This window comes from Streptomyces sp. NPDC041200 (assembly GCF_055591805.1).
In genome coordinates this window covers 1-112785 of record NZ_JBVIZF010000003.1, presented here as the reverse complement: position 1 = coordinate 112785, position 112785 = coordinate 1, and the positions used below count along the sequence as shown (strand labels likewise).

109 protein-coding genes, 1 pseudogene and 1 riboswitch (1 of these 111 only partly in view) are annotated in these 112785 nt (G+C 71.4%); of the genes and pseudogenes, 66 read left to right on the top strand and 44 right to left on the bottom strand.

Annotation, left to right across the window (positions count from 1 at the left end; genetic code table 11):
- From ACZ6CL_RS10160 to ACZ6CL_RS10145, 4 genes are all read right to left on the bottom strand, one after another.
- On the bottom strand, positions 1 to 1530 hold the 5' portion of the coding sequence (locus ACZ6CL_RS10160; RefSeq protein ID WP_468933616.1) for an anthranilate synthase family protein. 387 nt of this gene lie to the left of the window's left edge; 1530 of the gene's 1917 nt are visible here — the first part of the coding sequence; its start codon is at positions 1528 to 1530; the stop codon falls past the left edge of the window.
- Between the two features lie 108 nt (positions 1531 to 1638).
- Positions 1639 to 1695 carry a trp operon leader peptide gene (locus ACZ6CL_RS10155; RefSeq protein ID WP_106516695.1) on the bottom strand — a complete coding sequence of 19 codons (57 nt, stop codon included), beginning with the start codon at positions 1693 to 1695 and terminating at the stop codon, positions 1639 to 1641.
- Positions 1696 to 1729: 34 nt separating this feature from the next.
- Complete coding sequence (locus ACZ6CL_RS10150) at positions 1730 to 2503, bottom strand: DUF899 domain-containing protein (RefSeq protein ID WP_468933613.1); 774 nt, start codon at positions 2501 to 2503, stop codon at positions 1730 to 1732.
- Between the two features lie 88 nt (positions 2504 to 2591).
- Entirely contained in the window at positions 2592 to 3125 is a 534-nt protein-coding gene (locus ACZ6CL_RS10145) for a hypothetical protein (RefSeq protein WP_468933610.1), read from the bottom strand.
- Between the two features lie 400 nt (positions 3126 to 3525).
- On the opposite strand from ACZ6CL_RS10145, the gene ACZ6CL_RS10140 reads away from it, so the two are divergent.
- Positions 3526 to 3927, top strand: coding sequence for an LppU/SCO3897 family protein (locus ACZ6CL_RS10140; RefSeq protein WP_468933607.1), 402 nt, complete (start codon positions 3526 to 3528; stop codon positions 3925 to 3927).
- A gap of 50 nt (positions 3928 to 3977) precedes the next feature.
- Here the strand turns inward: ACZ6CL_RS10140 and ACZ6CL_RS10135 are convergent, their stop codons facing one another.
- A complete protein-coding gene (locus ACZ6CL_RS10135; protein WP_468933604.1) occupies positions 3978 to 4163 on the bottom strand; it encodes a DUF397 domain-containing protein in 186 nt (61 codons plus the stop codon).
- A complete protein-coding gene (locus tag ACZ6CL_RS10130) occupies positions 4147 to 4704 on the bottom strand; it encodes a Scr1 family TA system antitoxin-like transcriptional regulator (protein ID WP_468933601.1) in 558 nt (185 codons plus the stop codon). The genes ACZ6CL_RS10135 and ACZ6CL_RS10130 overlap by 17 nt, the downstream gene beginning before the upstream one ends.
- A gap of 73 nt (positions 4705 to 4777) precedes the next feature.
- On the opposite strand from ACZ6CL_RS10130, the gene ACZ6CL_RS10125 reads away from it, so the two are divergent.
- The 3 genes from ACZ6CL_RS10125 (at position 4778) to ACZ6CL_RS10115 (ending at position 6988) form a co-directional block, all read left to right on the top strand.
- Positions 4778 to 5182 (top strand): ATP-binding protein, encoded by a 405-nt coding sequence (locus ACZ6CL_RS10125; protein ID WP_468933598.1) that lies wholly within the window; start codon positions 4778 to 4780, stop codon positions 5180 to 5182.
- A 65-nt stretch (positions 5183 to 5247) separates the two neighbouring features.
- On the top strand, positions 5248 to 6597 hold the full coding sequence (locus tag ACZ6CL_RS10120) for a class II 3-deoxy-7-phosphoheptulonate synthase (protein ID WP_468933595.1): 1350 nt from the start codon (positions 5248 to 5250) through the stop codon (positions 6595 to 6597).
- A 139-nt stretch (positions 6598 to 6736) separates the two neighbouring features.
- Positions 6737 to 6988, top strand: a complete 252-nt coding sequence (locus ACZ6CL_RS10115; RefSeq protein WP_468933592.1) for a (2Fe-2S)-binding protein — start codon at positions 6737 to 6739, stop codon at positions 6986 to 6988.
- Positions 6989 to 7008: 20 nt separating this feature from the next.
- On the opposite strand, the gene bfr is transcribed toward ACZ6CL_RS10115, so the two are convergent.
- Positions 7009 to 7488: a bacterioferritin gene (bfr, locus tag ACZ6CL_RS10110; protein ID WP_468933589.1), complete on the bottom strand. Its 480-nt coding sequence runs from the start codon at positions 7486 to 7488 to the stop codon at positions 7009 to 7011.
- A 169-nt stretch (positions 7489 to 7657) separates the two neighbouring features.
- Between bfr and ACZ6CL_RS10105 the strand changes: the two genes are divergently transcribed.
- Entirely contained in the window at positions 7658 to 8281 is a 624-nt protein-coding gene (locus ACZ6CL_RS10105) for a sulfite oxidase-like oxidoreductase (RefSeq protein ID WP_468933586.1), read from the top strand.
- Positions 8282 to 8289: 8 nt separating this feature from the next.
- Here the strand turns inward: ACZ6CL_RS10105 and ACZ6CL_RS10100 are convergent, their stop codons facing one another.
- Positions 8290 to 8808, bottom strand: a complete 519-nt coding sequence (locus tag ACZ6CL_RS10100) for a phenolic acid decarboxylase (RefSeq protein WP_468933584.1) — start codon at positions 8806 to 8808, stop codon at positions 8290 to 8292.
- 95 nt (positions 8809 to 8903) lie between these two features.
- Here ACZ6CL_RS10100 and ACZ6CL_RS10095 point away from each other — a divergent pair, with 95 nt between their 5' ends.
- Positions 8904 to 9347, top strand: a complete 444-nt coding sequence (locus ACZ6CL_RS10095) for a MarR family winged helix-turn-helix transcriptional regulator (RefSeq protein WP_468933581.1) — start codon at positions 8904 to 8906, stop codon at positions 9345 to 9347.
- Positions 9348 to 9359: 12 nt separating this feature from the next.
- Here the strand turns inward: ACZ6CL_RS10095 and ACZ6CL_RS10090 are convergent, their stop codons facing one another.
- The 10 genes from ACZ6CL_RS10090 to thiO form a co-directional block, all read right to left on the bottom strand.
- The gene (locus tag ACZ6CL_RS10090; RefSeq protein WP_468933578.1) at positions 9360 to 9851 is read right to left on the bottom strand and encodes a DUF4396 domain-containing protein; all 492 of its coding nucleotides are present in this window, start codon (positions 9849 to 9851) and stop codon (positions 9360 to 9362) included.
- A gap of 91 nt (positions 9852 to 9942) precedes the next feature.
- Entirely contained in the window at positions 9943 to 10821 is an 879-nt protein-coding gene (locus ACZ6CL_RS10085) for a deoxyribonuclease IV (RefSeq protein WP_468933575.1), read from the bottom strand.
- A gap of 34 nt (positions 10822 to 10855) precedes the next feature.
- Positions 10856 to 11395: a hypothetical protein gene (locus tag ACZ6CL_RS10080; RefSeq protein ID WP_468933573.1), complete on the bottom strand. Its 540-nt coding sequence runs from the start codon at positions 11393 to 11395 to the stop codon at positions 10856 to 10858.
- The gene (locus ACZ6CL_RS10075; protein WP_468933571.1) at positions 11395 to 13287 is read right to left on the bottom strand and encodes an alpha/beta hydrolase; all 1893 of its coding nucleotides are present in this window, start codon (positions 13285 to 13287) and stop codon (positions 11395 to 11397) included. Before ACZ6CL_RS10075 ends, ACZ6CL_RS10080 begins: the two co-directional genes overlap by 1 nt.
- A 9-nt stretch (positions 13288 to 13296) precedes the next feature.
- Complete coding sequence (locus tag ACZ6CL_RS10070) at positions 13297 to 13689, bottom strand: hypothetical protein (RefSeq protein WP_468933570.1); 393 nt, start codon at positions 13687 to 13689, stop codon at positions 13297 to 13299.
- Positions 13690 to 13830: 141 nt separating this feature from the next.
- Positions 13831 to 15738, bottom strand: a complete 1908-nt coding sequence (pknB, locus tag ACZ6CL_RS10065; RefSeq protein WP_468933567.1) for a Stk1 family PASTA domain-containing Ser/Thr kinase — start codon at positions 15736 to 15738, stop codon at positions 13831 to 13833.
- 87 nt (positions 15739 to 15825) lie between these two features.
- Entirely contained in the window at positions 15826 to 16296 is a 471-nt protein-coding gene (locus ACZ6CL_RS10060) for an SRPBCC domain-containing protein (RefSeq protein ID WP_468933564.1), read from the bottom strand.
- Positions 16297 to 16360: 64 nt separating this feature from the next.
- Positions 16361 to 17206 (bottom strand): thiazole synthase, encoded by an 846-nt coding sequence (locus ACZ6CL_RS10055; protein ID WP_468933562.1) that lies wholly within the window; start codon positions 17204 to 17206, stop codon positions 16361 to 16363.
- A 5-nt stretch (positions 17207 to 17211) separates the two neighbouring features.
- Complete coding sequence (gene thiS, locus ACZ6CL_RS10050) at positions 17212 to 17424, bottom strand: sulfur carrier protein ThiS (RefSeq protein WP_385447833.1); 213 nt, start codon at positions 17422 to 17424, stop codon at positions 17212 to 17214.
- Positions 17421 to 18749: a glycine oxidase ThiO gene (gene thiO / locus ACZ6CL_RS10045; protein ID WP_468933559.1), complete on the bottom strand. Its 1329-nt coding sequence runs from the start codon at positions 18747 to 18749 to the stop codon at positions 17421 to 17423. Before thiO ends, thiS begins: the two co-directional genes overlap by 4 nt.
- Positions 18748 to 18861: riboswitch (TPP riboswitch) on the bottom strand. Its footprint overlaps the gene before it by 2 nt.
- Positions 18862 to 19056: 195 nt before the next feature.
- Between thiO and ACZ6CL_RS10040 the strand changes: the two genes are divergently transcribed.
- The 5 genes from ACZ6CL_RS10040 to ACZ6CL_RS10020 all read left to right on the top strand — a co-directional run bounded on the left by ACZ6CL_RS10040 (position 19057) and on the right by ACZ6CL_RS10020 (position 23600).
- Positions 19057 to 20289 carry an NAD(P)/FAD-dependent oxidoreductase gene (locus tag ACZ6CL_RS10040; RefSeq protein WP_468935166.1) on the top strand — a complete coding sequence of 411 codons (1233 nt, stop codon included), beginning with the start codon at positions 19057 to 19059 and terminating at the stop codon, positions 20287 to 20289.
- 123 nt (positions 20290 to 20412) lie between these two features.
- Entirely contained in the window at positions 20413 to 20778 is a 366-nt protein-coding gene (locus ACZ6CL_RS10035) for an Rv2175c family DNA-binding protein (RefSeq protein WP_468933557.1), read from the top strand.
- 96 nt (positions 20779 to 20874) lie between these two features.
- The gene (thiE, locus tag ACZ6CL_RS10030; protein WP_468933554.1) at positions 20875 to 21522 is read left to right on the top strand and encodes a thiamine phosphate synthase; all 648 of its coding nucleotides are present in this window, start codon (positions 20875 to 20877) and stop codon (positions 21520 to 21522) included.
- Positions 21523 to 21643: 121 nt separating this feature from the next.
- Positions 21644 to 22561, top strand: a complete 918-nt coding sequence (metF, locus tag ACZ6CL_RS10025) for a methylenetetrahydrofolate reductase [NAD(P)H] (RefSeq protein ID WP_468933551.1) — start codon at positions 21644 to 21646, stop codon at positions 22559 to 22561.
- 40 nt (positions 22562 to 22601) lie between these two features.
- Positions 22602 to 23600, top strand: a complete 999-nt coding sequence (locus ACZ6CL_RS10020) for a hypothetical protein (protein ID WP_468933549.1) — start codon at positions 22602 to 22604, stop codon at positions 23598 to 23600.
- Between the two features lie 46 nt (positions 23601 to 23646).
- Here ACZ6CL_RS10020 and ACZ6CL_RS10015 read toward each other — a convergent pair whose 3' ends face one another.
- The 4 genes from ACZ6CL_RS10015 to ACZ6CL_RS10000 form a co-directional block, all read right to left on the bottom strand.
- Positions 23647 to 25236: a phytoene desaturase family protein gene (locus ACZ6CL_RS10015; protein WP_468933547.1), complete on the bottom strand. Its 1590-nt coding sequence runs from the start codon at positions 25234 to 25236 to the stop codon at positions 23647 to 23649.
- Between the two features lie 418 nt (positions 25237 to 25654).
- Complete coding sequence (locus ACZ6CL_RS10010) at positions 25655 to 26311, bottom strand: TetR/AcrR family transcriptional regulator (protein WP_468933544.1); 657 nt, start codon at positions 26309 to 26311, stop codon at positions 25655 to 25657.
- Between the two features lie 35 nt (positions 26312 to 26346).
- Positions 26347 to 28431 (bottom strand): YhgE/Pip family protein, encoded by a 2085-nt coding sequence (locus ACZ6CL_RS10005; protein ID WP_468933543.1) that lies wholly within the window; start codon positions 28429 to 28431, stop codon positions 26347 to 26349.
- Positions 28403 to 29173 (bottom strand): ATP-binding cassette domain-containing protein, encoded by a 771-nt coding sequence (locus ACZ6CL_RS10000; RefSeq protein WP_468933541.1) that lies wholly within the window; start codon positions 29171 to 29173, stop codon positions 28403 to 28405. Before ACZ6CL_RS10000 ends, ACZ6CL_RS10005 begins: the two co-directional genes overlap by 29 nt.
- A 220-nt stretch (positions 29174 to 29393) precedes the next feature.
- Here ACZ6CL_RS10000 and ACZ6CL_RS09995 point away from each other — a divergent pair, with 220 nt between their 5' ends.
- From ACZ6CL_RS09995 to ACZ6CL_RS09985, 3 genes are all read left to right on the top strand, one after another.
- Positions 29394 to 29927, top strand: coding sequence for an SAV_6107 family HEPN domain-containing protein (locus tag ACZ6CL_RS09995; protein ID WP_468933539.1), 534 nt, complete (start codon positions 29394 to 29396; stop codon positions 29925 to 29927).
- Positions 29928 to 30038: 111 nt separating this feature from the next.
- On the top strand, positions 30039 to 30800 hold the full coding sequence (locus ACZ6CL_RS09990) for a methyltransferase (RefSeq protein ID WP_468933537.1): 762 nt from the start codon (positions 30039 to 30041) through the stop codon (positions 30798 to 30800).
- A gap of 285 nt (positions 30801 to 31085) precedes the next feature.
- The gene (locus tag ACZ6CL_RS09985; RefSeq protein WP_468933535.1) at positions 31086 to 31481 is read left to right on the top strand and encodes a DUF3040 domain-containing protein; all 396 of its coding nucleotides are present in this window, start codon (positions 31086 to 31088) and stop codon (positions 31479 to 31481) included.
- Positions 31482 to 31616: 135 nt separating this feature from the next.
- Here the strand turns inward: ACZ6CL_RS09985 and ACZ6CL_RS09980 are convergent, their stop codons facing one another.
- The 4 genes from ACZ6CL_RS09980 to ACZ6CL_RS09965 all read right to left on the bottom strand — a co-directional run bounded on the left by ACZ6CL_RS09980 (position 31617) and on the right by ACZ6CL_RS09965 (position 37183).
- Positions 31617 to 34046 (bottom strand): transglutaminase TgpA family protein, encoded by a 2430-nt coding sequence (locus ACZ6CL_RS09980; protein WP_468933533.1) that lies wholly within the window; start codon positions 34044 to 34046, stop codon positions 31617 to 31619.
- On the bottom strand, positions 34043 to 35425 hold the full coding sequence (locus ACZ6CL_RS09975; protein WP_468933530.1) for a DUF58 domain-containing protein: 1383 nt from the start codon (positions 35423 to 35425) through the stop codon (positions 34043 to 34045). The genes ACZ6CL_RS09980 and ACZ6CL_RS09975 overlap by 4 nt, the downstream gene beginning before the upstream one ends.
- Positions 35425 to 36474, bottom strand: coding sequence for an AAA family ATPase (locus tag ACZ6CL_RS09970; protein WP_468933527.1), 1050 nt, complete (start codon positions 36472 to 36474; stop codon positions 35425 to 35427). Before ACZ6CL_RS09970 ends, ACZ6CL_RS09975 begins: the two co-directional genes overlap by 1 nt.
- 205 nt (positions 36475 to 36679) lie before the next feature.
- Complete coding sequence (locus tag ACZ6CL_RS09965; RefSeq protein WP_468933524.1) at positions 36680 to 37183, bottom strand: beta-class carbonic anhydrase; 504 nt, start codon at positions 37181 to 37183, stop codon at positions 36680 to 36682.
- A gap of 410 nt (positions 37184 to 37593) precedes the next feature.
- Between ACZ6CL_RS09965 and rsmH the strand changes: the two genes are divergently transcribed.
- From rsmH to ACZ6CL_RS09885, 16 genes are all read left to right on the top strand, one after another.
- Positions 37594 to 38553 carry a 16S rRNA (cytosine(1402)-N(4))-methyltransferase RsmH gene (gene rsmH, locus ACZ6CL_RS09960; protein ID WP_385448306.1) on the top strand — a complete coding sequence of 320 codons (960 nt, stop codon included), beginning with the start codon at positions 37594 to 37596 and terminating at the stop codon, positions 38551 to 38553.
- Positions 38550 to 39107 (top strand): cell division protein FtsL, encoded by a 558-nt coding sequence (gene ftsL / locus ACZ6CL_RS09955; RefSeq protein ID WP_468933519.1) that lies wholly within the window; start codon positions 38550 to 38552, stop codon positions 39105 to 39107. The genes rsmH and ftsL overlap by 4 nt, the downstream gene beginning before the upstream one ends.
- A 4-nt stretch (positions 39108 to 39111) precedes the next feature.
- The gene (locus ACZ6CL_RS09950) at positions 39112 to 41094 is read left to right on the top strand and encodes a peptidoglycan D,D-transpeptidase FtsI family protein (protein WP_468933516.1); all 1983 of its coding nucleotides are present in this window, start codon (positions 39112 to 39114) and stop codon (positions 41092 to 41094) included.
- Between the two features lie 12 nt (positions 41095 to 41106).
- Positions 41107 to 42870, top strand: coding sequence for a UDP-N-acetylmuramoyl-L-alanyl-D-glutamate--2,6-diaminopimelate ligase (locus ACZ6CL_RS09945; protein WP_468933513.1), 1764 nt, complete (start codon positions 41107 to 41109; stop codon positions 42868 to 42870).
- Between the two features lie 62 nt (positions 42871 to 42932).
- The gene (locus ACZ6CL_RS09940; RefSeq protein ID WP_468933511.1) at positions 42933 to 44360 is read left to right on the top strand and encodes a UDP-N-acetylmuramoyl-tripeptide--D-alanyl-D-alanine ligase; all 1428 of its coding nucleotides are present in this window, start codon (positions 42933 to 42935) and stop codon (positions 44358 to 44360) included.
- Between the two features lie 59 nt (positions 44361 to 44419).
- Positions 44420 to 45487 (top strand): phospho-N-acetylmuramoyl-pentapeptide-transferase, encoded by a 1068-nt coding sequence (mraY, locus tag ACZ6CL_RS09935; protein WP_468935164.1) that lies wholly within the window; start codon positions 44420 to 44422, stop codon positions 45485 to 45487.
- A complete protein-coding gene (gene murD / locus ACZ6CL_RS09930; protein ID WP_468933509.1) occupies positions 45484 to 46917 on the top strand; it encodes a UDP-N-acetylmuramoyl-L-alanine--D-glutamate ligase in 1434 nt (477 codons plus the stop codon). Before mraY ends, murD begins: the two co-directional genes overlap by 4 nt.
- A gap of 60 nt (positions 46918 to 46977) precedes the next feature.
- Positions 46978 to 48519 carry a putative lipid II flippase FtsW gene (gene ftsW, locus ACZ6CL_RS09925; RefSeq protein WP_468933506.1) on the top strand — a complete coding sequence of 514 codons (1542 nt, stop codon included), beginning with the start codon at positions 46978 to 46980 and terminating at the stop codon, positions 48517 to 48519.
- Between the two features lie 6 nt (positions 48520 to 48525).
- The gene (gene murG, locus ACZ6CL_RS09920) at positions 48526 to 49620 is read left to right on the top strand and encodes an undecaprenyldiphospho-muramoylpentapeptide beta-N-acetylglucosaminyltransferase (RefSeq protein ID WP_055556334.1); all 1095 of its coding nucleotides are present in this window, start codon (positions 48526 to 48528) and stop codon (positions 49618 to 49620) included.
- Between the two features lie 13 nt (positions 49621 to 49633).
- Positions 49634 to 50431, top strand: a complete 798-nt coding sequence (locus tag ACZ6CL_RS09915; RefSeq protein WP_468933502.1) for a cell division protein FtsQ/DivIB — start codon at positions 49634 to 49636, stop codon at positions 50429 to 50431.
- A 277-nt stretch (positions 50432 to 50708) separates the two neighbouring features.
- Entirely contained in the window at positions 50709 to 51944 is a 1236-nt protein-coding gene (gene ftsZ / locus ACZ6CL_RS09910) for a cell division protein FtsZ (RefSeq protein ID WP_468933500.1), read from the top strand.
- A 43-nt stretch (positions 51945 to 51987) separates the two neighbouring features.
- Positions 51988 to 52719: a peptidoglycan editing factor PgeF gene (gene pgeF, locus ACZ6CL_RS09905; RefSeq protein ID WP_468933499.1), complete on the top strand. Its 732-nt coding sequence runs from the start codon at positions 51988 to 51990 to the stop codon at positions 52717 to 52719.
- A gap of 3 nt (positions 52720 to 52722) precedes the next feature.
- Complete coding sequence (locus tag ACZ6CL_RS09900; protein WP_468933497.1) at positions 52723 to 53442, top strand: YggS family pyridoxal phosphate-dependent enzyme; 720 nt, start codon at positions 52723 to 52725, stop codon at positions 53440 to 53442.
- Between the two features lie 123 nt (positions 53443 to 53565).
- The gene (locus ACZ6CL_RS09895; RefSeq protein ID WP_361489674.1) at positions 53566 to 54180 is read left to right on the top strand and encodes a cell division protein SepF; all 615 of its coding nucleotides are present in this window, start codon (positions 53566 to 53568) and stop codon (positions 54178 to 54180) included.
- 73 nt (positions 54181 to 54253) lie between these two features.
- Positions 54254 to 54550 (top strand): YggT family protein, encoded by a 297-nt coding sequence (locus ACZ6CL_RS09890; RefSeq protein WP_055556344.1) that lies wholly within the window; start codon positions 54254 to 54256, stop codon positions 54548 to 54550.
- A 49-nt stretch (positions 54551 to 54599) separates the two neighbouring features.
- Positions 54600 to 55793 carry a DivIVA domain-containing protein gene (locus ACZ6CL_RS09885; RefSeq protein WP_468933495.1) on the top strand — a complete coding sequence of 398 codons (1194 nt, stop codon included), beginning with the start codon at positions 54600 to 54602 and terminating at the stop codon, positions 55791 to 55793.
- 485 nt (positions 55794 to 56278) lie between these two features.
- Here ACZ6CL_RS09885 and ileS read toward each other — a convergent pair whose 3' ends face one another.
- Complete coding sequence (gene ileS, locus ACZ6CL_RS09880) at positions 56279 to 59410, bottom strand: isoleucine--tRNA ligase (RefSeq protein ID WP_468933493.1); 3132 nt, start codon at positions 59408 to 59410, stop codon at positions 56279 to 56281.
- A 592-nt stretch (positions 59411 to 60002) separates the two neighbouring features.
- Between ileS and ACZ6CL_RS09875 the strand changes: the two genes are divergently transcribed.
- From ACZ6CL_RS09875 to ACZ6CL_RS09860, 4 genes are all read left to right on the top strand, one after another.
- Positions 60003 to 60758 carry a TraR/DksA family transcriptional regulator gene (locus ACZ6CL_RS09875; RefSeq protein ID WP_468933491.1) on the top strand — a complete coding sequence of 252 codons (756 nt, stop codon included), beginning with the start codon at positions 60003 to 60005 and terminating at the stop codon, positions 60756 to 60758.
- A 71-nt stretch (positions 60759 to 60829) separates the two neighbouring features.
- Positions 60830 to 61411 carry a signal peptidase II gene (locus ACZ6CL_RS09870; protein WP_468933488.1) on the top strand — a complete coding sequence of 194 codons (582 nt, stop codon included), beginning with the start codon at positions 60830 to 60832 and terminating at the stop codon, positions 61409 to 61411.
- A gap of 73 nt (positions 61412 to 61484) precedes the next feature.
- Positions 61485 to 62426, top strand: a complete 942-nt coding sequence (locus ACZ6CL_RS09865; RefSeq protein WP_468933485.1) for an RluA family pseudouridine synthase — start codon at positions 61485 to 61487, stop codon at positions 62424 to 62426.
- Positions 62423 to 62899 carry a GNAT family N-acetyltransferase gene (locus ACZ6CL_RS09860; RefSeq protein ID WP_468933482.1) on the top strand — a complete coding sequence of 159 codons (477 nt, stop codon included), beginning with the start codon at positions 62423 to 62425 and terminating at the stop codon, positions 62897 to 62899. Before ACZ6CL_RS09865 ends, ACZ6CL_RS09860 begins: the two co-directional genes overlap by 4 nt.
- 19 nt (positions 62900 to 62918) lie before the next feature.
- On the opposite strand, the gene ACZ6CL_RS09855 is transcribed toward ACZ6CL_RS09860, so the two are convergent.
- Complete coding sequence (locus ACZ6CL_RS09855; protein WP_468933479.1) at positions 62919 to 64046, bottom strand: mechanosensitive ion channel family protein; 1128 nt, start codon at positions 64044 to 64046, stop codon at positions 62919 to 62921.
- Positions 64047 to 64150: 104 nt separating this feature from the next.
- Between ACZ6CL_RS09855 and ACZ6CL_RS09850 the strand changes: the two genes are divergently transcribed.
- Positions 64151 to 64732 carry a dienelactone hydrolase family protein gene (locus ACZ6CL_RS09850; RefSeq protein WP_468933477.1) on the top strand — a complete coding sequence of 194 codons (582 nt, stop codon included), beginning with the start codon at positions 64151 to 64153 and terminating at the stop codon, positions 64730 to 64732.
- A 19-nt stretch (positions 64733 to 64751) separates the two neighbouring features.
- Here ACZ6CL_RS09850 and ACZ6CL_RS09845 read toward each other — a convergent pair whose 3' ends face one another.
- The 4 genes from ACZ6CL_RS09845 to ACZ6CL_RS09830 all read right to left on the bottom strand — a co-directional run bounded on the left by ACZ6CL_RS09845 (position 64752) and on the right by ACZ6CL_RS09830 (position 69578).
- Positions 64752 to 66401 carry an alkaline phosphatase D family protein gene (locus tag ACZ6CL_RS09845; protein WP_468933475.1) on the bottom strand — a complete coding sequence of 550 codons (1650 nt, stop codon included), beginning with the start codon at positions 66399 to 66401 and terminating at the stop codon, positions 64752 to 64754.
- A gap of 142 nt (positions 66402 to 66543) precedes the next feature.
- Positions 66544 to 67374 carry a DsbA family protein gene (locus ACZ6CL_RS09840; RefSeq protein WP_468933472.1) on the bottom strand — a complete coding sequence of 277 codons (831 nt, stop codon included), beginning with the start codon at positions 67372 to 67374 and terminating at the stop codon, positions 66544 to 66546.
- A 64-nt stretch (positions 67375 to 67438) separates the two neighbouring features.
- Positions 67439 to 68137, bottom strand: a complete 699-nt coding sequence (locus tag ACZ6CL_RS09835) for a hypothetical protein (RefSeq protein WP_468935162.1) — start codon at positions 68135 to 68137, stop codon at positions 67439 to 67441.
- Positions 68138 to 68252: 115 nt separating this feature from the next.
- Positions 68253 to 69578 (bottom strand): DUF2252 domain-containing protein, encoded by a 1326-nt coding sequence (locus ACZ6CL_RS09830; protein ID WP_468933469.1) that lies wholly within the window; start codon positions 69576 to 69578, stop codon positions 68253 to 68255.
- 227 nt (positions 69579 to 69805) lie between these two features.
- Here ACZ6CL_RS09830 and dnaE point away from each other — a divergent pair, with 227 nt between their 5' ends.
- Complete coding sequence (gene dnaE / locus ACZ6CL_RS09825) at positions 69806 to 73351, top strand: DNA polymerase III subunit alpha (protein WP_468933466.1); 3546 nt, start codon at positions 69806 to 69808, stop codon at positions 73349 to 73351.
- 73 nt (positions 73352 to 73424) lie between these two features.
- On the opposite strand, the gene ACZ6CL_RS09820 is transcribed toward dnaE, so the two are convergent.
- Positions 73425 to 73592 (bottom strand): hypothetical protein, encoded by a 168-nt coding sequence (locus tag ACZ6CL_RS09820; RefSeq protein ID WP_385448934.1) that lies wholly within the window; start codon positions 73590 to 73592, stop codon positions 73425 to 73427.
- Between the two features lie 257 nt (positions 73593 to 73849).
- Here ACZ6CL_RS09820 and ACZ6CL_RS09815 point away from each other — a divergent pair, with 257 nt between their 5' ends.
- From ACZ6CL_RS09815 to ACZ6CL_RS09800, 4 genes are all read left to right on the top strand, one after another.
- Positions 73850 to 75163, top strand: coding sequence for an NYN domain-containing protein (locus ACZ6CL_RS09815; RefSeq protein WP_468933464.1), 1314 nt, complete (start codon positions 73850 to 73852; stop codon positions 75161 to 75163).
- Positions 75164 to 75222: 59 nt separating this feature from the next.
- Entirely contained in the window at positions 75223 to 76242 is a 1020-nt protein-coding gene (locus ACZ6CL_RS09810; protein WP_468933462.1) for an ABC transporter ATP-binding protein, read from the top strand.
- 169 nt (positions 76243 to 76411) lie between these two features.
- Entirely contained in the window at positions 76412 to 77236 is an 825-nt protein-coding gene (locus ACZ6CL_RS09805) for an ABC transporter permease (RefSeq protein ID WP_468935159.1), read from the top strand.
- Positions 77237 to 77295: 59 nt separating this feature from the next.
- On the top strand, positions 77296 to 77973 hold the full coding sequence (locus tag ACZ6CL_RS09800; RefSeq protein WP_468933459.1) for an ABC transporter permease: 678 nt from the start codon (positions 77296 to 77298) through the stop codon (positions 77971 to 77973).
- Between the two features lie 65 nt (positions 77974 to 78038).
- Here ACZ6CL_RS09800 and ybaK read toward each other — a convergent pair.
- The 3 genes and pseudogenes from ybaK to ACZ6CL_RS09785 all read right to left on the bottom strand — a co-directional run bounded on the left by ybaK (position 78039) and on the right by ACZ6CL_RS09785 (position 80960).
- Positions 78039 to 78550 (bottom strand): annotated as a pseudogene (gene ybaK, locus ACZ6CL_RS09795) (Cys-tRNA(Pro) deacylase).
- Between the two features lie 16 nt (positions 78551 to 78566).
- Positions 78567 to 79307: an LON peptidase substrate-binding domain-containing protein gene (locus ACZ6CL_RS09790; RefSeq protein WP_468933456.1), complete on the bottom strand. Its 741-nt coding sequence runs from the start codon at positions 79305 to 79307 to the stop codon at positions 78567 to 78569.
- A gap of 57 nt (positions 79308 to 79364) precedes the next feature.
- Positions 79365 to 80960, bottom strand: coding sequence for an oxidoreductase (locus ACZ6CL_RS09785; protein ID WP_468933453.1), 1596 nt, complete (start codon positions 80958 to 80960; stop codon positions 79365 to 79367).
- A 155-nt stretch (positions 80961 to 81115) separates the two neighbouring features.
- On the opposite strand from ACZ6CL_RS09785, the gene hisD reads away from it, so the two are divergent.
- From hisD to hisF, 8 genes are read left to right on the top strand one after another with little or no spacing between them, the layout of a single operon-like run.
- A complete protein-coding gene (gene hisD, locus ACZ6CL_RS09780) occupies positions 81116 to 82441 on the top strand; it encodes a histidinol dehydrogenase (RefSeq protein WP_468933450.1) in 1326 nt (441 codons plus the stop codon).
- The gene (locus ACZ6CL_RS09775; protein WP_468933448.1) at positions 82438 to 83562 is read left to right on the top strand and encodes a histidinol-phosphate transaminase; all 1125 of its coding nucleotides are present in this window, start codon (positions 82438 to 82440) and stop codon (positions 83560 to 83562) included. The genes hisD and ACZ6CL_RS09775 overlap by 4 nt, the downstream gene beginning before the upstream one ends.
- Entirely contained in the window at positions 83559 to 84152 is a 594-nt protein-coding gene (hisB, locus tag ACZ6CL_RS09770) for an imidazoleglycerol-phosphate dehydratase HisB (protein ID WP_123108135.1), read from the top strand. The genes ACZ6CL_RS09775 and hisB overlap by 4 nt, the downstream gene beginning before the upstream one ends.
- Positions 84153 to 84317: a hypothetical protein gene (locus ACZ6CL_RS09765; RefSeq protein ID WP_468933446.1), complete on the top strand. Its 165-nt coding sequence runs from the start codon at positions 84153 to 84155 to the stop codon at positions 84315 to 84317.
- On the top strand, positions 84314 to 84958 hold the full coding sequence (gene hisH, locus ACZ6CL_RS09760; protein ID WP_468933444.1) for an imidazole glycerol phosphate synthase subunit HisH: 645 nt from the start codon (positions 84314 to 84316) through the stop codon (positions 84956 to 84958). The genes ACZ6CL_RS09765 and hisH overlap by 4 nt, the downstream gene beginning before the upstream one ends.
- Positions 84959 to 85011: 53 nt before the next feature.
- Positions 85012 to 85743: a bifunctional 1-(5-phosphoribosyl)-5-((5-phosphoribosylamino)methylideneamino)imidazole-4-carboxamide isomerase/phosphoribosylanthranilate isomerase PriA gene (gene priA / locus ACZ6CL_RS09755; RefSeq protein ID WP_446461485.1), complete on the top strand. Its 732-nt coding sequence runs from the start codon at positions 85012 to 85014 to the stop codon at positions 85741 to 85743.
- On the top strand, positions 85740 to 86177 hold the full coding sequence (locus ACZ6CL_RS09750) for a RidA family protein (RefSeq protein ID WP_468933441.1): 438 nt from the start codon (positions 85740 to 85742) through the stop codon (positions 86175 to 86177). The genes priA and ACZ6CL_RS09750 overlap by 4 nt, the downstream gene beginning before the upstream one ends.
- The gene (gene hisF / locus ACZ6CL_RS09745; protein ID WP_468933439.1) at positions 86174 to 86944 is read left to right on the top strand and encodes an imidazole glycerol phosphate synthase subunit HisF; all 771 of its coding nucleotides are present in this window, start codon (positions 86174 to 86176) and stop codon (positions 86942 to 86944) included. Before ACZ6CL_RS09750 ends, hisF begins: the two co-directional genes overlap by 4 nt.
- Before the next feature lie 55 nt (positions 86945 to 86999).
- On the opposite strand, the gene ACZ6CL_RS09740 is transcribed toward hisF, so the two are convergent.
- Positions 87000 to 88013 (bottom strand): CU044_5270 family protein, encoded by a 1014-nt coding sequence (locus ACZ6CL_RS09740; RefSeq protein WP_468933437.1) that lies wholly within the window; start codon positions 88011 to 88013, stop codon positions 87000 to 87002.
- On the bottom strand, positions 88010 to 88687 hold the full coding sequence (locus ACZ6CL_RS09735; RefSeq protein ID WP_468933435.1) for an RNA polymerase sigma factor: 678 nt from the start codon (positions 88685 to 88687) through the stop codon (positions 88010 to 88012). Before ACZ6CL_RS09735 ends, ACZ6CL_RS09740 begins: the two co-directional genes overlap by 4 nt.
- Before the next feature lie 149 nt (positions 88688 to 88836).
- Here ACZ6CL_RS09735 and ACZ6CL_RS09730 point away from each other — a divergent pair, with 149 nt between their 5' ends.
- Entirely contained in the window at positions 88837 to 89856 is a 1020-nt protein-coding gene (locus ACZ6CL_RS09730; protein WP_468933432.1) for a LacI family DNA-binding transcriptional regulator, read from the top strand.
- 6 nt (positions 89857 to 89862) lie between these two features.
- Here ACZ6CL_RS09730 and ACZ6CL_RS09725 read toward each other — a convergent pair whose 3' ends face one another.
- The gene (locus ACZ6CL_RS09725) at positions 89863 to 90780 is read right to left on the bottom strand and encodes a LysR substrate-binding domain-containing protein (RefSeq protein ID WP_468933429.1); all 918 of its coding nucleotides are present in this window, start codon (positions 90778 to 90780) and stop codon (positions 89863 to 89865) included.
- 119 nt (positions 90781 to 90899) lie between these two features.
- On the opposite strand from ACZ6CL_RS09725, the gene ACZ6CL_RS09720 reads away from it, so the two are divergent.
- Positions 90900 to 91223 (top strand): DMT family transporter, encoded by a 324-nt coding sequence (locus ACZ6CL_RS09720; protein WP_361485482.1) that lies wholly within the window; start codon positions 90900 to 90902, stop codon positions 91221 to 91223.
- A gap of 43 nt (positions 91224 to 91266) precedes the next feature.
- Here the strand turns inward: ACZ6CL_RS09720 and ACZ6CL_RS09715 are convergent, their stop codons facing one another.
- Together ACZ6CL_RS09715 and ACZ6CL_RS09710 are read right to left on the bottom strand one after the other, a co-directional pair.
- A complete protein-coding gene (locus ACZ6CL_RS09715) occupies positions 91267 to 91899 on the bottom strand; it encodes a TIGR03085 family metal-binding protein (protein ID WP_468933426.1) in 633 nt (210 codons plus the stop codon).
- Positions 91900 to 91965: 66 nt separating this feature from the next.
- Positions 91966 to 92568: a hypothetical protein gene (locus tag ACZ6CL_RS09710; protein WP_468933424.1), complete on the bottom strand. Its 603-nt coding sequence runs from the start codon at positions 92566 to 92568 to the stop codon at positions 91966 to 91968.
- 370 nt (positions 92569 to 92938) lie between these two features.
- Between ACZ6CL_RS09710 and hisI the strand changes: the two genes are divergently transcribed.
- The 14 genes from hisI to ACZ6CL_RS09640 all read left to right on the top strand — a co-directional run bounded on the left by hisI (position 92939) and on the right by ACZ6CL_RS09640 (position 108894).
- Positions 92939 to 93304 carry a phosphoribosyl-AMP cyclohydrolase gene (hisI, locus tag ACZ6CL_RS09705; protein ID WP_361485476.1) on the top strand — a complete coding sequence of 122 codons (366 nt, stop codon included), beginning with the start codon at positions 92939 to 92941 and terminating at the stop codon, positions 93302 to 93304.
- 63 nt (positions 93305 to 93367) lie between these two features.
- The gene (locus ACZ6CL_RS09700) at positions 93368 to 94858 is read left to right on the top strand and encodes an anthranilate synthase component I (RefSeq protein WP_468935156.1); all 1491 of its coding nucleotides are present in this window, start codon (positions 93368 to 93370) and stop codon (positions 94856 to 94858) included.
- Positions 94859 to 94962: 104 nt separating this feature from the next.
- Positions 94963 to 95640 (top strand): TIGR02234 family membrane protein, encoded by a 678-nt coding sequence (locus ACZ6CL_RS09695; protein ID WP_468933421.1) that lies wholly within the window; start codon positions 94963 to 94965, stop codon positions 95638 to 95640.
- Between the two features lie 123 nt (positions 95641 to 95763).
- Positions 95764 to 96003, top strand: a complete 240-nt coding sequence (locus ACZ6CL_RS09690; RefSeq protein ID WP_468933418.1) for an HGxxPAAW family protein — start codon at positions 95764 to 95766, stop codon at positions 96001 to 96003.
- Positions 96004 to 96121: 118 nt separating this feature from the next.
- The gene (locus ACZ6CL_RS09685; protein WP_468933415.1) at positions 96122 to 96538 is read left to right on the top strand and encodes a DUF2752 domain-containing protein; all 417 of its coding nucleotides are present in this window, start codon (positions 96122 to 96124) and stop codon (positions 96536 to 96538) included.
- 136 nt (positions 96539 to 96674) lie between these two features.
- Entirely contained in the window at positions 96675 to 97484 is an 810-nt protein-coding gene (gene trpC / locus ACZ6CL_RS09680; RefSeq protein ID WP_468933413.1) for an indole-3-glycerol phosphate synthase TrpC, read from the top strand.
- A gap of 7 nt (positions 97485 to 97491) precedes the next feature.
- The gene (gene trpM / locus ACZ6CL_RS09675; RefSeq protein WP_468933410.1) at positions 97492 to 97629 is read left to right on the top strand and encodes a tryptophan biosynthesis modulator TrpM; all 138 of its coding nucleotides are present in this window, start codon (positions 97492 to 97494) and stop codon (positions 97627 to 97629) included.
- Positions 97630 to 97770: 141 nt separating this feature from the next.
- Positions 97771 to 99006, top strand: a complete 1236-nt coding sequence (trpB, locus tag ACZ6CL_RS09670; protein ID WP_468933408.1) for a tryptophan synthase subunit beta — start codon at positions 97771 to 97773, stop codon at positions 99004 to 99006.
- Complete coding sequence (gene trpA, locus ACZ6CL_RS09665; RefSeq protein ID WP_468933407.1) at positions 99006 to 99821, top strand: tryptophan synthase subunit alpha; 816 nt, start codon at positions 99006 to 99008, stop codon at positions 99819 to 99821. Before trpB ends, trpA begins: the two co-directional genes overlap by 1 nt.
- Positions 99822 to 99877: 56 nt before the next feature.
- The gene (locus ACZ6CL_RS09660; protein ID WP_468933405.1) at positions 99878 to 100654 is read left to right on the top strand and encodes a DsbA family protein; all 777 of its coding nucleotides are present in this window, start codon (positions 99878 to 99880) and stop codon (positions 100652 to 100654) included.
- Positions 100655 to 100725: 71 nt separating this feature from the next.
- Positions 100726 to 101685, top strand: coding sequence for a prolipoprotein diacylglyceryl transferase (gene lgt, locus ACZ6CL_RS09655; protein WP_468933402.1), 960 nt, complete (start codon positions 100726 to 100728; stop codon positions 101683 to 101685).
- Between the two features lie 177 nt (positions 101686 to 101862).
- Positions 101863 to 102594 (top strand): VIT1/CCC1 transporter family protein, encoded by a 732-nt coding sequence (locus tag ACZ6CL_RS09650; protein WP_468933400.1) that lies wholly within the window; start codon positions 101863 to 101865, stop codon positions 102592 to 102594.
- 302 nt (positions 102595 to 102896) lie between these two features.
- A complete protein-coding gene (gltB, locus tag ACZ6CL_RS09645) occupies positions 102897 to 107441 on the top strand; it encodes a glutamate synthase large subunit (RefSeq protein WP_468933398.1) in 4545 nt (1514 codons plus the stop codon).
- Entirely contained in the window at positions 107434 to 108894 is a 1461-nt protein-coding gene (locus ACZ6CL_RS09640; protein ID WP_468933396.1) for a glutamate synthase subunit beta, read from the top strand. The genes gltB and ACZ6CL_RS09640 overlap by 8 nt, the downstream gene beginning before the upstream one ends.
- A gap of 226 nt (positions 108895 to 109120) precedes the next feature.
- Here the strand turns inward: ACZ6CL_RS09640 and ACZ6CL_RS09635 are convergent, their stop codons facing one another.
- Complete coding sequence (locus tag ACZ6CL_RS09635) at positions 109121 to 109600, bottom strand: PPOX class F420-dependent oxidoreductase (protein WP_468933394.1); 480 nt, start codon at positions 109598 to 109600, stop codon at positions 109121 to 109123.
- 60 nt (positions 109601 to 109660) lie between these two features.
- Positions 109661 to 110500 (bottom strand): hypothetical protein, encoded by an 840-nt coding sequence (locus ACZ6CL_RS09630; protein ID WP_468935155.1) that lies wholly within the window; start codon positions 110498 to 110500, stop codon positions 109661 to 109663.
- A gap of 219 nt (positions 110501 to 110719) precedes the next feature.
- On the opposite strand from ACZ6CL_RS09630, the gene ACZ6CL_RS09625 reads away from it, so the two are divergent.
- Positions 110720 to 111517 (top strand): S1 family peptidase, encoded by a 798-nt coding sequence (locus tag ACZ6CL_RS09625; RefSeq protein ID WP_468933392.1) that lies wholly within the window; start codon positions 110720 to 110722, stop codon positions 111515 to 111517.
- Between the two features lie 102 nt (positions 111518 to 111619).
- Here the strand turns inward: ACZ6CL_RS09625 and ACZ6CL_RS09620 are convergent, their stop codons facing one another.
- Positions 111620 to 111997 (bottom strand): VOC family protein, encoded by a 378-nt coding sequence (locus ACZ6CL_RS09620; protein WP_468933391.1) that lies wholly within the window; start codon positions 111995 to 111997, stop codon positions 111620 to 111622.
- Positions 111998 to 112365: 368 nt separating this feature from the next.
- Between ACZ6CL_RS09620 and ACZ6CL_RS09615 the strand changes: the two genes are divergently transcribed.
- Positions 112366 to 112725, top strand: coding sequence for a chorismate mutase (locus ACZ6CL_RS09615; protein ID WP_468933389.1), 360 nt, complete (start codon positions 112366 to 112368; stop codon positions 112723 to 112725).
- Positions 112726 to 112785 lie beyond the last annotated feature (60 nt).

Below are 112785 nucleotides of genomic sequence, written 5' to 3'. Positions count from 1 at the left end.
CCGCATCTTGGGGTCCGCGGCGTCACCAGGGTGCCCCGGCCCGGGGCCGAGCACGACCGGCCCGTCGTGGGCCAGCGCCGCCTCCCGGACGCCCGGCTCGTCGTAGCGCAGCACCGTCACCGTCAGCCCCGCCGTCCGCAGCAGATGCGCCAGCATCGACGTGAAGGTGTCCTCGGCGTCGATCACCAGCGCATCCCCGGACAGCAGCCGCTCAGCCGCCTGCATCCGCAGCCAGAACGGCGCCAGGTCGGCCCGCCGCGCGTCCAGCGCCGCCCGCACGCGCGCGTCGTCCGCGAGCCGGGGCCGAGGGCCCGCGCCGGACCGCACGGGGGCCTCCCGCACGCCGAGCGCGGTGAGCACCCCGGCCGCCTTGGCGTGCGTCTCGGCGACCTCGCCGCGCGGGTCGGAGTGACGCACCAGCGTCGCCCCGACCGGTACCCGCAGCGTGCCGTCGGCGCCGATGTCGGCGGTCCGGATGAGGATCGGCGAGTCGAGGGTCTGCGCGCCCCCGCTGTCCCGCCCGATGAGCGCGAGCGCCCCCGCGTAGTACCCACGCCCACCCGGCTCGTACCGCTCGATCACCCGGCACGCGTTCTGCACGGGCGAGCCGGTGACGGTCGCCGCGAACATCGTCTCCCGCAGCACCTCCCGCACGTCCAGCGACGACCGCCCCCGCAGCTCGTACTCGGTGTGCGCCAGGTGCGCCATCTCCTTGAGCCGTGGCCCGACCACGACCCCGCCCATGTCGCCGACGGTGCACATCATCTTCAGCTCCTCGTCGACGACCATGGACAGCTCCTCCACCTCCTTGGGGTCGTGCAGGAACTCCAGCAGCCCGTCCACCGACGCCCCGCCCTCCGGATAGCGGTACGTCCCGCTGATCGGGTTCATCACGACCGTCCCTCCGGACATCCGGACGTGCACCTCCGGGCTGGCCCCGACCAGCGTCCGCCCGCCGTCCAGCTGTACGACGTACGTCCAGTACGCGCCCCGCTCACCGGCGAGCAGCCGCCGGAAGAGCGCGAGCGCGTCGGTACTCGCGAAGCCGGGGATCTCCCCCTCGAAGGTGCGTCGGATGACGAAGTTGGCGCCCTCCCCGGTGCCGATCTCGTCCTCGATGACCCGGCTCACGATCTCGGCGTACGCGTCGTCGCCGACGTCGAACCGCCCGCCCTCGACCCGCACGGCGTGCGCGGGCAGCGCGTCCAGCAGCTCGGCGAGCGGCAGCTTGTACGTCTCCTCGGGCCGCAGCACGGCCAGCGGCGTCCCGTCGTCCCGGACGTCGAACCCGCGCTCCCGGATCTGCCGGAACGGCACCAGCGCGAGCGCGTCGCTCACCGTCTCCCCGCCCTCCGGCGCGCCGGTCGGCAGCGGGATGTCGGTCAGCCGCTCCACCTCACCGGCCGGGCCGATGAGCACTTCGACGATGTCGGGGGCATGTCCTGGCGTGCGGCGGTGCAGCAGGGCGAACGGCGGGCAGTCGTCGGAGAGCAGCCGGGCGACGACGGTCCGGGCATCGTGGTGCGTCATGGCGGGTGGTCTTCCTTCCGGAGGGAGGGGGAGGAGGAACGACCCGCGGAAACGCCGAAGGCCGCCCCTCGGGCGGCCTTCGCGTGTGTCTGTGTCAGTGCGCGCGATTCAGTGGGCCGCCGGATGAGCGGTCCACCACCAGGTCATGGTCAGTCGCGCGAACATGGTCAGGACTCTACCCCAGAGCGCGGCAGGCGCATCAGTGGTGGTGGCCGCGGCGGCCGAGGGTCTCCACGGGGGTCGCGCCGGGCCGGGTCCACTGCGGGACGGGACGGCTGGTCGGCCCCCAGGTGGCGACGCCGTCGGCGTCCGAGCGCCAGTACCAGCAAGCCGGACGGTCCGTGGACGGGTACCCCCCGGGAGTGTCCTCCCATTCCTCGCCACGGCCGTAGGGCGTCATGTCGAGCAGGCCGAGGGACGGGTTGACCGGCTCGTTGCCACGGCCCGTCGTGGAGTACGTGAGGAACACGCGGTCGCCGTCGCGCAGGAAGCAGACGAGGTGCCCCATCTCCCCGCCGACCGGCGCCGCCACGCCCCGGACCGAGTACCAGGGCTGGGTGTACCCCATGAACGCCACGTAGGACGCCACCTCGTCCCAGGGGCCCGAGGTCAGGACGGCGAACGAGACGCCCCGGGCGTTGAGGTAGACGGCGTCCTTCAGGTGCCAGGCCGTGGTGGTGCAGCCCTCGCACTGCCCTTGGTGGGGCGCGCCGTCGTGCCACATGTGCTGGTAGACGACGAGTTCGTCGCGCCCCTGGAAGAGATCGACGAACGGGACCGGGCCGTCGGGCCCGGTGACCTCGACCGTGCCGTCGATCTCGACCATCGGCAGCCGCCGCCGGGCCGCGGCGATCGCGTCGCCCTCCCGGGTGTGCGCCTTCTCGCGGACCAGCAGCTCGTCGCGTGCCGCCTGCCAGGTGGCCAGGTCGGCGACCGTCGGCTTGCCGCTCGTGTTGCCGGGCGTGGTCGTCATGGTGTCCTCCGCGGTGTCTCGAGCCGGGGCGCTCACCTGAAGAGACTCGCGCCCCGGCCGGAACTCATCGCGACAAGGAGCGCTGCCCTCAGTTCCAGGGGTTGGCGGGCTGGTCGTCGATCGCCGCCCAGAAGCGGGTGCCGTCCGGGACGTAGCCGTACGCCCAGAAGGACCAGCCACCGCTGGCCTCCAGGTTCGCGCCGTACCGGCCGGCGTGGAACTCGGCCATCCGCCAGTCCGCGCCGTAGTACTGCGCACAGACGGCATCCGCCGCCGCCCGGCTGGTCAGTGACTTGCCCAGCACGGGCGGCGTCGCCGCCACGGTGCCGCGGGCCCAGCCCGCGTAGAAGTCCGGCGTGATCCCGCTCGGCACCCCGCTGCCGTTCACTCTCAGACAGAGCATGGGGAGCGTCGCGGTGGCGACGGTGTCGCCGTAGTACGGGTCGGTCGCGGAGTCGGCGCCCACCCGGACCGTGCCGTCGCCCTTGGCGAGCACGGTCCAGGTCATCCCGGACGGGATGGCCGACGAGTCCGCCTGAGCGGGCGTGGCATTGAGCGACATCAGTACGAGCGAGGCGGCGGCCGCGAAGGCGGCGGCACCGCGGCGGAGCAGCTTCCTCATGGGGCACTCCTTCGGACGTCGTACGCATCGGGCGACCGGCTCGGTTGGGCCGGTCACCCGACAGCGTCCGAGGAGCCCACGGTTCCATCGCGGTTTCCCCACGGCATGGCCGTAAGTGGCCCCAGGAAGCCCGAATAGCCGCTCTTGCGCGGGGGGTGGGTGTGGGCGGGGTGTGAAGGCCGCGACCCCGGGCGCCCGGGGTGTCAGTGGGGGCCGTTACGTTACAGGGCCCGCGCCTCGGTCTGATGCGCGGTCATCGCCATGCTCATCAACGGGGAGAACCGCTCTGTCCACGAACGCACCGCCGCCCGGCGGCCACAGCCCCTCCTACCCGGCGCAGCAGCCGTACCCGTACGGTCAGCCCCAGTACGGCCAGCAGCCGCCGTACGGCCAGCCCGGTATGGGCTACCCGGGCACGCCCGCTCCGCCGCCTCCGCCCCGGCCCGGCTTCTTCAGCCGCTTCAGCACCAAGACGAAGATCCAGATGATCGTCATCCCCTTGGTGCTGATCGGCTACGGCGTCTGGTACGGGCTGCTGGGCCACGACACCCCCGACACCGGCCCGGCCAACACGGACAGCACCAGCGCGTCCGCCGCCGACGTCGGTGACTGCCTCCAGAACAAGGGCTCCGAGAGCGACCCGGACCTCACCATCGTGGACTGCGGTGGCGCCACCGCGGACTACAAGGTGAAGCAGCGTGAGGCGCTGGACTACAGCTGCGATCCGCAGTACGCGACGTACCAGCTGACGCGGAACGGCAGGCCGCAGTTCACGCTGTGCATGGAGCACATCAGCAAGTAGCGCGGTGTCCGTGACCGCCGCCCGTGTGTGGGGTGGCGGTCACGGTCGTTTTAGAGGGTGCCGTTCGCGGCGGCGGTGACGAAGTCGCCGAAGGCGGCGGGGGAGAGGACCAGGACGGGCCCGTCGGGGTTCTTGGAGTCGCGGATGGCCATCTGGCCGGGTATCTCGGCAACCTCCACGCATTCGCCTTGGTCGGCGCTGTAGGTGGACTTGCGCCACTCAGGACTGCGTTCCATAGCGTTCCTCCATCACGCGGGTGATCAGCTTGGCCGAGTCCTGGATGGACAGCGCGGCCTCGCCGAGCACCACCCAGATCAGCGCCGGATTCTGCCGCGCCAGGATGAGCTGACGTTCCAAGCGGTTCGCCAACCGGCTATCGAGGTCGTCCTTGCGGAGGACGCCGAGTACCTCCTGTGCGTACTCCTTGGTCTGCGGACGACCGTGTACCACCGAGGGCTCGAAGAAGAACGCCTGCGTGGCCTCCGCCTCCAAGTCGGCAATTTCCTGGGCCTGCAGTGGCACTTGGAAGCACAGCGCCATCTCCAGCAGCCGCAACAACGCCCCGCCGGTGCCCAGCGTGTCGTCGAGCTGCATCGTGAAGCGCCGGGTGGGGATCTTCTTGGCGGTCTCGTACTGACCGATGAGCGAGCCGGTGCAGTAGACCTTCCCGCCCAGCTGGTCCTGCGTCATCCCCGCCGCTTCGCGATATCGGCGTAGCTCCGCGCCGAGGTGATGCGTCGGAGACGTAGCCGGGTCCAGCTTTCGGATGTGCGGCATGACAGTCCCCAACAACCAGCACGTTGTGTTCTTGAGGTAGCCCACAGTAATCGTCTGGATCCACCCTTGTGGCGTGAACGAAGACATCGCGTACCCGCCGCCCCACTACCACCTGACCTTCACCGCGCTGTCCGCGCGTGCGGCCTGCCACATCCGGCGTATTGTCCGTACGTACCTGGCCATGTGGGGTATGCCTCACCTGACCGAGCCCGCCGGGCTGGCCGTGACCGAGCTGCTCGCGAACGTGATCAAGCACGTGCCGGGCCGGAGCTGCACCGTGGTGCTGCTCGCGCAGGAGGGCAAGCTGCGGGTCGAGGTGGGCGACGCCTCGCCTGACGTGCCCGTGCGGCGCGTGGCGGGGCCGTGGGACGAGAACGGGCGGGGCCTGACGATGGTGGAGCAGGTCACGGACGCGTGGGGCGTGGAGCGCAACACGGGGGCGCCGGGGAAGAAGGTGTGGTTCGAGCTCAAAGCGTGAGGCGGGGCGTCTCACAGCTTGGGCCGCGGGTTGGACACGGATGAAGACCCCGTAACCTTGTCCGGGTGACCGTGAACGCTGAATCCCACGCCGGTGGCAACACCTGGCAGTCCCTTCCCGCGGCGCAGCAGCCTGACTGGCCGGACCAAGAGGCTCTGCGCGATGTGATCGCTGAGCTCGAGGCCTATCCGCCGCTCGTTTTCGCGGGCGAGTGCGACCAGCTGCGGCACCGCCTGGGGGCCGTGGCCCGGGGTGAGGCGTTTCTGCTGCAGGGCGGCGACTGCGCCGAGGCCTTCGACGCCGTGGGTGCCGACCAGATCCGTAACAAGCTGAAGACGCTCCTGCAGATGGGCGCCGTGCTGACCTACGCCGGGTCCGTCCCGGTGGTGAAGGTCGGCCGGATCGCCGGGCAGTACAGCAAGCCGCGCTCGAAGCCGACCGAGACCCGCGACGGGGTGACCCTGCCCACGTACCGCGGGGACTCGGTCAACGGTTTCGAGTTCACCGAGGAGGCGCGGATCCCGGATCCGCAGCGCCTGAAGCGGATGTACCAGGCGTCGGCCTCGACGCTGAACCTGGTCCGCGCCTTCACCACCGGCGGCTACGCCGACCTGCGGCAGGTGCACGCCTGGAACCAGGACTTCGTGAAGTCGTCCCCGTCGGGTCAGCGCTACGAGGCGCTGGCGCGCGAGATCGACCGCGCGATGAACTTCATGAACGCCTGCGGGGTGGACCCGGAGGAGTTCAAGACCGTCGAGTTCTTCTCGTCGCACGAGGCGCTGCTCCTGGACTACGAGTCGGCGATGACCCGTACCGACTCGCGGACCGGCGACCTGTACGACGTGTCCGGCCACATGGTGTGGATCGGCGAGCGCACCCGGCAGCTGGACGGGGCGCACATCGAGTTCGCGTCGAAGGTCCGTAACCCGGTGGGCGTGAAGCTGGGCCCGACGACCACGCCCGAAGAGGCGCTGACGCTGATCGAGAAGATCGACCCGGACCGGGAGCCGGGCCGCCTCACCTTCATCACCCGCATGGGCGCGGACAAGGTCCGCGACAAGCTGCCGCACCTGGTGGAGAAGGTCACCGCGTCCGGTGCGCAGGTGGCGTGGGTGTGCGACCCGATGCACGGCAACACCTTCGAGGCCGCGTCGGGCCACAAGACGCGCCGCTTCGACGACGTGCTGGACGAGGTCAAGGGCTTCTTCGAGGTCCACAAGGAGCTGGGCACCCACCCGGGCGGCATCCACGTGGAGCTGACCGGCGATGACGTCACGGAGTGCGTGGGCGGCGGCGACGAGATCTTCGTCGACGATCTGCACCAGCGCTACGAGACGGCCTGCGACCCCCGGCTGAACCGCAGCCAGTCGCTGGACCTGGCGTTCCTGGTCGCGGAGATGTACCGGGACCAGTAAGGGCCGTAAGGGTCCGTTCGAGATCGTTTACGCAGGTGGGGCGCGGATCACATCGATCCGCGCCCCTCGCCGTTGTAAGGCTCCGGCATGGCGGGTAAGGTAAGGGTAACCTCACCGATCAACGCTGGAGAGTCTGCCCGTGTACGTCTGCTCATGCTTCGGGATCACCGAGAAGCAGGTGCGCGAGCACGCGGCTACGGGCGCGTGCACACCGCGCCAGATCGCCGGTGCCTGCAAGGCGGGCACGGACTGCGGTTCCTGCGTGCGCAAGATCCAGGCGCTGCTGGGGCGTGGCGCGTGCCCGCGCCGGGACACACCGCTCGAGCCCGTCACGCTGCCCACCGCGGCGGTCGAGGTCGTGGCCGGGGTAGAGGCCGCCGAAGCCGCCTAGCGCTCAGCGCCCGGCGCGGGTCAGCTGCCCGGCTGCTCGATCTGCTGGGCGATGTAGAGCGCCTCACCCAGCTTCTCGATCAGTGCGAGCTGGGTGTCGAGGTAGTCGATGTGCTCCTCTTCGTCGGCGAGGATGCTCTCGAAGATGTTGGCCGACGTGATGTCGCCCTTGGTCCGCATCACCTCGATGCCGCGCTTGAGGCGGTCGATCGCCTCGGCCTCCACCTGCCGGTCGGCCTGGAACATCTCGGTGACCGTCTGCCCCACCCGGACGTGGAAGAGCCGCTGGTAATTGGGGAGGCCGTCCAGAAGGAGGATGCGGTCGGTGAGCACCTCCGCGTGCTTCATCTCATCGAACGACTCCGACCGGGTGTATGCGGCCAGCCGTGTCCAGCCATTGTTGTCCTGCATCTTCGAATGCAGGAAATACTGATTGATGGCCGTCAGCTCGCCGGTCAGCTGCTCGTTGAGGAATTCCAGAACCTCGGGGTCGCCCTGCATCGAAGGGGCTCCTTCCCATCAGAAGGGGGAATGCCAGGTTCCGGCATCGTTGCATCGCCGCAGCTCGGGCGTCCAGCAAGGGCACGCTTACCACGAGTTGCCGTGCCGCCGCCCCGCCGCCGCACGCCCTGGTCCCGACCACCCCCGGCGGTCTGAGAGCATGGAGTCCATGGGTCAGTCGGAGCACCGTGAGGGAGAGCTTGCGCAGCTGCCTCCGGGTCAGCGACTGCAGCGCGGGTGGCCGGTTACGCACTATGGGCCGGTCCCGAAATTCCGTCCGGACCGCTGGGAGTTCCGCGTCTTCGGCGCGACCGCGGACGGGGAGAAGCACTGCTGGACGCATGAGGAGTTCTCCGCCCTTCCGTACTCGACGGTCGTCGCCGATCTGCACTGCGTCACCAAGTTCTCCATGCTGGGCGCGGAATGGGGCGGTGTCGCGGCGAGCGAGATCATCAAGCTCGCGCCGCCGTCGCCCGACGTCACGCACGTCATGGTGTGGGCGGAATACGGCTTCAGCTCGAATCTGCGGCTGACGGACTTCATGACCGAGGCGGCCATGTTCGCCACCCACAAGGACGGCGAGCTGCTGACCGCCGAGCACGGCTTTCCGCTGCGGCTGATCGTGCCGCACCTCTACGCGTGGAAGGGCCCGAAGTGGGTCCGCGGCGTCGAGTACATGACCGCCGACCGGCGCGGCTTCTGGGAAGAGCGCGGCTATCACAACGTCGGCGACCCGTGGCGCGAGCAGCGCTACACGTACCAGGAGGAGCCGGGCGACGGCCCCGAGCTGTAGGCCTTTGCTCAGTTGGTGCGGCTGGACCAGCCCTCGGGGAGGGCGCCTGGCGCCACCGCGATGACCGACTCGTCGTCCGCGCCGACGTGCTCGAAGAGCGTGATCCTGGCGAACTCGGGCACGACGTAGACCGGGTACGTCGGGCCCTGGTCGCGGTAGGCGCGCATCGCGTCGAGGTGATCGTTCTGGTAGCAGACGGTGCGTTCGCCGTGCTCCTCGACCCAGTGCGGGAAGAAGATCACGCCGTGCAGACGCCGCTTGCGCGGCATGACGTTCACCGAGACGGAGGTGCCGGTGGGCTCGTTCCAGGAGACCTTGTAGCTGTCGTCGTCCAGCTGGACCAGATCGACGTGCTGGTCCTTGACCCAGCGGCCGCCGACCATGCCGGAGTGGATGCGGTAGTCGATGGTGTGGTCGTTCTTCACGTACATCTCGTACTGCCAGCCGTTGGCGTAGGTGTAGATGAAGCGGTGGCCGACGATCCCGGTGAGGTCCTGCGGGGGGACGGGGTGGGCGACGGTGGTCATGGTCTGCCTCCTCGGGGGGGTGTGGGCGGCTGCGCCATCTATTTTGCACCAAAACTATTTTGCGGCAAAACTGTCTGTCCGGGCAGAATGGGTCCATGGACACCGCGACCGAGTTCGGCCGACTCCTCGGCCCCCTGCGCAGGGCCGTCCTGCGCACCCGTCACACCGCAGGGCTCCCCGAGCTGCCCGAGGCCCAGATCGAGCTGCTGCGGGTGCTCGCCGAGGGTGACGCGACCCCGCGCGAGGTCGCGTCCCGGCTGCGGGTCGCGCCGTCCACCGTCAGCAATCTGGTCCGTACGATGACCGCCGCCGGTCTGGTCGAGCGCACGCCCTCGACCGTCGACCTGCGCACCGTCCGGCTCGCCGCCTCCCCGAAGGCGCTGGAGATGCTCGACAGTTACGACCGCACCAGCACGGCCGCCCTGCGCCGGGCGCTGGACGGCCTCGATCCGTCGAGCCGCACGGCGCTGGAGCGGGCGCTGCCGGTGCTTGACGATCTGCTCGCCGTGTTGGAGGCGGAGGCGCCGGGGGAGGGGTGAGCGGGCCGGTTCTCAGTGGTACTGGTGCACCACCGCGTGGCCCTTGCCTCGCCCGATCATCCACTTGTTGACCGGGGTGGTCAGGGCGAAGGCGACCGCGAAGGAGAGGGCCAGGCTCAGCCAGAACAGGGCGTCGGAGAGGGTCGCGTCCATCGCGCCCGGGAACAGCAGCAGCGTTCCGTTGTCCACCAGCTCCATCACCGCGATCGAGACGGTGTCCGCCGCCAGTGCGACCCGTAGCGCGCTCCGCAGGTCGAGCCCGGCGCGCAGGACGCCGCGCATCGTGAGCGCGTAGCCGAAGACGAAGGCGAGCAGGATCGCCAGGACCATGGTCGGGGCGTTGTGCCAGGCGAGTGCGGTGCCGATGGCCATGCCGAGGATCTCGCCGATGGCGCAGCCGGTGAGGCAGTGCAGGGTGGCCTGGGCGGCCATGGGCCAACTGGCGGGTGTGTGGGTGTGGTTGTGGTGCGCGTGGTTCGCGTGGTGCTCCGTGTGACGATCCATGTCGAATCCCCCCAGGGGGTAGTAGCGGACCCTTGCGACGAGAGAACGCTATACCCCCTAGGGGTATTCCTCCATGGGTGTGCGGCGCTTTTTATCCGTCCCGCAGTGCCTTGAGCCGGGCCACGTCCGCCGCGTGCCCCTCGATCCCGTCGGCTCCGCCCGGCGTCTCGACCACCAGCGGGACCCCTTCGGTGGCCGGATGCGTGAACAGCTCCCGGAACGGCTCCTCGCCGATGTGCCCGGCGCCGATGTTCTCGTGCCGGTCCTTGTGCGCGCCAGCCACGTCCTTGGAGTCGTTCGCGTGGATCAGCTTCAGCCGTCCCTTGCCGGTGACGTCCACCAGCTCGTCCAGCGTCTGCTTCATCCCGCCGGGGGCGGCCAGGTCGTGCCCCGCGGCGAAGACGTGGCAGGTGTCGAGGCAGACGCCGAGCCTGGGGTGCCGGTCCAGCGCCTCGAAGTACGGGCCGAGGTCCTCGACGAGCGCGCACAGCGACGTGCCCTGCCCCGCCGTCGGCTCCAGGAGGAGCAGTGGGTCGTCGTCCCGCGTCAGCTCGTCCAGCAGCGGCAGCATCCGCTCCCGCACCTGCGCCATCGCCGTCCCCCGCGCCCGCCCGCCGGTCGCCGAACCGGTGTGCACGACGACCCCGAGCGCCCCGATGTCCCGGCCGCGGCGGAGCGAATGCCGCAGCGAATCGACGGAGCGGGTGGCGGTGGCCTCGGTGTGCGAACCGAAGTTGATCAGGTACGGCGCGTGGATGTACACCGGCACCGACTGCTCGGCGCACCCGGCGCGGAACGCCTCGTCCTGGGCCGGTGTGCCGGGTGGCGTGGCCCAGCCGCGCGGGTTGGCGACGAAGACCTGCACGGCTTCGGCGCCGATGCGCTGCGCGTGCGGGAGGCCGGTGGCGGCGAGGCCACCGGCGACGCGGATGTGCCCGCCGATGGGGTTGCGACTGCGGTTCGTACTCACCCCTCCAGCATCCCAGCCCGGCCGGGGGCCTCGGTCAGGAGGACCGGCCGGGGTCGCGGAAACACCGGGAGTACACGGAGAACGAGATGATCGGTTCGTGGCCGTCGAGCCCCTTCATCCACGTGGCTTCCATCTGGGTGTGAGTTTTGGTGTGAACGGCCAGAATCTCTCGGTTTCGATTCTTGCTCGAGTCCGGGCCGTCCTTCACGACTCGCCACCCCTTCTTGGGCAACTGCGCCGCAAGGTTATGCATGCCCTTCTCTAGGGTCTCGTTGTCCACGTCGTAAATAGACCAGGGATGCCGAACGACGCGATACTTTTTCGTGTCGCCGTCACCCACGTCGCAGGAGCTGGCCATCGGGGCGATGTCGGTCACCTTCCCCTTGATTTTCAGGTCCTCAAGCAGCCTGCTGGACAGTGTGCCGACTTCCTCTTCTACTGCTCCACTTTTGCGAACCTGTGGCTCGTATTCCAGTCCGCTCGACTTTTCGTCCATCGAGGAACACCCCACCGTCAGCATCAGGGCGCTCAGCAGCGCCAGGGTTGCGTAGGCCTTCCTTCCGTCAGGCAGCATTACTCGGGAGCCTCCTGCTTCAGTTTGACGTCGTTATACCTGCCCACAATGACGTTGGCTTGATTCGTCAGACTCTTTGAGGCCCCATTGTCCTTGTAATCCCAATAGCCGCCATGGCCTTCGGTGTCCGTCGTCATGATATTGCCGCCGAACTCCGCATCCGTGGGAACGATCCCGTCCGCGCCAAGTCCGGCCTTTCTGCCCCAGTCCGGTACGGTGTCGTCCGGGGAGGCCATCGCCCAGAAGTGCTTGGGGTCGAGGCCCACGTCGCCGGGCGACCTTGCCTGCACGCCGGGGCTGGCTACCGTCATCACGTCATCCACCGGCAGGGGATTGCCCGCCCAGCCCTCATAGTAGGGAGGATCGACCTTGGCGGCGTCACCTATGACCGTGGTGCCGTAACTGTGGCCGATGAGCGTGCTGTGCCCTTTTTCCCCCGTGGCCATCTCATGTGCCGCCGCGTTTCCGTCGAGGAACTGTCGGAGGCGGGGAGCGCCTTCAGTCGCTTTGTCATCGTGCATGGCTTCGGGCACCCAGTCGTTTTGGTATACGGGTTCCGCTGAGCGCGGCGCATTGTAGTCGAACCATGTGATCGTCGACACGGAATCGTTGGGTGACTGGCGGCTGCCTTCCCGCCACAATTTCTCGCTCTTATCCAGCTCGTCTTCGATATTGGTCTGGTCCGTCCTTGAGCCCGGTACGTAGGTTGCGGTGTGGTCCGCGGTATCCGGATTGCCGTTGGCGATAATGACCTTTCCGTCGGTATTCGCGAAGGGATCGAAGCCGAGGAGATACGCCTCGGGAAGGTGGTTTGTCCCAGTTCTCTCGAAGCGCCTCTCGATGTTGTCTATACCGGCCAACGCTTTGTCCAAGCCCTTGGCGCGAGCTTCGTACTTGTTATGCCAGGCGAGCCATTCATCGTTGTACACCGACTCGGCCTTGGGGCCGACGGTCTTGTATTTCGCTGGCTCGGGAGGGATCGCATTCCGCTCTGTCTGGTACTGGGCACGTGCCTCGCTCAGTACGGTGCGGTTCGCCTCGTCACGCACGTCGGCGGGAAGCCCGTCCGTCTTGCCCAGGCCAGCCGGATCCAGGGCGAGCAGGGCGTTCTGCTGATCTTTGGACAGGCCCTTCCACCACTCGGCGGTCAGCTTGGGATCGCCGTTCTCGGGCCGGTCCTTGATGGCGTCCAGATAGTCCTTCGCGCCCGTGCGAACGCCCCTGGTGTCCTTCTTGGCGTCAATCCAGTCGTCGGCGGAGACCGTCAGATCATCGTCGGCCTTCAGTGACCGCAGCTTCGGGGCCCATAGCTCGTCGGCCTCCGTCGCCTCCTGGAGCGCCTGGGCGATGCGGTTGGCGCACTCCAGGGCCCGGGCGTGGTTCGGGTTGGGGTCGAAGTTGGCTGCCTGTCGGGCGACGGACTTGGCCGTATCCGACGCATCACCGGCGTCTGTGAGGGGGCCCTTCGACGAGGCGTTTGCGATGCCGGAGACCTTTCCGCCCTCCGGAGTCTTGCCGTCCTCGCCCTTCTCGCCTCCCGCCGGATAGCTCACCGAGCCATCCGCGTTCACCGTGAGCTTCTGCTCATGCGCATCCGCCACAGCGGAGTCGAGGCGGGTCTTCGCTGCCCGGAAGTCGCTCGCCATGGCGTTCAGCGCCGTACTGGCGAGACCACACTCAACCTGGATGTAATGAAAGTTCTGCCCTAATGCCCGCAGCTGAGTGAGGGCTGCCGAAGCGGCCTCGCCCTCCAAGGCCGCCTGCATCTTTCCGGCGATCCGCCGCTCGACGCTCTCCCTGGCGTGGTCGGCCATGTTGCTGACGTTCTGATAGCCGTTCGCGGCGTCCTCGAACTCCGAGGGCTTGAGGGACTTGAGGGTCTCGTAGTCCACCGGCCCGCGTCACCTGCCCCGGCTCTCGCCGCCGAGCGGCTTTGTGTCCGCGTACCGGCCGTCCAGCCGATCGAAGGTGTGCTTGGTGGCCTCGTCGTTCTTGTAGTGACCGTCCCCGGCCTTCTCCAGCCGGTCCTGGAGGGTGCCGCATTTGCCACTCACGCCCTTTAAGTAGCGCGTCCAGGAGTGGTACAGATCCCGCTGGGCCGCCCCGCTCTTGGTGCCGCCACCGGTTTCGCTGCCCGCGCCGAGGCCCTTCTGCTCTTCCTCCAGCTTCGTGAGGGCGGTCCTGATGTTCCCCCGAAGCTTGCCGACATCCCTGCCCGCTGTCGTCCATACGGTCTTGTCGGACTTCAGCTTTCCTGAACCGCCTGGCCCCCAGTTGGGCATGCCGTCAGACATGTGCGCTTCCTCCCCTGCCGCATCACACGACTCACAGTGATCGAGCGATCATCCTAGGGAAGCGGGCGGGACGCCTTCATGAGTACGGGTACTCAGCAGCCCCCGACCCGCGCGCAGCGGGACGGGGGCTGGAAGAGGGGGCTAGAATACGCCGCCCTTTACCGTGATCGTGATCTCGCTTCCCTTCGGCGCCTTGTCGCCGCCCGACACCGACTGGTCCTTCACGGTGTCGCCCGGGAACAGCAGCGGCTTGTCGACCTTCACCGTGAAGCCCAGGTCTTCCAGCTCCTGCTTCGCGTCGTCGATGTTCTCGCCCTTGACGTCCGGGACCTCGATCATCTGCTGGCCCTTGGAGAGGGTGAGGGTCACCGTGTCGCCCTTGGCGCCGTCGGATCCCGCCTCCGGGGACTGGGCGGCGATCGTGCCCCGGTCCTCCTCGGAGAAGATCCGGCGCTCGGCGAACTTGACCTTGAAGCCCGCCTCGCGCAGTTCGGAGCGGGCGTCGGCCGGGTCGTCGCCGGTGAGGTCGGGGATTTCGATGCGCTCGCCCTTGCTGACCAGGATGTCGACGGCCGTGTCGGGGCGGCGGACGGAGTCCGGGCCGGGAGTGGTGGAGATGACCGTGTTCTGCGGGGTTTCGTTCCTGAAGGTGCTGGTCACGGTGCCCACCCTCAGCCCCGCGTCGGCGATCTTCTGCTTGGCCTCGGTGAGCGGACGGCCGACCACATTGGGCACCTCGGCCCGCGGCGGCCCCTGGGAGACGTGGATGGTGACGGTGCCGGTGGAGCGGATGCGTTCGCCGACGCCGGGCTTGGAGCTGATGACCCTGTTCTTGTCGACGACGTCGCTGTAATCCTGGACGACCTTCACCTCCAGACCGGCGCTCTCCAGCTTCTTCTCCGCGTCAGCGCGGTTCATCTTCAGCACGGACGGCACATTGGTGAACTGCCCGGCGCTGATGTACCAGACCCCGGCGCCGATGCCGAGCGCCAGCAGCACGGCGGCGACGATGGTCACCACTCCGCGCCGCGGCATACGGCGCCGCGGCTCCGGGGGGAGGTCCAGGCGGCTGGTGTGGTGCAGGTCGTCCTGGCCGGAGGCGGCGGCCCCGGCAGGGCGGGGGATCACCGTCGTACGGTCCTCGGAGCCGCCCCCGGGCGGCTCCTCGTGGGCCTGCGGCGGTACGGCGTCCAGCTGTACGTCGGTGAGCGCGGCCCGCGTCGTCCGCACCTGGCCGAGGAGGTCGACGGCGTCGGCGGGGCGCAGGGCGACATCGCGCGCGGTGGCGGAGGCGACCAGCGCGTCCAGCTCCGGCGCGACCTCGGGCGCGGCGGCGGACGGGGGCGGGACGTCCTCGTGCAGGTGCTGGTAGAGGACCTGCGCCGGGGTGGTGCCGCCGTGCGGCTTGGACCCGGTGAGCATTTCGTAGAGGACCACACCGCACGCGTAGACGTCGGCTCTGGTGTCGGCCGTACCGTGTTCGATCTGCTCGGGCGCGAGGTAGGAGACGGTGCCCAGGACGGACCCGGTCGAGGCGCTGGTGTTGGTGTCCACCGCCCTGACCAGGCCGAAGTCGGCGACCTTGACCCGGCCGTCGTCGCCGATCAGCACGTTCTCCGGCTTCATGTCGCGGTGGACGAAGCCCGCCCGGTGGGCGGCGCCGAGCGCGGCGAGCACCGGTTCCAGGATGTCCAGCGCGGCACGCGGCTGGAGGGCGCCGCGCTCGCGCAGGACGTCACGCAGGGTGCACCCGGCGACGTACTCCATGGCGAGGTAGACGTGCGCGCCGTCGGTGCCCTGGTCGTAGACGCCGACCACATTGGCGTGCGCGAGTCTGGCGACGGACTTGGCCTCGCGGATGAAGCGGTCCACGAAGGCGGTGTCCGAGGCGAGGCTCTGGTGCATCACCTTCAGGGCGAGTACGCGGTCGAGCCGGGTGTCGACGGCCCGGTAGACCGTCGCCATCCCGCCGACGGCGATGCGCGCCTCAACGCGGTATCGGCCGTCGAGCACCTGCCCGACCAGAGGGTCCTGGAGCGTCGTATCCACGAGAAGGCAGTCTACGAGCCGTCACGGCCGCGCCGGGCCGCCTCCCCATCTCCGGTGCTGACTGCGACACAACGGTGACCTGTGGCCTCAGTTGTGCGAGGCGGCGGCCAGCGCGGCCAGCTCCTCGCACGCGGAGGTCCAGGCCAGGGCGGCGGACTCGGCGTGCCGGGCCTTGGCGTCGTCCGGGAGGTCGAGCGCGCGGATACCGGTCTCGGTGAGGCGGAGGCGGGTGCCCGCGCCCTCCGGGGAGAGCGTGAACTCGACCACGGTGGCCTGGCCGGGACCGACCGGGGCGCGGTCGGGCGCGTGGGCCAGCCGGAAGCGGAACAGGGCGTCGGGCACCGCCTGCTCGACCCGGCCGTGGAACTCCCCGTGCTCGTCCCAGCGGAAGCGGACGGTGCCGCCGGGGCGCGGGTCGATCTCACAGCCGCCGGGGGCATACCAGGTACGGATGTGCTCCGGCGTGGTCAGCACCCGCCAGACGCGGTCGATGGGGGCGGAGACGTATGTCTCACGTTCGATCCGGTCGGCCACGGGCACGGCTGTCGGCTCCCTCACGGCGACCACCTCCGCATTCCACGGTAGGCCGCCCCGGACGGCCGCGTCGGCCGCTTCGGCCGCGTTACGCGAAGGCGGGCCGCTCCGGGTCGAGCGCGGCCAGCCCCTCGGCCGGGGACGACGCCTCGGCGAAGTGGCGGCGGGGGATACGGCCCGCCCGGTGCGCGAGCCGCCCCGCGGCCACCGCGTGCCGCATCGCCCCGGCCATCAGCACCGGCTCCTGGGCGCGGGTCACGGCCGAGGCCAGCATGACCGCGGCGCACCCCAGCTCCATGGCGAGCGCCGCGTCGGACGCCGTACCCGCGCCCGCGTCGAGGATCACCGGGACCTGGGCCCGCTCGGTGATCAGCTGGAAGTTGTGCGGGTTGCGGATGCCGAGGCCGGAGCCGATCGGCGAGCCCAGCGGCATGATCGCGGCACAGCCGACGTCCTCCAGCTTCCGGGCCAGCACCGGGTCGTCGTTGGTGTACGGCAGGACCGTGAAGCCGTCGTCCACCAGGGTCTCGGCGGCGTCCAGCGTCTCGATCGGGTCGGGGAGCAGGGTGCGCTCGTCGGCGATGACCTCCAGCTTCACCCAGTCGGTACCCAGCGCCTCGCGGGCGAGCCGGGCGGTCAGCACGGCCTCCCCGGCGGTGAAGCAGCCCGCGGTGTTGGGCAGCGGGCGGATGCCGTGCCGGTTCAGTACGGACAGCACCGAGCCCTGCACCGCGGGGTCCAGGCGGCGCATCGCGACCGTGGTCAGCTCGGTGCCGGAGGCGATCAGCGACCGCTCCATGATGTCCAGGCTGGGCGCGCCGCCGGTGCCCATGATCAGGCGGGAGCCGAAGGACGTACCGGCGATGGTGAGCGGATCGGCGTCGGTGAGGACCTGATCCAGCGTCGTGGGGTGCGACGTTATGGGGTGAGACATGAGGGTCAGCCTCCTTGGACCGCGGTGAGGACCTCGACGCGATCGCCGTCGCCGAGCGGGGTCGCGGGCCACTGGCCGCGCGGGACGACCGTCTCGTTGACGGCCGCGGCGACGCCCGAGGGCGCCTGGGTGAGGGTCGCGACGACCCCGTCGAGGGTGGTCCCGCCGGGCAGTTCGCGGGGCTCGCCGTTCACGGTGACGCTCAGGGTGACGGTCATGCGGTGTGCTCCTGTACTGCTGCTGCCTGTGCTGCCGCTGCCTGTGCTGCCGCTGTCTGTGCGGCTGCTGTCTGTCCTGCCGCCGTCTGCGCTGCCGCTGGGGGATTCGCGGTGGCCGCGAAGCGCCGCGGGGAGAACGGCCGCGCCTCGGGCGGGAGTTCGCCGCTGGTCAGCGCCTCGGCCATGGCGTCGCCGGTGATCGGGGTCAGCAGGACGCCGTTGCGGTAGTGGCCGGTGGCCAGCTGGAGGCCCGGCAGCTCGGTCGGGCCGAGCAGCGGGGCGTTGTCGGGGGAGCCGGGGCGCAGCCCGGCGAGGGTCTCGACGAGCGGCAGTTCGGTGATGCCGGGCACCAGCTCGTGCGCGTCGCGCAGCAGCTCGTACACCCCGCCCGCGGTGACCGTGGTGTCCCAGCCCAGCTCCTCGCTGGTCGCGCCGACGACCAGCTCGCCGTTCTCGCGCGGCACGAGGTAGACGTGGCCGCCGCGCACCACGGCCCGCACGGTCCGGGACAGGAAGGGCGCGTACGGGCCGGGCACCGACAGCCGCAGCACCTGGCCCTTGACGGGGCGTACGGGCGGCAGGACCTCCTCGGGGACGCCCGGGAACCGCCCGCTGAGGCTGCCCGCGGCCAGCACGGTCTGCCCGGCGGTCAGCCGGGTGCGCGCGTCGTCGGCCAGCTCGGCGCCGGTGGCCCGGCCGCCGTCGCCGTCCAGCAGCAGCCGCTCGGCGCGGACGCGGTGGAGGGCCACTCCGGCGCGCTCGCACGCCGCCAGCAGCGCGGCCGCCAGCCGCCGCGGGTCGACCTGGTGGTCGCCGTCGACGCGCAGGCCCCCGCGCACGCCCGGCGCGAGCATTGGCTCCAGGCGCCTGCATTCGCGCCCCGTCAACCACTGTGAGTCCAGACCGAGCCGCTGCTGGAAGGCGTGCAGCTCGCGCAGATGGGCGCGGTCGTCCGCGTCGAGCGCGACCGAGAGGGTGCCGCAGGTGCGGAAGGCCAGGTCATGGCCGCTCGCCTCTTCCAGCTCCGCCACGAAGGACGGATAGCGGCGCGCCGAGGCCAGATTCAACCCGAGCAGGGTCTGCTCGCCGTAGTGCAGCTCGGTGACGGCCGCCAGCATCCCGGCCGCGACCTGGGCGGCCCCGCCGCCGGGGGCCGGGTCGGCGACGGCGGTGCGCAGGCCCCGCTGGGCCGCCCGCCAGGCCGTGACCAGGCCGATGATGCCGCCGCCGATGACCAGGACGTCGTACGGTGCGGCGCTGCCCTGGGGCACGTGGGGTGCGTGGGCTGCTTGGTGTGCTCGAGGTGTGTGGTGTGGGGTGTGCATGGGCTGGTCGCCCCCTCCCTTCGCCGGCATGACCCGGATCAGGTTCGTACGGTCGGAGGCCGTGCCAGCCTCCCTCTCAGCCCGGTGCGCCCAGGCTCCCGCGAGTGCTCTGTCCGGCCACCCTAGTACGCGCCCCGAATCGGCCGGAAGGGAGCGTCCCGGGCGGGACCGGGCAGCAGGCCCCGCGCACCCGACACGACGGGGCGTCCGGCCCGCCGGGCTGTGCCCGAGATCTCGTCGTGCGCTCTCCGGTCCGCCCCACCTGCCGCAATACAGTGATCGTGTGAGCGATGAGACGACGAAGACGATGGCGTCCTCGGCGGGTGGCGGCGGACAGCGGGTGGTGATCGTCGGCGCGGGCATGGCGGGGGTGCAGACCGCCGTCGCGCTGCGTGAGCAGGGCTGGAGCGGGGAGATCCTGCTGCTGGGCGCCGAGCCCCACCAGCCGTACGACCGGCCGCCGCTGTCCAAGGCCGTACTGCTCGGCAAGGCCGAAGGGTCCGCGTTCGACGTGGACTTCGCCGCGCTCGGCATCGGGCTGCGGCTCGGCGTCGCCGTGACCGGGCTGGACACGGCCGGGCGGACGGTCACGACCGGGTCAGGACCGATCCCGTACGACGTCCTGGTGATCGCCACCGGCGCCGAGCCGATCGCCCTGCCCGGCAGCGAGGACGTGCCCGGTGTCCACCTCCTGCGCACCCTGGACGACGCCGAACGGCTGCGCCCGGTGCTCGCCCGGCAGGAGGAGATCGTGGTGGTCGGGGCGGGCTGGATCGGCGCGGAGTTCGCGACCGCGGCCCGCGAGGCGGGCTGCGCGGTGACGGTCGTCGAGGCCGCGGACCGGCCGCTGGTGGGCGCCCTCCCGGCGGAGGTCGCCGCCCATATGACCGGCTGGTACGCGGACTACGGCGCCACTCTGGTCACCGGCGCCCGGGTGACCGCGCTCGACCGGACCGGGCTGCAGCTCGGCGACGGCACCCGGCTGCGGGCCGGTGCGGTGGTCATCGGCATCGGCGCCCGGCCCGCGACCGGCTGGCTGGCCGGTTCGGACATCGAACTCGCCGAGGACCGGTCGGTCGTCGCCGACGAGGGGCTGCGCACGTCGGCGCCCGATGTGTACGCGGTCGGCGACTGCGCGTCCTTCCCCTCCGCCCGCTACGGGACCCGGCTGCTGGTGCACCACTGGGACAACGCGCTCCAGGGGCCGCGGACGGTCGCCGCCAATGTGGTCGGCAGCCGCACCGCGCACTTCCCCGGCCAGGTCTACGACCCGGTGCCGTACTTCTGGTCCGAGCAGTTCGGGCGGTTCGTGCAGTACGCGGGACACCACTCGGACGCCGACGAGCTGGTCTGGCGGGGCGATCCGGACGGCACAGCCTGGTCGGTGTGCTGGCTGCGGGACGGGGCGCTGGTCGCCCTGCTGGCGGTCGGCCGTCCGCGCGATCTGGCCCAGGGCCGCAAGCTGATCGAACGCGGCGCCCGGCTGGACCGCACCCGGGCCACGGATCCTTCCGTTCCGCTGAAGTCGGCCGTTCTGTGACGTCCGGACCTCCTCGGTGAGCAGGGGTTCGGGGCCCGGCCGGACCGGCGGCCCCGCATCCGGAGGCCCGCGCGGCGGACGCCCGGCTACCCACTGTCAGTCCCAGATGGCAGGCTTGTTCCTGTGACCGAGATTGACGCAAAGATCGATGCTCTCGTCCCCGCCTGGCTCACTCTCCCCGACGTCGCCGACCGGATCGGCGTCGAGGTGACACGCGTGAGGCAGCTGGTCAAGGAGGGCCAGCTGATCGCGGTGCGCCGTGGCGAGAACCGGGTGCTGCAGGTGCCCGAGGACTTCATCGGTGACGGAAAGGTCGTCAAGGGCCTCGTGGGCACCTTGACACTGCTCAAGGACGACGGCTTCAGTGACGAGGAGATGCTGGAGTGGCTCTTCACCCCTGACCCGAGCCTGCCGGGCACCCCGGCCCAGGCGCTGCGCGAGAATCGCGGCACGGAAGTGAAGCGGCGCGCGCAGGCGCTCGCCGTCTGACGCCGTCCGCCGTTTTCCGAACCACCACCAGGCGTACGGGCCGGGCAGACCGCTGCCCCGGCCCGTACGCCGCACGACCCGGGGGGAAAGCCACCCATGACCGCACGCGAGCAGCTGGCCGACGCCCGCCTCTACCTGTGCACCGACGCGCGCAAGCGCCAGGGCGACCTGCCGGAGTTCCTGGACGCCGTGCTGGCCGCCGGGGTGGACATCGTCCAGCTGCGGGAGAAGGGCATGGAGGCCGCCGAGGAGCTGGACCACCTCGCCGTCTTCGCCGACGCCTGCCGCCGCCACGGAAAGCTGCTCGCCGTCAACGACCGCGCGGACGTCGCCCATGCCAGCGGCGCCGACGTGCTCCACCTGGGCCAGGGCGACCTGCCGGTCCCGGCGGCGCGCGCCATCCTCGGCGACGGCCCGCTGATCGGGCGCTCCACCCACGCCGAGGCCGAGGTGGACGCGGCCCTCGCCGAGCCCGGCGTGGACTACTTCTGCACCGGCCCCTGCTGGCCCACCCCCACCAAGCCGGGCCGCCATGCCCCCGGCCTCTCCCTGGTCCGGCACGCCGCCGCCCGGCGCCCGGCCCGGCCCTGGTTCGCGATCGGCGGCATCGACGCGTCGAACCTGGACCAGGTCCTGGAGGCGGGCGCGCGCCGGGTTGTCGTGGTGCGGGCCATCACCGAGGCCACGGATCCGGCGGCGGCCACGGAAGCGCTGGCGAAGCGTGTGCGAGCGGCAGATGTCTAGCAGGTGTCGGAGTTGAGCCCGGCTCGATCTTTCCGTCCGCATTGCGGACAGGAGCCCGGCAAAACCCCCATAACCACGTTGCCGGGTGGGCGCCGACCACCCGGCTGGCTAACCTTCCCGTATGGCCCTAGGTACCGCTTCCACCAGGACTGATCGAGCCCTTACCGTGCGTGACCTGCTCGCGTCGGGTGAGCAATCGTATTCCTTCGAGTTCTTCGCCCCCAAAACGGACAGGGGGCAGCACACGCTGTGGAACGCCATCCGCCGGCTGGAGGCTGTCTCACCGACCTTCGTCTCCGTGACGTACGGCGCGGGTGGCTCCTCCCGTGAGGGCACCGTCCGCGCCACCGAGCAGATCGCGACCGACACCACCCTGACCCCCGTCGCGCACCTGACCGCGGTCAACCACTCCCTCGCCGAGCTGCGCAACATCATCGGCCAGTACGCCGGTGCCGGGATCCGGAACATGCTCGCCCTGCGCGGCGACCCGCCCGGGGACCCGATGGCGGACTGGGTCAAGCACCCCGACGGCATCACCTACGCCGCCGAGCTGGTCCGCCTGATCAAGGAGTCCGGGGACTTCTGCGTCGGCGTCGCCGCATTCCCCGAAATGCACCCGCGCTCGACGGACTGGGACACCGACATCCGTCACTTCGTCGACAAGTGCCGCGCGGGCGCCGACTTCGCGATCACCCAGATGTTCTTCTATCCGGAGGACTATCTGCGGCTGCGCGACCGGGTCGCGGCCTCGGGCTGTACGACACCGATCATCCCTGAGATCATGCCGGTCACGAACGTCAGGCAGATCGAGCGGTTCGCGCAGCTCAGCAACGCCGCCTTCCCGCCGGAGCTGGCCGAACGCATCCTGGCGGTGAAGGACGACGCGGCGGCTGTACGCTCGATCGGGATCGACTACGCGACAGAGCTGTGCGCGCGGTTGATGGCCGAGGAGATCCCCGGGCTTCACTTCATTACCCTGAACCACTCCACGGCGACGCTGGAAATCTACAAGAATCTGGGACTGCACCAGCGGTCCTGATGACGGCGGCCGAGGGGCAGCCGCACTGAGAGGGGCGGGCATGGGCTGGACGGTCCTCTACATCGCTTTCGGCGTCGTGGCGCTGTGGCTGTTGGGAGAGGTACTGCTGCAGTACAAGGCGCGGCTGCGCTGGCGGCTGCTGGCCTTCGTCGGCTTTCTGGGCGTGGTCGTCGGGGTGCTGATCCCGGCGGTGGTGGTGATCGCGATCGGCGCGATCGCCTTCGCGGTCGGCCAGACGTACGTCACCCTCTCCTTCCGCCAGGGCTTCGAGAAGGGCTGGGCCCTGGAAGGCCTCCCCGGGCTGCCGGGGCTGGGCCGCGGACGCGAGCGCGACCCGCTGCCGGCCGGTCCGGAGCCCGAACCGGCCCTCCAGATCTCCGATGTCGAGGACGTCCGGGTCGAGCGGCCCGAGCCGCCCACCTACCGGCCGGAGCCGATGCCGGACGACACCAGCGAGTACGGCGTCTACGAGGAGCCGTCCCCGTTCACCCCTGCCTCCGGCGGTTACGTGGACCCGAACGCGGGCTACAGCGCGTACGAGACGTACGCCGGTTACGGCACGCAGGACGGTCAGGGCGCCCCCGGATACCAGGACCAGGGCTACGGCGACGTGGGCTACGGCCAGGGCCAGGACGTGTACGCGGACGCCGCGCAGTACGGCTACCAGGACCAGCAGGCGTACGCCGCCTACGGCCAGGACCCGTACGCCGGGGCCTACGACCAGCAGGCCTACGCCCAGCAGCAGCCCTACGGGCAGCAGCAGTACGCCGACCCGTACGCGGGCTACCAGCAGGACCCGTACGCCGCCGGGGCGTTCGGCGGCGGCGACCACTACGCGGCGGACGCCTCGTACGGCTCGCCGCAGAGTTACGCCCCGGGCGCCGACGCGATGGAGCCGGGCGGGCCCTGGGTCCCGCAGCAGCGCGAGGGCGACCTTCCGCCCGGACAGCCCGGTCAGCCCGGGCAGCAGGACCAGCCCCCGTACCCCCACGACCAGCAGGGATTCCAGCAGGGGTACGACGAGCAGTACCGCTTCTGACGCGCTCCGGCGCGCTCCGTCCGATGAGGGCCGGGACCGGCGCGGCTTATTGCGAGCCGCGCCAGTCCTGGCCCTCGACGATGAGGCCCGCCACCAGCGCGCCCGACATTCCGGCGTGGGCCAGCCCGCCGCCCGGGTGGGACCAGCCGCCCGCCAGGTAGAGGCCCGGGAGCCGGGTGAGGTTGGCGGGGCGCAGATACCGGCCCTCGGCACCGGCCAGCGCCGGGCCCGGCACGCCGCCGCCCGCGACCCCGGTGTCCGCGGCGGTGTCGCGGGGGGTGCGCACCTCGTGCCACAGGATCCGGTCCCGCAGCCCCGGTATGGCCGCTTCGGCGGCCGTGATCAGCCGGTCCGCGCCCTCCTCGGCGGCCTTCCCTTCGGTCCAGTCGACCGGTCCGTGCGGGGCGACGACCGCGCTGAGGGTGACGGCCTCGTGGTCGTCGTCGGGCCGGGTCGCGGGGTCGTCCGGGCGCAGGACGGTCACCGTGGGGCGGGCGTGGGGCGGGCGCGGGCCGCCGTCGCTCTCGCCTTCGCCCTTGCCCGCCGCGCCGAAGACGGCGGCCAGCTCCGCGTCGCGGTCCGGGGTGTGCACGACGGTCCGGTGCACCGCGCCCTCCGGGCGGCCGCCGCGCAGCGCCAGGAAGGCCGTGAGGCGGCCGGGGGGACCGCTGCCGGGCCCCGGCCCGGGTGTGACGTCCTCGTCCGCCCGCCATGGCTCCTGGCCGCCGAGCAGGGCGGGCAGCAGGGCCGGGTCGATGCCCGCGACCACCGCGTCCGCCTCGGCGACCGTGCCGTCGGCCAGCTCGACGCCCGCCGCCCGGCCGTCCTTCTCGACGATGCCGGTGACCTCCGCCTCGAAGCGGAATTCCACTTTCCGCCGGCCGCAGCGCTCGTACAGCGCGTCGGCGAGCGCCCGCATTCCGCCGCCGACGTACCAGGTGCCGAAGGTCTGCTCCAGATAGGGCAGCACGGTGGCGCTCGCGGGGGCGGCGCGCGGGTCCAGCCCGTGCGCGAGGGCATGGCCCTCCAGCAGGGCGGCGGCCCGCGCGTCGCCCAGCTCGCGGCGCGCCACCTCGGCCAGCGTGGGGACCTGCGGGCGGCCGCCGCCACGCCCGAAGAGCCCGCCGAACCAGCCGCGCCGCTCGGGGGTCGCGGCCGGATACGGATCGCCCCCCAGCACCCGCCAGTCGGTGCGCAGCGGTTCCTCCAGCAGCGGTCGGCGGGTGGCGTCCCACACCTCGCGCGCCCGGTTGACCAGATCGCTCCAGCGCTCGCCCGCGCCCGCGCCGAAGGCGCCGTCCAGCGCCTGGAGCACCCCGGCGCGTGACGCGTTGGGCAGCAGGACCTCCGTACCGTCGGCGAAGAGGTGCCGAGCCGCCGGGTCGACCTGGGTGAGCCGGACCGTCTGCTCCAGGCTTTCCTTGCCGGTCTTCACGAACAGGTCCCGGTAGACGGCGGGCAGCCGCAGCAGCCCCGGACCCGTGTCGAAGCGGAATCCGCCCCGCTCGAACAGCCCGACCCCGCCGCCGTGGGTCGGCCCGCGCTCGTACACCACCACCCGGTGGCCCGCGACGGCCAGCCGGGCGGCAGCCGCCATGGCGCCCATCCCAGCGCCGATCACCGCAATCCGTGCCATGCCAGTGACTTTATCCGGCCCCACCGACAGCCCCGCGGTCGTCCCCAGACGAACCCTGGGCCCGCGCGCGCTGACTGAGTACCCGTACCTAGTCGGCGAGATGAGTAGGCGCGCGGATGGGCGGCCGCCCCCGCGAACGAGAGAGTGGAGCACACGGAAGGACGCGGACCGGACCGCCGACACGGGGCGGCGGAACGGCACGGTGGCCTTCCGGACGGGGGAGCCGCCGGGGAATACGCCCCGGGGGCTCTCACGGGGGAAGAACGGGGGAAGTACGGGGGAAACGGGGGAGTACGGGGGGAGGCGCTGTTCCGCGGCGGGTCGATGGGGGTCGAACCGCTCCGGAACAGCGCCTTCTGTTTTCGTGCGGGCGACCGCCCCAGCCCCAGCCCCAGCGGCAGCGGCCGCGGGGGCGGCGTCAGCCCGGAGCCGGAGCCCCCTTGGTCAGCGCTCCGGCCCCCTTGGCCAGGGCTCCGCCCACGCGGCCCTGCAGCAGCCGGGACAGGGCGGCGTGGACGTCGTCCAGCGACCGCTCGGGCTGGTAGGACTGCCAGTCGAGCGCGGCCACCAGCACCATCCCGAACAGCGCCGATGCGGTCAGCGGGATGTCGATGTCGTCGCTCAGCTCCCGCGCCGCGACCCCCGCCCGCAGCTCGGTCTCGATCACCGTTATGGCCTGCTGCCTGACCATCATCAGGGTCGACTGCCAGGCCCGGTTGGTGCGCCACAGCTCGGCCACGTACAGCTGGGTCAGCGCCGGATAGCGGGAGATGAAGTCCAGTCCGGCCCGGACCATGGCGTCCAGCGCGTCCACATGGCTGCCGCCGCGCTCGGCGTTCTCGTCGGCGGCGCTCTGGAGCGAGGCGGTCAGCAGCTCGACGCCGTGCCGCAGCAGCTCCTCGAAGAGCACGGTCTTCGACGCGAAGTTGTAGTAGACCGTGCCCTTGGCCACCCCGGCTCGCTCGGCGATCTCGTCCACGGTGGTGGAGGAGAAGCCCTGTTCGGCGATGAGGGTGACCGCTGCCTCGAAGAGTTTCTGCCGGGTGCCCTGGCGGCGCGTGCTGCTGCTGTCCATGGAGCCGATTCTGCCCGCTGGCCGAGTGGTCCCGCTCACAGGGACAGCTCGGGGTGCAGCCGGTCGACCGACCACACCTGCCTGCGCCGCGCCGACCACGCGGTGAGCGCGAGCGCGGCCGCGCCGAAGCCGAGCAGTACGCCGCAGCCGACCCACACCGGGCCGAGTCCGCCGCCCGTGATGAGCCGCCGCAGCCCGTCGACGACGTAGCTCATCGGCAGGAAGGGATGGATGGCCCCGAAGAAACCGGGGCTCGTCTGCACCGGATAGGTGCCGCCCGCCGAGGTCAGCTGGAGCATCAGCAGCGCCAGGACGAGGATCCGCCCGGCCGGTCCGAAGCGCGCGTTCAGCCACTGCACGATCGCCGCGAAACAGGCGGCCACCAGCACCAGGAAGCCGACCGTGCCCGCGGCCCGCACCATCTCCAGCCCCACCGCCCAGTGCAGCACGGCCATCAGGGCCACCGTCTGCAGCGCGCCGATCGCGGCGACCGGCAGCCATCCGGCGACCGCGACGCGCCAGGAGGAGGCGCCCGCGGCGACGGCCCGGGCGTTGAGCGGCGGGATGAGCATGTAGGCCACCATCGCGCCGACCCACAGGGACAGCGGGATGAAGTACGGGGCGAAACCGGTGCCGTAGTTGGGTGCCTTGTGCAGCGCCTGGTTGACGAGCTGGACGGGGTCCGCCATCACCCCGGTGCGGGCGTCCCGGTCGTGCTTGTCGTAGGCGGGGATCTTCGCGGCGCCGTCGTGCAGCCCGCCGGAGAGCGTGCCGGAGCCGTCGGCCAGCTTGACCAGGCCGCCCTTCAGGGAGGTCGACCCGGTGCGCAGCTTCCCGACCCCGCTGTCCAGGGTGGACGCCGCGGAACCGGCCGTGGTCAGCCCGCTGTGCAGCTTGCCCGCGCCCTTGGCGACCTTGTGCGCCCCGGAGTTGAGGGCGTTCACCTTCTTGACCGCGGAGTCGAGATCGGTGCCCAGGTGGGGCGCGCGGTCGGCGAGCAGTCGCGCCTTGTCGTGCAGATCGGTCAAGTCGGCCGCGAGGGTGTCGAGTTGCCCGGTGTTGTCCCGCACGAGCTTGTTGACGTCCTCGGCCACGTCGGCGGCGCGGTCGGCCGCACCTACCGCCTTCTTCAGCGCCGGGCAGTCGGGGGTGGTGGTCACCGGCCCCTCGCAGCGGGTCCGGTAGTCGGCGGCCAGCTCGTCGGACGCCTCACGGGCGTCCGCGGCGGCGGTGGAGGCATCGTCGGGGAGGTCGTCCAGGTTGTCGGACGCCCGCTGGGAGGCGTCCGCGACCAGCCGGGCGACGTCGCCGATCTCCTTGCCGTGCTTCTTGAGGAACGGACCGGCCTTCTCCGATACGCCGTTCACCGTGTCGGCCAGGGTCTGGGTGCCGTCGGCGACACCGCCCGCGCCCGTCTGCAGCGTCCCGGCGCCCTTGTTGAGCTTGATCAGTCCGGACTTCAGGCCGTGGGTGCCCTTCTTCGCCGTGCCCAGGCCCTTGGCGAGGTCACCCGCGGCCGTCCTGGCCTTGCCGATGCCGCGTCCGAGGTCGTCGGCGCCCTTGGCGGCCTTCTCGGTCCGGCCGTGGATGTCGGCGAAGGACACGAAGATGTTGTCGTAGAAGCCCCGGGACGCCTTGGTGGAGGCCGCCGCGCGCACCTCGGAGAAGACGCTGCGGGAGATCTGGCCGACGATGTAGTTGTTGGCGTCGTTGGTGCGCACCCTGAGGGCGCCCGTCTCCGGGCTCTTGCCGGAGCTGGAGGCGATCCGCTCGCTGAAGTCCTCGGGCACGGTCAGCGACAGGTAGTACGTGCCGTTCTCGACGCCCTCGCGCGCCTCGGCGGCGCTGGTGCGGTGCCAGTCGAAGGTCTTGCTGTCGAGCAGCTTCTCGGTGAGGTCGTCGCCCGCGGTGAGGTGCTTGCCCTTCGCGGTGGCGCCGTCGTCGGAGTTGACGAGCGCCACCGGGATCTTGTCGAGCTTGCCGTACGGATCCCAGAAGGACCACAGGTAGAGCGCGCCGTACAGCAGGGGCAGCAGGAGCAGGGCGGCGAGCGCCGCCCGGGGCAGCTTCCCCCTGCCGAACCGCTTCAGCTCAAGCGCGGCCAGTTTCGGCGAGCGCATCCGCCGCCCCCTCCTCGTCGTCCGTGTTTCCGGCGGTGGACACCAGCACGGCGTCCTCCGGGGCCTGGCTGCACACCGCGAGGACCGTGGTGCCGTCCTCCGCGATCCCCCGCAGCAGCGCCCAGGCCCGCTCGCGCTCGGCGTCCGAGAGCTTCAGGTCGGTGTCGTCCACGGCCAGCAGCCGCGGCCGGGAGATCAGTGCGAGCGCCACCGACAGCCGCAGCGCCTCCAGCCGCTCCAGGTCCCGTACGGCCGTACGGGGTCCCTTGGGCAGCGCCTCAAGGCCCAGCCCCGCCGCCGTGAGGGCCGCCTCGATGGCGGCCCGGGAGGCGGCGGCGCGCTCCCGGCGCGGCCGCAGCAGCCCGCGCGGCGAGTCCCCGAACCGGCGCTGCAGCAGGGCCCGCTCGCGCAGATGCTCGGTGACCGTCAGCGCCGGTTCGAGTTCGCTGACGCCGGGCACATGGGCGAGCGCGCTGATCCGGCGTATCCGGCGCATCTCCTGGGGTACCCGGAAGCCGCCGACGGCGGCCTCCCCGGCGGTGGGGCGCATCCGGCCGGTGAGCGTGAGCAGCAGACAGGTGCGGCCGGAGCCCGAGGGGCCCTCGACCGCGATCAGCGCCCCGGGGTCCGCGGCGACGCCGACGTCGCGATACGCCCAGCCGTGTGAGCCCTTGACGCCGAGTCCGCGGGCCGTCACCGCCGCTCCGGCGACCCCGTCCGGGGTGCCCGTCACGAGAACCACTCCCTGTGTGCGTGAGCTGTGTGAATCATCAACTTTTTGAACTGACTAGTCAGTTCAATTGAGTATGAGGGATCAGGGGTCGGGCACTCGTGTCGGGGGTAGTGCGAGAAGAGAAAGGCGCAGGTCAGGGCTGATTGTCAGTGGGGTGTCTCACGATGGGCACATACGGCGGTCGCTCTGTCGCACGACCCGGCCGCCACGCGACGACAGGAGGTTCGTCATGGCCAGTACCGCCGCGGAGCGCCGGCACCGTGCCGCCGCCCCTGCTCCTGCCCCTTCGCCCATTGGCCCCGCGAGCGACGTCCACCCCGTTCTCCGCCGCTCCGCCGCACCGCCCGCCGCACTCGACCTGCTCTCCCAGGCCCACCAGGGGCTGGAGGAGGCCGCCGGGCTGGAGACCGCCAATGAACGGTTCGCCACCGCGCATCTGGCCGCCCTGCGCGCGGCGGCCGCCGTGCTCGCCGTGCGGGGCCGCCCCGAGACCTCGGCCCGGCGCCGCGCCCGCATCCGCAGCACCTGGGAGGTGCTCCCGGAGATCGCCCCCGAACTGGCCGAGTGGAGCACCCTGTTCGCCTCCGGCGCCGAGCGCCGGGCCCGCGCCGAGGCGGGTATACGGGGCGCGGCCACCTGCCGTGACGCGGACGACCTGCTGCGCGCCGCCGCCATGTTCCTGCGGCTGGTCGAGCGGATGCTGGTCCTCCAGCCCACGCTGCCCCGGCAGACCCCGTCGGCGGACGGGGAGCCGGGTCGCTGAAGCCACCACCGGGCTGGCCCGGGCGGCGGAGGCAATAGGCTGGGACCGACGTCAGTAACCCGCCGTCGCCGCCCCCGGCGGTGACGGCACCGCGCCGAGGAGCCACCCGCCGTGTCAGACCCGCAGCGCCCCCGTGCGTCCCTCCGTACCGCCGTGGTCTGGGAGGTCCTGAAAGACGCCCTGGAGCGGCGTGCCAAGGCCGTGGGCGGGGCGCGCGGGGCGCTCGACGTACTGGACACCGGGGGCGGCAGCGGCAACTTCGCCGTGCCGGTCGCCCAGCTGGGCCACCGCGTGACGGTCGTCGACCCCAGCCCCAACGCCCTGTTCGCGCTGGAGCGGCGGGCCGCCGAGGCCGGGGTCGCCGACCGGGTGCGCGGCGTCCAGGGCGATGCCCACGGCCTGTTCGACGTGGTCGAGCGCGGTGGCTACGACGTGGTCCTGTGCCATGGCGTGCTGGAGTACGTGGACGACCCCGCCGAGGGCCTGCGGAACGCGGCCGACGCGCTGCGCCCGGCCGGAACCCTCAGCGTGCTCGCCGCGGGGCTGGGCGGCGCCGTGCTCGCCCGCGCCCTGGCCGGACACTTCACCGAGGCTCGGCAAGCGCTTACCGGGCCGGATGGCCGCTGGGGCGAGGGCGACCCCGTACCGCGCCGCTTCACCGCCGACCAGCTGTCCGGGCTGGTGGCCGCGGCCGGGCTGGAGATCGCCGCGGTGCACGGCGTACGGGTCTTCGCCGACCTGGTGCCCGGCGTGCTGGTCGACACCGAGCCGGGCGCCCTCGACGCGCTGCTGCGGCTGGAGGAGGCCGCCGCCGAGCTGCCCGCGTTCCACTCGGTCGCCACCCAGCTGCACGTCCTCGCCGAGCGCGACTGACGGTCCCGTCGTTCGCACGCTTTCCCGCTCCGTTCCGTGACGGATGGCGCAGGTGGAGTAGGCCACAGGGCGCCCGCTGGGCCGTCCGGCCCCGTATGATCGGGGTACACCGTCCGGCATGGCGAATCGGCGGGAGGGGAATGGACGTCTCAGCGTCAACTTTCGTCACACCCGTAACGGTGGGCGAATTGGCGTTGAGGGGCGGGTTTCACGGGGGCGATTCCCTGCCTATCCTGAAAGGGTCGCACCCGGTCGCCCCCCGCGACCGACGAGTAGGAGGACTCCGTGCCGCTCTCGGAGCACGAGCAGCGCATGCTCGAGCAAATGGAGCGAGCGTTGTACGCCGAAGATCCCAAGTTCGCGACAACGCTTGAGGGAAGCGGCCTGCGCACGTACACCCGGCGACGGGTCTACCAGGCGGTCGCGGGATTTCTGGTCGGCATCGCGCTCCTCATGGTCGGAGTGATCGTTCCGCAGATCTGGATCAGCGTGGTGGGCTTCCTCATCATGCTGGGATGTGCGGTGCTCGCCGTGACGGGCTGGCGCAAGGCGCCCAAACCAGGTGAGGCACAGCGGACCGGTGGGGCCGGACCTCCCCGCCGCCAGGGCCGCCAGCGCCGCTCCATGATGGACCGCATCGAAGAGCGGTGGCAGCGCCGCCGCGACGAGCAGGGCCACTGATACCGGGGGATACCACCGGCTGAGAACGCACGGCTGAGGGGCGGTCGCCACGAGCGACCGCCCCTCAGCCATATCCGGGCGCCGTGGCCGGGCCGTCTCCGGCTCGGCCACGGCGCCCGGGTCAGCGCGCCCGGGTCAGCCTCGTTCGCCGCGGGGGGTGCGTAGCTGGGCTGCCCAGCGGGTCCAGCGGGGGGCTCCCCAGCGGTCCACCAGCGTGGACCAGCGGCGGGCGGCCGCCCACAGCACCTGGACCGCCGAGCGCGGGGCCAGCAGGGCCCGCAGGCGCTCCCGGCGCCCGGCGCCGGACTGGAGCGCGGCCAGGACCACCCGCACGTCATCGGCGACCCCGGCGGCGGGCCGTGGCCGCGGTGCGTACAGCACCTGCTCGACCGCCGCGGCCACCCGCTGTGCCGCCTGGTTCGCCTCGTCGTCCAGCTCGGTGAGCCGCACGATCCGGGCCACGGCCTTGCGCGAGGTCTGCGAATCGTCCGGGAGGACGCCGAAGTCCCAGGCCGAATCGACCAGTTCGTGCCAGGCCGCCAGAACGCGGTCGGCGGCGTCCTGTTCGGTGCGCCCGCCGGAGCCGTCCAGTCTGCGGGCCCGTATCCGCCGCCGCCACAGCATGGGCAGGAGCGGCACCACGAACAGCAGCACCGCCAGCGAACTCCAGCTGGTGACCGTGGTCACCGACAGGCCGTCGCCCGAGGAGCCGTCACCGGGCTGCGGGACCGCGGCGGCCTCGCAGCCGCCCTGCTTCCGCAGCTCCGGCGGGCAGCTGTCGGATGCGGACGGCGCGGCCGAGGGCTCGGAGCTGGTGCTCGGCTGGGCCGACGGCTCGTCGGGGACCTCGCCGGACGGCGTCTGCTCCATCGTGTAGTCGGGCTGGGTGCCACGGCTCGGGGTGGGCTCGAAGCGGGTCCAGCCGACCCCTTCGAAGTACAGCTCGGGCCAGGCGTGGGCGTCCTTGAGCCCGACCGACACCGAACCGTCCGCCTGCGAGGTGCCGGGGGTGAACCCGACCGCCACCCGCGCCGGTATGCCCAGCGTCCGGGCCATCGCCGCCATGGAGAACGAGAAGTGGACGCAGAAGCCCGCCTTCTGCTTCAGGAACTTCGCGATGGCGGTCGACCCGCTGCCGGACTGCACCTGGGTGTCGTACCGGAAGCCCCCGTTCACCGCGAACCAGTCCTGGAGCTTGACCGCCTTCTGGTACGCGTTCGACGCGCCCGAGGTCACCTCGCGCGCGGTCCGGGCGACCACGGGCGGCAGGGAGTCCGGCACCTCGGTGTACTCGCGCTGCAGCCGCGGGTTCGGCGGCGGGGCGGTGGCCAGCTGGTCGGCGGTCGGCTCCACCAGCAGGCTGGTGACCCGGTAGCGGGCGCCCCGGGTGGTCTGGCCGCGGTCGCCGACCAGGGTGCGGCCCTCGGGTTCGTACCGCCAGCGCCCGTCGATCTGCACCTTGTCGGCGGGGTAGGGGAGCGGCAGCCAGTTCTGCGCGTACCACTCGGCGGCCGAGATGGACGTGTCGACGGAGGTGGTCCGGACCGCGGGGCCGAGACCGGTCGGTGACGGCAGTCGGCTCGGCACATCGGTGACATGCCGCTCCGAGGACTTCCACGAGGCGCCGTCGAACTTGTCGAGCGCCACGATCCGCAGATACATGTCCTGGGTGGTCTGCGACGAGGTGCGGTACCGCAGAACTTCCCTGTTCTCCGGCTGGTTCAGGCTGTCCTGGAGCGATACCAGCGGATTCACCGCCGAGATGGTGCCGCCGCCGCTGCCCGGCCCGCCGCCGCTGCCCTGCCGGTCCAGCAGCCCGCCGTCCAGGGACGGCAGCACCGCGGGGACCGCGACCGCGATGCCCAGCGCCAGCACGCCGATCCGGTGCCCGGCCCGGACCGGGGCCGCCGCCGGGCCGCCGCCGGCCGCGGCCAGCCCCGAGGACGGCATGCCCGGCGCGCGCGGGGCGCCGCCGCTGAAGACGCGGCCCCAGGCCGAGAGCCGGTCCCGGCCCTCGGCCAGGAGCAGCAGCAGATAACCGGCCGCGGCCACCAGGAACCACACCCAGTCGCTTCCGTCGTCCGACAGGCCCGCCGCGACCGAGTACAGCGCCAGCAGCGGCAGCCCGGCGGGGGCCGCGCTGCGGTAGGTCACCGCGAGCGCGTCGACCACCAGCCCTATCAGCAGCACCCCGCCGACCAGCAGCAGCCGGATGCCGTCGGTGACCGGCGCCGGGGTCGCGTACTGCCCGACGTCACTGGTGCCCTCGCGCAGCAACAGCGCGAACTCGTTCAGGGCCTGCGGACTCGGCAGCACCCCCGCGAACGCCTGCCCGGAGGTGAAGACGACGGTGAGCAGCAGCACCATCACCACGGCTTGCGCCGCCACCGTCAGCGGACGGGCCAGTGGCACCCGGCGGGCGGCCACGCCCGCCGTGCTCTGGACCGCCAGCAGCAGGACGGCCTGCAGCAGCCAGCCCGCCGGATCCACCAGGGGCAGCAGCGCGCACGCGGCCGCGGCCGTGGCGACCGCCGCGCAGATGGCCAGCCGAACGCTCCCACTCATCCCCAGCTCCCTGTCATGCCGCCGACGCCCGGACGCCCCGCTTCGGCCCGGGGGGCGCCCTGTCCGTCGGCCTGTCGCCACAGCTCCGCCAGCGAGGCGCCCGGGGCGACCGGCAGCGCCGTCCACCCCGCCTCGCGCAGCCGCCGTAGCCGGTCCTCCAGCGTCCGCGGGTCGGCGGGCTCCATCCCCCGCGACCAGGCCGGGCCGTCCATGACGAACGCCACCGCCGCCGTGGTGCGGTGCCGCATGCGCCCGACCAGTGCCGCCTGCTCCTCGTCCAGCTCGCCGAGGAAGGCCACCAGCAGGCCCTCGCCCCCGCCGCCCAGTACGTCGTACGCGGCGGAGAGCCCGTCCTCGTCGGAGTGGTCCACCACCGCGAGGGTGTCCAGCATCAGCCCGGCCGTCTCCGCGGAGTCATGCGTGGAACCGGCGAATCCGCCGCCGCCCTCCGGACCGGGCACCGAGTGTCCGGTGTCGGTCAGCAGCCGGACCGCGTAGCCCCGCTCCAGCAGGTGCACCGAGGCCGAGGCCGCGCCGCACACCGCCCATTCGAAGGGGGAGTCGGGCCCCGCGCCCTCGTAGGCTTCGCCCCGGGTGTCCAGCAGCACCGTGCAGTGGGCGCGCTGCGGCTGCTCCTCCCGGCGCACCATCAGCTCTCCGTAGCGCGCGGTGGACCGCCAGTGCACCCGGCGCAGATCGTCGCCGTGGCGATAGCCGCGCGGGATCACATCGTCCTCACCGGCCAGGGCCAGTGAGCGGTGCCGCCCGTCCCCGTACCCCGCGGCCTCGCCGGTCAGCCGCACCGCGGGCAGCGGCTCGACCCGGGGCACCACGGTGAGCGTGTCGTACGCGCTGAAGGCGCGGGTCAGCTCGCACATCCCGAACGGGTCGTTGAGCCGCAGCTGCAGCGGGCCCAGCGGATAGCGGCCGCGCAGATCGGAGCGGACCCGGTAGGACACCTCGCGGCGGCCGCCCGGCTCCACCCGGTCCAGGACGAAGCGGGGGCGCGGCCCCAGCACATACGGCACCCGGTCCTGGAGCATGAGCAGCCCGGTGGGCAGCCGCGAGACGTTGTCCATCCGCAGGTGCACCCGGGCCTCGGAGCCCGACGGGACCCGCGCGGGCGCGAGCCGCCGGCTGCCCGCCACCCGGTACCGGGTGCGGTAGACCACGGCCACACACACCAGGGGCAGCGCCGCCAGCAGCAGCCCCACCCGCAGCAGATCGGCCTGGCCCAGCACATAGCTGCACACCGCGGCGGCGACCCCGGCGGCCAGGAAGGAGCGGCCGCGGGTGGTCAGCCCGCCGAGCGCCGCCCGGAGCGTGCCCCGGTCCTCCCCGCCTCCGGCGCTCCCGGGGCCCGTCCCCCCTGTGGTCATCACAGCCTCCGGGCGCCCGGCTGCTGCCCGTAGTCGACCGGGGGCATGGAGGGCACCGGGGGCACCGGTCCGCCGGTCCGCTGCGACGAGGTCGGCAGCGGGGTGCGCTGCAGGATGTCCGCGACGACCTGCTCGGAGGTACGCCGGTTCAGCTGGGCCTGGGCGGTCGGCAGCAGCCGGTGGGCCAGCACCGGGACGGCGAGCGACTGCACATCGTCGGGAAGGGCGAAGTCCCGCCCGGCCAGCGCGGCCGCCGCCTTGGCGGCCCGCAGCAGGTGCAGCGTGGCCCGGGGCGAGGCGCCGAGCCGCAGATCGGGGTGGTTACGGGTGGCGGACACCAGATCCACCGCATACCGCCGGATGGCCTCGGCGACGTGCACCGAGCGCACCGCCTCGACCAGCTTGACGATCTCGTGGGCGTGGGCGACCGGCCGCAGGTCGTCCAGCGGGGAGACCCCGCCGTGCACGTCCAGCATCTCCAGCTCCGCCTGCGGGCTGGGATACCCGATGGAGACGCGCGCCATGAAGCGGTCGCGCTGGGCCTCGGGCAGCGGGTACGTGCCCTCCATCTCGACCGGGTTCTGGGTGGCCACCACCATGAAGGGGCTGGGCAGTTCGTAGCTCTCCCCGTCGATGGTGACCTGGCGCTCTTCCATCGATTCAAGAAGCGCGGACTGCGTCTTGGGGGAGGCGCGGTTGATCTCGTCCCCGATGACGATCTGGGCGAAGATCGCACCCGGTTTGAACTCGAATTCCTTGCGCTGCTGGTCGTAGATGCTCACCCCGGTGATGTCCGACGGCAACAGGTCGGGGGTGAACTGAATACGGCGCACCGAGCAGTCGATGGACCGCGCGAGCGCCTTGGCGAGCATGGTCTTGCCCACGCCCGGAACATCCTCGATCAGCAGATGCCCCTCGGCGAGCAGTACGGTCAGCGAAAGCCGTACGACCTCGGGCTTGCCCTCGATCACACCCTCCACCGACCGGCGGACCCGCTCCGCTGTGGTGGTCAGATCGCTGAGGCTCGCTCGTTCGTCATAGGTCGTCACCCGGCCCTCCTCGGCCCGTTCTCAGGGCCGACTGTCCCCAAGGGGACGGAGCGGCCCACCGCAAACGCTGCCATCGGTCCCCCGCGGGGTTGCGGGGGACGATGTCATCTACGCATTCTTGCGGTCTTCGCCGTCTCGCGTCACTCGGCTGTGGATAACCCGGGGTTATTTGTCACGCTTGTACGAGTACGAGGCGAAAATCTCCTCAGCTGCGGGGCTCGACTTCACGGAGCAGACCGGTCGTCACATCGAAGACGAAGCCCCGGACGTCGTCGCGGTGGAGCAGGAACGGCGAGGTGCGCACCCGCTCCATCGACTGGCGCACATCGGCGTCCAGGTCCTTGAAGGCCTCGACCGCCCACGACGGCCGCTGGCCCACTTCCTCCTCCAGTTCGTGCCGGAAGTCCTCGGTGAGGTTCAGCAGGCCGCAGCCGGTGTGGTGGATCAGCACGACGCTGCGGGTGCCCAGCGCGCGCTGGCTGATGGTCAGGGAGCGGATGATGTCGTCGGTGACCACGCCGCCCGCGTTGCGGATGGTGTGGCAGTCGCCCAGTTCCAGGCCGAGCGCCTCATGCAGATCGAGACGTGCGTCCATGCAGGCGACGATGGCGACGTGCTGCACGGGGCGCGCGTCCATGCCGGGGTCGGTGAACTTGTCGGCGTACTCACGATTGGCCTCGACCAGACGGTCGGTGACAGATATCGACATGGCTATGACCCTAAGCCCACCAGGGGATTTTGTCTTTTCTTTAGGTTACGCAAACGAGGGCATCGGGTGCTCCGAAGGGGTGATTGTGAGCCACTCCACACCCCCTGTGCGCCCTTCCGTCGCACGCTCGGCCGAGCCGTTCCACTCCCGTGGCGGGACGCGCTGGCCGGTTGGTTGACCGAAGGGACGAGTGGACTAAAGTGGCGCGAAGTGGGAGGCGTGACGCTCCCCTTGGATCCCCGAAATTTTCGCGTGAGCGCGGTGCGTACGTACCCCTCGGCCTCCTCCCGCTCCGGTCGCCTGACGTCACTTCCCCGGCGCCAGTCGGCCGCTTCCCCTTCAGAGCGGGTGGGGACCCGGCGGTGCGTACCCGCCACGCCCGACCCTCAGAAGGGCGCACGAGCAGCGCAATGAGCAGCAACGCTCTCCACGTTCCCGTCATGCTTCAGCGCTGCCTGGACATGCTGGCCCCCGCCCTCGCCGAACCCGGCGCGGTGGTGGTCGACTGCACGCTCGGCCTCGGGGGGCACAGCGAGGCGCTGCTGCGCAGCTTCCCCGCGGCCCGGCTCATCGGCCTCGACCGCGACCCGGACGCGCTCCGGCTGGCCGGTGAGCGGCTGGCCCCCTACGGCGACCGGGCGACCCTGGTGCACGCCGTCTACGACGAGCTGCCCGAGGTCCTGGACCGGCTCGGGGTGCCGCGCGTCCAGGGCGTCCTGTTCGACCTCGGTGTCTCCTCCATGCAGCTGGACGAGGCCGGGCGCGGCTTCGCGTACGCGCAGGACGCCCCGCTGGACATGCGGATGGACCAGACGGCGGGCATCAGCGCCGCCGAGGTGCTGAACACCTACCCGCCCGGCGACCTGGTGCGCATCCTGCGGACGTACGGCGAGGAGAAGTTCGCCAAGAAGATCGTGGACGCGGTGGTCCGGGAGCGGGCCAAGGAGCCGTTCAGCAACAGCGCCCGGCTCGTCGAGCTGATCCGCGAGGCGCTGCCGCAGGCGGCCAAGCGCACCGGCGGCAACCCCGCCAAACGCACCTTCCAGGCGCTGCGCATCGAGGTCAACGGCGAGCTGTCGGTCCTGGAGCGGGCCGTTCCGGCGGCCGTGGCGGCGCTCGCGGTGGGCGGGCGGATCGCCGTGCTGTCGTACCACTCGCTGGAGGACCGGCTCGTCAAGCAGGTGCTGGCGGCGGGCGCCGCCAACACCGCGCCGCGCGGCCTGCCGGTCGTCCCGGAGCGCTATCAGCCCCGGCTCAAGCTGCTCACCCGCGGCGCCGAGCTGCCCACCGAGGAGGAGATCGCCGAGAACCGCCGCGCCGCCCCGGCCCGCTTCCGGGGAGCGGAGCGCATCCGGGAGGACGCCCTGTGAGCGCGGCCGGGGGGAAGCTGGCCGGGGGGAAGCTGGCCGGGGCGAGGGGCGCGGCGCCGGGGGCGGCCACCGCCAGGCGTGCGCCGTTCGTGCTGCTCGTCGTCGTCCTGCTCGGCTCCGGCCTGATCGCGCTGCTGCTGTTGAACTCCGCCCTCAACCAGGGGTCGTTCGAGCTGAGCAAGCTGGAGAAGCAGACCGACGAGCTGAGCGACGAACGCCAGTCGCTCCAGCAGGAAGTCGACCAGCTCTCCGCCCCCGGCGCGCTGGAGCAGCGCGCCCGGGAGCTGGGCATGGTGCCCGGCGGCAGCCCCGCCTTCCTCAACCCGGACGGCACGGTGGCCGGGGTGCCCGCCCCGGCCACCGGGCAGCCCTCGGTGGCGCACGCCCCCGGCCCGCTGCCCCCGCTGGTGCTCGACCCCACCCCGGCGCCTGCCCCGTCGGTCTCCGCCGAGGCGTCCGCCCCGGCTCCGCCCCCGGCCGCAGTGCCGTCGGCGAGCCCCCTGACCTCGGCGTCCGGCACCGGCGCCGCGACCACCCCGGCCTCTGGCAGGTGACACGGTGACGCGACCCCAGGACCCCCGCCGACGGGTGCCCGGCCCGGCGGCTCCGCGCGGCGACCGCGACCGCCGCCCGCGCCAGGGGGTGCAGCGCCGCCCCTCGGAGCGCGGCCCGCGCCCCGGCGCGCAGCGCGGCGGGCGCCCCGGGAACGCGCCGGGACAGATCCGGCTGGGCAACCCGCGCCCCCGGCTGCGGCTGATCAGCCTCGGCCTCACGCTCGTCATGCTGGCCTTCGTCGTACGGCTGCTCCAGGTGCAGGCCGTGGACGCGTCCGCGTACGCCGCCAAGGCCAACGTCAACCGCTACATCCCGGTGAAGCTGTCCGCCGAGCGCGGCTCCATCACCGACCGCGACGGCGTCAACCTGGCCACCACCGTGGACGCGTACGACATCACGGCCGCCCCCGATCTGCTCACCCCGCGCAACGCCAAGATCAAGGACGCGCCCAAGCAGGCGGCCGCCCTCCTCGCGCCGATCCTCGGCAAGAACGAGGCGGACCTGGAGAAGAAGCTCACCGACAACCCGAAGTCGCAGTACGCCGTGCTGGCCCGGCAGCAGACCCCGCAGGTCTGGAACCAGATCAAGGACCTGAAGAACAACCTGGACGACGCCGCGGCCAAGGGCAAGGGCACCAACGTCCTCGCCGGCGTCAACCGGGAGTCGCACAGCAAGCGGGTCTACCCGAGCGGTGACCTCGCCGCCGGGATCCTGGGCTTCGTGGGCGCCGACGGGCGAGGTGCCGCGGGGGTCGAGCAAATGCTGAACAAGAAGCTCGCGGGCAAGGACGGCAAGCGCGTCTACGCCCAGTCCGGCGGTCATCAGGTGCCCACCGGGGACGTCAGCGAACAGCCCGCGGTGCCCGGCAGCGACGTCGAGCTGACGATCGACCGCGACATCCAGTGGGCCGCCCAGAGCGCCATCTCCGACCAGGTGGAGAAGTCGGGTGCCGACCGCGGCTACGTCGTCGTCCAGGACACCCGCACCGGACAGCTGCTGGCCATGGCCAACGCCCCCGGCTTCGACCCCAACGACATCTCCAAAGCGGACGGCGACGCCCTCGGCAACGCCGCGATCTCCGACGCGTACGAACCGGGCAGCGTCAGCAAGCTGATGTCCATGGCCGCCGTACTGCAGCAGGGCGCCGCCCGCTGGGACACCCAGGTGCAGGTCCCCAACCGGCTGCCGCGCGCGGGCCGGGCCTTCGCCGACGACATCGACCACCCCACCTGGTACCTGACGCTCAACGGGGTGCTCGCCAAGTCCAGCAACATCGGCACCATCCTCGCCACCGAGCAGCTGGGCAAGACCGAGAAGCAGAAGAACCGGATTCTCTACTCCTACTTGCGCAAGTTCGGCATCGGACAGCCCACCGGGCTCGGCCTCCCCGGCGAGACCCCCGGCATCCTGGCCAAGCCGAAGGACTGGAGCGCCTCGCAGGGGTACACCATCCCCTTCGGGCAGGGCCTGTCGCTCAACGCCGTCCAGGCGGCCTCCGTCTACTCCACCGTCGCCAACGGCGGTCAGCGCATCGCCCCCAGCCTGGTGCGCGGCACCAGGGGCCCCGGCGGCGACTTCACCCCCGGGCCCGCGCCCGAGAAGAACCGGGTGGTGAGCCCGAAGACCGCGAAGACGCTCGCCGAGATGCTCGAATCGGTCGTGGACAACCAGGAGGGCACCGGCACCAAGGCGAAGATCCCCGGCTATCTGGTCGCGGGCAAGACCGGCACCTCCAACCGCGTGGACCCGAAAACCGGCCAATACCACGGCTACACCGCTTCCTTCGCCGGTTTCGCGCCAGCCGACAAACCGCGCCTCACGGTCTACTGCGCGGTGCAGAATCCGACCAAGGGCAGCTATTTCGGCGGCCAGGTCTGCGGTCCGGTCTACAAGAAGGTCATGGAGTTCGCGCTCAAGTCGCTGCAGGTCCCGCCGACCGGCAAGCAGTCCAAGCGGCTCCCCGTCAGCTACAGCCCGGGCCAGTGAGCGGGTCCAGCCGTGACGACGATCACGCCGGAGCCCGGGAATCAGGGGCCGCTGCGCCGCTGCTCAGGGGCCGGATTTCGCGACGGAGCGGGTGGGCCGGGTACGCTCACCGCCGTGCCCCAAGCTGATCAGTCTCAAACCCCTCAGAAGGACGTTTCTGTGGAATACCCGGGAGCGCCCCGCCCCCTCCAGGTCCGCCCCGTACCGCTCGCGGAGCTGGCGGACCAGCTGGGTGTCGATGCCTCCGGCGTCCCGGCGGAGGCCGCGGTCACCGGGATCACCCATGACTCGCGCGCCGTGCGCCCGGGCGATGTATACGCCGCGCTGTCCGGCGCCCGGCTGCACGGCGCGGACTTCGCCGCCCAGGCCGCCGACCTCGGCGCGGCCGCCGTGCTGACCGACCCGGACGGCGCCGAGCGCGCCGCCGCCACCGGGCTGCCGGTCCTGGTCGTGGACAACCCGCGCGGCCGGATGGGGGCGCTGGCCGCCACGATCTACGACGAGCCGGGTCACAGCCTGCTGCAGATCGGCATCACCGGCACCTCCGGCAAGACCACCACCGCCTATCTCGTCGAGGGCGGCCTCAGGGCCGCCGCGGCGAAGGCCGGCGGCGGTCCCACGGGGCTCATCGGCACCGTCGAGATGCGCATCGGCGACGAGCGCATCAAGTCCGAGCGCACCACCCCCGAGGCCACCGATCTGCAGGCGCTGTTCGCGGTGATGCGCGAACGCGACGTCCACTCGGTCGTCATGGAGGTCTCCAGCCACGCCCTGGTCCTCGGCCGCGTCGACGGCTGCGTCTTCGACGTGGCGGTCTTCAACAACCTCTCCCCGGAGCACATGGAGTTCCACTCGGGGATGGAGGACTACTTCCAGGCCAAGGCCCAGCTGTTCACCAAGGCCCGCAGCCGGGCCGGAGTGATCAACTACGACGACGAGTACGGCCGTCGGCTCATCGAGCAGTCCGAGGTCCCGGTCACCACCTTCTCCGCCGAGGGCCACCCCGACGCCCACTGGCGCGCCGCGGACGTCGAGGTCGGCCCGCTCGGCTCGACCTTCACCGCGATCGGCCCGAACGGCGAGACCGTACGCGCCGAGGCCCCCATCGCGGGCCCGTTCAACGTCGCCAACGCGCTCGCCGCCCTCGTCGCGCTCGCCGTCGCCGGGATCGACCCGCAGACGGCCGCGGACGGCATCGCCGCCGTCCCCGGCGTCCCCGGGCGGCTGGAGCGCGTCGACGTGGGCCAGCCGTACCTCGCGGTGGTCGACTACGCCCACAAGACCGACGCCGTGGAGTCGGTGCTGCGCGCTCTGCGCAAGGTCACCGACGGCAAGCTGCACGCCGTCCTCGGCTGCGGCGGCGACCGCGACCGGCTCAAGCGCGGACCGATGGGTTCCGCGGTGGCCCGGTTCGCCGACACGGCCGTGCTGACGTCGGACAACCCCCGCTCCGAGGACCCGCTCGCGATCCTCGCCGCGATGCTCGCGGGCGCCGCCGAGGTGCCCGCGCACGAACGCGGCGACGTCCTGGTCGAGGAGGAGCGGGGGAAAGCCATCGCCGCCGCCGTCGCCCGCGCGGAACCCGGCGACACCGTGATCGTCGCGGGCAAGGGCCATGAGCAGGGCCAGGAGATCGCCGGGGTGGTTCGCGCCTTCGACGACCGCCAGGTCCTGCGGGAAGCCATCGAGCAAAGCGAGCGAGCCAAGGGGCGCGGTACGCGGCACCCCGAGGCGAGCGAGCCGCACGGGCACACACCTCAAGACAACCAGGGATGACAGACCGCCATGCGCGCACCAGCCCCCTCCAGGCAGCTCTCCCGCACGGCCGGAGGTGATCAGTGATCCCACTGTCCCTCACCGAGATCACCGGCCTCGTCGGTGGGCAGCCGCACGACATACCGGACCCTGACCTGAAGGTCACAGGACCCGTCGTGATCGACTCCCGCGAGGTGCGGCCCGGGAGCCTGTTCGCCGCGCTCCCCGGGGAGCGCGTGGACGGCCACGACTACGCGCGCGGCGCCGTCGAGGCGGGCGCGGTGGCGATCCTGGCCACCCGCCCGGTCTCCACACCGGACGCCCAGGTTCCGGCGATCGTCGTCCCCGACGTCGTCGCCGCCATGGGCGCGCTCGCCCGCGCCGTCGTCGAGCGGCTGGGCACGACCGTGGTCGCGCTCACCGGCTCCGCGGGCAAGACCAGCACCAAGGACCTCATCGCCCAGCTGCTCCAGCGGCACGGCCCGACCGTGTGGACGCACGGCTCGTTCAACAACGAGATCGGGCTGCCCCTGACCGCGCTGCGCGCCGACGAGTCGACCCAGCACCTGGTGCTGGAGATGGGCGCCCGAGGCAAGGGCCACATCCGTTATCTGACGGACCTCACCCCGCCCCGCATCGGGCTCGTCCTCAACGTCGGCACCGCGCACATCGGCGAGTTCGGCGGCCGGGAGCAGATCGCCGAGGCCAAGGGCGAACTGGTCGAGGCGCTGCCCGCCGCCGAGGACGGCGGGGTGGCGGTGCTCAACGCCGACGACCCCCTGGTGCGCGCCATGGCGTCCCGTACGAAGGCCCGCACCCTCCTGTTCGGCGAGTTTGAGGGCGCCGACGTACGTGCCTCGAATGTCCGGCTTGCCGACGGTGGCCGCCCCGCCTTCACGCTTCACACCCCTACCGGGTGCGGTGACGTGACCATGCGCCTGTACGGTGAGCACCACGTGTCGAACGCGCTCGCCGCGGCCGCCGTCGCCCATGAGACGGGCATGTCCGTCGACGAGATCGCCGTGGCGCTCTCCGAAGCGGGGCAGCTCTCCCGCTGGCGGATGGAGGTCACCGAGCGCTCGGACGGCGTGACGGTTGTCAACGACGCCTACAACGCGAACCCCGAGTCCATGCGAGCCGCGCTGCGCGCGCTGGCCGCGATGGGCGCCGCAACACCGGGGCGTCGCACGTGGGCGGTGCTGGGCCCGATGGCCGAGCTGGGCGACGAGTCGCTGGCCGAGCACGACGCGGTCGGACGGCTGGCCGTCCGGCTCAACGTCAGCAAGCTCGTGGCGGTCGGCGGCCGGGAGGCCGCGTGGCTGGACATGGGCGCCAAGAACGAGGGTTCGTGGGGTGAGGAGTCGGTGCACGTGTCCGACGTGCGGGCAGCGGTCGATCTGCTGCGGAGCGAGCTGCGACCGGGGGATGTCGTGTTGGTAAAGGCATCCAGGTCGGTCGGCCTGGAGGCACTCGCGCAGGCGTTGCTCGAGGGTGAGGTCACCGGCCGATGAGCATGGGGCAGCTCCTCCTCGCCGATGGCCTCGCCGCGGGAGAAGAACACGTAGGCGCCATGAGGCAGATCCTCTTCTCCGGGGCCATCGGGCTCTTTCTGACCCTGATCGGCACTCCGCTGCTGATCAAGCTGCTCGCCCGCAAGGGCTATGGCCAGTACATCCGGGATGACGGCCCGCGGACGCACGGCAGCAAGAAGGGCACGCCCACCATGGGCGGCATCTCCTTCATCCTGGCCACGCTGATCGCCTACGCGGTGACGAAGGTGATCACGGGCAGCGAGCCGACCTTCTCCGGTGTGCTCGTCCTCTTCCTGTTCGCGGGAATGGGCCTGGTCGGCTTCCTCGACGACTACATCAAGATCGTCAAGCAGCGCAGCCTGGGCCTGCGGGCCAAGGCCAAGATGGCCGGTCAGCTGATCGTCGGTGTCGCCTTCGCGATCCTCGCGCTGAACTTCGCCGACGCGCGCCAGCAGACCCCGGCCTCCGACCGGCTCTCCTTCGTCCAGGACTTCGGCTGGTCCTTCGGCCCGGTGATCTTCGCGATCTGGGCGCTGTTCATGATCCTCGCGATGTCGAACGGCGTGAACCTCACCGACGGCCTCGACGGTCTGGCGACCGGCGCCTCCGTGATGGTCTTCGGCGCCTACACCTTCATCGGCGTCTGGCAGTACCAGGAGTCCTGCGCCAACGCGCAGACCCTCACCAACCCCTCGTCCTGCTTCGAGGTGCGTGACCCGCTCGACCTCGCGGTCGTCGCCTCCGCGCTGATGGGCGCCTGCTTCGGCTTCCTGTGGTGGAACACCTCGCCCGCCAAGATCTTCATGGGCGACACCGGCTCGCTCGCGCTCGGCGGCGGCCTCGCGGGGCTCGCCATCTGCTCCCGCACCGAGCTGCTGATGGCCGTCCTCGGCGGGCTGTTCGTCCTGATCACCCTCTCCGTGGTCATCCAGGTCGGCTCGTTCCGGCTCACCGGGCGCCGGGTGTTCCGGATGGCGCCACTCCAGCACCACTTCGAACTCAAGGGGTGGAGCGAAGTCCTTGTGGTGGTCCGGTTCTGGATCATCCAGGGCATGTGCGTGATCGTCGGACTCGGCCTCTTCTACGCGGGCTGGCGGGCTTCGTGACCATCGACGTCACCGACCTCGCCGGACGGCACGTCACCGTCGCCGGACTCGGCGTCTCCGGGGTCCCCGCAGCGCGTGCGCTGCGGGGCCTCGGGGCCACGGTGACCGTCGTCAACGGAAGCGACGGCGAACCCCAGCGCGCCCAGGCGGCCGAACTGGAGCCGCTCGGCATCACCGTCCGGCTCGGCGACGGGGACACGTTGCCCGACGGCACCGAGCTGATCGTCACCACGCCCGGCTGGAAGCCCACCAGCCCGCTCTTCCTGGCCGCCGAGAAGGCGGGCGTCCCGGTCTGGGGCGACGTGGAGCTGGCCTGGCGGCTGCGCGGCCCGGACTCCGCGCCCTGGCTCGCGGTCACCGGCACCAACGGCAAGACGACGACCGTGCGCATGCTGGCGTCCATCCTGGAGGCCGCCGGGCTGCGCACCGCCGCCGTCGGCAACATCGGCGTCTCGCTCCTGGACATCGTGCTCGGCGATACGCCGTACGACGTGCTCGCCGTCGAGCTGTCCAGCTACCAGCTGCACTGGGCGCCCTCGCTGCGCGCCCACTCCGGCGCGGTCCTCAACCTCGCCCCGGACCACCTCGACTGGCACGGCTCCATGGCGGCGTACGCGACCGACAAGGGCCGGATCTACGAGGGCAACCAGGTCGCCTGCGTCTACAACGCCGCCGACCCCGCCACCGAGGACCTGGTCCGGGCCGCCGACGTCGAGGAGGGCTGCCGGGCGATCGGCTTCACCCTCGGCACCCCCGGACCCTCCCAGCTCGGCGTCGTCGAGAACATCCTCGTCGACCGGGCCTTCGTTGCGAACCGGCAGAAGAACGCCCAGGAGCTGGCCGAGGTCGCCGACGTCAACCCGCCCGCCCCGCACAACATCGCCAACGCGCTCGCCGCCGCGGCCCTGGCCCGCGCCTACGGCGTGCCGCCCGGGGCCGTACGGGACGGGCTGCGCGCCTTCCGCCCCGACCCGCACCGGGTGGAGCACGTCGCGGACGTCGGGGGCGTGAGTTACGTGGACGACTCCAAGGCGACCAACACCCACGCCGCCGAGGCGTCGTTGGGCGCGTACGAGCACATCGTGTGGGTCGCCGGCGGCCTCGCCAAGGGCGCCACCTTCGACGACCTCGTCACCACGGCCGCCGGGCGGCTGCGCGGCGCGGTGCTGATCGGCGCCGACCGGGCCCTGATCCGGGAAGCGCTCACGCGACACGCAGCGGATGTCCCGGTCGTGGACCTCGACCGGACCGACACTGGGGCGATGGCTGCGGCTGTCCGGGAAGCGGCCCGGCTCGCCCGACCGGGCGATACGGTCCTTCTGGCCCCGGCCTGCGCCTCGATGGACATGTTCACCAACTACAACAAGCGGGGCGACGCCTTCGCCGCGGCGGTTCACGACCTGGCCTCGGGCCCGGTCACGGACGAGTAGGAGCCCGCAGGTCCCCCGCGAGGACCACCGCTCGCGCGGAGAACCTGGAGGGGATACGACATGACGCCTGACCAGCCCGCCGCGCCGCGGTCCCGGCAGGCCGGTGCGACCACCGGCCGCCCCGGGCCGCGCTCGGGCGGCGCCGCGCGGCCACGGCCCGTCACGCGGGGCAAGGGCGCGGCGGCCTCCCCGGACAGGACGGCGGCGGCCAAGGTGGCGGGCAGGGCCGCGGCGGCCAAGGCGGCAGTGGGCAAGGCCGCGGCGGGCAAGGGCCGTCAGGGCGCTCCCAGGGCACCCCGCCGCCCGGTGATCCGCACACCCGGCCGCCCCTCCCGCGGCAGCCTGCTGGACGCCCTGCGGGGCACACAGCAGCGCGCCAAGAAAACCTGGGACCGTCCGCTCACCGCGTACTACCTGATCCTCGGCGGCGCCGCGCTGATCACCGTGCTGGGCCTGGTGATGGTCTACTCCGCCTCCCAGATCAAGGCGCTCCAGTCGGGCCTGGCGCCCTCGTACTTCTTCCGCAAACAGCTCTTCGCGGCGGTGCTCGGCGCCGCGCTGATGCTGCTGGCCGTGCGCATGCCGATCAAGCTGCACCGCGCCTTCGCCTATCCGCTGCTGGCGGCCTCGGTCTTCCTGATGTGCCTGGTCCAGGTGCCGGGGATAGGGATTTCGGTCAACGGCAATCAGAACTGGATCTCCTTCGGCGGTCCGTTCATGCTCCAGCCGAGCGAGTTCGGCAAGCTCGCGCTCGTCCTGTGGGGCGCCGATCTGCTCGCCCGTAAGCAGGACAAGCGGCTGCTCTCGCAGTGGAAGCACCTTCTGGTGCCGCTCGTCCCGGCGGCCGCCCTGCTGCTCGGGATGATCATGCTGGGCGGCGACATGGGCACCGCGATCATTCTCTCGGCGATTCTTTTCGGCCTGCTTTGGCTCGCGGGCGCCCCCACCCGGCTCTTCGTGGGCGTGCTCGCCTTCGCCGGGGCGATCGGCCTTCTGCTGATCAAGACCAGCGCCAACCGGATGTCCCGGCTCGCCTGCATCGGCGCCACCGAGCCCGGAGCCAACGATCAGTGCTGGCAGGCGGTGCATGGGATCTATGCTCTGGCCAACGGCGGATGGTTCGGTTCCGGACTCGGGGCCTCCATGGAGAAATGGGGCGAACTCCCCGAACCGCACACCGACTTCATCTTCGCCATTACCGGGGAGGAACTCGGCCTGGCGGGGACGCTGTCGGTGCTCGTCCTCTTCGCGGCTCTAGGCTATGCGGGTATCCGCGTGGCCGGACGCACGGAGGACCCCTTCGTACGGTACGCCGCGGGAGGCGTGACCACCTGGATCACGGCCCAGGCCGTGATCAACATCGGTGCGGTGCTCGGCTTGCTGCCGATCGCCGGGGTTCCGCTCCCGCTGTTCTCCTACGGAGGGTCCGCCCTGCTGCCGACCATGTTCGCCGTCGGTCTGCTGATCGCCTTCGCACGGGCCGAGCCCGCTGCACGGGCGGCGCTGGCCATGCGGCAGCCTGCTTTGCGGAAGAAGCTGGCTCGGGTGAGACGGAAGACGATGAGACGGCGCGTCAAGGAACGGCCGTCCGGAGAGCGGTGAATTTCGGTGCATGTCGTACTCGCCGGTGGGGGGACCGCCGGCCACATCGAGCCCGCGCTCGCCCTCGCGGACGCCCTGCGTAGGCAGGATCCGACCGTGGGGATCACGGCGCTCGGCACGGAGCGCGGGCTTGAGACCCGCCTCGTGCCCGAGCGCGGCTACGAACTCGGGCTGATCCCGGCCGTGCCGCTGCCACGCAAGCCCACACCCGAGCTGATCACCGTCCCCGGACGGCTGCGCGGCACCATCAAGGCCGCCGAGCAGATCCTTGAGCGCACCAAGGCCGACTGCGTGGTCGGCTTCGGCGGCTATGTGGCCCTGCCCGGCTATCTGGCCGCCAAGCGGCTGGGTGTGCCGATCATCGTCCACGAGGCCAACGCCCGGCCCGGGCTCGCCAACAAGATCGGCTCGCGCTACGCCACGTCCGTCGGGGTCTCCACCCCGGACAGCAAGCTCCGGGGTGCCCGCTACGTGGGCATCCCGCTGCGCCGTTCCATCGCGACCCTGGACCGGGCCGCGGTCCGCCCCGAGGCGCGCGCGGCCTTCGGCCTCGACCAGAACCTGCCGACGCTGCTGGTCTCCGGCGGCTCGCAGGGCGCCCGTCGGCTGAACGAGGTCGTCCAGCGGGTCGCCCCGTTCCTCCAGCGGGCCGGAATTCAGGTCCTCCACGCGGTGGGTCCGAAAAACGAACTGCCGCATGTGGACAACATGCCCGGAATGCCGCCCTACATCCCGGTACCGTACGTGGACCGGATGGACCTCGCGTACGCCGCGGCCGACATGATGCTCTGCCGCGCGGGCGCGATGACCGTCGCCGAGCTGTCCGCCGTCGGGCTCCCGGCCGCCTACGTCCCGCTGCCCATCGGCAACGGCGAGCAGCGGCTGAATGCCCAGCCGCTGGTCAAGGCGGGCGGCGGACTGCTGGTCGACGACGCCGAGCTGACGCCCGAATGGGTGCAGAGCAATGTGCTCCCGGTGCTCGGCGACCCGCACCGGCTGTACGAGATGTCGCGGCGCGCCGCCGAGTTCGGCCGCCGGGACGCCGACGAGCTGCTGGTCGGCATGGTGTACGAGGCAATCGCGGCACGCCGCCAGGCGTGAGAAGGCAGGGAGCGTGGCCGGACCGACGACCGCCGAGAGCGGTCCCCGACGGGCGTCGCCGTCCGGCCCGCCCCCGCGCCTCTTCGCGGCGCGGCGCAGGATTCGCCTGCCCCGCCGCCGCACCCTGATCGTCGCCGCCGTGGTGGCAGCCTTGCTGGGCGGCGGGACCGGCTGGCTGCTGTACGGGTCGAGCTGGCTGCGGGCCGAGCGGGTGAGCGTCGCCGGCGCGGACGTGCTCACCCAGGCCGAGGTCCGCAAGGCCGCGGCCGTCCCGCTGGACACCCCGCTGGTCGCGGTGGACACCGACGCGATCGGGCAGCGGCTGCGCGACCGGCTGCCGCGGATAGCGAAAGTGGACGTATCCCGGTCATGGCCGCACACCATCAGTCTTGATGTGACGGAACGCAAGGCCGAAGTGATTGTCGAAGAGGGCGGGAAGTTCCGCGAAGTGGACGCCGGTGGCGTGCGGTTCTCCCGGCTGACCCAGCGGCCGAAGGACGTTCCGCTGCTCGAAATGGAGCCGGACCGGTCGCCGAGTTCACGCCATTTCGGCCCGGGGCGGCTGCGTCGCGAGGCCGTCCGGGTGGTCTCCGGGCTCCCGGCGAAGGTCCGGGCGGACACGCGCTCGGTCCGCGTCCGTTCGTACGACTCGATCACCCTGGAGCTGTCCAGGAGCCGTACGGTCGCGTGGGGGAGCGCTGAGCGCGGAGCCGTGAAGGCCAAGGCGCTCACCGCGCTGATGAAAGCGCGGCCCGACGCCGGTCACTTCGACGTCAGCGCGCCGAGCGCGCCCGCGGTGTCCCGTAGTTGACGGGGATAGCGGCAGGCCAGCACCCTGGTTGGCTAGCCCACTGGGTGATCACATAGGGTGAAAAGAAAAGCGGTCGGTTCGGCGTGTTCATTGAACGCGCGCCACTTGTCGACTTAGTGTCCTGTTCCGAAGACTCCGGGAAACAGAGGCACTGGTAACCCTAAACTTCAGCGTTAGGGTTGGGGTCGGCAATCGGAACCGTCCCATTCGGCATCAGTCGGCGCACCGCGGCAACAGCGGGGTGGCGACACGTAACTCGAGGCGAGAGGCCTTCGACGTGGCAGCACCGCAGAACTACCTCGCAGTCATCAAGGTCGTCGGCATCGGCGGCGGTGGCGTGAATGCCATCAACCGGATGATCGAGGTCGGGCTCAAGGGCGTCGAGTTCATCGCGATCAACACCGATGCGCAGGCCCTGCTGATGAGTGACGCGGACGTCAAACTCGACGTCGGCCGTGAGCTCACTCGTGGACTGGGCGCCGGCGCCAACCCCGATGTCGGCCGCAAGGCCGCCGAGGACCACCGGGAGGAGATCGAGGAGGTCCTCAAGGGGGCCGACATGGTCTTCGTGACCGCGGGTGAGGGCGGTGGCACCGGCACCGGTGGCGCCCCCGTCGTCGCCAACATCGCCCGCTCGCTGGGCGCGCTGACGATCGGTGTGGTCACCCGTCCGTTCACCTTCGAGGGCCGCCGCCGCGCCAATCAGGCCGAGGACGGCATCGCGGGGCTGCGCGACGAGGTCGACACCCTCATCGTCATTCCGAACGACCGGCTCCTGTCGATCTCTGACCGTCAGGTGAGCGTGCTCGACGCGTTCAAGTCGGCGGACCAGGTGCTGCTGTCGGGTGTTCAGGGCATCACCGACCTCATCACCACCCCCGGTCTGATCAACCTCGACTTCGCGGACGTCAAGTCCGTGATGTCCGAGGCGGGCTCGGCGCTCATGGGCATCGGCTCGGCGCGCGGCGACGACCGCGCGGTGGCCGCCGCCGAGATGGCGATCTCCTCGCCACTGCTGGAGGCGTCCATCGACGGCGCCCGGGGTGTGCTGCTCTCCATCTCCGGCGGCTCCGACCTCGGTCTGTTCGAGATCAACGAGGCCGCCCAGCTGGTGAGCGAAGCCGCCCACCCCGAGGCCAACATCATCTTCGGCGCGGTGATCGACGACGCGCTCGGCGACGAGGTCCGGGTCACCGTAATCGCGGCGGGCTTCGACGGCGGCCAGCCGCCCGCGAAGAACCAGAACCGCGACAAGGTGCTGGGCTCGTACAACGGCGGCCGCGAGGAGAGCACGAGCAGCCAGGCTCCCCGCCAGCCCGCCCCGGAGCCCGGCCGTCCGTCCTTCGGCGGCCTCGGCAGCGTCACTCCGCGTGAGGAGGAGCCCGCCCCGGAGCCCGCTCCGGTCGCCGAGGTTCCGCCGCCGCCCCCGGTGTCCACGCCGCAGGTCCCGCCGGCCCGTCCCTACCAGGACAGCCAGGCCGAGGAACTGGACGTGCCGGACTTCCTGAAGTGAGCCGGGTGCCATGGCTCCACGGCGACCCTGAAGCGACTCAGCAGTGATAGCGCAACAGCACGACGCGAGCGGCGCGCACTTCGCCTTCACCGACCGGTGGGGCGGGGTGAGCGCCGCTCCGTATGATGAGCTGAACCTCGGCGGCGCGGTGGGCGACGACCCCCAGACCGTGCGGACCAACCGCGAACTGGCGGCCAAGGCACTCGGCCTGGACCCGTCGTCCGTCGTCTGGATGAACCAGGTGCACGGCCGGGACGTGGCCGTGGTCGAGGGTCCCTGGGCGACCGGTGAGATCCCTTCGGTGGACGCGGTGGTGACATCGCGTCGGGGGCTCGCCCTCGCCGTCCTTACTGCCGACTGCACCCCGGTGCTGCTGGCCGATCCGGTCGCCGGTGTCGCCGGTGCCGCCCACGCGGGACGGCCGGGCCTGGTCGCCGGAGTGGTCCCGGCGGTGGTCGAGGCGATGACCGCTCAGGGCGCGGACCCGGTCCGGATCGTGGCCCGAACCGGACCCTCCGTTTGCGGCCGGTGCTACGAGGTCCCCGAGGCGATGCGCGCCGAGGTCGCGGAGACGGTGCCCGAGTCCTGGGCCGAGACCAGCTGGGGCACCCCGGCGGTGGACGTGGCGGCCGGGGTACGAGCCCAACTCGCCCGGGCCGGTGTGGAGATGGATGGACAATCTCACATCTGCACCCTGGAATCGGCGGATCACTTCTCGTACCGGCGCGACCGCACAACGGGGCGGCTCGCGAGCTATGTCTGGTTGGACGGCTGAGCTGTGACGGATCGCAAGACGGAACTGGCCGCGAACCTGGCACGGGTGGAGGAACGTATCTCCGCCGCCTGCGCCGCCGCCGGTCGCAAGCGCGAAGAGGTGACCCTGATCGTGGTCACCAAGACGTACCCGGCGAGCGATGTCCGTTTGCTCGCGGAACTCGGCGTCCGGCACGTCGCCGAGAACCGCGATCAGGAGGCCGCCCCGAAAGCTTCGGAATGTGCCGATCTGCCATTGATCTGGCATTTTGTCGGGCAATTGCAGACCAATAAGGTGCGTTCTGTATGTAGTTATGCCGATGTGGTGCAATCGGTTGATCGCAAGCGATTGGTCGACGCGCTCTCGGGTGCGGCTGTGGGGGCCGCGCGCGAACTGGGTGTCCTGATTCAAGTGGCGCTCGATGTGGACTCCGGCGAGCGGGGTCAGCGGGGAGGCGTCGGTCCGGACGGAGTGGGCGCCCTCGCCGACGCCGTGATCGCGGCCGACGGGCTGCGGCTGGACGGGCTGATGACCGTCGCGCCGCTGGCCGGCCCCTACGCGGACCAGCCGCGGGCGGCGTTCGGCCGGTTGATGGAAATCTCATCCGGCCTGCGCGTGGCTCATCCTGCTGCGAACATGGTCTCCGCGGGAATGAGCTCAGATCTGGAAGAAGCGGTTGCGGCGGGAGCGACACATGTGCGCGTCGGCACCGCGGTACTCGGAGTCCGACCCAGGCTCCGGTAACGTCGCGAAGAAGTCGGACCACAGCAGAAAATATGGTCATTCCCGTCAAAAGACGGGCAGGCCACGTGGATCCAGGGCATCCGGTGGCGGAGCCGATCCACCACAGAGCGGAGGACGCAGAGAATGGCCGGCGCGATGCGCAAGATGGCGGTCTACCTCGGCCTCGTGGAGGACGATGGGTACGACGGCCGGGGGTTCGACCCCGACGACGAATTCGAGCCCGAGCCGGAGCCTGAGCGGGAGCGCCGGCGTCATCCGGCCGTGGAGACCGAACCACGGCCGGAGAGGGGCGAATCTGTGCGAGTCGTCCATCCCCCCGCACAGCGTGAACCAGCTCCGCTTGTGACGGAAAGCAGACAACCCGCGCGAATCGCCCCCGTGGCGTCTATCACACCTGAACGTCAGAACTTGGAGAAGAACGCACCGGTGATCATGCCCAAGGTTGTGTCCGAGCGGGAGCCGTACCGCATCACCACACTGCACCCCCGGACCTACAACGAGGCCCGTACTATCGGGGAACACTTCCGTGAGGGCACCCCGGTGATCATGAATCTGACGGAGATGGACGACACGGACGCGAAGCGACTTGTCGACTTTGCCGCCGGACTCGTGTTCGGTCTCCATGGGAGCATTGAGCGCGTGACGCAGAAGGTGTTCCTGTTGTCTCCTGCTAACGTCGATGTCACGGCGGAGGACAAGGCCCGTATCGCAGAGGGCGGGTTCTTCAACCAGAGCTGAGACGCAACACGGCAACACCGAGTCATCCGAGGCCGCAAGGCCGCGTACGCAACAGGGGAGAGGGACGCGCGAGATGGGCATCGCACTGCAGGTGATCTACATCGCGCTGTACTGCTTCCTGATCGTGCTGATCTTCCGGCTGGTGATGGACTACGTCTTCCAGTTCGCACGCTCGTGGCAACCCGGTAGGGCGATGGTGGTCATCCTCGAGGCCACCTACACTGTGACCGATCCGCCACTCAAGCTGCTGCGGCGGGTCATCCCGCCGTTGCGTCTCGGGGGTGTGGCGCTCGACCTGTCCTTCTTCGTGCTGATGATCATCGTCTGGATCCTGATCACCGTCGTGAGCAATTTTGCGAGCAGGGTGTGAACGATACGGTCTTGCCGGTTGCCGACGACTACGTTGAGGTGAAGTAGAGATGCCGTTGACCCCCGAGGACGTGCGGAACAAGCAGTTCACGACCGTCCGCCTCCGAGAAGGCTATGACGAGGACGAGGTCGATGCCTTCCTCGATGAGGTCGAAGCCGAACTGACCCGGCTACTGCGGGAGAACGAGGACCTGCGCGCCAAGCTGGCCGCAGCCACCCGGGCCGCCGCACAGAGTCAGCAGCAGCAAGGCATGCGCAAACCACCGGAACAGCAGGAGCGACCCGGCGCCCCTGTTCCCGCCGCCATATCCGGACCGCCGCAGCAGCAGGGCCAGCCCGGCCCGCCGCAGCAGCAGCAGCAGCAACAACAACAGCAACAGCAGCAGCAGATGGGTGGCCCGCCGCAGCTTCCGGGCGGTGCCCCGCAGCTGCCGGCCGGTCCGATGGGCCAGGGCGGCCCCGGGCCGATGGGCCAGGGCGGCCCCGGCGGTCCTGGTGGCCCCGGCGGTCCCGGTCCGATGGGCCAGAACGGCCCCATGGGTCCCGGCGGGCCCATGGGCGGCCCGATGGGCGGTCCCGGTGGCCCCGGCGGCCCGCAGCTGCCGCAGCCGGGTCAGGGCCCGGGCGGCGACAGCGCCGCGCGCGTGCTCTCGCTCGCGCAGCAGACCGCTGACCAGGCGATCGCGGAGGCCCGTTCCGAGGCCAACAAGATCGTCGGCGAGGCCCGCAGCCGCGCCGAGGGCCTGGAGCGCGACGCCCGCGCGAAGGCGGACGCGCTGGAGCGGGACGCGCAGGAGAAGCACCGTGTCGCGATGGGCTCCCTGGAGTCCGCTCGTGCCACGCTCGAGCGCAAGGTCGAGGACCTGCGTGGCTTCGAACGCGAGTACCGCACCCGGCTGAAGTCGTACCTGGAGAGCCAGCTGCGCCAGCTGGAGAACCAGTCCGACGACTCGCTGGCCCCGCCGCGTACCCCGGCGACCGCGTCGCTGCCGCCGTCCCCCTCGATGAGCGGGTCCATGGCTTCCTCGGGTGCCGGCTCGATGGGTGGCCACACGATGGGCGGCAACCAGTCGATGGGCGGTGGCCACCAGCAGAACGGCGGCGCGCCGTCGTACGGTGGTCAGCAGCAGATGTCCCCCGCGATGACCCAGCCGATGGCACCGGTGCGGCCGCAGAGTCCGCAGCCGATGCAGCAGGCGCCGAGCCCGATGCGGGGCTTCCTCATCGACGAGGACGACAACTGACGCGTCGCGCGTCTGACTGAGCGTCTCGGCAATCACGGGCCGGGCCCGGGAGCAGCACCAAGCTCCCGGGCCCGGCCCTTTTGCTGGCTGGGGGTGCTTTTGTCGATACGCGGCTCCGCCGCGTGTGGGGGCTCCGCCCCCGGACCCCCGGTCCTCAAGCGCCGGACGGGCTGGGGTCCGTAACCGGGGCTTTGCCTCGCGGCCGCGGGGGTTGGGCGCGGGGCAGGGCTGCTCCCGGACCGCGGGCCCCAACTGCCACGACCATGCCCGTCTCGGTGCCGGGGCCCATGCCGGTTGTGGCCGAGGGGATGCGGTTCGGCGTGCCGGTTGCGGCGCCTGGGTGGGCGTCGCGGGACGGGAGGTCAGGGGGCGGAGCCCCCTGCGCCTGGGCCCAGTCGCGGCGTGCCGGACGGGCGGGCCGCAACCGGGGTCCGGGGTGGGCCCCGGTTGCGGGGAGGGGCGGGGGACAAACCCCCGCCCCTGGGTTACGCCTTGTGGAGGCGGAAGGTGAGCCCCAGGGCCGGGTCCTCGAAGGGGGTGCCGTAGGCCGCGTCGGCCTCGCCGGAGGCGAAGTCCGTGGCGAGCACCTCGTCGGCGATCAGCTCCGCGTGGTCCGTGAGGGCCTGACGGAGGTCCTCGTCGGACGACTGCCACCGCAGGGCGATCCGGTCCGCGACGTCCAGCCCGCTGTTCTTACGGGCCTCCTGGATCATCCGGATCGCGTCCCGGGCCAGCCCCGCGCGCCGCAGCTCCGGGGTGATCTCCAGGTCGAGGGCGACCGTCGCGCCCGAGTCGGAGGCGACCGACCAGCCCTCCCGCGGGGTTTCGGTGATGATGACCTCGTCGGGGGAGAGGGTGACCGTCTCGCCGTCGACCTCGACCGAGGCCGTCCCCTCGCGGAGCGCTACCGACAGCGCGGCGGCGTCGGCTTCCGCGATGGCCTTGGCGACCGGCTGGGTGCCCTTGCCGAAGCGCTTGCCCAGGGCACGGAAGTTGGCCTTGGCGGTGGTGTCGACCAGCGAGCCGCCGACCTCGCTCAGCGTGGCGAGCGAGGAGACGTTCAGCTCCTCCTCGATCTGGGCGCGCAGCTCGGCGCCCAGGGCCTCGAAGCCGGACGCGGCGACCAGCGCGCGCGAGAGCGGCTGGCGGGTCTTCACGCCGGATTCGGCGCGGGTGGCCCGGCCCAGCTCCACCAGGCGCCGTACGAGCGCCATCTGGGCCGAGAGCGCCGGGTCGATCATGGCCTGGTCGGCCTCCGGCCACGAGGTGAGGTGGACGGAGTCGGGGGCGTCCGGGGCGACGGGGACGACCAGGTCCTGCCAGACGCGCTCGGTGATGAACGGGACCAGCGGGGCCATCAGCCGGGTGACCGTCTCGATGACCTCGTGCAGCGTGCGCAACGCGGCCGCGTCGCCCTGCCAGAAGCGGCGGCGCGAGCGGCGGACGTACCAGTTGGACAGGTCGTCCACGAACGCCGACAGCAGCCGCCCGGCGCGCTGGGTGTCGTACGCCTCCATCGCCTGGGTGACTTGCTCGGTGAGGGTGCCCAGTTCGCCCAGCAGCCAGCGGTCCAGCATCGGGCGCTCGGCGCGGGCCGGGTCGGCGGCGGACGGTGCCCAGCCCGACGTGCGGGCGTACAGGGCCTGGAAGGCGACCGTGTTCCAGTAGGTGAGCAGCGTCTTGCGCACGACCTCCTGGATGGTGCCGTGGCCCACCCGGCGGGCCGCCCACGGCGAACCGCCGGCGGCCATGAACCAGCGCACGGCGTCGGCGCCGTGCTGGTCCATGAGCGGGATGGGCTGCAGGATGTTGCCCAGGTGCTTGGACATCTTCCGGCCGTCCTCGGCCAGGATGTGACCGAGGCAGACCACGTTTTCATAGCTCGACCGATCGAAGACGAGCGTGCCGACCGCCATGAGCGTGTAGAACCAGCCGCGGGTCTGGTCGATGGCCTCGGAGATGAACTGCGCCGGGTAGCGCTTCTCGAAGACCTCCTTGTTGCGGTACGGGTAGCCCCACTGCGCGAACGGCATCGAACCCGAGTCGTACCAGGCGTCGATGACCTCCGGCACCCGCACGGCGTCCAGCGAGCAGCCCTCGGCGGGGCAGGCGAAGGTGACCTCGTCGATGTACGGGCGGTGCGGGTCGAGCCCGGTCTGATCGGTGCCGGTCAGCTCGGACAGCTCGGTGAGCGAGCCGACGCAGGTCAGGTGGTTCTCCTCACAGCGCCAGATGGGCAGCGGGGTGCCCCAGTAGCGGTTGCGGGAGAGCGCCCAGTCGATGTTGTTGTTCAGCCAGTCGCCGAAGCGGCCGTGCTTGACCGAGTCCGGGAACCAGTTGGTCTTCTCGTTCTCCCGCAGCAGCGCGTCCTTGATCGCGGTGGTGCGGATGTACCAGGACGGCTGGGGGTAGTAGATCAGCGGGGTGTGGCAGCGCCAGCAGTGCGGGTAGCTGTGCTCGTACGCCAGGTGCTTGAAGAGCAGACCGCGCTCGTCCATGTCGCGGACCAGCGCCTCGTCGGCCTTCTTGAAGAACTGGCCGCCGACCAGGTCCAGCTCGTCCTCGAAGGTGCCGTCCGTGCGGATCGGATTGACGATCGGAACGCCGTAGGCGCGGCTGCTCTTGAAGTCCTCCTCACCGTAGGGCGCCTGGTGCACCAGTCCGGTGCCGTCCTCGGTGGTGACGTAGTCGGCGTTGACCACGAAGTGCGCGTCCGGGATCTCGACCAGCTCGAAGGGGCGCTGGTACGTCCAGCGCTCCATCTCGGCCCCGGTGAAGCTCTGGCCGGTGGTCTGCCAGCCCTCGCCGAGCGCCTGCTCGACCAGCGACTCGGCGACGACCAGCTTCTCCTTGCCGTCCGTGGCGACCACGTAGGTCACCTCGGGGTGGGCGGCGACCGTGAGGTTGGCGACCAGCGAGAACGGAGTGGTCGTCCAGGCCAGCAGCGACGCCTCGCCCGCCAGCGGGCCGGAGGTCAGCGGGAAGCGCACATAGACCGAGGCGTCGACGACGGTCTCGTAGCCCTGCGCCAGCTCGTGGTCGGACAGACCGGTGCCGCAGCGCGGACACCAGGGGGCGACCCGGTGGTCCTGGACCAGGAGGCCCTTGTTGAAGATCTCCTTGAGCGACCACCACACCGATTCGACGTACTCGGGGTCCATCGTGCGGTAGGCGTCGTCCAGGTCGACCCAGTAGCCCATGCGCTGGGTCAGCTCGGCGAAGGCGTCGGTGTGCCGGGTCACCGACTCCCGGCACTTGGCGTTGAACTCGGCGATGCCGTACGCCTCGATGTCCTTCTTGCCGTTGAAGCCCATCTCCTTCTCGACCGCCAGCTCGACCGGCAGGCCGTGGCAGTCCCAGCCCGCCTTGCGGGCGACGTGGTAGCCGCGCATGGTGCGGAAGCGGGGGAAGACGTCCTTGAAGACGCGGGCCTCGATGTGGTGCGCGCCCGGCATGCCGTTCGCGGTGGGGGGGCCCTCGTAGAAGACCCACTCCGGCCGGCCCTCGGACTGTTCGAGGGTACGGGCGAAGATCTTGTTCTCGCGCCAGAAGTCGAGCACGGCGTGCTCGAGGGCGGGCAGGTCGACCTGGGCGGGCACCTGGCGGTACTGCGTCATCGGAATGCGTCCTCCGGCGGATACGTCTCGTCGTTTCCGTCGGAGGGACGAGAGCTGTCAGCGCTCCCGCGGTACCACCCTCCTTGGCCGTGAGCAGCGCGCTCCCGGCCCCCTCATTGGGGTCGCGATGCCGGTTCTACTGGCCCAGTGCGGGTGTTCTTCCGGCGGCTCCGGGGTGATCCTTCACATCGCGCTCGCCCCCGGGCTCACACCGTCCCCGGGTCGCTGGTGGCCGCGTACGACGCTACTCGTCCCCATCCACGCCTTTCGCTGGGCCCAGTGTACGGGGCCGGACGGACCGCGGCCGACCGATTTACGCCGCTGCGCCGACTGGGGTACGGGCCCCACCCGAGATGACCCGAATGCCGATACGCCGGGTGCTGCAGTGCGGGAGCCGTCGCACGTCACTCTCCGGTACCGGTTCCCGGCCGGATTACCGGGCGGCGGGTGGGGCACAACGGTGGAGACCGGGTTGCCGTACGGGCAAGCCGGGCGAATCGGGCGGCGTGCCCCGTTGCCGCGTGCCCGGAGTCGATTTATCGTTCCGGAACGATTCGCGAGCAAGATCACAATATGTGAAGGGGCCGCGGCCATGGTGGCTAGGAAGACCGCCGTGCAGAAGAGTACGGCGAAAGCGACGAAGGCCGCGTCCGCCAAGAAGAGCGCCGCGCCGGACGACAAGGCCGCGAAGGTCACGAAGAAGGCCACTGCGAAGAAGGCCACCAAGACCACGGCAGCCAAGAAGACCACGAAAGCCACGGTCAAGAAGGCCACGGCCAAGAAGACCGCGTCGGCCGCACCCGCCAAGAAGGCGGTGCCCGCGAAGAAGACGGGAGCCAGGAAAGTGGTTGCGAAGAAGACTCCGGGCGGTGCGCCGACCGCGAAGCAGGCCGCGCCGTCGTTCCCGCCCTCAGGCGTGCCCAAGGCCCGGGTGTCGGACGGCCCCGTGGACCCCGCTGAGCTGGCCGTACGCCCCGGTGAGGACCCCTGGTCGGCGGAGGAGGTGGAGGAGGCGCGCACCGAGCTGCTGACCGAGGCGGGCCGGCTGCGTACCGAGATCCTCGCCTCCGAGGAGGCGATCACCGGGCTGATGCGTGACTCAGGCGACGGCGCGGGCGACGACCAGGCCGATACCGGCACCAAGAACATCACGCGCGAGCACGAGATGGCCCTGGCCGGGAACGCCCGCGAGATGCTGCTGCAGACCGAGCGCGCCCTGGAGCGGCTGGACGCCGGGACGTACGGACTCTGCGAGAACTGCGGAAACGCGATCGGGAAAGCCCGGATGCAGGCATTCCCGCGCGCCACGCTGTGCGTCGAGTGCAAACAGCGTCAGGAGCGCCGCTGACCGTCCGCACGCCTGTGTCGTACCCTCGTCTGAGCCAGGGGGAGACTGGCCCGGACGATGAGGGACACACGTTGACAGAGGCGGAGCAGGCCATCGGTACGCCAGATGCGGGGAAGGCCGAGGAGGGCGCCGGGACCAGCGCCGCCGGTGCCGCGGCGGGGGCCGGGAAGAAGCGGCGGATCGGGGTGCTGATCGCGGTCGCCGGGTTCGCGTACCTCCTGGATCTGTGCAGCAAGCTGGCCGTGGTCGCCAAGCTGGAGCACCACGCTCCGGTCGAGGTGATCGGCACCTGGCTGCAGCTGGAGGTGATCCGCAACCGCGGCGCCGCCTTCGGCATGGGCGAGGCGATGACCATCGTCTTCACGGTGATCGCGGCCGCGGTGATCGTGGTCATCGCGCGGCTGGCCCGCAAGCTCTACAGCCTGCCCTGGGCGATCGCGCTCGGCATGCTCCTCGGCGGCGCCTTCGGCAACCTCACCGACCGGGTCTTCCGGGCGCCGGGCGATCTGCAGGGGGCGGTCGTGGACTTCATCGCGCCCGCGCACTTCGCGGTCTTCAACCTCGCCGACTCGGCGATCGTGTGCGGCGGCTTCCTGATCGTGATCCTCTCGTTCCGCGGTCTGGACCCGGACGGCACGGTCCACAAGGACTGACGCGCCGCTGCCGCGCGGGGCCGGTATCCGACGGGCGTACGAACCGGTCCGCGCGGTCCGTCATACTCGACGGGTGAGTACGATTCCCGAGATCCGCACCCTGCCCGTACCCGACGGACTGGAGGGCGAGCGCGTCGACGCCGCGATCGCCCGCATGTTCGGCTTCTCGCGGACCAAGGCGGCCGAGCTGGCCGCGGCCGGGAAGGTGCAGGTCGACGGCAGCACCGCAGGAAAGTCCGACCGGGTCTCCGGCGGGGCCTGGCTCGAAGTCGAGATGCCGCAGGCCGCGCCGCCGGTCCAGATCGTCGCCGAGCCCGTCGAGGGCATGGAGATCGTCCATGACGACGACGACATCGTGGTCATCGCCAAGCCGGTCGGCGTCGCCGCCCACCCCAGCCCCGGCTGGACCGGCACCACCGTGATCGGCGGGCTCGCCGCCGCCGGGTTCCGCATCGCCACCTCGGGCGCCGCCGAGCGCCAGGGCATCGTCCACCGGCTGGACGTGGGCACCTCCGGGCTGATGGTCGTCGCCAAGTCCGAGCGCGCGTACACCCTGCTCAAGCAGCAGTTCCGGGAGCGCACGGTCGAGAAGCGCTACCACGCGCTGGTCCAGGGCCACCCCGATCCGCTGAGCGGCACCATCGACGCGCCGATCGGGCGCCACCCCCAGCACGACTACAAGTGGGCCGTGACCGCGGACGGCAAGCCGAGCGTCACCCACTACGACCTCATCGAGGCCTTCCGCGCCGCCAGCCTCCTCGACATCAAGCTGGAGACCGGGCGCACCCACCAGATCCGGGTGCATATGTCGGCCCACCGCCATCCGTGCGTCGGCGACCTCACCTACGGGGCCGACCCCACGCTCGCCAAGCGGCTGAAGCTGACCCGGCAGTGGCTGCACGCGATGCGGCTGGGCTTCGAGCACCCGTCGGACGGCAGCTGGATCGAGTTCGAGAGCCCCTACCCGGACGATCTGCAGCGGTCGCTGGACATCGTGCGGTCGGAGAGCGCGTGAGCCTGCCGTACGCCATCGAGGTCGTGACCGATGGCGACCTCACGGGCTGCCATGCCGTGCGCCGCGAGGTCTTCGTGGTCGAGCAGGGGATTTCCGTGGAGGAGGAGATGGACGCGTACGACGCGCACGCCGTCCACCTCCTGGCCTCCTCGGCGGGCCGTCCCGTGGGCACCGTCCGGTTCCTCCACGGCGCCGCCGCTGACAAGAAGTACGCCCACGCCGGGGTGAACGGCGCCACCACCGCCGTCCTCGGCCGCCTCGCCGTGGCCTCCGCTGCGCGCGGCACGGGGCTGGGGGCGGCGCTGGTCCGGGCCGTCGAGGCGGAGGCGGGGCGCCGGGGGCTGTCCCAGGTCTACCTGGAGGCCCAGACCCACGCGCTCGCGTTCTACGAGCGGCTGGGGTACGCGGCGTTCGGGCCGGAGTTCGACGAGGGCAGCGGCATCCCGCACCGGGCGATGCGGCGGGCGCTGTGAGGCGCTGAGCCCTGCGGCCTCAGCCCTTGCGGAAGCCGTTGTCGAAGCGGGCGAAGTGGTCCTCGTGGGCGGGGCCGGTGGGAGCGGGCTGCGCGGACGCGGGTATCTGGGCCTGCACCGCGGGCGCGGTCGTGATCCGCGGCAGCGCGTACGGATGCTCCTCCCGCAGCCACGTGATCATCCGCTCCCGCACCTCGCACCGCACCGTCCACGCGTCGTCGGAGTCCCGCGCGGTGATCAGCGCGCGCACCACGATGGTGCTCGGGCTCGTGTCGGTGACGACCAGGCTCCAGTCCCGCCCGTCCCAGGCCCGTGACTCCTGCACGATCTCGCGCAGCTTCGCCCGCATCTCCTCGATCGGGGCGTGGTGGTCGAGGTGGAAGAGGACCGTGCCGGTCTTCTGGGCGCCGCCGCGCGACCAGTTCTCGAACGGCTGGCCGGTGAAGTACGACACCGGCATGGTGATCCGGCGCTCGTCCCAGGTCCGCACGGACAGGAAAGTGAGGGTGATCTCCTCGACCGTGCCCCATTCGCCGTTGACCACCACCGTGTCGCCGATCCGCACCATGTCGCCGAAGGCGATCTGCAGCCCGGCGAAGAGGTTGCCCAGCGTCGACTGGGCGGCGACACCGGCGACGATGCCCAGGATTCCGGCGGACGCCAGCATCGACGTGCCGACGGCACGCATCGCGGGGAAGGTCAGCAGCATCGCCGACGCCGCCACCACCCCGACCACCGCGGCCACCACGCGCTGGATCAGCGTCACCTGGGTGCGCACCCGCCGCACCCGCGCCGCGTCGTGCGCGCTGGCGGCGTAGCGGGAGTACGAGGACTCCACGATGGCCCCGGAGCCGCGGATCACCAGCCAGGCGGTCGCCGCGATCAGCACCAGCGTGAGCAGCCGCCCGATCGCCGTCTGGTGCGCGCTGATGGCCGGTGCGTGGATCGTCTCGTACGAGCCGCGGAGCAGCGCCGTGCACACCGTCACCTGGAGCGGCAGCCGACAGCCGCGCAGCAGGTCCCACAGCGGGGTCTCCGGGTGCCGGGCGTCGATCCGCCGCAACAGCCAGTCGGCTCCCCAGCCGATGAACAGGGTGATGGCGAGGGAGCCGCCGATGACGATGAGCGGACGCAGCACGTCCTCCATGAAGATCTTCCTCGTCCTTCCGCCGGAGGTTCTCGGTTCCGCCTTCCCGGGCCTTACCTGGCACGATGGGCGAAGCGCGGTCCACCCACTAGGAAGTGACTACTGTGTCCGGTTCCCCGATCCTGCTCCTCCATTCCATGTACGGCCTGCGGCCCGCGGTGCACGCGGCCGCGGACCGGCTGCGTGCCGCGGGGCATGAAGTGCTCGTACCCGATCTGTACGAGGGGCGGACGGCGGACACCGCCGAGGAGGGCATGGCCCTCAAGGAGGAGATCGGCGGGGACGAGCTGCTGAAGCGGGCGGTGCGGGCCGCGGCGCCGGTCTCGGACCGGGGGCTGATCTACGCGGGCTTCTCGCTCGGCGGCTCGATCGCGCAGAACCTGGCGCTGGCCGACGAGAAGGCGCGCGGGCTGCTCCTGCTGCACGGGACCTCGGACATCGCCGACGACACCACGACCGACGAGCTGCCGGTGCAGCTGCACGTCGCCGACCCCGACCCGTTCGAGCCGCACGACTGGCTGAACGCCTGGTATCTGCGGATGGGGCGGATCGGGGCCGATGTGGAGGTCTTCCGCTATCCGGGGGCGGGGCATCTGTACACCGACCCGGAGCTGCCGGACTACGACGAGCAGGCCGCCGAGGCCACCTGGCGGGTGGCGCTCGGCTTCCTCGACGAGCTGGCCTAGGGCGGACACGCCCGAGGGCTCAGGCCACCGGCTGGTCGGCGCGCTCGACGCGCTGGGTGCCCGAGCGGGTGCGGTAGGACCGGGACCAGGACGCGGTGGCGTCGGGGTCGGTCTTGTCGGAGACGGCGTAGTAGTCCATCTGGGCCCGCTCGGCGGTGACGTCGAGCACGCCGTATCCGTGCGCGTCCATGTCCAGCCACTTCACATGGCGGTTGGCGGCCCGGAGGGCGGCGGCCGCGGCCAGCGAGACGGTGTGCGCCGGTACGTGAAGCAGATCGTCCAGGTTGTCCGAGGTCACCGAGGTGACCACGAACTCGGTCGCGGCCGAGTCGGAGAGCGGATAGGTCGCGGCCTTCACCGGCACGTCGTTGGCCCACGCCATGTGGATGTCACCGGTGAGGAAGACGGTGTTGCCGATGGCGTTCCGGGTGAGGTGGGCGAGCAGCTCGCGCCGGTTGTCCGTATAGCCGTCCCACTGGTCGGTGTTGATCGCCAGGCCCTCCTTGGGCAGCCCGAGGAGTTCGGCCAGCGGGGCGAGCAGCTCGGCGGAGAGCGAGCCGAAGGCGACCGGTGAGATCATCACCGAGTTGCCGACCAGCCGCCAGGCGGTGTCCGAGGCGGAGAGCCCGGACTTGAGCCAGTCGAGCTGGGCGCGCCCGGTGACCGTACGCTCCGGGTCGTCCACCGCGCCGCTGCCCACGCCCGCCTGCTGGGAGCGGAACGAGCGCAGGTCGAGCAGGTGGAGGTCGGCGAGGGTGCCGTAGCGCAGCCGCCGGTAGGTGGTGCCCGCGGTGGAGGGGCGTACCGGCATCCACTCGAAGTACGCCTGCTTGGCGGCGGCCACCCGGGACGCCCAGGCGCCCTCGGTGCCGGGGGTGTGGTTCTCGGCCCCGCCCGACCAGGCGTCGTTGGCGAACTCGTGGTCGTCCCAGATGGCGATCACCGGGACCGCGGCGTGCAGCGCCTGGAGGTCGGCGTCGGTCTTGTATCTGCCGTGCCGGGTGCGGTAGTCGGCGAGGGTGGTGATCTCGTGGGTGGGGGCGTGCTGCCGGACGACGCTCTTCTCATCGGGGTATTCGCCGCTCTGGTACTCGTAGATGTAGTCGCCCAGATGCAGGACCGCGTCCAGGTCGGTGCGGTCGGCGAGATGGCGGTACGGCGAGAAGTAGCCCGATTCCCAGTTGGCGCAGGAAACCACCCCGAAGCGGATCCCGACGGTCGCGGCGTCGGCCGCCGGTGCGGTGCGGGTGCGCCCCACGGGGGAGTACGCGCCGCCGTCGGCGCGGAAGCGGTAGAAGTAGTCGGTGGCCGGGCGCAGCCCGCGCACATCGGCCTTGACGGTGTGGTCGGCCGAGGCGGTGGTCTTGGTGGTGCCGTGCGCGACGACCGTACGGAACTCCCGGTCCGTGGCGACCTCCCAGCCGGTCTCGACGGCCGGGCCGAGCCCCGAACCGGGCACGGCGTCGGGGGCGGGGGTGACGCGCGTCCACAGCAGGACGCCGTCGGGCAGCGGATCGCCGGAGGCGACGCCGTGAAGGAAGGCGGGGCCGGTGTCGGCGTGGGCGGCCGGCTGGGCGGCCAGGGGCAGCAGGGCGGCGGTGGCCGCTACGGCCGTGACAGCGCTGCGGCGGGATATGTGGTTTTTGGCGTCGGTCACGGCCGACGACATTACTGGCAAGTAAGCCCGAAGGGCAGGCCTTCCGGGGGAAGTTCGCCCATGTGTCGCCGCGGGGTCACCGCCGGGTCGGCGGGCGTGCCCTCGGGGTGTTCCCGGGAGGGCGCGCCCGCGCGGACCCGGCGGTGCGGGGCGGTTACTTCTTGAGGTTCTCCTGGATGAGCGGGGTGAACTGGTCCGGCGTCATGGGCGGATTCTTCTGGGGGGTCTCCAGCACCTTGCCGTTGAGCTTGAAGGCCGGGGTGCCGTCGACGTTCTTGGCCTTGTTGAAGGAATTGGACATGGCCAGCGCCCACCGGTCGTACGTGCCCTTCTTCACGGCCTTCTCGAAGGCCGCGTTGCCCTTCAGCTCCTTGACCTGCTGGGCGACGTCGATCAGCTTCTGGTCGTCGGCGAAGGCGTCGTCGGTCTCCTCGGGGTGGTTCTTCGGGGAGTACAGCGCCGTCTTGTAGTCCAGGAAGGCCTGCGGGCTGACGTTGAGCGCCGCACCGAGCGCGCTCAGGGCGTTCTTCGAGCCGGCGCCGGGCATCTGCTTGTTGTCGTCGAGGAAGGTGCCCATCGTGAACTGCGCCTTGTAGGTGCCGTCCTTGATGTCCTTGAGCACGGTCGGCCCGGTGAGCTTCTCGAACTGGGCGCAGACCGGGCAGCGCATGTCCTCGTAGACGTGCAGGGTGTTCTTGGCCTTCTTGTCGCCGATGACCACCGTGGTGCCCTGGGCGCCGCTGGTGTTGGCGGGCTTCGCCATCGTCTTCTTCTCGGCGGCCGTCTGCCACTTCTGGTTGACGTCGTCGGTGTTGATGTTGGTGACGGCGTAGCCTATGCCGCCCGCTATCGCGAGGACCGCGAGGACCGCGCCGCCGACGAACAGCTGGCGGCGCGTCCGCTCCTTCTTGGCCTGGCGCTCACGCTCGGCGCGCAGCCGCTCACGCGCGGCCTGCTTGTTCTGGTGGCTGTTGCGGTTGCTCATGATGGATCGATCTCCGTCGTTCTGCGTCGGTCAATAGTGCGTACGTGGAAGAGAAACGCTGTGCTCAGGCGGCGCTTGAGCAGGGCGGTCCACGACGCACGACGGAGTGCACCAGAAGGGGGAGCGCGGGGGCCGGACGCGCCGGGCGCACCGGCAGCACGGCGGGCTTCCGGGGCCGCAGGGCCGCGGTGACGACCGCGACGGCCAGCAGGAGGGGCCGGAAGGCGAACCCGGCGAGGGCCCCCAGCAGCCGCCCGCAGGCGGCCTCACCGCGCCGCAGCCAGGCCGAGGCGATCAGCCCGATGACGATGTGCACGGCGAGCAGCAGCCACGGGGTGGCGGAGCTGACGGTGGCGGACAGCGGAGTGCCACCCCCCGGATGGGTGATCCCGGCCAGCGGCGTGCCCACGTCACCGCTGCCGCAGAGCAGGTCGACGCCCATGGAGCGCAGGGGGCCGGCCACCGGGCCGCCGGACTGGCCGTAACAGGCGTCCTGGCCCGTGGTGAAGATCGTGTCGGCGGCCAGCTCCAGCGGGACCAGCAGGGCGGCGATGCCCCAGAAGCCCCGCTCCCGGCCCGCGAGCGCGTAGGCGAGGGCGAAGACGGCCACCGCGACCACCGCGACCGTGGACAGCGGCAGCGGGACGCGGGAGAGCAGCACGTGGGAAGCCGAGGACAGGGTGACGCACAGCGCTGTGAAGAGCGCCGCGCGCAGGGCCCTCAGCTGGGGCCCGGTGCCGCCCGCGACGGCGGCGCTGCCCATCCCGTCCATAAGGTCGGATTGTGCCACGTTCGCCTGTAGGAGTGACATCAAGAGTGGCATCAGGGCCGTGGGGTGCCCGCCCGGCGGACACCCCGCTGCCGCCCCGCGGCCCTGCTCAGAGCCCCGGGATGCGGCCGTTGCGGAAGAGGTCCACGAAGGTCTGGTGGTCGGCGCGGGCCTGGGCGCCGTAGGTGTGGGCGAAGTCCACCAGCAGCTCCCCGAAGCCGTCCTCGTCGGCGGCGATCACCGCGTCGATGGCGCGCTCGGTGGAGAACGGCACCAGCGAGTGGCCGCTCTGGTCGTCGGCGGCGGCGTGCATGGTGGCCGTGGCCCGCCCGAGGTCCGCGACGACGGCCGCGATCTCGGCCGGGTCGTCGATGTCGGACCAGTCCAGGTCCACCGCGTACGGCGAGATCTCGGCGACCAGCTGCCCGGCCCCGTCCAGCTCGGTCCAGCCCAGCCACGGGTCGGCGTGCGCCTGGAGCGCGCGCTGCGAGATCACCGTGCGGTGGCCCTCGTGGTGGAAGTACGCGCGGACCTGCTCGTCGGTGATGTGCCGGGAGACCGCCGGGGTCTGCGCCTGCTTCATGTAGATCACCACATCGTTCTCCAGGGCGTCGCTGTTGCCCTCCAGGAGGATGTTGTACGAGGGCAGCCCGGCGCTGCCGATGCCGATGCCCCGGCGGCCCACGACGTCCTTGACGCGGTAGGAGTCCGGACGCGCGAGACTGGACTCGGGAAGCGTTTCCAGATAGCCGTCGAAGGCGGCCAGCACCTTGTAGCGGGTCGCGGCGTCCAGCTCGATGGAGCCGCCGCCCGGCGCGAAGCGGCGCTCGAAGTCGCGGATCTCGGTCATCGAGTCGAGCAGCCCGAAGCGGGTCAGCGAGCGGGCGACGCGCAGCGCGTCCAGCAGCGGGCCCTCGGCGGTCTCCAGCGTGAAGGGCGGCACCTCGTCGTTCTTGGCGCCGGTGGCCAGCGCGTGGATCCGCTCGCGGTAGGCGGCTGCGTAGATGCGCACCAGCTCGGTGATCTTCTCGTCGCTGAGCGCCTTGGTGTAGCCGATGAGCGCGACGGAGGCGGCGAAGCGCTTGAGGTCCCAGGTGAAGGGGCCGACGTACGCCTCGTCGAAGTCGTTCACGTTGAAGACCAGACGCCCGTTGGCGTCCATGTAGCTGCCGAAGTTCTCGGCGTGGAGGTCACCGTGGATCCACACCCGGCTGGTGCGGTCGTCCAGGTACGGCCCCCCGGCGCGCTCGCGCTCCACGTCGGAGTAGAAGAGGCAGGCCGTGCCCCGGTAGAAGGCGAACGCCGAGGCGGCCATCTTCCGGAATTTCACGCGGAAGGCGGCCGGGTCGGCGGCGAGCAGCTCGCCGAAGGCGGTGTCGAAGACGGCGAGGATGTGCTCGCCGCGCTGTTCCGCCTGGGTCTGCTGGGTCGACATCGCGTAGCGCCTCCTGGGGCATGGGGATTACGGCGTGGTGACTCATACGACAGGGTGTTTTTCATCCCGTCCGGCATTCATTCCGACGTGCGTGACGAGACGGAGGATCCCGAGAGGATCACCGTCTGAGGCTACTCGCCCGCGCCCGTCCGCTGTCAGTCCGGAGGGGTAACCTTCGGTCCTGTCCCACCCAGCTGTCATCGACCGTTCGCCGGAGGTCTGCCACCGTGACCAAGCCGCCCTTCACGCACCTGCATGTCCACACCCAGTACTCGCTGCTGGACGGTGCGGCGCGGCTCAAGGACATGTTCAACGCCTGCAACGAGATGGGCATGACGCACATCGCCATGACCGACCATGGCAACCTGCACGGTGCGTATGACTTCTACCAGCAGGCGACGGGCGCCGGGGTCACCCCGATCATCGGCATCGAGGCGTATGTCGCGCCGGAGTCGCGGCGCTACAAGCGACGGGTCCAGTGGGGCCAGCCGCACCAGAAGCGCGATGACGTCTCCGGTTCCGGTGGTTACACCCACAAGACCATCTGGGCGGCGAACAAGACCGGTCTGCACAATCTCTTCCGGCTCTCCTCCGACGCCTATATGGAGGGTTACTTCGTCAAGTGGCCCCGGATGGACAAGGAGACCATCGCCCAGTGGTCCGAAGGGCTGATCGCCTCCACCGGCTGCCCGTCGGGTGAACTGCAGACCAAGCTGCGGCTCGGCCAGTTCGACGAGGCGGTGAAGGCCGCCTCCGAGTACCAGGACATCTTCGGCAAGGACCGCTATTTCCTGGAGCTGATGGACCACGGCATCGAGATCGAGCGCCGGGTCCGGGACGGGCTGCTGGAGGTCGGCAAGAAGCTGGGCATCCCGCCGCTGGTCACCAATGACTCGCACTACACCTACTCCCGCGAGTCCGTGGCGCACGACGCGCTGCTGTGCGTCCAGACCGGCAAGAACCTCTCCGACCCGGACCGCTTCCGCTTCGACGGCACCGGCTACTACCTGAAGTCCACCGAGGAGATGTACGCCATCGACTCCTCGGACGCCTGGCAGGAGGGCTGCCGCAACACCCTCCTGGTCGCCGAGCAGATCGACGCCTCCGGCTGGTTCGAGAAGCGCGACCTGATGCCGCGCTTCGACGTGCCCGAGGGGTACACGGAGGTCACCTGGTTCCAGGAGGAGGTCCGCAAGGGGATGGCCCAGCGCTTCCCCGGCGGCGTCCCCGAGGACCGGCAGAAGCTCGCCGAGTACGAGATGGACGTCATCATCCAGATGGGGTTCCCGGGGTACTTCCTCGTGGTCGCCGACTTCATCATGTGGGCGAAGAACAACGGCATCGCGGTGGGCCCCGGCCGAGGCTCCGCGGCCGGTTCGATCGTCTCGTACGCGCTGGGCATCACCGACCTCGACCCGGTCGAACACGGTCTGATCTTCGAGCGGTTCCTCAACCCCGAGCGCGTCTCCATGCCCGACGTCGACATCGACTTCGACGAGCGCAGGCGCGGTGAGGTCATCCGGTACGTCACCGAGAAGTACGGCGCCGACAAGGTCGCCCAGATCGGCACGTACGGCACCATTAAGGCCAAGAACGCGATCAAGGACTCGGCCCGGGTGCTGGGCTACCCGTACGCGATGGGTGACCGCATCACCAAGGCCATGCCCGCCGACGTCCTCGGCAAGGGCATCCCGCTCTCCGGCATCACCGACGAGAAGCACCCCCGCTACAGCGAGGCGGGCGAGGTGCGCGGGATGTACGAGAACGAGCCGGACGTGAAGAAGGTCATCGACACCGCGCGCGGTATCGAGGGCCTGGTCCGCCAGATGGGCGTGCACGCCGCGGGCGTGATCATGTCCAGCGAGACCGTGACCGACCACGTCCCGGTGTTCTCGCCGAAGAACGACGGCCAGGTCGTGACCCAGTGGGACTACCCCACCTGTGAGTCGCTGGGCCTGCTGAAGATGGACTTCCTCGGCCTCCGCAACCTCACCATCATGGACGACGCGGTCAAGATGGTCCGCGCCAACAAGGGCGTCGACCTCAAGATGCTCGACCTCACGCTGGACGACCCCAAGACCTTCGAACTGCTCTGCCGCGGTGACACCCTCGGCGTCTTCCAGTTCGACGGCGGCCCCATGCGCTCCCTGCTGCGCATGATGAAGCCCGACCACTTCGAGGACATTTCCGCCGTCTCGGCCCTCTACCGGCCCGGCCCGATGGGCATGAACTCGCACATCAACTACGCCCTGCGGAAGAACGGGCAGCAGGACATCACCCCGATCCACCCCGAGCTGGAGGAGCCCCTCAAGGAGGTCCTCGGCATCACCTACGGCCTCATCGTGTACCAGGAGCAGGTGCAGAAGGCCGCCCAGGTGCTCGCGGGGTACTCGCTCGGACAGGCCGACCTGCTGCGCCGGGCGATGGGCAAGAAGAAGCAGGAGGTGCTGGACAAGGAGTTCGTGCCCTTCCAGAAGGGCTGCCGGGAGCGCGGCTACTCCGACGAGGCCATCCAGGCGGTGTGGGACGTGCTGGTCCCGTTCGCCGGATACGCGTTCAACAAGGCGCACTCCTCCGCGTACGGCCTGGTCACCTACTGGACCGCGTACCTCAAGGCCAACTACCCCGCCGAGTACATGGCGGCGCTGCTGACCTCGGTCCGTGACGACAAGGACAAGTCGGCGGTCTACCTCAACGAGTGCCGCCGCATGGGCATCAAGGTGCTCACGCCGAACGTCAACGAGTCCGAGGCCAACTTCACCGCCCAGGGTGACGATGTGATCCTCTTCGGCCTGACGGCGGTCCGTAACGTCGGTCAGAACGTGGTGGACGCGATCATCCGCGGCCGTAAGTCCAAGGGGAAGTACACCTCGTTCCCCGACTACCTGGACAAGGTCGAGGCGGTCGTCTGCAACAAGCGCACCACGGAATCGCTCATCAAGGCGGGTGCCTTCGACGAGATGGGCCACACCCGCAAGGGCCTCACCGCGCACTACGAAACGATGATCGACAACGTGGTGGCGGTGAAGCGCAAGGAGGCCGAGGGGCAGTTCGACCTCTTCGGCGGCATGGGCGGCGAGAGCGGAGACGGGGAGGCGCCGGGCTTCGGGCTCGACATCGAGTTCTCCGACGTCGAGTGGGACAAGACGTATCTGCTCGCCCAGGAGCGCGAGATGCTCGGCCTCTACGTCTCCGACCACCCGCTCTTCGGCATCGAACACATCCTCAACGACAAGGCCGACGCCGCGATCTCCCAGCTCACCGGCGGTGAGCACGCTGATGGGGCGATCGTCACCATCGGCGGCATCATCTCCGGCCTGCAGCGCAAGATGACCAAGCAGGGCAACGCCTGGGCCATCGCGACCGTCGAGGACCTGGCCGGGTCCATCGAGTGCATGTTCTTTCCGGCCACATATCAGCTGGTCTCCACCCAGCTCATCGAGGACGCCGTGGTCTTCGTCAAGGGCCGTCTCGACAAGCGCGAGGACATTCCGCGGCTGGTCGCCATGGAGCTGATGGTCCCCGACCTGTCCGACGCGGGCACCAACGCCCCCGTGACGATCACCATTCCGACGGTCAAGGTCACCCCGCCGCTCATCGAGAAGCTCGGCGAGGTGCTGACCCACCACCGCGGCTCGACCGAAGTGCGGATCAAGCTGCAAGGGGCGCGCAAGACCACCGTGCTGCGGCTCGACCGGCACCGGGTCACCCCCGACCCGGCGCTCTTCGGCGATCTCAAGGTGCTGCTGGGAGCCTCCTGCCTGGCAGGCTGAGGACACCTCGCGGGACGACATGAGGGGCGCGCCCGCCTGCCGGGCGCGCCCCTCAACCGCTCATGGGCAGCGGTCAGTTGTGGCCGAAACTCTTCTGGCGGCCCTTGCGCGCCGTCGACGGGGAGCCCTCCGACGGCATCTGCTGGGACTGCGCTTCCCTCGGGGGCTGCTGCGTCTGGTCGGCCTGACCGCGGTTCTGCTGTTGCTGCTGCTTGCGATCGCGGTTCTTGTTCTTGCCCATGGTGGTGTGCCTCCAGTTGGGATCAGCCCCCGGGAAGAAACAGTGACACGCCTTGGTGACCCGTGCATTTCGGGCAATTACCGTGAGTGAGAAGGGCGGTCTTGCCGAGGAGACCGTATCCGCCACGCCGGTGATCCAGTTCGGACTGATAACCCCCGTACGGTCGGGCAGACTCGAAGGGAGGACGAAGAAGAGATCCGGGGCACGGCTGTGTCGGGGGGCGACCGACGACTGGACTTCAGGAAAGAGGGTGGAACGTGGACCGCTGCGTCGTCCTGGTGGACGCCGGCTATCTGCTGGGCGCCGCCGCGAGCCTGCTGGCCGGGGAGCCCGCCCGCTCCCGTATCTCCGTCGATCACGCGACCCTGATCCAGGGGCTGCGGGAGCGCGCCGAGGCCGAGACCGAGCGCCCGCTGCTCCGCATCTACTGGTTTGACGGCGCCCCCGACCGCGTACCGCAGCCCGAGCACCGGCGGCTGCGCGTGATGCCCCGCGTCACCGTCCGGCTCGGCGCGCTGACCCGCAGCGACGGCCGCTGGGCACAGAAGGGCGTGGACGCCGCCATGCACGCCGAGCTGACCGAGCTGGCCCGCAACCGCGCCTGCTCCGACATCGTGCTGGTCACCGGCGACGGCGATCTGCTGCCCGGGCTGATGTCCGCCAAGGAGCACGGCGTCGCCGTCCACCTGTGGGCGGTCCAGGCCGCCGACGGCGACTACAACCAGTCCGAGGACCTGGTCGCCGAGGCCGACGAGCGGCGCGTCCTGGACCGGGCGTGGATCACCCGCGCGGTGCGCGCCAAGGAGCTTCCCGGCCCCTGCGCCCCCACCACCGAGCCGCGCCCCGAGATCGCCGCCATCCTGGCCGCCCCGCTGCCGGAGACCGCGGCGGCGGCCGCCGCCGCGGCCGCGGGCGAGGCCCCCGTAGCGCGCAACGGCACGGCGCGTCCCACGGCGGGCACCCCGGGAGCTGCCCCCGCCGCCGGAGCGGACGACAGAGCCACCCCCGGCCCGGCCCCCGCCGCCGCGCCGGACGCCACGTCCGGGGGCGGGGCCAAGGGCGTACCCACCCCGAAGGACCTCGCGGGCCTGGGCCGCGGGCCCGCCGCCGCCAGCGGGCCCGGCGCCCAGCATCCGGCGCCCAGCGCCACCCTCCGCTGGTCCTCCGACAAGGGCTGGATCGACCGCGGCCCGGGCTCCGGGGTGGGCGAGCCGCCGGAGACCGCCAATCTGCCCATGCTGGCCCAGCTCACCAGCGCCGAGCAGCGCTGGGCCGACCGCGAGGAGGACATCACCGCCGTCAGCGGCGACCCGTTCGAGGTCGGCCAGGTCTTCGCCCGCCGCTGGATCGAGCGGCTCTCCGACGCCGCCCACCTCCACCAGCTGTCGACGGAGTACCCGCGCATCCCGCACCGGATCGACGGTGAGCTGCTGCGCTACGCCGCCCGCTTCGGTCTGCTCGCCCACAAGGACGACCAGATCGACGAGCACGACCGCTATGCGATCCGGGCCGGGTTCTGGCGCGAGATCGACCTCCGCACCGCCGCCGAGCACGCTCCGGCCGCGGAGTAGAGCGCCCGCCCGGCCCCCGCGGACGGCCGCGGGTCTTTGGGCGCGTACCCTCATAGCTCGTGAGGACGGGCGCGAAACAGGCGACGGCAGGCGATGTGGTGTGCACCGTGCGCGGCCTGGTCAAGACCTACCCCGCGGCGCGTGGCCGCCGCGGTGCGCCCGCCACGCCCGCCGTGCGGGCCAGCGACGGCATCGACCTGGACGTGGTGCGCGGTGAGGTGTTCGGGCTGCTCGGGCCCAACGGCGCCGGGAAGTCGACCCTGGTGCGCCAGCTCACCGGACTGCTGCGGCCCGACGAGGGCCAGGTCCGGGTGCTCGGCCACGACCTCGTACGCCACCCCGAGCGCGCCTCCCGCCTCCTCGCCTACCTGGGCCAGGATTCCACCGCGCTGGACGAGCTGACCGTCGCGCTCGCCGCCGAGACCACCGCGCGGCTGCGCGGGCTGGACGCACGCGCGGCCCGCGCCGAGCGGGACGCGGTGCTGGAGGAGCTGGGGCTCACCGGGATCGCCGGGCGGCCGCTCAAGAAGCTCTCCGGCGGCCAGCGCCGACTTGCCTGCGTCGCCGCCGCCCTGGTGGGGGAGCGGCCGCTGCTCGTGCTGGACGAGCCGACCACCGGGATGGACCCGGTGGCGCGGCGCGCCGTCTGGGCCGCCGTGGACCGGCGACGGGCCGAGCGCGGGGTGACCGTGCTGCTCGTCACGCACAACGTCATCGAGGCCGAGACCGTCCTCGACCGGGTCGCGGTGCTCGACCGCGGCCGGGTCATCGCCTGCGACACCCCCGCCGGGCTCAAGGCGATGGTCGCGGACGAGGTGCGGGTCGAGCTGGTGTGGCGCGCCGAGGCGCCGCTGCACATCCCCGGGGTCGCCGCGCTCCGGGACGCCGCGCACGCCTCCGGGCGGCGCTGGACGCTGCGGCTGGCCCCGGACGCGGCGCGCGCCGCGATCGCCACCGTGACCGGCGGGCCCGCCTTCGCCGCGCTGGACGACTTCACCCTCGCCACGCCCAGCCTGGAGGACGTGTACGTGGCGCTGGGCGGCCGTACGGACGGGGCGGAGGGGCTGGTGAAGACGTGAGGGACGGCATGCGGTACGGCTTGAGGGGGCGGCACCCGGTGAACACGGACGTGGTCAGGTCCGTAACCAAGCCGGGAACGCGTCGTAGGTCAGACGTACACAAGCCGCACGGAGACGGAAGAGGAGCAGCGCAGACGTGAGTGTCGTGCCCGCGCAGGCCATGCCCGGCATGCCGAAGGCCGGTGCGCCGGCCCAGGAGGCCGGTGCCGCCGTGCCCCGGCCAGCCGACGGCGTCCCCGCCCCGCTCGCGGCCTCCGCGCGGCTGCTGCCCGCCCTGGCCGCGGTCTACCGGGCGCAGCTGTCGCGGGCGCGGGTGGCCCGGATCCCGCTGCTGTTCGTGGCGACATTCCAGTCCGTCGGGATCATGGTCCTGATGCGTGGCGTGGTGGACGAGGGCGGCGGCGCGGCGCGCTCCGTGGTGGCCGGGTCGAGCGTGCTCGTCGTGGCCTTCGTGGCGCTCAACCTGCTCGCGCAGTACTTCGGCCAGCTCCGGGCGAGCGGCGGGCTTGACCACTACGCGACGCTGCCGGTGCCGCCCGCCGCGGTGGTGCTGGGCGCGGCCGCCGCGTACGCCTCCTTCACCGTGCCCGGGACGGCCGTCACCGCGGTCGTCGGCAGTGCGCTGTTCGAGCTGCCGATGGGCCACTTGTGGGTGCTCGCGGCGGTGATCCCGCTCTCCGGCGCCGCCCTCGCGGGTCTGGGCGCGGCCCTCGGACTGCTCGCGCCGCGCCAGGAACTGGCCACGCTGTGCGGGCAGTTGGGGATGTCGGCAGCGCTGCTGCTGGGAGTGCTGCCCGCCGACCGGATGCCGGAGGTAGTGTCGTACGCGCGTGATCTGCTGCCCTCGACGTACGGTGTGGAGGCCCTGGCCCGGTCCTTCGACGGGCAGCCCGACTGGCTGGCGGTCTGCGCCGACCTCGGGGTGTGCGCGGGGGTGGCCGTGGTGTCGCTCGCCGCAGCGACCTGGGCCTATCGCCGGGCCGCCGTACGGTGACGCGCCGCAGCGGACCTCCCGCCGACCGAAGTACGCCGTCCAACTGGCACGATGACGGGGTGACCGCACCGTTGACGCCACATGATCAGCCCTCGCCGCACGACGGCTCCGAGCACGGGCAGCCCGCACCGGGCGAACCGGCCGCGCAGGGGCCCCCCGATCCCTATCCCGCCGAGGAGGCCGAGCGCGCCGAGCACTCCGAACCGGGGGAGGAGCTGCGGACCGAGATGGTGCAGGCCTCCGTGGTGGCGATCGCGGTGGCGGTCGCGGGGGTGCTGCTCGGGCTGGTGTGGCTGTGGCTGGCGCCCCGGGTGCCGCTGATCTCGGACGGCAAGGCCGTCTTCCTCAAGAATTCGGAAGGTGAGGACGCGATCGGCGCGGACGGGGTGTTCGTGCTGGCCGCGCTGGCCTTCGGCCTCGTCTCGGCGCTGCTGACCTTCCTGTTCTGCCGCCGCGGCGGGGTCGCCCTGGTGGTCGGGCTGGCCATCGGCGGCGTCCTCGGCTCGGTGATCGCCTGGCGGCTGGGCGTCTGGCTCGGGCCGTCCGCTGACGTCGTGGCGCACGCCCGGCAGGCCGGCAAGGGCGTCACGTTCGACGCGCCGCTGAAGCTGAACGCGAAGGGCGCGCTGCTGGCCTGGTCGGTGGCCGCGATGGTCGTGCACCTGGCCCTGACCGGCCTGTTCGGCCCGCGCGACGAGGAGCCGGAGCCCTACTACCAGGGCTCGGCCCAGGCATAACGCCCCCCGCGCCCTCGCGGGGCCGCTCCGACCCTCGCGGGGCCGCTCCGACCCTCGCGGGGCCGCTACGTGTCGAACCGCGCGATCGGCGCGACCACCGCGTCCGTCAGCGACGCCAGGTCCTTCGGCGACAGCTCGACCTCCAGCCCCCGGCGGCCCGCCGAGACGCAGACCGTCTCATGGCCGTCGGCGGAGGCGTCAGCGCGGTCGGCAGCCGCTTGCGCTGGCCGAGCGGGGAGATGCCGCCGCGCACGTAGCCCGTGGTGCGCTCCGCCGCCGCCGGGTCCGCCATGGCGGCACGCTTGCCGCCGACCGCGGCGGCGAGCGCCTTGAGGTCGAGCGAGGCCGATACGGGCACGATGGCGACCGTGAGGCGGTCGTCGACGCTCGCGACGAGGGTCTTGAACACCCGCCCCGGCTCCACGCCCAGCGCCCGCGCCGCCTCCTCGCCGTACGAGGGGGCGGCCGGGTCGTGGTCGTAGGAGTGCACGGTGAAGGCCGTGCCCGCCGCGGTGAGGGCGGTGGTGGCGGGCGTTCCGGCGGTTCCGGTGGAGTTCTTCTTGGTCTTCTTCGCCATATCCGATGAGGGCGTGTCAGTTGGGGCTGGTGGGGCGCCGGGTGAGTTCGACGGCGGGCAGGGACGGGAGCTTACCGATGACCGCGCTCTCGGCGCGCAGCAGTTTCAGCTCCTCGGCCAGCCGGCTCGCCGTATCGGGCGCCTGGAGCAGCCGCTGCTTGGCCGGGGTGTCGAGCACCGCGGCCGCCGCGACCAGATAGGAGAGCACCGAGGGCTCGCCCGGCAGGTCCTGCTCGGTGGCGAGGGTGCGCTCCCGGGCGCCCGCGAGCCGCTTCTGGTACGTACGGAAAGCCCGTACCACCCCGGAGGCCAGTGCTCCGGCGCCGTCGCCCGGCTCCTCCTCCAGCTCGTTGACCTCGCCCACCAGATAGGGGCCCGTGGCGTCCACGGACAGCAGCTCGAAGCGGGTGGTGCCGGTGGCCAGCACCTCGAAGGTGCCGTCCTCCTGCTCCCGGATGGTGGCCGCGTCCGCGACACAGCCCACCCCGTAGAACGATGTGGCCGGGTCCGGGCCGAAGCCCGCCGCCGGGCCCGGGTCGGGCGCCGGCGCCGACTCCGGGAGGCCGATCGCGCTGGGCGCGACCTCGTGGCCGTCCCTGATGGCGATCACCCCGAACCGGCGCGGTTCGTCCTCGGGCAGCGCCGAAAGATCGCGCATCAGGGAGCGGTACCGCTGTTCGAAGACGTTCAGGGGCATGACGAGCCCCGGGAACAACACCGTGTTCAGCGGGAAGAGCGGAAGGCGCGCGGAGGTCACGGGGCGTAAGCCTAATGGCCGCGCGTGGGTCTCTTCACGGGCGGCGCCCGCGGCCGGTCACTGGCGGCGCAGCAGCCGGGACGCACCGGCGGCGACCGTGGTGGCCAGCACCCAGCCGAGCAGGATCATCACGATGGACGCCCACTGGACCGCGCCCGCCGGTTTCCAGTAGCCGTCCATGCCCAGGTTGATGACCGGGATCAGCAGGTCGAGCGTATAGAGCGAGGCGTTCCAGTACGGGGTCTCACCGGGCTTGAGGGCGTCAGGTCTGTTGTGTGCGAAGAACACCGAGCCGACGGCCCACAGCACCGCCATCCACACCGCCGCCCGGCCGGGCCGGTAGCCGTAGGCCACGGTCCAGTCCTGCAGATAGCCCCACATCTTCCCGGCGAGCGGCAGCGTCTCGCGGCGCCGCCGCTGCTTGGCGAGCAGCACCTCGCGCGCGTCGGCGTCCTCGCCGCTGGCCCGCATCGTGTTGGCCAGCATCTCGTACGGCTCGGGCGCGTACTCGGGGGTCGCGGCGGCCACCCACTCCAGCCGCCGGGACAGCGGGAAGTGACCGCGCGGGATCAGGTTCTCGTAACTGAAGCCCGCCATGGTCAGCCCGCCCGGGCCCGGCCAGCTGACCGACTTGTCGACCAGGTTGACCACCCGGGCGCCGGACAGGATCACCCGGCCGCGCTGCGGCCGCTCGCCCAGGAAGCGCAGCTCGGGCGTCTGCACCCGGCGCAGCGACAGCTCCTGGTCGTTCTCCATGACGAAGCGGGCCTGGTCGAAGTCGATGGCGTCGCCGATGCGTCCGTCGTCCAGCCGGATGCCGCCCTCGCATTCGAAGCGCTGGATGCGGGTGCCGCGGCTCGGCGTGCTGGTGGTGCCGTACGGCGGCGTCGAACCGCTGGAGTAGGTGCTCAGCCCGCCCGCGGTGAGGTACAGGCTGCGCTCCACGGTCAGCTGCGGCGCGTTCAGCGCGCGCCGCCCGTACGGATTGCGCAGGCGGCTGCCGCGCAGGCTGAGCGACACGCCGATCTGGGCGCCGCGCAGACTGATCTCGCCGTACGACTCGATCATGTCGGCCTGGAAGTCCTGCGCCACGGTCAGCCCGTCGGCCGTGATCGACATGCCCCGGCGGTCCCGGCGCACGATCAGCTGGTTCAGCAGTAAATCGGTGCCGATGTGGGCGTCGGTGAGCCGGATGCCGTGGTCGACCACGCAGCGCGGCAGATGCAGATCGCCCTCGGTGCTCAGCCGGGCCGCCTCCAGCCGGGGGAGTGAGCAGCCCACCAGGCGGAGGGTGGTGAAGTTCGACTCGGGGAGCAGCACCTCCCGCTCGAAGCGGCAGTTCTTCAGCTCCACGTACGGGTCGATGGTGCCACCGGCCAGGTCGAGGGTGCCGGTGATGTGCACCCCGTTGAGCTTGAGCGCCGCGACCCGGCCCGGCTGGGCCGCCGGCCCGTCCAGCAGCAGCAGGGCGACGACGCGGGCGCGCACGCTGCGCTCCGGGCCCCAGGCGTACGGGCCGGACGGATCGTTTCGCTGGGGGTGGGAGGTGCGCAGATCGTGGGTGCTGCCGTTGCGGAACGCCTGCCACATGCCCCACTCGGCGGTGGTCAGGTCCAGCCCCGGGGGAGGATCGCCGTCGTGTGGCTCGGTCACTGCCGTGTGCCTCCTGTCCTCCGTATCCCCGTACGGATCCACATTCCCGCTGAGTAACCGCTTGAACGCCAACGGTCAGGATCAACTTAGGGGGTCCGTATCACTCACTGATACGGGGGATAGGAGGCCGGAACACGTCTGAGACAATTGATCGCGTGATCTCCCGTATCGATCTGCGCGGCGCCGCCTTCCCGGAAGGCGGAATCGACCGCGACCTGCTGCCCCGTGCCGAGCTGGACGTCGAGGCCGCCCTGGAGAAGGTGCGGCCCATCTGCGACGACGTGCGCCATCGCGGCACCGCTGCACTGATCGAGTACGCGCATCGTTTCGACGGCGTGACCATGGAGCGGGTGCGGGTGCCCGCCGAGGCGCTGACCCGCGCCCTGGAGGAGCTGGACCCGGCCGTGCGCGCGGCCCTGGAGGAATCCATCCGTCGGGCCCGGCTGGTCCACCGCGAGCAGCGGCGCGCCGACCACACCACGCAGGTCGTGCCGGGCGGCACGGTCACCGAGCGCTGGGTGCCGGTCGAGCGGGTCGGGCTGTACGCACCGGGCGGGCGGTCCGTCTATCCGTCGTCCGTCGTGATGAACGTGGTGCCCGCGCAGGAGGCCGGGGTCGCCTCGATGGCCGTCGCCTCCCCGCCGCAGGCCGAGTTCGACGGGCTGCCGCACCCCACCATCCTGGCGGCCTGCGCGCTGCTCGGTGTCGACGAGGTGTACGCGGCGGGCGGCGCCCAGGCGGTCGCGATGTTCGCGTACGGCACCGAGGAGTGCCGTCCGGTCGCCATGGTCACCGGGCCCGGCAACATCTGGGTCGCCGCCGCCAAGCGGCTGCTCAAGGGCCGGATCGGCATCGACGCCGAGGCCGGGCCGACCGAGATCGCGATCCTCGCCGACGCCACCGCCGACCCGGTGCACGTCGCCGCGGACCTCATCAGCCAGGCCGAGCACGACCCGCTGGCAGCGTCCGTCCTGGTCACCGACTCCGAGGAGCTGGCCACCGCGGTCGAGAAGGAGCTGGAGGTCCAGGTCGCGGCCACCAAGCACGTCGAGGACCGGATCGCCCCGGCGCTGGCCGGGCGGCAGTCCGGCATCGTGCTGGTCGACGGCCTCGACCAGGGCCTCGCGGTGGTCGACGCGTACGCGGCCGAGCACCTGGAGATCCAGACCGAGGACGCGGCGGCGGTCGCGGCCCGGGTGCGCAACGCCGGGGCGATCTTCGTCGGCGCGTACGCACCGGTGTCGCTCGGCGACTACGCGGCGGGCTCCAACCACGTCCTGCCCACCGGCGGCTGCGCCTGCCACTCCTCCGGCCTGTCGGTGCAGTCCTTCCTGCGCGGCATCCACGTCGTGGACTACACCCGCGAGGCGCTGGCCGAGGTCGCGGGCCATGTGGTGACGCTCGCCGACGCGGAGGACCTGCCCGCGCACGGCGCGGCGGTGAAGGCACGGTTCGACTGGAAGGTACCTGGGAGCAAGTGACCGGCAACCCCTCGGTGTCCCCCTGGGACGAGCTGCCCATCCGCGACGAGCTGCGCGGCAAGACCCCGTACGGCGCGCCGCAGCTGGACGTGCCCGTACGGCTGAACACCAACGAGAACCCGTATCCGCTGCCCGAAGCGCTGGTCGAGCGCATCGCCGAGCGGGTCGCCGAGGCGGCCCGCCAGCTCAACCGCTACCCGGACCGGGACGCGGTCGAGCTGCGCACCGAGCTGGCCCGCTACCTCACCCGTACGGCGGGGCTCGCGGTGGCGCCCGAGCAGGTGTGGGCGGCCAACGGCTCCAACGAGGTGCTGCAGCAGCTGCTCCAGACCTTCGGCGGGCCCGGGCGCACCGCGATCGGCTTCGAGCCCTCGTACTCGATGCACGCGCTGATCTCGCGCGGCACCGGCACCGGCTGGATCTCCGGCCCGCGGAACGACGACTTCACCATCGATGTCGGGGCCGCGTGCCAGGTGATCGCCGAGCGCAGGCCCGACGTCGTCTTCATCACCTCGCCGAACAACCCGACGGGCACCGCGGTCGAGGCCGACACGGTGCTCGCGCTGTACGAGGCGGCGCAGGCCGCGAAGCCCTCGCTGGTCGTGGTGGACGAGGCGTACGCCGAGTTCAGCCACCGCCCGTCGCTGCTGCCGCTGATCGAGGGGCGGCCGCATCTGGTGCTCTCCCGGACGATGTCCAAGGCGTTCGGCGCCGCCGGGCTGCGGCTCGGCTACCTCGCCGCCGACCCCGCCGTGGTCGACGCCGTCCAGCTGGTGCGGCTGCCGTACCACCTGTCCGCCGTCACCCAGGCCACCGCGCTGGCCGCCCTGGAGTACACCGATACGCTCCTCGGGTACGTCGACGCGCTCAAGACCGAGCGCGACCGGCTGGTGCGGGAGCTGCGCGCCGTGGGCTGCGACGTGACCGACTCGGACGCCAATTTCGTCCAGTTCGGACGCTTCGAGGACGCCCACGCGGCCTGGCAGACCCTGCTGGACCACGGCGTCCTGGTCCGGGACAACGGCGTACCGGGCCGACTGCGGGTCACCGCGGGCACCCCCACCGAGAACGACGCGTTCCTCGACGCGGTTCGCGAGCTGATGAAGGAGAGAAGCGCATGACCCGCGTGGGACGCGTGGAGCGCACGACCAAGGAGACCTCGGTCGTCGTCGAGATCGACCTCGACGGCACCGGCCAGGTCGATGTGTCGACGGGTGTCGGCTTCTACGACCACATGCTCGACCAGCTCGGCCGCCACGGCCTCTTCGACCTCACGGTCAAGACCGAGGGCGACCTGCACATCGACACCCACCACACCATCGAGGACACCGCCCTCGCGCTCGGCGCCGCCTTCAAGCAGGCGCTCGGCGACAAGATGGGCATCTACCGCTTCGGCAACTGCACCGTGCCGCTCGACGAGTCGCTGGCCCAGGTGACCGTCGACCTCTCCGGCCGCCCGTACCTCGTGCACACCGAGCCGGAGAACATCGCGCCGATGATCGGCACGTACGACACCACGATGACGCGGCACATCCTGGAGTCCTTCGTGGCCCAGGCGCAGGTAGCCCTGCACGTCCACGTGCCGTACGGGCGCAACGCCCACCACATCGTGGAGTGCCAGTTCAAGGCGCTCGCCCGGGCGCTGCGGTACGCGAGCGAGCGCGACCCGCGCGCCGCCGGAATCCTCCCCTCCACGAAGGGCGCCCTCTGAATGAACGGCCTGTCGACCGTCTTCATCCTGCTCGGGCTGTTCCTTCTCGGCGGAGTCATCTCCTTCGCCAAGCAGGGGCTGCCCAAGGGCGTGACCGTGCTGCTGGGAGTGGGCGCCACGATGGCGCTGCTGGCCGGGATCCTGCGGCTGGAGGTCTGGAATTGAGCGGCTCCGCCAAGAAGATCATCGTCTTCGACTACGGCTTCGGTAACGTCCGCTCCGCCGAACGGGCCCTCGCCCACGCCGGGGCGGACGTCGAGATCAGCCGCGACTACGACAAGGCCATGGCCGCCGACGGCCTCCTCGTCCCCGGCGTCGGCGCCTTCGACGCCTGCATCAAGGGGCTGCGCGAGGTGCGCGGCGACTGGATCGTGGGGCGGCGGCTGGCCGGGGGCCGCCCGGTCATGGGCATCTGCGTCGGCATGCAGATCCTCTTCGGCCGCGGCATCGAGCACGGCGTCGAGGCCGAGGGCCTGGACGAATGGCCCGGCACCGTCGAACCGCTGCGCGCCCCCGTCGTCCCCCACATGGGCTGGAACACGGTCACCGCGCCCGGCGACTCGCAGCTCTTCGCGGGGCTGGACAAGGAGGAGCGCTACTACTTCGTGCACTCCTACGCCGTCCGCACCTGGGAACTGGAGGTCGGCAACGCGCACATGCCCGGCCCGAAGGTCAGCTGGACGACCCACGGCGAGCCGTTCGTGGCCGCCGTGGAGAACGGCCCGCTGTGGGCCACCCAGTTCCACCCCGAGAAGTCCGGCGACGCCGGGGCCCGCCTGCTGCGCAACTGGCTCGACACGCTCTGACCGGCCCGCCCCGCCCGCACCCGCCCGTCCCGTACGCACCGTAAGGTTCCCGCATGCCAACGCACCGCCTCGAACTCCTCCCCGCCGTCGACGTCCGCGACGGCCAAGCCGTCCGCCTCGTCCATGGCGAGTCCGGCTCCGAGACGTCGTACGGCGACCCGATGGAGGCCGCCCTCGCCTGGCAGCGGGCCGGGGCCGAGTGGCTGCACCTGGTGGACCTCGACGCCGCCTTCGGCACCGGGGACAACCGCGAGCAGATCGCCCAGGTCGCCCGCGCCATGGACCTCAAGGTCGAGCTGTCCGGCGGCATCCGCGACGACGCCTCGCTCACCGCCGCCCTCGCCACCGGCTGCACCCGCGTCAACCTCGGCACCGCCGCCCTGGAGACCCCCGAGTGGGTCGCCAAGGTCATCGCCGAGCACGGCGACAAGATCGCCGTCGGCCTCGATGTCCGCGGCACCACCCTGCGCGGCCGCGGCTGGACCCGCGACGGCGGCGACCTGTACGAAACCCTCGCCCGCCTCGACTCCGAGGGCTGCGCCCGCTACGTCGTCACCGACATCGCCAAGGACGGCACCCTCCAGGGCCCCAACCTGGAGCTGCTGCGAGGCGTCTGCGCCGCCACCGACAAGCCCGTCGTCGCCTCCGGCGGCGTTTCCTCGCTCGATGACCTGCGCGCCCTTGCGACCCTGGTACCGGAAGGTGTCGAGGGCGCCATCGTGGGCAAGGCGCTCTACGCCAAGGCGTTCACCTTGGAAGAGGCGTTGGAGGCGGTATCCGCATGACCTCACCCGATAGCTCAGCCGACACGTCGCCCGGGACGACCGGGCGGCGGGTCCAGACCGGCAGCCCCTGGGAAGAAAGCATCGGATTCGCCCGCGCCGTCGAGGCCGGGGACCTGGTGGTCGTCTCCGGGACCATGCCGCTCGCGGAGCACGGCGTACTGGAGGGCGAGGGCGACCCGTACGAGCAGACGCACGCTGCCTTCCGGCACGCCCTCGACGCGCTGAAGGAGTTCGGCCTCGGGGTCGAATCGGTCATCCGCACCCGCATGTACCTCACCCACGCCCGCGACGTGGACGCGGTGGGCCGCGCCCACAAGGAGATCTTCGACGCCGTACGCCCGGCCGCGACCCTCGTCGTGGTGTCCGGCTTCGTCGACTCGCGCGTGCTGGTGGAAGTCGAACTGGAAGCATTCCGAGGAGCCCGAGCGTCATGACCCTGGCGGTCCGAGTCATCCCCTGCCTGGACGTGGACAACGGACGGGTCGTCAAGGGCGTCAACTTCCAGAACCTGCGGGACGCCGGTGACCCCGTCGAGATGGCCCGGATCTACGGCCAGGAGGGCGCCGACGAGCTGACCTTCCTCGACATCACCGCCTCCTCCGGCGACCGCGAGACCACCTACGACGTGGTGCGCCGCACCGCCGAGCAGGTCTTCATCCCGCTGACCGTGGGCGGCGGCGTCCGCACCACCGAGGACGTCGACAAGCTGCTGCGCGCCGGGGCGGACAAGGTCGGCGTCAACACCGCGGCCATCGCCCGGCCCGAGCTGATCCGGGAGATCGCCGAGCGCTTCGGCAGCCAGGTCCTGGTCCTGTCGGTGGACGCCCGCCGCTGTCCTGAGGGGACGGCGACGGAGTCCGGCTACGAGGTCACCACCCACGGCGGCCGCCGCGGCACCGGCATCGACGCCGTCGAGTGGGCCCACCGCGCGGCCGAGCTGGGCGCCGGGGAGATCCTGCTGAACTCGATGGACGCGGACGGCACCAAGGACGGCTACGACACGGCGATGATCGAAGCCGTCCGCGCGCACGTCACCATCCCCGTCATCGCCAGCGGCGGCGCGGGCAAGCTCGGCGACTTCGCCCCGGCGGTCGCGGCGGGCGCGGACGCGGTGCTGGCCGCCTCCGTCTTCCACTTCGGCGACCTGCGCATAGGCGAGGTCAAGGGCGCGCTGCGGGACGCGGGGCACCCGGTCCGCTGAGGTACGTCACGGCAGCGGGGGACCACCGGATGGTGACCCCCCGCCGCGTCGCGTATCAGCTGGCCGGCCGCTCGCGGTAGTGGTCGACGATCCCGCGCTTCAGGACGGCGAATTCCGCCAGCATGTCGCCCTTCTTGCCCGCCCCGAAGTCCTTCGTCCGGTAGCTGCGCTCGCCGAGGTAGGTGAGGCTGTCCCGGTCGAAGACCCACTCGGTGATGATCCCCGTCCGCTTGTCGACGCGGGCGATGCCGACCCCATGGCGGCCCGCCGCGTCCACCGCGTCACCGAGCCGCTTCACCCCGGGGATCTTCGCGGCGGCCTTGTAGAGGGCAGCGGCGTTCCGCGGCGGCATCACCGTCCCCACCAGGGAGCCGATCTGCTCGAAGACGGCCTGTGCCTTCTCCTGCCCCTCGTTCGCCTCGGTCATCCGGTCCAGCTCCTTGAGCAGGACGTCCGGGTCGGTCGGCAGGGACGCCAGCCACTGGTACGTGGCACGGTTGATGCCCGCCGGAGACCCGCCGAGTTCGTATGTGTTGCCGTAGTCCCCGTTCTCATAAAACTCGCCGGTCTTGTGGATCCGCTTCGCCTGTTGCGACTTCCAGACCTCGAGCTTGTTCAGCGGATCCATGGTGGAGGAGCCGTCCTCCTTCATCTCGGCCCCCGCCGTCAGGCTCTTGACGTAGACGAACTGGTCCTGGCGCACCGGCTCGACGTCCGACTTCGCGGCGGTCCCGGCGATCCGGTCGAGCAGGACGGTGGCGGTCTCGCGCGGCTGGGCGGTGGTGTCGCCGGACCCCCCGCCCCCGGTGAAGGCGACGGCCAGTACCCCGGCCAGCGCCAGCCCCGCGGCGGGCATCAGCACGGCCGGGCGCAGCAGCCGCGGCCGGGCCTTCGGGGCGGCAGCAGCGTTCTTCTGGTGGTCGTCATCGATGAGCTGCATCAAACGGTCCTTGTGGTGGAGGTACGGAGCGGAGGGCACGTCCCGCTCTCCCGGGACGGGAGGAAGCAGCCGGGCGAGTTCCTCGCACGCGGTGTCCTCGTACGCGGCGTCCTCGCGCTCGGGCCTCATCGGGGGTCCTCCTGAAACTCCTGAAACGGCAGGGCCGCGAACGCGGCCTCGCGCTGTACCTCTCCGCGACGGTGGGGCGGTTCCGTCTTTTCCTTCTTCTCCTGTTTTTTCGGGGTTCCCTTCTTCGCTTCCGCGAGCCGCTGTTCGGCGAGCTTGCGCAGCCGGGTGCGGGCCCGGGACAGCCGGGAGCGCACCGTCCCCACCGGGATGCCCATCGCCTCGGCCGCCTGCGCGTAGTCCAGGCCCGACCACACGCACAGCGCCAGCACCTCCTGCTCGCCGCGCCGCAGCCGGCCGTAGACCTCGCGCACGGCGGCCAGTTGGCGGGCGTCGTCGATCCGGCCCGCGGTTTCCTCCGCGAAGTCCGACACCGGGGCGGGCGCCGGACGCCGGGCCAGAAACGCCAGCCGCCGCCCGATGCCCCGGTTGGCGTTGCGCGCCTTGTTGGTCGCCACGCCCAGCAGCCAGGGCTTCAACGAACCGTCGCCCGGCTCCAGTTGCCGCCGGCCCCGCCAGGCGTCGAGGAACGTATCCCCCATCACCTCCTCCGCCACCGACCAGTTACCGGTCAGCCGGAAGGCATGGTTGTAGACGCTCCGCGCGTGCTCCGCGTACAACTCCGCGAACGCCTCGCGGTCCCCCGCCCGTATCCGCTCGCGCAGGCCCTCAGTCATGTCGTTTACACCTCACACCCCTGCCTCTCCGCAGGGTGCGGCGGGTTCCCGTGACCTGTGCCACACGGGGTCGTGACGTGGGTCTCTCACCGGGGCCCTGTATCGTGGAGAGATTAGTACGTTCTAGGTCGGAAGCAGGAGTGACGGGAGTGACTGAGGAGGCGGGCGGCGGGCGGCCGACCATGGCCGATGTGGCACGGGCCGCCGGTATCTCCACGGCGCTGGTCTCCATCGTGATGCGCGGTGTCCCGGGAGCCAGCGACGCCACCCGGAAACGGGTGCTGAGGATCGCCGACGAGATGGGGTACGTCCCCGACCAGCGCGCCCGCAAGCTGCGCCAGAGCAGTTCACGGCTGCTCGGCGTCACCTTCGAACTCCAGCAGCCCTTCCACGGCGACCTCGTGGAACAGATCTACGCCGCCGCGGCCCGGCGCGGCTACGAGGTGACGCTCAGCGCCGTGGCGCCCAGCCGCGACGAGACCACCGCGGTGGGCGCCCTGCTGCGGGAGCGCTGCGAGGCGGCCGTCCTGCTGGGCAGCCGCCTCGGCGCGGAGGAGCTGACCCGGCTGGCCCGGCGGCTGCCGACGCTGCTGGTCGCCCGCCACACCGACGTACCGGGCGTGGGCGTCGTACGCGGCGACGACCACGCGGGGGTCGCGCTCGCCGTCGACCACCTCGCCGCCCTCGGCCACCGGCGCGTCGCGCACATCGACGGGGCGGGCGCCCCCGGAAGCTCCGACCGGCGGCTGGGCTTCCTGGAGGCCATGGGGCGGCACGGGCTCCAGGACTCGGCCGAGGTGCTGACCGGCGGGCTCACCGAGACCGCGGGGGCGGAGGGCATGCGCTATCTGCTGGCCCGGGAGACCCCGCCCACGGCCGTCGTGGCCTTCAACGACCGCTGTGCCACGGGCGTGCTGGACGTGCTCGGACGGGAGGGCCGCGCGGTCCCGGGAGAGATCTCGGTGGTCGGGTACGACGACTCGCGGCTGGCCAAGTTCCCGCATGTACGGATGACCACGGTCTCGCAGGACGCGGCCCGGCTCGCGGAGGCCGCGGTGAACGGGGCGCTGGACCAGGTCGCGGGCCAGGAGGCGGCCGAGCGCGTCTTCGCGCCGCACCTGGTGGAGCGCGCCACGACGGGTCCGGCCCCGAGGGAGCCCCGGACCTAGAACGTACTAGGCCCCCGGCTGGAGCGGCGGATCCTCGATGTCCTGTCGGATCAGCCACTGCACGAACGTGCGCCCCTCCGGTGTCATATGGGCCTCGCCCTCCCGCCGCAGCAGATAGTGCGACTGACGCAGCGGCACCAGCCGGTCGTGGAGCATCACCAGCCGCCCCTCGCGCACGGCGGCGCGGGCGAAGCGCTCGGGGACCAGGGCGCAGTGCAGACCGGAGGCGGCGAACTGGGTCGCGGCCACGGTGGTGTCGAGCGTGATGGTCGCCTCCGCGCCCCGCGAGGGCGGCGGCGTGTGCGGGAACAGCCGCTGCCAGAGGTCGTCGTAGCCGATGACGTGCACCCGCGGCCGGTGCTCCAGATCGGCGGGCCCGGTCAGCGGTCCGTACGCCTCCAGATGGGCGGGGGAGCCGACCACCACGGCCTGGTCCTCGTGCAGCAGATCGGCGGTGAACCCGGCCCAGCGGCCGTTGCCGTGCCGGACTTCCAGGTCCACTTCGTGCGGCGGGACCTCGTTGGCCCAGATCGCGGTCACCACCCGCAGGTCGATGTGCGAGTAGTCGTCGTGGAAGGCCTGCAGGCGGGGCACCAGCCAGGTCATCGCGTACGACACCTGCACCCGCACGGTCAGCCGCCCGCGCCCGGCCGCCTGGCCGAACAGCCCGGTGGTGCCCGTCGCCAGATCATCGAACGCGCCCCGGACGGTGGGCAGATACGCCTGCCCCATCGGCGTCAGCCGGATGCTGCGCGCCTGGCGCTCGAACAGGGCGATCCCCACGTGGGCCTCCAGCACCCGGATGCGCTGGCTCACCGCCGAGGCCGACAGGCCCAGCTCATCGGCGGCCGCCGCGATGCTGCCGAGCCGCGCGGTCGCCTCGTAGGCCAGCAGTCCGGGCAGCGGGGGAAGGGGCGTACGCACGTCCGGTGACGCTACGCGGCGCCTTGTCGGCCGGGCAATGGCGAGCAACACATTTCGGGGGTCTCAGGCCCCTGCCGACAGGTTTGACGTGCACTTCTCACCGCTCGGAGACTGTCCGCATGGCCTACCTCCTCCTTCTGGCCGCCATCACCGCCGAATTGATCGGCACGAGTCTCCTCAAATCCACCGCGGGCTTCTCCCGCCCCGGGCCCGCCCTCGCCTGCCTCGCCTCCTACGCGGTGGCGTGCTTCCTGCTGGCGCGGGCGATCCACGACGGGATGCAGGTCGGGGTGGGTTACGCCCTGTGGTCGGGCCTCGGCACGGCCCTCATCGTGGTGATCGGTCTGCTCTTCCTGGGCGAACCGCTCACCGCGGCGAAGGCGCTCGGCGTGGCCCTGGTGATCGGCGGCGTCGTCACGCTCAATCTCGGCAGCACGCAGTGACCCCGCGCCGGGCCGGCACCCCCTAGTGCTCAGACGCCAGTGCTCAGACGCCGAGCTTGGCGTCCCGCGCCTCGGCCACCGCCTCCTTGTCGCCGTCCAGTTCGACCCGGGCCGCCTTCTGCCGCCCGTACAGGAACAGCGCCAGCTCGCCGGGCTCGCCGGTACCCGTGACCACCGGGACGCCGCGGTGGGCGACCGCCGTGCGGCCGTCGGGGCGGCGCAGCACCAGCCCGACCGGGGACTTGCGGCCGAACACCCGCGCGACCCGCTCGATCCGGGACCACAGCGCGTCGGCGAAGACCGGGTCGATCTCGCGCGGCGTCCAGTCCGGGCGGGCGCGGCGGACGTCCTCGGCGTGGACGTAGAACTCGACCGTGTTGGCCGCCTCGTCCACCTGCTTCATCGCGAAGGGCGACATCCGCGGCGGGCCGGTGCGGAAGAGCTGCACCAGCTCCTCGTACGGCTTCGCGGTGAACTCGGCCTGCACCCGGGTCAGCCGCTGGGCCAGCGGCTTGATCACCAGGCCACCGGCCGCGTCGGCGCGGCGCTCGCGCACCACGAGGTGGGCCGCCAGATCGCGGGTGGTCCAGCCCTCGCACAGCGTCGGGGCGTCAGGGCCCGCGTTCTCCAAGAGATCGGCGAGGAGCAGTCGTTCGCGCTTCGCGTGAGTGGACATACCGACCACCCTACGGCCGGCACCCGCCGCCCGCCATGAGAAGCGACCCGGATATTACTCCGGGTACTACTCCGGGATGGGCTCGCTCAGCTTGGCGCCGTCCTTGCCCGTGCTCACCGTCAGCGCGCAGGAGACCCGGTCCTTGCCGTGCTCCGTATACGTGCCCAGGGCCGGGTAGAGCGCGTAGTAGTAGTACACCCGGCCGTCGTTGGGGACGCTCTCCAGCCGCTTCTCGGCGTCCACCGCGCACAGCGAGAGCGCCTTGCGCTGGATCGCCCGCTCGGAGGAGAACTTCCCGGCCAGCCTCGCGTTGGTGATCACCTCGCCGTCGTGCGCGCGGGTGCACGAGCGCTTCTCGACCTTCGTCACGCTGCTGTCCATCGCCGGGTGGTCGAAGCAGGTGCCCGGCTTGAGCACGGCGTACGGCATCTTGCGGCCGGACTCCGAGGCGTCGGGGGAGGGGGCGGCCGACTGGTCGTCCCCGCCGCCCAGCGGTGCGCCCTGGCCCGGGTCCTCCTGGCCCGCCGGGGCGGACGCCGACGGCGAGGAGAGGGGGCGGTTCGGGGCGGACGGGGCGTCGGCCGCCTTGTCGCCGCCGTCGTCGTCGTCCTGCGCGCCGAGGAAGGCCACCCCGGCGACCACCGCGAGGCCCACCGCCACGCCGGTCACGAGCCCCGCGGCCCTGGAGCGCCGGGGCGGCGGACCGGCCGGGGGCGGCGGGGGCGGTCCGAAGCCGCCGTGGAGGGCGGGCGGACCGGGCTGTCCCTGTCCCTGTCCCGCCGGGGCCGGGTCGAGGGACGGCGGCGGCCCGAAGCCTTGCCGCGGTGCTTCTCGCGGTTCCTGCTGTGACTGCTGTGGTTCCTGCTGCGGCTGCGGCGGTGGACCAAACCCCCCACCGTTTCCCGGCCGGTTGTGGTCATGCGACGGCGGCGGAAACGTCATGCCCGAAGCATGCCCCATCGGCCCGACGATCCGACCATCGGGCCCAGCCATTTCAGCAGGGCAAAGGATCACTCACCGGGACGTGCAGAATGGTCGCATGACCGGCTCCGATCGTCCCTCCGCCCTCGACCCGGCCATCGCCGCCCGCCTCAAGCGCGGCGCCGACGGCCTCGTCCCCGCCATCGCCCAGCAGTACGACACCGGCGAGGTGCTGATGCTCGGCTGGATGGACGACGAGGCGCTGCACCGCACCCTCACCACCGGCCGCTGCACCTACTGGAGCCGCAGCCGCCGGGAGTACTGGGTCAAGGGCGACACCTCGGGCCACATCCAGCTGGTCAAGTCCGTCGCGCTCGACTGCGACGGCGACACCGTGCTCGTCCGGGTCGACCAGACCGGTGCCGCCTGCCACACCGGCGACCGCACCTGCTTCGACGCCGACGTCCTTCCCCTGGGCGAGTAGCCCCACCGCCGGACCCAAGATCGCCCGCTAGGCTCCCCACCCATGACCCAGGACGCTGCCACGATGGACCTCGAGACCTTCCGCAAGCTGGCGGCCGACCGCCGCGTCATCCCCGTCACCCGCAAGCTGCTGGCGGACGGCGACACCCCGGTGGGCCTCTACCGCAAACTCGCGGCCGAGCGCCCCGGTACGTTCCTGCTGGAATCCGCCGAGAACGGCCGCTCCTGGTCCCGCTACTCGTTCGTCGGCGTCCGCAGCGCCGCCACCCTCACCGAGCGCGACGGCCGCACCCACTGGCTGGGCACCCCGCCCGTCGGAGTCCCCACCGAGGGCGACCCGCTCGCTGCCCTGCGCGCCACCGTGGAGACCCTGCACACCCCGCGTGACCTGGGCGGCCTCGTCCAGCTGCCGCCCTTCACCGGCGGTATGGTCGGCTACCTCGGCTACGACGTCGTCCGCCGTCTGGAGAAGGTCGGCGAGCACGGGCGGGACGATCTGCGGCTCCCCGAGCTGACCATGCTGCTCACCTCGGACCTCGCCGTCCTCGACCACTGGGACGGCACCGTGCTGCTGATCGCCAACGCGATCAACCACAACGACCTCGACACGGGTGTCGACGAGGCGTACGCGGACGCCGTGGCCCGGCTCGACGCGATGGCCGCCGACCTCGTACGTCCCGTCCCCACCGACCCCACCGCGCTGCCCGCCTCCGAGGTGCCCGAGTACACCGCGCTCTGGGGCGGTCCGGACTTCATGACGGCCGTCGACGACATCAAGGAGCGCATCCGCGCGGGCGAGGCCTTCCAGGTCGTCCCCTCGCAGCGCTTCGAGACGCCCTGTTCGGCCAGCGCGCTCGACGTCTACCGGGTCCTGCGGGCCACCAACCCGAGCCCCTATATGTACCTCTTCCGCTTCGACGGCTTCGACGTGGTCGGCTCCAGCCCCGAGGCGCTGGTCAAGGTCGAGGACGGCAGCGCCATGCTGCACCCCATCGCGGGTACCCGGCCCCGCGGCGCCACCCCGCAGGAGGACGCCGCCCTCGCCGAGGAGCTGATGGCCGACCCCAAGGAGCGGGCCGAGCACCTGATGCTCGTCGACCTCGGCCGCAACGACCTGGGGCGGGTCTGCGAGCCCGGCAGCGTCGAGGTGGTCGACTTCATGTCGGTCGAGCGCTACAGCCATGTCATGCACATCGTCTCCACCGTCACCGGCAAGCTCGCGGAGGGGCGCACCGCCTTCGACGTCCTCACCGCCTGCTTCCCCGCGGGCACCCTCTCCGGCGCCCCCAAGCCGCGCGCGCTGCAGATCATCGAGGAGCTGGAGCCGAGCCGCCGCGGGCTGTACGGCGGCTGCGTCGGCTACCTCGACTTCGCGGGCGACTCCGACACCGCCATCGCCATCCGGACCGCGCTGCTGCGCGAGGGTACGGCCTACGTCCAGGCCGGAGCGGGGGTCGTCGCCGACTCCGACCCGGTGGCCGAGGACGCGGAGTGCCGCAACAAGGCGGCGGCGGTCCTGCGCGCGGTGCACTCGGCGAACCGCCTGGGACGTTAGCGCGGTGCGCTCGGCGAACCGCCCGGGGCGTTAGCGGGGCGGCCGCTGGGGTCCCGGGTGGCCCTCGGGCGGGCGGCTGTTCGGCGTGGGGGATAGTGGTAGGCGTGAGTGCAGCAGCCGTACCCCCGCCCCGGGCCGAGAACGAGCCCTCCGCCCCCGCCGTCTCCGCTCCGCGCGGCCGCCGAGCGGCACGCGGCAGCCTCGCCGTCGCGCTGCTGTGCGGTGCGCTCGGCGCGGCGCTCGTCCTGCTCGCCACCAGCCGCAAATGGGCCGAGGGCACGGCCAGCGTCGCCCAGGGCTCCCTGCCGCAGAGCGCCAACGGCGACGACATCACCGGGCTGCCCGGCGCCCTCGCCGTCGTCGGCCTCGCCGCGCTCGTGGCCGTCTTCGCCGTACGCCGCGTCGGCCGCGTCGTCGTCTCCCTGCTGCTCGCCCTCAGCGGTACGGGCATCGCCGTCAGCGCCGCGCTCGGGGCCTCCGACAAGGCGGCGCTCAAGGAGAAGGCGTCCAAGGTGACCGGCGTGACGGGCAGCGCCATCCACGACGTGTCGTACACCCCCTGGCCATGGGTCGCCCTGGCGGGCGGTGTGCTGCTGCTGTGCGCGGGTCTGCTCGCGCTGGCGTACGGGCGCCACTGGCCCGCCATGTCCGGGCGCTACGAGCGCCCCGGGGCCGAGGGCCGGGGCGCCGGGCGCCGCACCCCCGCGGCGCCCGACCCGGACCGCCCCGACGAGCTGTGGAAGGCCCTGGACCGGGGCGAGGACCCGACGGTTTCGCGGTAGACGCGGGGCAGGTGCCGGGGAGGTACCCCCGCTCAAGGGCGCTTCGGGCATCGGGGACAATGGCGTGGGAGCTTCGCCCCGCGCGCCGGGACCAGGCGCTGTGTAGAGCTACGAGGAGAATTCATGTCCAACGCCCACGGGCACACCCCGGCCGCCTGGACCGGTGTCACCATCGCCTTCATCGGCTTCTGCGTCGCCGGAGCGTTCACCGTGCTGGCCAACCCGCTCGGCTTCTGGGCGGGCATGGTCATCGCTCTCCTCGGCGGTGTCGTCACGATGGCCATGCGCGCGGCCGGGCTCGGCAGCCCGAAGGCCAAGCCGCTGCGGATGGTGGGCGAGAAGCAGGTGCAGACCCAGGAGTGAGTCAGCGAGGCGCGGCGCGGGGCCGGTGCCGGTGACCCGTACGGGGCGATGATCCGTACGGGCCAGTGGGCACGGCCCTGAGCTGCGCCTTCGTGGTTTCCCGGGGAGACTCGGCGATGTGGTCCTGTCATCCGCGGCACGTCGGCTCCTCGGTCCCCTGGCCGTGCTCATCGGCGTCGTCGCCGCCTTCGGGTACGTCGGTGCCGTCGATCCCCATCAGCCCGGCCACTACCCCGTCTGCCCGCTGTTCCGGCTGACCGGGCTGTACTGCCCCGGCTGCGGCGGGCTGCGCAGCGCCCACGCGGTGGCGCACGGCCAGCTGCTGCGGGCCCTGGGGGACAACGCGCTGGTCGTGGTGTGCGGAGGCGTGTTCTGTGTGGCGTGGGCGGTGTGGTGTGTCCGGGCCCTCGGGCGGCCGTGGCCCGCGGGGCGGGGAGCCGGGTGGCAGGCGTGGCACGGCTGGGTGATCGGGGGTGCCGTCCTCGTCTTCACCGTCGTCCGGAATTTCCCCTTCGGGGGACTACTGGCTCCCTGATCGTTGTTGTGCGAGACATGGCGTTCGACCACGTGGTGGGACGTGACGTCAACCGGATGCAAGACCTCGGTGCTTTGACAGCTACCATCGCATTCGACCAGAAGCTCCATCCCCGTCCCGGAAGGGGGCCGCTCGCGTGAGTGTGCTCGACGAGATCATCGACGGTGTCCGTGCCGACCTCGCGGAGCGGCAGGCGCGCGTCACCCTCGACGAGCTCAAGGAGCGGGCGGCCAAGGCCCAGCCGGCGAAGGACGGCGTGGCGGCGCTCAAGGGTGACAGCGTCAAGGTGATCTGCGAGGTCAAGCGGTCCAGCCCGTCCAAGGGCGCGCTCGCCGCGATCGCCGACCCGGCCGCCCTCGCCGCCGACTACGAGGCGGGCGGCGCGTCCCTCATCAGCGTGCTCACCGAGCAGCGGCGCTTCGGCGGCTCGCTGGCCGACCTGGAGGCCGTCCGGGCCAAGGTCGACATCCCGGTGCTGCGCAAGGACTTCATCGTCACCTCCTACCAGCTGTGGGAGGCGCGGGCGTACGGCGCCGACGTGGTGCTGCTGATCGTGGCCGCCCTGCCGCAGGAGGCGCTGGTCTCGCTGATCGAGCGGGCCGAGTCGATCGGGCTGACCCCGCTGGTCGAGGTGCACGACGAGGAAGAGGCCGAGCGGGCCGTGGCCGCCGGAGCGCGGCTGATCGGCGTCAACGCGCGGAACCTGAAGACGCTTGAGGTGGACCGGGGGAACTTCGCGCGGGTCGCGCCGGAGATCCCGGACCACATCGTCAAGATCGCGGAGTCAGGTGTGCGCGGGCCGCATGACCTGATCGCCTACGCGAACGACGGTGCCGACGCGGTGCTGGTCGGGGAGTCCCTGGTGACGGGGCGCGACCCGAAGGGCGCGGTCGCCGATCTGGTGGCGGCCGGTGCGCATCCGGCGCTGCGGCACGGGCGGGACTGACCGGATCATGGACGTCTGCGCGCGCCTGGCGCGGGGGTGCCGCCCCCGGGGATGCCGCGCACCCGCACGGCGGGTGCGCGGGCGTCGCGTGCGCTACCACATCGGATGCGAGCCGGGGCAGGTCAACGGGCGCCGATGGCGCTGACGGTGGGCTATCGCTGGGTGCGCCGCGTGCGCTGACGGCGCGTTGTCGCGTGCGTCGGCGGTGCGATGTGCCCACTTGTCTCGTCAGCGGCCACCGACCGGTGGTGCGTTCCGTTCATCACGACTTCGCGGAGTACGTCTGATGTCCTCTGATTTCTTCATTCCGGACCCCGAGGGTCAGGTCCCCAGTATCGAGGGGTATTTCGGTGCGTTCGGCGGCAAGTTCATCCCCGAGGCGCTCGTCGCCGCGGTCGATGAGGTCGCCGCGGAGTACGCCAAGGCCAAGGCCGATCCCGCCTTCGCGGCCGAGCTTGAGGACCTGCTGGTCAACTACACCGGGCGGCCCAGCGCCCTGACCGAGGTGCCGCGGTTCGCCGAGCACGCCGGGGGCGCGCGGATCTTCCTGAAGCGGGAGGACCTCAACCACACGGGGTCCCACAAGATCAACAACGTGCTCGGGCAGGCCCTGCTCACCAAGCGGATGGGCAAGACCCGGGTCATCGCCGAGACCGGCGCGGGTCAGCACGGCGTCGCCACGGCGACCGCGTGTGCGCTGTTCGGGCTCGAGTGCACGATCTACATGGGCGAGGTCGACACCCAGCGGCAGGCGCTCAACGTGGCGCGGATGCGGATGCTGGGCGCCGAGGTCATCGCCGTGAAGTCCGGCAGCCGCACCTTGAAGGACGCCATCAACGAGGCGTTCCGTGACTGGGTCGCCAATGTGGACCGCACGCACTACCTGTTCGGCACGGTGGCCGGGCCGCATCCGTTCCCGGCGCTGGTGCGGGACTTCCACCGGGTGATCGGCGTGGAGGCGCGGCGGCAGATCCTGGAGCGGACCGGGCGCCTGCCGGACGCGGTGGCGGCGTGCGTGGGGGGAGGGTCCAATGCCATTGGGCTGTTCCACGCGTTCCTGGGGGACGAGGCCGTGCGCATCGTGGGGTTCGAGCCCGCGGGGCACGGGGTGGAGTCCGGGGAGCACGCGGCGACGCTGAGCCACGGCGAGCCCGGGATCCTGCACGGCTCGCGCTCGTACGTGCTGCAGGACGAGGAAGGCCAGATCACCGAGCCGTACTCGATCTCGGCCGGGCTGGACTACCCCGGGGTCGGGCCGGAGCACGCGTACCTCAAGGACACCGGGCGGGCCGAGTACCGGGCCGTCACGGACGACGAGGCGATGCGGGCGCTGCGGCTGCTGTCGCAGACCGAGGGGATCATCCCGGCGATCGAGAGCGCGCACGCGCTGGCCGGGGCGCTGGACCTCGGGCGGGAGCTGGGCACCGACGGACTGATCGTGGTGAATCTGTCCGGGCGTGGTGACAAGGACATGGACACGGCGGCTCGGTACTTCGGGCTCTACGACGAGGGAGCCAAGTGATGGCCGGAAATCTGGAGCTGCTGGGGTCCGTACTGGCCAAGGCCAAGGACGAGGGGCGCTCGGCGCTCGTCGGCTATCTGCCCGCCGGTTTCCCGAGCGTGGACGGCGGGGTCGCGGCGATGACGGCCATGATCGAGGGCGGCTGTGACGTCGTCGAGGTCGGGCTGCCGCACAGCGACCCGGTGCTGGACGGGCCGGTGATCCAGACCGCGGACGACATCGCCTTGCGGGGCGGGGTCCGCATCCGCGATGTGATCCGGACGGTGGGGGAGGTGCACACGGCGACCGGTGCGCCGATCCTGTGCATGACCTACTGGAACCCCGTCGACCGGTACGGCGTCGAGCGGTTCGCCGCCGAGCTGGCCGCGGCCGGGGGCGCCGGGTGCATCCTGCCGGATCTTCCGGTCGAGGAGTCCGAGGTGTGGCGGAAGGCCGCCGAGCAGCACGGGCTGGCCACGGTCTTCGTGGTCGCGCCGAGCAGCCAGGACGAGCGGCTGGCGAAGATCACGGCGGTGGGCAGCGGTTTCGTCTACGCCGCGTCGTTGATGGGCGTCACCGGAACGAGGGAATCGGTGGGACAGGAGGCGCGCGAGCTGGTCACGCGCACCCGTGCGACCACCGAGCTGCCGGTGTGCGTGGGGCTCGGGGTGTCGAACGCCGCGCAGGCGGCCGAGGTCGCCCAGTTCGCGGACGGGGTCATCGTCGGGTCGGCCTTTGTGAAGCGGCTGCTGGACGCCGAGACCCCGGAGGCCGGGCTGGAGGGCGTGCGCCGGCTGGCGGGTGAGCTGGCGGAGGGCGTTCGCGTCGCTCGTTAGAGGGAATACGGGGCGGAGGGGCTGAGCGGTGCCCCTCCGCCTCGTTAGGCGAGGGCGTGAGCCAGAAAAACCGTGAGGGAAAGCGCAGCGCCCGGGAGCGACTGCGGGAAGAGCGCGAGAAGGACAGGGCGCGCGGCAAGCGGAAGCGGACGCTGGGCATGGCCGGGGCGGTGGTCGCCGTCCTCGCGGTCGCCGGTGGCGTGGGCGTGTTCGCGACCAAGGTGAACCAGGACTCGGGCAAGTCCGGCAGCTCCGTCGAACCGCCGCGGGGCGCGACGGGGAAGGGCGATCTGGTCATCCCGGCCGGCAGGCGCGGCGCCCCGGCCACGCTGACCGTGTACGAGGACTTCCGCTGCCCCGGCTGCAAGCAGTTCGAGGACGTCTTCCACCGGACCGTGAACCAGCTGGAGGACCGCGGCCGGATGCGGGTGGAATACCACCTCGTCGCCATCATCGACGGCAACCTGGGCGGCACCGGCTCGGTGCGCGCGGCGAACGCGGCCGCGTGTGCCCAGGACGCGGGGAAGTTCCGGGCGTACCACGACGTGCTGTTCCGGAACCAGCCGGCGGAGACCCGGGACGCGTACGCGAAGAACGCCAAGCTGGTCCGGCTGGCCGGCAAGGTGCCCGGGCTGAACACGGCGGCTTTCCGGAAGTGCGTCGAGGACGGGCGCCACGACGGGTGGGTCAGGAAGTCGCACACCGACTTCAACCGTTCCGGTTTCGCCTCGACCCCGACCGTGCTGCTCGACGGCAAGTCGATCTACGGTCCGGACACCCCGCTGTCGAACAACAAGCTGAAGCGTCTGGTCGCGGCGGCGGCGAGGGGCTGAGACCCGTTATCCACACGTTGTGCCGGGCAGTTGCCGCATCCGCCGCCCGGCACGGTAGCGTCGACCCTGTCATGGAACTCGCTTACATTCCCAGCCCGTCGTCCGGCGTGATCTACCTCGGTCCGATCCCGCTCCGCGGCTACGCGTTCTGCATCATCATCGGCGTCTTCGCTGCCGTCTGGCTCGGTGGGCGGCGCTGGGTCGCCCGCGGCGGCCAGGTCGGCACCGTTGCCGACATCGCCGTGTGGGCGGTGCCCTTCGGCCTGGTGGGAGGGCGGCTCTACCACGTCATCACCGACTACCAGCTGTACTTCACGGACGGCCAGAACTGGGTCGACGCCTTCAAGATCTGGCAAGGCGGCCTGGGGATCTGGGGTGCCGTGGCGCTGGGCGCGCTGGGTGCCTGGATCGGCTGCCGCCGCCGGGGGATCCCGCTCCCGGCGTACGCGGACGCCATCGCCCCCGGCATCGCCCTGGCCCAGGCGATCGGCCGCTGGGGGAACTGGTTCAACCAGGAGCTGTACGGCAAGGCGACCACGCTGCCGTGGGGCCTGAAGATCGACGCCGACCCCGACACCGGGCGCGTGGCCGGTACGTACCACCCGACGTTCCTCTACGAGTCGCTGTGGTGCGTCGGCGTGGCGCTGCTGGTGATCTGGGCGGACCGCCGCTTCAAGCTGGGCCATGGCCGGGCGTTTGCCCTCTATGTGGCCGCGTACACCGTGGGCCGCTTCTGGATCGAGTACCTGCGGGTGGACGACGCCCACCACATCCTGGGCCTGCGGCTCAACGACTGGACGTCGATCGTCGTCTTCCTGGCCGCGGTGGCGTACCTGGTGATCTCCGCGAAGAAGGCTCCCGGCCGGGAAGAGGTCGTCGAGCCCGTGGCGGCGGAGGACGGCCCCGCGGTGGAGGACGGCCCCGCCGCGGAGACTGCCAAGGACGAGGACGGCAGCGAGGACGGCAGCGAGGCGAAGGCTCCCGCCGAGGCGAAGGCCTCGGCCGAACCGGAGGCGACCAAGAAACCCTGACGCGTACGCCGAAGAGGCCGCCGGAACCATCGAGTTTCGGCGGCCTCTCTGCGTCTTCGCAGGTCAGAAGGGTAAGTTCGGCCTTCCTTGCTGGCGGGACAGGGGGTCGCGTGTCTACCTTCGAGTCATTGGGGTGCGGGCGGCAGGTCCGCGCCCGCGAAGGGAGCACGTACTCACATGTCCGTCATCGACACCATCGAGTCACCGCACATCGCACACCGCGACAACCACACCCATCGCGATGTGAACGGCGGCTGGCTGCGCCCGGCCGTCTTCGGGGCCATGGACGGGCTGGTCTCCAACCTGGCGCTGATGACCGGCGTCGCGGGCGGGGCCGTGGACCGGCAGACCATCGTGATCACCGGGCTGGCGGGGCTTGCCGCCGGCGCGTTCTCGATGGCGGCCGGTGAGTACACCTCCGTCGCCTCCCAGCGTGAGCTGGTCGAGGCCGAGCTGGAGGTCGAGCGGCGTGAGCTGAGCAAGCATCCGGCGGACGAGCTGGCGGAGCTGGCGGCCCTGTACGAGTCGCGGGGCGTGAAGCCGCAGCTGGCCCGCGAGGTGGCGGCGCAGCTGTCGAAGGATCCGGAACAGGCGCTGGAGATACACGCCCGCGAGGAGCTGGGCATCGACCCGGACGATCTGCCGTCGCCGCTGGTCGCCGCGGTGTCGTCGTTCGGCTCGTTCGCCCTGGGCGCGCTGCTGCCGGTGCTGCCGTATCTGCTGGGCGCGGTGGCGCTGTGGCCCGCGGTGTTGCTGGCGCTGCTGGGGCTGTTCGCCTGCGGTGCGGTGGTGGCCCGGGTGACGGCCCGGCCCTGGTGGTTCAGCGGGCTGCGGCAGCTGGCGCTGGGCGGGGCGGCGGCGGGTGTGACCTACGCCCTGGGCACCCTGTTCGGTACGGCCGTAGGCTGACCTCTCCCGCGACCTCTCATACGAGTAACCGCATAACTACGCTGTTACTCGGCGGTTTCGATCCCTTTACCAGCGGGCATAAAGCCGAAGCGCTCGGGCAGTGTGGCCCGTCTCGCGCCGGGGCGACGGAGGCCGCTACGTCCCCATCGCCCGACTCGCCCCGTGCAGGGGTGTCCACATGGTGAAACGGAATATCCACTTCCCGAGAACCGACCCATCATGTAACCTGCACGAAATTCTCGCGGAGGGCCAACGTCGTCCCTCGGCACACGCAAAATGCCATGACGACGACGGGAGAGCCGATGCGTTCCGCATCCCACCCCGCCCGCCAGGGGATGTACGACCCGCGCAATGAGCACGACGCCTGTGGCGTCGGTTTCGTGGCGACCCTCACCGGCGAGGCCAGCCACCAGCTCGTTGAGCAGGCTCTCACCGTGCTACGGAACCTGGAGCACCGAGGCGCCACCGGCTCGGAGCCCGACTCGGGTGACGGCGCGGGCATTCTCGTACAGGTCCCGGACGCCTTCCTGCGGGACGTGACCGACTTCGACCTTCCCGAAGCCGGGTCGTATGCGGTGGGTATCGCGTTCCTCCCCGAGGGAGCGGACGACGCGGCCGCGGAGCACATCGAGCGGATCGCCGCCGAGGAGGAGCTGACCGTCCTCGGCTGGCGCGAGGTGCCGGTCGCCCCCCAGCTGCTGGGCAACGGCGCGCGCGCCACCATGCCCGCCTTCCGCCAGCTCTTCGTCGCGGACGGGACCAGCAGTGGGCTGGCGCTGGACCGCAAGGCGTTCGCGCTGCGCAAGCGCGCCGAGCGCGAGGCGGACGTGTACTTCCCGTCCCTGTCCTCCCGCACCGTGGTGTACAAGGGCATGCTGACCACCGGCCAGCTGGAGCCGTTCTTCCCGGATCTGTCCGACCGCCGTTTCGCCACGGCGATCGCGCTGGTCCACTCCCGGTTCTCCACGAACACCTTCCCGAGCTGGCCGCTGGCCCACCCGTACCGCTTCGTGGCCCACAACGGTGAGATCAACACCGTCCAGGGGAACCGCAACTGGATGCGGGCCCGCGAATCCCAGCTGGTCAGCGACCTCTTCGGGGACAAGGGCCTGGACCGGATCTTCCCGCTCTGCACCCCGGACGCCTCCGACTCCGCGACCTTCGACGAGGTCCTGGAGCTGCTGCACCTCGGCGGCCGCTCGCTGCCGCACTCGGTGCTGATGATGGTCCCCGAGGCGTGGGAGAACCACCCCTCGATGGACCCGGCCCGGCGCGCCTTCTACCAGTACCACTCCACGATGATGGAGCCCTGGGACGGCCCGGCCTGTGTCACCTTCACCGACGGCACCCAGGTCGGCGCCGTGCTGGACCGCAACGGTCTGCGCCCGGGGCGCTACTGGGTCACCGACGACGGGCTGGTCGTGCTGTCGTCCGAGGTCGGCGTCCTGGACATCGACCCGGGCAAGGTTGTCCGCAAGGGCCGTCTCCAGCCGGGCCGGATGTTCCTGGTGGACACCGCCGAGCACCGGATCATCGAAGACGACGAGATCAAGGCCGAGCTGGCCGCGGAGCAGCCGTACGGGGAGTGGCTGGAGGCCGGGCTGATCGACCTGGCCGACCTGCCCGAGCGCGAGCACATCGTGCACACCCACGCCTCGGTCACCCGTCGCCAGCAGACCTTCGGCTACACGGAGGAGGAGCTGCGGGTCCTGCTCGCGCCGATGGCCAAGGCCGGTGCCGAGCCGATCGGCTCGATGGGCACCGACTCGCCGATCGCCGCCCTCTCCGAGCGGCCGCGGCTGCTGTTCGACTACTTCACCCAGCTGTTCGCGCAGGTCACCAACCCGCCGCTGGACGCGATCCGCGAGGAGCTGGTCACCTCGCTGATCTCCTCGCTGGGCCCGCAGGGCAATCTGCTGGAGCCGACCGCGGCCTCCTGCCGCAGCGTCACCCTGCCCTTCCCGGTGATCGACAACGATGAGCTGGCCAAGCTCATCCACATCAACGCCGACGGCGACATGCCGGGTCTGACGGCCGCCAACCTGTCCGGTCTCTACCGGGTCAGTGGCGGCGGTGACGCGCTGGCCGCGCGGCTGGCGGAGATCTGCGCCGAGGCGGAATCCGCCATCGAGGACGGCGCCCGGCTGATCGTGCTCTCCGACCGGCACTCGGACGCCGAGCACGCGCCGATCCCCTCGCTGCTGCTCACCTCCGCCGTGCACCACCACCTCATCCGCACCAAGCAGCGCACCCAGGTGGGGCTGCTGGTCGAGGCGGGCGACGTGCGCGAGGTGCACCATGTCGCGCTGCTCATCGGCTACGGCGCCGCCGCCGTCAACCCGTACCTGGCGATGGAGTCGGTCGAGGACCTGGTCCGGGCCGGAACGTTCCTGCCGGGCATGGAGTCCGAGACCGCGATCAAGAACCTGATCAAGGCGCTCGGCAAGGGCGTCCTGAAGGTGATGTCCAAGATGGGCATCTCCACCGTGGCCTCCTACCGCGGCGCCCAGGTCTTCGAGGCCGTCGGTCTCGACGAGTCCTTCGTGGAGACCTACTTCCACGGCACCACCACCAAGATCGGCGGCGCGGGCCTGGACATCGTCGCCAAGGAGGTCGCCGCCCGGCACGCCAAGGCGTACCCGGCCACCGGCATCCCCTCCGCGCACCGCGCGCTGGACATCGGCGGCGAGTACCAGTGGCGCCGCGAGGGTGAGCCGCACCTGTTCGACCCGGAGACGGTCTTCCGGCTCCAGCACTCCACCCGCGCGCGCCGCTACGACATCTTCAAGAAGTACACCGAGCGGGTGAACGAGCAGTCCGAGCGGCTGATGACCCTGCGCGGCCTGTTCTCCTTCAAGGACGGCGACCGGCCCTCGATCCCGATCGAGGAGGTCGAGCCGGTCAGCGAGATCGTCAAGCGGTTCTCGACCGGCGCCATGTCGTACGGCTCCATCTCGCAGGAGGCGCACGAGACCCTGGCCATCGCCATGAACCAGCTGGGCGGCAAGTCCAACACCGGTGAGGGCGGCGAGGACTCCGACCGGCTGCACGACCCGGCGCGGCGCTCCTCCATCAAGCAGGTCGCCTCCGGCCGCTTCGGCGTGACCAGCGAATACCTGGTCAACTCCGATGACATCCAGATCAAGATGGCGCAGGGCGCCAAGCCCGGCGAGGGCGGCCAGCTGCCCGGCCACAAGGTGTACCCGTGGGTGGCCAAGACCCGGCACTCGACGCCCGGCGTCGGCCTGATCTCCCCGCCGCCGCACCACGACATCTACTCCATCGAAGACCTCGCCCAGCTGATCCACGACCTGAAGAACGCCAACCCCAAGGCGCGCATTCACGTCAAGCTGGTCTCCGAGGTCGGCGTCGGCACCGTCGCCGCGGGCGTCTCCAAGGCGCACGCCGATGTCGTACTGATCTCCGGCCACGACGGCGGCACCGGCGCCTCGCCGCTCACCTCGCTCAAGCACGCGGGCGGCCCCTGGGAGCTGGGCCTCGCCGAGACCCAGCAGACGCTGCTGCTCAACGGGCTGCGCGACCGCATCGTCGTGCAGACCGACGGCCAGCTGAAGACCGGCCGCGACGTGGTGATCGCCGCGCTGCTCGGTGCCGAGGAGTTCGGCTTCGCGACCGCGCCGCTGGTCGTCTCCGGCTGCGTGATGATGCGCGTGTGCCACCTGGACACCTGCCCGGTCGGCATCGCCACCCAGAACCCGGTGCTGCGCGAGCGCTACAACGGCCAGGCCGAGTTCGTGGTCAACTTCTTCCAGTTCATCGCCGAGGAGGTCCGCGAGCTCCTCGCCGAGCTGGGCTTCCGCACGCTGGACGAGGCCATCGGCCACGCCGAGCTGCTGGACACCAGCCAGGCCGTGCAGCACTGGAAGGCGCAGGGCCTGGACCTCGGCCCGCTGCTGTACGTCCCCGAGCTGCCGGACGGCGCCGTCCGCCACCAGGTGATCGAGCAGGACCACGGCCTGGCGAAGGCCCTGGACAACGAGCTGATCAAGCTCGCGGCGGACGCGCTGAACGCGGACTCCGCCGAGGCCGCCCAGCCGGTCCGCGCCCAGGTCGCCATCCGCAACATCAACCGGACCGTCGGCACCATGCTCGGTCACGAGGTGACGCGGAAGTTCGGCGGCGCGGGCCTGCCGGACGACACCATCGACATCACCTTCACCGGCTCGGCCGGCCAGTCCTTCGGCGCGTTCGCGCCCCGCGGCGTCACGCTGCGGCTGGAGGGCGACGCCAACGACTACGTCGGCAAGGGCCTGTCCGGCGGCCGCGTGATCGTCCGCCCGGACCGGGGCGCCGACCACCTCGCCGAGTACTCGACCATCGCGGGCAACACCCTCGCGTACGGCGCGACCGGCGGCGAGATGTATCTGCGTGGCAAGGTCGGCGAGCGGTTCTGCGTCCGCAACTCGGGCGCGACCGTGGTCTCCGAGGGCGTGGGCGACCACGGCTGCGAGTACATGACCGGCGGCCAGGCCATCGTCCTCGGCCCGACCGGGCGCAACTTCGCGGCCGGGATGTCCGGTGGCATCGCGTACGTCATCGACCTCGACCGGGACAACGTCAACGGCGCTCTCCTCGACGCCATCGGTGAGCTGGACGACACCGACAAGCAGGCGCTGCACGACGCTGTGCGCCGCCACCAGGAGGAGACCGGTTCCACCGTCGCGGCCGCGCTGCTCGCCGACTGGGACTCCGCGCTCGCCCGCTTCAGCAAGATCATCCCCGCTACGTACCAGGCCGTGCTCGCCGCCAAGGACGCCGCCGAGCGAGCCGGACTCTCCGAGTCCGAGACCCACGAGAAGATGATGGAGGCGGCGACCAATGGCTGACCCCAAGGGCTTCCTGACCACCGACCGTGAGGTGGCCAAGACCCGTCCGGTGGACGAGCGGGTCAAGGACTGGAACGAGGTCTACGTCCCCGGCTCCCTGCTGCCGATCATCAGCAAGCAGGCCGGCCGGTGCATGGACTGCGGCATTCCGTTCTGCCACAACGGCTGTCCGCTCGGAAACCTCATCCCCGAGTGGAACGACTACGCCTACCGCGAGGACTGGCGGGAGGCCAGCGAGCGGCTGCACGCGACCAACAACTTCCCGGAGTTCACCGGGCGGCTGTGCCCCGCCCCGTGCGAGTCCGCGTGTGTCCTCGGCATCAACCAGCCGGCGGTGACCATCAAGAACGTCGAGGTCACCATCATCGACAAGGCCTGGGACTCGGGTGACGTCACCCCGCAGCCGCCCGAGCGGCTCAGCGGCAAGACCGTCGCCGTCATCGGCTCGGGCCCGGCCGGGCTCGCCGCCGCCCAGCAGCTGACCCGCGCCGGACACACGGTCGCCGTCTACGAGCGGGCCGACCGCATCGGCGGGCTGCTGCGCTACGGCATCCCCGAGTTCAAGATGGAGAAGCGCCACATCAACCGCCGCATCGAGCAGATGCGCGCGGAGGGCACCAAGTTCCGCACCGAGACCGAGATCGGGCGCGACATCGACGCCGCCAAGCTGCGCAAGCGGTACGACGCGGTCGTCATCGCGGCCGGTGCCACCACCTCCCGTGACCTGCCCGCCCCGGGCCGCGAGCTGAACGGCATCCACTTCGCGATGGAGTACCTGCCGCTCGCCAACAAGGTGCAGGAGGGCGACCTGACCGCGCCCCCCATCACCGCCGAGGGCAAGCACGTCGTGGTGATCGGCGGCGGTGACACCGGCGCCGACTGCGTCGGCACCGCCCACCGGCAGGGCGCCGCCTCCGTCACCCAGCTGGAGATCATGCCCAAGCCGGGCGAGGAGCGCGCGCCGGGCCAGCCCTGGCCCACCTTCCCGATGCTCTACAAGGTCACCTCGGCCCACGAGGAGGGCGGCGAGCGGGTCTACTCCGTCTCCACCACCCACTTCGAGGGCGACGAGGACGGCAACGTCCAGTGGCTGCACCTGATCGAGGTGGAGTTCAAGGACGGCAAGCTGGAGCAGAAGCCGGGCACCGAGCGGAAGATCCCGGCCCAGCTGGTCACCCTGGCCATGGGCTTCACCGGAACCGACCGGGAAAACGGCCTCGTCGAGCAGTTCGGCCTGGAGCTGGACGAGCGCGGCAACGTCGCGCGCGACGCGGACTTCGCCACCAACGTGGACGGCGTCTTCGTCGCCGGTGACGCGGGCCGCGGTCAGTCGCTGATCGTCTGGGCCATCGCCGAGGGCCGCTCCGCGGCGCGCGGCGTGGACCGCTACCTGGCCGGGGCCAGTGCCCTGCCCGCGCCGATCCGCCCCACGGACCGGGCCCTCATGGTCTGACCTGCATTCACTGACGGTCCTCAAGTCTCCGCCCGTACAACGGCGTACGGACCGGCCGCGCGGCGCCTTCCCCCACCCGACCGGGGGAGGGCGCCGCGTGGCGTGTCCGGTCGACCGCCGCTGACTCGCCCCTGCGCGCCGAACTGGCCGCCTGGGCGGGGCGGACCGGGCCCGCGCCGCCGGACTCGACCGTGAGGAGTGACGGCGCTGATCGCCTCGGTACCGCTCAGCTTTCCGGGGAGTCCTCCACCAGCCGGGCGGGGAAGCCGCCGGTGGCGATCGGGCCCCAGCGCTCGGGTGTGACCCGGATCAGGGACTTGCCCTGCTTGCGCATGGCCGAGCGGTACTCGTCCCAGTCCGGGTGCTCACCGGCGATGTTCCGGTAGTACTCGACGAGCGGTTCGACCGAGTCGGGGGTGTCGATCACCTCGGCGGTGCCGTCGATCTGGACCCATGGGCCGTTCCACTCGTCGGACAGCACGATCAGGCTGACGGCCGTGTCGCGCTTGGCGTTGCGGACCTTGGCGCGCTCGGGATAGGTGGACATGACGATACGGCCCGAGTCGTCGACGCCGCAGGTCAGCGGGGAGGCCTGCGGGGAGCCGTCGGTCCGGCGGGTCATCAGGATGGCGCGGTGGCGCGGGCGGACGAACTCCAGCAGCTCGTCCAGGGCGACGCGGGTGTTGGTGGCGATGGAGGGGCTCATGCACGCGAGGGTACGACGTGGAGTGCGCTCGAACGCGGCCCCGTCCCGTCGGGGTCCCCGTCAGGTGTCGCACTCCAGGACCGTACGGCACAGTCCGCAGCGCGCCCGCAGCCTGCCGCGCACCGGCAGCCGGATGCGCTGACGGCACGTAGGGCAGGGGAACGACACGCTGAGCGGCGGACCGCTCTCGAAGACGTAATCGCCCCCGGTGGGGGAGGAGTGACCGGACTGGGCCGAACGGCGGTCCTTGGCGTACCGGCGGCGGCCGGTCCACCCGGCCGCGGCGAGCGGCGGCTGTCGTTCGTCGCGCTCGGCCAGCTCCAGACCCTTGGCGTATGCCTCGTACGCCTGCGGGCTGGTGAACCAGGGGGACGGGTCCTCGTCGAAGAGCCGGGCCCGCTTGGCGAGGACGTAGCCGAACTCCTCCGGCGTCAGGTAGCCCAGCTTCTGGCTGGTGACCGCGTCCTGGCGGTACGCGTCGAGCAGCAGCCAGCCGGTGCCGAGGTAGGCGGCGGTGGTGTCGGTGAGGATCTCGTTGTCGCGGGTGCCGGGGAAGGCCAGATCGAGCCGGTGCAGATAGACATGGGTGACCTCGTGGGCGAGGGCCGCCCCGATGTCGCGGCGGTGGGTCTTGAAGCGGGAGTTCAGCTCGATGAAGTACTCCGGCCCGGCGGCCAGCTCCACGTTCCCGGCGTGCCGCATCTCGCGGAAGCTCACGATCATCCGGGCGTCCGGCAGCCGCATGTGCTGCACCATCACCCGGGCCACCCGCTGGACGCCCAGGTGCAGGTCGTCCTGGTCGGAGAAGGCCACGTCGCCGGGGACGACGCTGAGCCCGAAGGTGTCCACCGTGTCGCGCGAGAGCCGCCGGTAGAGCGCGGTGAGCGAGGCCCGGACCATGTCCAGGTGCGGATAGCCGTGTTCGATGTCGCTGCCCGGTGCCGCCACGGGCCCACTGTACGGGCGGGGGCCGGGTGCGGGGGCGGGGCGCGCGGATGGCCGGAAAGCAACCCTTGTCAGCCTGTTCGCGGACTTCACATAATCACTGGGCATGACACAGGTCCCTGCGATTTGGCATGGGCCTGACATTTTGCACAACCCCCCACGAGAGGACTTCCGTTGCGCAACGCACTGAAGCACCTGAAGAGATCCGCGGCCCTCGGCGCCGCCGCCCTCGCCGCCTTCAGCCTCATGCCGGGCACCGCGACCGCCCAGCCCACCGGTCCCGAGCCCGGTCCCTCCGTCGTCGGCGGCACCCGCGCCGCCCAGGGTGAATTCCCCTTCATGGTCCGGCTCTCCATGGGCTGTGGCGGCGCGCTCTACACCAAGACCCTCGTGCTCACCGCCGCCCACTGTGTGAACGGCAGCGGCGCCAACACCTCCATCACCGCCACCGCGGGCGTCGTCGACCTCCAGAGCTCCAGCGCCACCAAGGTCAAGTCCACCCGTGTGCTGCAGGCCCCGGGCTACAACGGCACCGGCAAGGACTGGGCCCTCATCAAGCTCGCCCAGCCCATCAACCAGCCCACCCTGAAGATCGCCGAGACCACGGCGTACAACAAGGGCGACTTCACCGTCGCGGGCTGGGGCGCCGCCGTCGAGGGCGGCGGCCAGCAGCGCTACCTGCTCAAGGCCACCGTGCCGTTCGTCGACGACGCCACCTGCAAGTCGGCGTACAGCGAACTCGTCGCCGGTGAGGAGATCTGCGCCGGCAAGATGGCCCAGGGCGGCGTCGACACCTGCCAGGGCGACTCCGGCGGCCCGATGTTCCGCAAGGACGACGCCGGGCAGTGGATCCAGGTCGGCATCGTCAGCTGGGGCGAGGGCTGTGCCCGGCCCGGCAAGCCCGGTGTCTACACCGAGGTGAGCACCTTCGCCCAGAACATCAAGACCGCCGCGGCCCAGCTCGGCGGCTGATCCGGCACATCGCGGCAGAAACGAACGGGACCCGGCGCGGCAGTGCGCGCCGGGTCCGCGTCACGTCCGGCCGCCTACCTCTGGCCGCCTGGGTCCGGCCTCTTACATCTGGCCGTAGCAGATGCAGAACGGGTGCCCGGCCGGGTCGCTGAACACCCGGAACCCCGACCGCTCCCCGCGGCTGTCGTGCAGGAACGTCGCCCCCAGCGCGATCACCTCCTGCTGCGCCCGCTCCGCGTCCTCGATCGTCGGCACGTCGAAGTCCAGATGCATCTGCTGCGGATGAGCCGGGTCCGGCCAGCGCGGCGGCTGGTGGTCCGGCGCCAGCTGGAAGGCGATCCGCTGCCTGTCCGCCGAGGTGAGGGTCGCCCATTCCGGGTCGCTGTCATCCACCTCCCACCCCAGGACCGCGCCGTAGAAGGCGGCCAGCGCGGCCGGGTCCGGACAGTCGATGACGGTGCACTGAAGCGTCGCGATCATGCCGTGAGCTTAGGGGGTGTCGTGCCGATCATGCCGGGCTCCCGACGCCTGGCACGGCACCTCGCGGCCCCGCGCTCGTCGCACGCAGCGCCTCCCCCAGCTACCGCTGGGAGGTGCCCCCTGACGCCGCTCGCTGATCCGGCCTGACCGACAAGACACCCCCTATGACCGATCTCGGCGGCCGGTGCGGAAAATCCCGGAGTCCAAGGGAACCTCATTCCGCGTCTACGGCTCCTCCACGGTGGAGGCGCCGCAACCGGGGGCGGCCCTCCCCGGGAGACCGCCCCGTCCCCTTACCTAACCCCCCACCGGGGGCGGGGTGGTCCCGGAGCTTCGGCGGATGGCCCGCTGGCATAGGGTCGGGGGCCATGACGCACAGCGAGACCGACCCCGCCGACCGCCCCGGCCAGCCGGACCAGACCAGCACGACCGACGAGGCCGAGACCGCCGTACGCGCCGAGCTGGCCCGGCTGCGCGACAGCATCGACAACATCGACGCGGCCGTGGTCCACATGCTCGCCGAGCGCTTCAAGTGCACCCAGCAGGTCGGTCACCTCAAGGCCGCCCACAAGCTTCCCCCGGCCGACCCCGCCCGCGAATCCCGGCAGATCACCCGGCTGCGCGAACTGGCGGAAAGCGCCAAACTCGACCCCGCTTTCGCCGAGAAGCTGCTCAACTTCATCATCGCCGAGGTCATCCGGCACCACGAGACGATCGCGCGCTCCTGAGCCGACCCGCCGTCGACCCCGCCGGGGCGTGGGTGAGGGGCGCACCACCGGTGGTGCGCC

What these genes read in the sequence shown, in the direction of transcription:
- ACZ6CL_RS10150 (WP_468933613.1), bottom strand. Translation starts at nt 2,503, where the DNA reads ATGACGACCACGCCCGGCAACACGAGCGGCAAGCCGACGGTCGCCGAC.
- ACZ6CL_RS10145 (WP_468933610.1), bottom strand. Translation starts at nt 3,125, where the DNA reads ATGAGGAAGCTGCTCCGCCGCGGTGCCGCCGCCTTCGCGGCCGCCGCC.
- ACZ6CL_RS10140 (WP_468933607.1), top strand. Translation starts at nt 3,526, where the DNA reads ATGGGCTACCCGGGCACGCCCGCTCCGCCGCCTCCGCCCCGGCCCGGC.
- ACZ6CL_RS10135 (WP_468933604.1), bottom strand. Translation starts at nt 4,163, where the DNA reads ATGGAACGCAGTCCTGAGTGGCGCAAGTCCACCTACAGCGCCGACCAA.
- ACZ6CL_RS10130 (WP_468933601.1), bottom strand. Translation starts at nt 4,704, where the DNA reads ATGCCGCACATCCGAAAGCTGGACCCGGCTACGTCTCCGACGCATCAC.
- bfr (WP_468933589.1), bottom strand. Translation starts at nt 7,488, where the DNA reads ATGCAGGGCGACCCCGAGGTTCTGGAATTCCTCAACGAGCAGCTGACC.
- ACZ6CL_RS10105 (WP_468933586.1), top strand. Translation starts at nt 7,658, where the DNA reads ATGGGTCAGTCGGAGCACCGTGAGGGAGAGCTTGCGCAGCTGCCTCCG.
- ACZ6CL_RS10100 (WP_468933584.1), bottom strand. Translation starts at nt 8,808, where the DNA reads ATGACCACCGTCGCCCACCCCGTCCCCCCGCAGGACCTCACCGGGATC.
- ACZ6CL_RS10095 (WP_468933581.1), top strand. Translation starts at nt 8,904, where the DNA reads ATGGACACCGCGACCGAGTTCGGCCGACTCCTCGGCCCCCTGCGCAGG.
- ACZ6CL_RS10090 (WP_468933578.1), bottom strand. Translation starts at nt 9,851, where the DNA reads ATGGATCGTCACACGGAGCACCACGCGAACCACGCGCACCACAACCAC.
- ACZ6CL_RS10080 (WP_468933573.1), bottom strand. Translation starts at nt 11,395, where the DNA reads ATGCTGCCTGACGGAAGGAAGGCCTACGCAACCCTGGCGCTGCTGAGC.
- ACZ6CL_RS10070 (WP_468933570.1), bottom strand. Translation starts at nt 13,689, where the DNA reads ATGTCTGACGGCATGCCCAACTGGGGGCCAGGCGGTTCAGGAAAGCTG.
- ACZ6CL_RS10055 (WP_468933562.1), bottom strand. Translation starts at nt 17,206, where the DNA reads ATGTCTCACCCCATAACGTCGCACCCCACGACGCTGGATCAGGTCCTC.
- thiS (WP_385447833.1), bottom strand. Translation starts at nt 17,424, where the DNA reads ATGACCGTCACCCTGAGCGTCACCGTGAACGGCGAGCCCCGCGAACTG.
- thiO (WP_468933559.1), bottom strand. Translation starts at nt 18,749, where the DNA reads ATGCACACCCCACACCACACACCTCGAGCACACCAAGCAGCCCACGCA.
- ACZ6CL_RS10040 (WP_468935166.1), top strand. Translation starts at nt 19,057, where the DNA reads ATGGCGTCCTCGGCGGGTGGCGGCGGACAGCGGGTGGTGATCGTCGGC.
- thiE (WP_468933554.1), top strand. Translation starts at nt 20,875, where the DNA reads ATGACCGCACGCGAGCAGCTGGCCGACGCCCGCCTCTACCTGTGCACC.
- metF (WP_468933551.1), top strand. Translation starts at nt 21,644, where the DNA reads ATGGCCCTAGGTACCGCTTCCACCAGGACTGATCGAGCCCTTACCGTG.
- ACZ6CL_RS10020 (WP_468933549.1), top strand. Translation starts at nt 22,602, where the DNA reads ATGGGCTGGACGGTCCTCTACATCGCTTTCGGCGTCGTGGCGCTGTGG.
- ACZ6CL_RS10015 (WP_468933547.1), bottom strand. Translation starts at nt 25,236, where the DNA reads ATGGCACGGATTGCGGTGATCGGCGCTGGGATGGGCGCCATGGCGGCT.
- ACZ6CL_RS10010 (WP_468933544.1), bottom strand. Translation starts at nt 26,311, where the DNA reads ATGGACAGCAGCAGCACGCGCCGCCAGGGCACCCGGCAGAAACTCTTC.
- ACZ6CL_RS10005 (WP_468933543.1), bottom strand. Translation starts at nt 28,431, where the DNA reads ATGCGCTCGCCGAAACTGGCCGCGCTTGAGCTGAAGCGGTTCGGCAGG.
- ACZ6CL_RS09995 (WP_468933539.1), top strand. Translation starts at nt 29,394, where the DNA reads ATGGCCAGTACCGCCGCGGAGCGCCGGCACCGTGCCGCCGCCCCTGCT.
- ACZ6CL_RS09980 (WP_468933533.1), bottom strand. Translation starts at nt 34,046, where the DNA reads ATGAGTGGGAGCGTTCGGCTGGCCATCTGCGCGGCGGTCGCCACGGCC.
- ACZ6CL_RS09975 (WP_468933530.1), bottom strand. Translation starts at nt 35,425, where the DNA reads ATGACCACAGGGGGGACGGGCCCCGGGAGCGCCGGAGGCGGGGAGGAC.
- ACZ6CL_RS09965 (WP_468933524.1), bottom strand. Translation starts at nt 37,183, where the DNA reads ATGTCGATATCTGTCACCGACCGTCTGGTCGAGGCCAATCGTGAGTAC.
- rsmH (WP_385448306.1), top strand. Translation starts at nt 37,594, where the DNA reads ATGAGCAGCAACGCTCTCCACGTTCCCGTCATGCTTCAGCGCTGCCTG.
- mraY (WP_468935164.1), top strand. Translation starts at nt 44,420, where the DNA reads ATGAGGCAGATCCTCTTCTCCGGGGCCATCGGGCTCTTTCTGACCCTG.
- ftsW (WP_468933506.1), top strand. Translation starts at nt 46,978, where the DNA reads ATGACGCCTGACCAGCCCGCCGCGCCGCGGTCCCGGCAGGCCGGTGCG.
- ACZ6CL_RS09895 (WP_361489674.1), top strand. Translation starts at nt 53,566, where the DNA reads ATGGCCGGCGCGATGCGCAAGATGGCGGTCTACCTCGGCCTCGTGGAG.
- ACZ6CL_RS09890 (WP_055556344.1), top strand. Translation starts at nt 54,254, where the DNA reads ATGGGCATCGCACTGCAGGTGATCTACATCGCGCTGTACTGCTTCCTG.
- ACZ6CL_RS09885 (WP_468933495.1), top strand. Translation starts at nt 54,600, where the DNA reads ATGCCGTTGACCCCCGAGGACGTGCGGAACAAGCAGTTCACGACCGTC.
- ileS (WP_468933493.1), bottom strand. Translation starts at nt 59,410, where the DNA reads ATGACGCAGTACCGCCAGGTGCCCGCCCAGGTCGACCTGCCCGCCCTC.
- ACZ6CL_RS09875 (WP_468933491.1), top strand. Translation starts at nt 60,003, where the DNA reads ATGGTGGCTAGGAAGACCGCCGTGCAGAAGAGTACGGCGAAAGCGACG.
- ACZ6CL_RS09855 (WP_468933479.1), bottom strand. Translation starts at nt 64,046, where the DNA reads ATGGAGGACGTGCTGCGTCCGCTCATCGTCATCGGCGGCTCCCTCGCC.
- ACZ6CL_RS09845 (WP_468933475.1), bottom strand. Translation starts at nt 66,401, where the DNA reads ATGTCGTCGGCCGTGACCGACGCCAAAAACCACATATCCCGCCGCAGC.
- ACZ6CL_RS09840 (WP_468933472.1), bottom strand. Translation starts at nt 67,374, where the DNA reads ATGAGCAACCGCAACAGCCACCAGAACAAGCAGGCCGCGCGTGAGCGG.
- ACZ6CL_RS09835 (WP_468935162.1), bottom strand. Translation starts at nt 68,137, where the DNA reads ATGGGCAGCGCCGCCGTCGCGGGCGGCACCGGGCCCCAGCTGAGGGCC.
- ACZ6CL_RS09830 (WP_468933469.1), bottom strand. Translation starts at nt 69,578, where the DNA reads ATGTCGACCCAGCAGACCCAGGCGGAACAGCGCGGCGAGCACATCCTC.
- ACZ6CL_RS09820 (WP_385448934.1), bottom strand. Translation starts at nt 73,592, where the DNA reads ATGGGCAAGAACAAGAACCGCGATCGCAAGCAGCAGCAACAGCAGAAC.
- ACZ6CL_RS09805 (WP_468935159.1), top strand. Translation starts at nt 76,412, where the DNA reads ATGCCGAAGGCCGGTGCGCCGGCCCAGGAGGCCGGTGCCGCCGTGCCC.
- hisB (WP_123108135.1), top strand. Translation starts at nt 83,559, where the DNA reads ATGACCCGCGTGGGACGCGTGGAGCGCACGACCAAGGAGACCTCGGTC.
- ACZ6CL_RS09765 (WP_468933446.1), top strand. Translation starts at nt 84,153, where the DNA reads ATGAACGGCCTGTCGACCGTCTTCATCCTGCTCGGGCTGTTCCTTCTC.
- priA (WP_446461485.1), top strand. Translation starts at nt 85,012, where the DNA reads ATGCCAACGCACCGCCTCGAACTCCTCCCCGCCGTCGACGTCCGCGAC.
- ACZ6CL_RS09750 (WP_468933441.1), top strand. Translation starts at nt 85,740, where the DNA reads ATGACCTCACCCGATAGCTCAGCCGACACGTCGCCCGGGACGACCGGG.
- hisF (WP_468933439.1), top strand. Translation starts at nt 86,174, where the DNA reads ATGACCCTGGCGGTCCGAGTCATCCCCTGCCTGGACGTGGACAACGGA.
- ACZ6CL_RS09740 (WP_468933437.1), bottom strand. Translation starts at nt 88,013, where the DNA reads ATGAGGCCCGAGCGCGAGGACGCCGCGTACGAGGACACCGCGTGCGAG.
- ACZ6CL_RS09735 (WP_468933435.1), bottom strand. Translation starts at nt 88,687, where the DNA reads ATGACTGAGGGCCTGCGCGAGCGGATACGGGCGGGGGACCGCGAGGCG.
- ACZ6CL_RS09720 (WP_361485482.1), top strand. Translation starts at nt 90,900, where the DNA reads ATGGCCTACCTCCTCCTTCTGGCCGCCATCACCGCCGAATTGATCGGC.
- ACZ6CL_RS09715 (WP_468933426.1), bottom strand. Translation starts at nt 91,899, where the DNA reads ATGTCCACTCACGCGAAGCGCGAACGACTGCTCCTCGCCGATCTCTTG.
- hisI (WP_361485476.1), top strand. Translation starts at nt 92,939, where the DNA reads ATGACCGGCTCCGATCGTCCCTCCGCCCTCGACCCGGCCATCGCCGCC.
- ACZ6CL_RS09700 (WP_468935156.1), top strand. Translation starts at nt 93,368, where the DNA reads ATGGACCTCGAGACCTTCCGCAAGCTGGCGGCCGACCGCCGCGTCATC.
- ACZ6CL_RS09690 (WP_468933418.1), top strand. Translation starts at nt 95,764, where the DNA reads ATGTCCAACGCCCACGGGCACACCCCGGCCGCCTGGACCGGTGTCACC.
- trpM (WP_468933410.1), top strand. Translation starts at nt 97,492, where the DNA reads ATGGACGTCTGCGCGCGCCTGGCGCGGGGGTGCCGCCCCCGGGGATGC.
- trpB (WP_468933408.1), top strand. Translation starts at nt 97,771, where the DNA reads ATGTCCTCTGATTTCTTCATTCCGGACCCCGAGGGTCAGGTCCCCAGT.
- trpA (WP_468933407.1), top strand. Translation starts at nt 99,006, where the DNA reads ATGGCCGGAAATCTGGAGCTGCTGGGGTCCGTACTGGCCAAGGCCAAG.
- lgt (WP_468933402.1), top strand. Translation starts at nt 100,726, where the DNA reads ATGGAACTCGCTTACATTCCCAGCCCGTCGTCCGGCGTGATCTACCTC.
- ACZ6CL_RS09650 (WP_468933400.1), top strand. Translation starts at nt 101,863, where the DNA reads ATGTCCGTCATCGACACCATCGAGTCACCGCACATCGCACACCGCGAC.
- gltB (WP_468933398.1), top strand. Translation starts at nt 102,897, where the DNA reads ATGCGTTCCGCATCCCACCCCGCCCGCCAGGGGATGTACGACCCGCGC.
- ACZ6CL_RS09640 (WP_468933396.1), top strand. Translation starts at nt 107,434, where the DNA reads ATGGCTGACCCCAAGGGCTTCCTGACCACCGACCGTGAGGTGGCCAAG.
- ACZ6CL_RS09635 (WP_468933394.1), bottom strand. Translation starts at nt 109,600, where the DNA reads ATGAGCCCCTCCATCGCCACCAACACCCGCGTCGCCCTGGACGAGCTG.
- ACZ6CL_RS09630 (WP_468935155.1), bottom strand. Translation starts at nt 110,500, where the DNA reads ATGGTCCGGGCCTCGCTCACCGCGCTCTACCGGCGGCTCTCGCGCGAC.
- ACZ6CL_RS09620 (WP_468933391.1), bottom strand. Translation starts at nt 111,997, where the DNA reads ATGATCGCGACGCTTCAGTGCACCGTCATCGACTGTCCGGACCCGGCC.
- ACZ6CL_RS09615 (WP_468933389.1), top strand. Translation starts at nt 112,366, where the DNA reads ATGACGCACAGCGAGACCGACCCCGCCGACCGCCCCGGCCAGCCGGAC.